Source organism: Pseudomonas sp. NBRC 111139, assembly GCF_001753955.1.
GTDB lineage: Bacteria > Pseudomonadota > Gammaproteobacteria > Pseudomonadales > Pseudomonadaceae > Aquipseudomonas > Aquipseudomonas alloputida.
This window is the reverse complement of sequence record NZ_BCBP01000015.1, coordinates 57,672-173,014: the sequence shown is the minus strand read 5'-3', so window position 1 is coordinate 173,014 and position 115,343 is coordinate 57,672. Positions and strand designations below refer to the sequence as shown.

The window sequence follows — 115,343 nt, the reverse complement described above, 5'->3', positions numbered from 1 at the left end:
GCGTTCTCGGCCAGGATGTAGATACCCTTGAGCTGCGCCAGGGCATAGCCTAGCGGGGGAATGTCGCCCTGGCTTTCGGGCAGTGCCGTCGCAGGCGCTGCACCGGTTTCCAGCGGCTTATAGAACTCGCGGTACACCGCCTGTGCCTCTGCGGCCGGCAGCGGCTGTGAGGGACGTGGGGTGTATTGATACTGGTAACCGGCGCCACTGCCACCATTGGAAAACGACTGTTGTGGGGCTCGAGGCTGTTCAAGCACCGGCGAGGCCAGGCGCATTTCACCCTGGGGCCCGAACTCACCGGCCTGCTGGCCCGTGGGCCGAACCAGCTCAGGTACGGCAGCAGGTGCGGCCAGCTGGTCTTCCGGACGTACATCGGCCAAGGCACGGTGCAAGGTGCCATACAGGAAGTCATGCACCGAGCGCCCTTCACGGAACCGTACTTCATGCTTGGTAGGGTGCACGTTCACATCGACGCCGTTGGGCTCCAGCTCCAGGAACAGCACGAACGTGGGGTGGCGGCCGTTGAACAGCACGTCCCGGTAGGCCTGACGCACGGCATGGGCGACCAGTTTGTCGCGCACTGCCCGGCCATTGACGAAGAAGTACTGCAGGTCCGCCTGGCTGCGCGAGAACGTCGGCAAGCCGACCCAGCCCCAAAGGCGCAGGCCGTTGCGCTCGACGTCGATCGGCAGTGCTTGCTCCATGAAGCCCGGGCCGCAGATGGCACCCACCCGCCGTGCACGGGCGGTTTCGTCGTGGGCCTCGTGCAGGCTGAGGATGCTCTTGCCATTGTGGCGCAGGTGGAAGCCGACATCGAAACGGGCCAGCGCCAGCCGCCGGATCACTTCCTGCAAGTGATCGAATTCGGTTTTCTCGGCTTTGAGGAACTTGCGCCTGGCCGGGGTATTGAAGAACAAATCGCGCACTTCCACCGAGGTACCGACCGGGTGCGCCGCCGGCTGCACGCGCGGCGTCATGTCACGGCCTTCGGTTTCGACTTGCCAGGCCTCACTGGCACTGGCGGTACGCGAGGTCAGGGTCAGGCGCGCCACCGAACTGATCGAGGCCAAGGCCTCGCCACGGAAGCCCAGGCTCAATACCCCTTCAAGGTCTTCCAGCTCGCGGATCTTGCTGGTGGCGTGTCGGGCCAGGGCCAGCGGCAGGTCGTCGGCAGAAATACCGCTGCCATCGTCCCGCACCTTCAGCAGTTTGACGCCGCCCTGCTCGACTTCGATATCGATGCGCCGGGCACCGGAGTCCAGGCTGTTTTCCAGCAGTTCCTTGGCTACAGACGCCGGCCGCTCGACAACCTCGCCGGCGGCAATCTGGTTGGCCAGCCGCGGGCTGAGCAGCTGAATTCGCGAACCGCCACTCATCATTGCGCGGCCAAGGTTGTGGCGGGTACATCGAGGCGCTGACCAACCTTCAGCTCATCGGTCTTCAGGCTGTTGATGCTGCGCAGGCTGGCCACGCTGACCTGGTAACGCACGGCGAGCATCGCCAGGGTTTCGCCAGGGCGCACGGTGTGTTCACGCGGGCCGGCGGCGATCTTGCCGGTGTCACGCAGCCAGGCAATGTAGGTGCCAGGTGGTGGGTTCTGCTGGAAGTACTGGTGCACCCCAGTGCGGATCGACCGGGCCAGCGCCTGCTGGTGGCTGGAGGAGGCTAGTTTGGCTGCTTCGTTGTTGTTCGAGATGAACCCGGTTTCAACGAGGATCGACGGAATATCCGGCGACTTCAGCACCATGAACCCGGCCTGTTCCACACGCTGCTTGTGCAACGAAGTGACACGCCCCATGTTGCCCAATACCTTTTGCCCCACGTTGAGGCTGGAGCTGAGCGTAGCGGTCATCGACAGATCAAGCAGCACGCCCGCGAGCATGCGGTCCTTGTCGTCGAGGCTGACATTACCCGCACCGCCGATCAGGTCAGAACGGTTTTCCGTGTCGGCCAGCCAGCGCGCCGTCTCGGAGGTGGCGCCACGATCGGACAGGGCGAACACCGAGGCGCCAAAGGCTGCGCGCGACGGGGCCGCGTCGGCGTGAATCGAAATGAACAGGTCGGCGCCTTTCTTGCGGGCGATTTCCGTACGCTTGCGCAGCGGGATGAAGTAATCACCGGTGCGGGTCAGCTCTGCACGGAAACCTTTTTCGCTGTTGATCTGACGCTGCAGCTCCTTGGCGATCTGCAACACGATGTCTTTTTCGTGCTGGCCACGCGAGCCGGAAGCGCCAGGGTCTTCGCCGCCGTGCCCGGCATCGATGGCAACCACGATGTCACGCTTGCCACTGGGTACCGGTGGCAGCTTGATCGCCGGCTGGGTCGGCGTCACTGGCACCGCGGGCGTTGTCGCAGGCGTTTGTACCGGGGCCGGCGCAGGTGGCGGCGTGCTGGCCGCGATAGCGTCAGCCTCCTGGTCATACAGGTCGACCACCAAGCGGTTGCCGTACTGTGCGTTGGGCGCCAGGGTGAAGCTTTTCGGGGTAACCGACTTTTTCAGGTCGACCACAACCCGAAGGTCGGTTGGCGTACGCTGAGCCGAACGCACACTGCTTATCGGCGTGTTGGAGGTGGCCACATTCAGTGGCGCGGCCAGTGTTGCGCCATTGATGTCGATGACCAGGCGATCGGGTGCGCTCAGGGTGAAGACACTATGCTGCACGGGGCCAGACAGGTCGAAGACCAGCCGCGTGTTGTCCGGTGCGCGCCACAGGCGCATGCTCTTGACTTGAGTGACGGCCAGAGCCTCAACGGTCACCGTTGTCAGCAGCAGCCCAACGATGGCGACCAGTGCGCGTATGCGCATACCTACCCCACTTACTGTTTATAGTGTTCGGCCAGTGCCACGCACCAGGCCTCGCCGCGAGCCCCCTGCGGCGAAAGGTTCAGCGAGCGTCCACTCGCTTGGGGGCTTATGGTAATGGTCAGGTCAGGCTTTGGCAAAACGCCCGCACCCTTTTGTGGCCATTCGAACAGGCACAGCGGGTCGCCCTCGAAATAGTCACGAATGCCCATGAACTCAAGCTCCTCCGGGTCGACCAGGCGATACAGGTCGAAGTGAAAGGCTCGGACCTCGCCGATTTCATAGGGTTCGACCACGGTGAACGTCGGGCTTTTCACAGCCCCAGTATGGCCCAGACCGCGGATCAGGCCACGCGACAGGGTTGTTTTACCCGCGCCCAGGTCGCCCTCAAGGAAAATCACGCCGCGACCGCCGGTCACCTCGGCCAGTGCTGCACCGAATTTGACCGTGGCCTCTTCATCGGCCAGAAACAGATTTAAGCCAGACACGCAGAATGCTCCTCCAACAACTCACGAATGACCGGCGCCAGATCACTGGCCGCCAGGCCTCTACCTTTTTTCCCAAGGCGCTCGCCGGCACAGGCGTGCAGCCACACCCCCAGACAGGCTGCGCCCCAGGCATCCAGGCCTTGGGCCAACAGGGCTGCCAGCACGCCAGTCAGCACATCGCCCAGGCCGGCGCCGGCCATCGCCGGGTGCCCGCGCTCGCACAACGCCAGCTGCCCGCTCGGGGCTGCCACCAGTGTGCCAGCCCCTTTGAGTACACAGACGCTGTTATAACGCCGCGCCAGCTTGCGCGCAGCGCCAGGGCGGTCGGCCTGCACGGCCTCAGTGGCAATGCCCAGCAGCCGCGCCGCCTCCCCCGGGTGCGGAGTAAGGATGCTGCCACTGGGCAGGGCCAGCGGGGTTCGCGCCAGCAAATTCAAGGCATCGGCATCCCACACTTGCGGCCGCTCGGCGTTGGCCACCGCCGACAACAGGCTGCAGCCCCACGCCGCCTGCCCCAGGCCGGGCCCGACCACCAGGACCGAGGCGCGCTCCAGCACACCCATCAGTTGGTTGGCCGAACGGACACCCAGGCACATGACCTCGGGCAGGCGCGCCAGGCTGGCCGACACGTGCTCGGGCCGGGTTGCCACGCTGACCAGCCCGGCACCGCAACGCAGGGCGGCTTCGGCACTGAGCAACACAGCGCCTCCGGTACCCAGGTCGCCACCGACCACCAGTACATGGCCGAAGTCGCCTTTGTGGGCATGCGCCTGCCGCGCCGACAGGCGGGCAACCGTCACGCTGCTGAGCAATTGTGGGGCATTACTGGGGTGTTTGGTCTGCGGCATGGGGTCAAAGGCTCCAATGTCTGGCAGAATTATACGCACCTGAGCCCGTATTGCCTTGCCCATCCATGTCCGCCTCTATACCTGACCTCGCCCAACTGGCCCAATCGATCAAGATTTGGGGCCAGGAACTCGGTTTTGCCCATGTTGGCATCGCCGGGGTCGACCTTGGCGAACACGAACACCACCTGCAGCGTTGGCTCGACGCCGGTTATCAGGGTGAAATGGAATACCTGGGCGCCCACGGCAGCAAAAGGTCACATCCCGACCAGCTGATCCCCGGCACGGTACGCGTGGTCTCGCTACGTATGGACTACCTGCCCGGCGACACGCAGATGGCGCAGCGCCTTGCCCAGCCCGAGAAGGCCTACGTGTCACGCTACGCGCTTGGCCGGGACTACCACAAGCTGGTGCGCAAGCGCGTGCAGTTCCTCGCCGACCGCATCCAGGAAGCCATCGGCCCGTTCGGCTACCGCGCCTTTGTGGACAGCGCCCCGGTACTGGAAAAAGCCCTGGCCGAACAGGCTGGGCTGGGCTGGATCGGCAAGAACACGCTATTGCTCAACCGCAAGGCGGGTAGCTACTTCTTCCTTGCCGAACTGTTCGTCGACCTGCCGTTGCCGGTGGACGAAGCCACCACCAGCGAGCACTGCGGGCGTTGCCAGGCCTGCCTGGACATCTGCCCGACACAAGCGTTTGTCGGGCCCTATGTGCTGGATGCGCGACGCTGCATCTCATACCTGACCATCGAGCTGAGGGGCGCGATCCCTGTCGAGTTACGCGCAAAGATGGGCAACCGCGTGTTCGGTTGCGACGACTGCCAGATCGTCTGCCCCTGGAACCGCTTTGCCAAGCACAGCCAGGAGCAGGATTTCCAGCCACGGCATGGGCTGGAAAATACCGACCTGGCGGCGATGTTCCTGTGGGATGAACGCACCTTCCTGCGCAAGACCGAGGGCGGGCCTTTGCGGCGGGCGGGGTACGAGCGGTTCTTGCGCAACCTGGCGGTGGGGTTGGGCAATGCGCCCTCCACGATTCCGGTGATCGAGGCGCTGAAGGCCAGGCGTGACGATGAATCGGAATTGGTGCGCGAGCATGTGGAGTGGGCGCTGGCCCGTCACGGAGCTCAATAGCGACCAGCCTCAGAGCATGCGCCATCCTTGTGGGAGCGGGCGCGCCCGCGAAGCAGGCAACACAGGGAATGGCACCGGCTTCGCCGGTGTTCGCGGGCACGCCCGCTCCCACATGGGCCATGTTGCGCTTGTAAATTGCGTCACTGCTGGTCGTTGTAGTGGAACTTGGGCATTTCCCAGTGGAAGCGTATCGCCAACAGGCGCACCAGGAAGCCGCCAAACAGAGTCAGCAACATCGCCTGCTCCGCCGGCACCTTGAAATACACGCATCCCAGATAGAACCAGGCCGCCGCAAATGACACACTGGCATACAGCTCACGGCGGAACACCAGCGGGATGTCGTTGCAGAAGATATCCCGCAGGATCCCGCCAAACACCCCAGTGATCACCCCGCTGATCGACGCCACCAGCATGCCCTGCCCCATCTCCAGCGCCGTCATGCAACCTATCAGGGTAAACGCCACCAGCCCCAGGGCATCAAGCACCAGGAACAGCGAGCGGAGGCGGCGCATCATTGGCGCAATGAAAATGGTCAGCAGCGCCGCAAAACTGGTCAGCACCAGGTACTCAGGGTGCTTCACCCAGGTCAGCGGGTAGTGCCCGAGCAGCACATCACGCACCGAGCCACCCCCAAGCGCAGTGACGCAGGCGATCAGCACCACGCCAAACCAGTCCATGCCGCGACGCCCGGCAGACAGCGCGCCAGTCATGGCTTCGGCGGTAATGGCGATAAGGTAGAGCATCAACAACATGGTGCGGGTCCGTGCGGGAAAGGCGCGCAGTCTAACCAGTTGCCCAAGGCACCAAAAGGGGGCGCAGAAACAATATCTGCGCCGTTTCGACTCACAGCTTGATGAAGTGCTCGCGATAGTGACGCAGTTCGGCGATCGATTCGCGGATATCGTCCAGCGCCAGGTGGGTATTGCCCTTCTTGAAGCTGTCACGCACGTCCGGCGCCCAGCGCGCGGCCAGCTCCTTGAGGGTGGAGACATCCAGGTTGCGGTAGTGGAAGTAGTTTTCCAGGTTGCGCATGTGGCGGTAGAGGAAACGACGATCCTGGCAGATGCTGTTGCCGCAGATCGGCGACTTGCCCTTAGGCACCCACTGCTCGAGGAAGGCGATGGCCTGTGCCTCGGCTTCGGCCATGCTGACTTTGCTCTCGCGCACGCGCTGGGTCAGCCCCGAAGCGCCATGGGTGCGGGTGTTCCACTCGTCCATGCGCGCCAGCACTTCGTCACTGTGGTGGATGGCGATCACCGGGCCTTCGGCCAAGGTATTGAGCTCGCTGTCGGTGACGATGGTGGCCATTTCGATGATGACGTCGCTGTCCGGATCCAGGCCGGTCATTTCCAGGTCGATCCAGATCAGGTTCTGTGGGTTTTGCATGCAGGGGCTCCTCATATAGGCGGTCATATTAGCCTAGTGGCCAAGGCACGCCCATTCACGGCACAAAGGTGAGCAGAATAGTCCAGCGGCTGGCGTGCTAAACTGCCTGCCGTTTTCAATGCCCCACGCCGGGCCTCTCTTACGGTACCTTCATGGCCAAACGCCAGCTCAATCGCCGCCAAAACTGGCGGATCGAAAAAATCCAGGGCGAGCGCGCCGCTCGCGCGGCCAAACGCGAGCAGCATGCACTGCAGGAACTGGAAGGTGGCGACCTGGGGCCGGAGCAACTGGGCCTGGTGATCGCGCACTTCGGCGTGCAGGTAGAAGTTGAAGCTCAGGATGGCGAAACCGCAGGCCAGGTGTTCCGCTGCCATTTGCGCGCAAACCTGCCAGCACTGGTCACCGGCGACCGTGTCGTGTGGCGTGCGGGTAACCAGGGCATCGGCGTAATCGTGGCGCAGATGCCGCGCAGCACCGAGCTGTGCCGGCCGAACAACCATGGTCAACTCAAGCCGGTGGCAGCCAACGTCGACCTGATCGTGATCGTGTTCGCCCCGGCGCCGGAGCCGCATCCGAACCTGATCGACCGCTATCTGGTAGCGGCCGAGCACGCCGGCCTGCGCCCGCTGCTGCTGCTGAACAAAGCCGACCTGATCAACGACGAGAACGGCCCCGGCCTGCATGCGCTGCTGGAGGTTTACCGCGAACTGGGCTACCCGCTGCTGGAAGTTTCGGCACACCACGGCGACGGCATGCAGCGCCTGCAGCAACAACTCGACGGCCATATCAGCGTGTTCGTCGGCCAGTCGGGGGTGGGCAAGTCGTCGCTGGTCAACAGCCTGCTGCCAGACGCTGGCACCCGCGTCGGCGACTTGTCGGAATGGTCAGGCCAGGGTACCCACACCACCACCACGGCGCGGCTTTACCACTTCCCCAACGGCGGGGACCTGATCGACTCGCCGGGTATCCGCGAGTTCGGCCTTGGCCATGTCAGCCGCGACGACGTGGAGGATGGCTTCATCGAGTTCCGCGACCTGTTCGGCACCTGCCGCTTCCGCGACTGCAAGCATGACCGCGAACCGGGCTGCGCCCTGCTCAAGGCGCTGGAAGAGGGGCGCATCAAGCCGCAGCGCATGAACAGCTACCGCTCGATCATCGCCAGCCTGGCAGAAGACAGCTACTGAAACGCTCGAAATGAAAGTTGCCGCGCCCCCTTGTAGGAGCGGGTTTACCCGCGAATACGGTGGCGACTGCAACGGTGAACGGCGGGTGGAAATTGGCCAGCAGGTCCGGCCCTTTCGCGGGTGAACCCGCTCCTACGACGGCCTGCGCCCAATCACCGATGCGTATGTAGGAGCGGCTTTAGCCGCGAACACCGGCAACGCCGGTGCCATTCACCGCACTGGCGGCTTCGCGGGTAAACCCGCTCCTACAGTGATCGCGCCAACGTTCAGGTGGTGGGTAGCACAGTTGCCCACCCCAAAAAGCCGCTTACTGATCCTTGGCTTCATCCATCTTCAGCGTGCCATCTTCAAAGATGTTCAGCTTCTGGCGCAGCTCGCGCGGTTGCATCGGTGCCTGTTCAGTTGCCCCTGGGTCAGCCGGTGCCGAAGCCCCTGGCGCAGCACCACTGGCTGGCGCTGCAGGTGCCGTTGGCGCAGCTGGCGGTGTTTCCGGCGCACCCTGCTCACCTTCGATATTGCGCTGGGCTTTCTTGGTCAGCACGATGATGTCGATACGGCGGTTGACCGGGTTGAACGGGTCCTTGCGGTCGAACAGTGACGACGAGGCGTACCCCACGACCCGTGCCACCTGGCCGTCGGGGTAACCACCCGCCACCAGGGCACGCCGCGCGGCGTTGGCGCGGTTGGCCGACAGCTCCCAGTTACCGTACTCGCCAGTGCCAGCATACGGCTTGGCATCGGTATGGCCGCTGATGCTGATCTTGTTCGGCACCGCCTTGATGGTGTCGGCCATGGCCAGCAGGATATCTTCGAAGTAAGGCTGCAGGCGCGCGCTACCGATGTCGAACATCGGTCGGTTCTCAGCATCCATGATCTGGATGCGCAGGCCGTCCTGGGTGATCTCGAACAGGATCTGGTCCTTGAACTTCTGCAGCTGCGGGTTCTCTTCCACCTTGTTCTGCAGTTCCTGCAGCAACAGCTCCAGACGCTCGCGCTCGACCTGCTCGGCCATGGTCTCGACCTGGTCCTTGTTCAGCTGAGTGGGGGACTGCTGCGTCGGCTCGGTCTTCACTTCCGGATTGATGGTTTTGTCCGGCGCCATCTCCGGGGAACCCCCCAGGTCGATGACATAAGGCGTGCCACTCTCGGAGAAACCAATAGGGTCCTGGAAGTAGCCGGCAATGGCGATCTTCTGCTCAGGCGTGGCCGTGGACAACAGCCACAGCACCAGGAAGAACGCCATCATCGCCGTGGCGAAGTCGGCAAAGGCGATTTTCCAGGCGCCACCATGGTGGCCGCCGCCAAAGCGCTTGACGCGCTTGACGATGATGGGCTGATTGTTCTCCATGACTCAGCGACCGCGAACCGCTTGTTCCAGTTCGGCGAAGCTTGGGCGGTGCTTGGGGTACAGCACCTTGCGCCCGAACTCGACCGCCAGCGAAGGTGGCATGCCCGACGCCGAGGCCACCAGCGAAGCCTTGATCGATTCGTAGAGGTTCAGTTCTTCCTTGGCATCGTGCTCCAGGCACTTGGCCAAAGGGCCGAAGAACCCGTAAGCCGCCAGAATACCGAAGAAGGTACCCACCAGCGCCGCACCTACGTGCATGCCGATAGCCGCCTGATCGCCATCGCCCAGCGAGGCCATGGTCACCACGATACCCAGTACCGCCGCAACGATACCGAACCCGGGCATACCGTCGGCGATGCCGGTCACCGCGTGGGACGGGTGCTCCAGCTCTTCCTTCATGCTCAGCAGTTCCATGTCGAACAGGCCCTCGAGTTCGTGCGGGGCCATGTTGCCGGTGGACATGATGCGCAGGTAATCGCAGACGAAGGCGGTCATGCGCTCATCGGCCAGTACCGTCGGGTACTTGGCGAAGATCGGGCTGGCTGCGGCGTCCTCGATGTCGGCCTCGATGGCCATCATGCCTTCGCGACGGCTCTTGTTGAGGATTTCGTAAACGAGGCCCAGCACCTCCAGGTAGAAGGCATGGCTGAAGCGCGAGCCGAACATCTTCATCGACTTCTTGATGACGTGCATGGTCATGTGGCCAGGGTTGGCCTGCAGGAATGCACCAAAGGCCGCACCGCCGATGATCAGTACTTCGAACGGCTGGATCAGCGCTGCGATCTTGCCGTGGGAGAGCACGTAGCCGCCGAGCACGCTCGCGAATACGACGATGATGCCGATAATTTTAGCCATAGGTTCAAAGCACTTGCTGTCGTGGTCAGGGGAAGAGACGGGAGCTTTAAAACTCTTCTTCTACTTATCGGCAGAACTGCGCCAGACTATAGCCACTCAATGCGAAAAGCCAGTTCGGACTGATGTCAAAATGCCAATTGAAACCAAGGTGCCCACTCAGGCCCCGCGTACGCTAGAGGCCTGGGTAAAGCTGCTCGAGAGTGTTCGCATCCCCGTGCCGAAGCACAGCTACGACCGGGTCATGGCTGCCATCCACGATAGCCGTCGCTCGCTGCGCGATATCGCCGAACTGATGCAGGATAGCCCGGCACTGGTGCTGTCAGTGATGCGCGAAGCCAATCACCCCACCAATGCCAGCCTTGCCGAACCCGCCGAAAGCCTGGAGGTCGCTCTCAACCGCCTGGGCCTGGAGCGCAGCGAGCAGCTTCTCAAACGCCTGCCGGCGCTGCCCGTGGAGGAAATTCCGCCGGTACTGTGCCAGTTCCAGATGATCAGCCAGCATGCGGCACAGCAGGCCAGCGGCCTGTTCGCCAGCCGCCTGGCACGGCTGTGGCAAGAGATTCACTGGGGCAGCCTGCTGTTCCTGTCGCCACTCTGGCCACTGGCACTGGCCTACCCCAAGCTGCTCGACACTTGGGAGCTGCGGGTTATCCACAAAGGTGAAGACGCCGCCCACGTCGAGGAAGAACTGTTTGGCGTGCGCATCATGGCGCTGTGCCAGACCATGGCCGAGTATTGGCGCCTGCCCCAGTGGGTCACCCAGGGTTATCGACTGCTGCTGGAAGAGCGCGAGCAACTGGCCCAGGTGCTGAATATCGCCCGCGACGAAGACCTGCTCAGCCAGCAACACCGCCTGGACGCCGAGCCCGGCCTGCGGCGCTGGTTCAACCAGCCGGCCAATACCGTACTGCTGGCCAACAACCTGGCCCTGGCGGCACAGGTCGGCTGGGACAACCCGCACCTGCTGCGCTGGCAACTGCTGACCGCGCTGTACCTGCAAACCTCGCTGGAAGATGTGCAGCAGCAGGTGCACCAGCAGGCTGCCGCCAGCGCCCGCCGCCACGCTCGGCATGCCCTGTTCCACCCGGCCGAGGCCTTGATCTGGCCGTGGCACCAACGCCGCCCTCACCCGGACATGCTGGCCCCGCCACCGCCCAGCAGCGACGACCTGGCACGCTGGCGCACGCTGTGCCAGCACCTGCTGGCCCAACCCAGCCCGTTCACCAACACCGTGCACCTGGCCACGCAGGCTCGTGAGGCCCTGCTGGCCTGCGGCATGCAACGCATCATGCTGCTTAGCCTGGACAAGGCCAGTGACTACCTGCGCGTGCAGCAAATTGCCGGCCTGCCCAAGGAGGCCGGGGCTCTGGCCCTGCAGGTATCGCAGAACAAGCTGCTGCAAAAGCTGCTGAGCCAGGCCGGGCAGTTGCGCATCACACCGGAAAACCACAGCCAGTTCTCGGCGCTGTTGCCCGCCCCGCTGCGCACCTTGTTCCGCAGCGAACATGTACTGCTTCGCTCGCTGGCTGCGAACGACCAGGTGCTGATGCTGTTGGTGGCCGACCAGGGCTGCCGGCCTTTGGCCGATATCAGCGTGCAAGCCTTCGGTAAGACCGCGCAATGCATCGAGCGGGCCTTGTCGGTGTTTACCAACCGCAAGGGTTGAGCCTTGCGCTACAATCGCCCCTCTTTCCACACTGGAGACCGTGGATGACCGACTTTTCCGGCCTGCCCCTGGTGATCGAAGCTGCAGACCTGCTGCCACGCCTGGATTCGCCGCAGCTGATCCTGGTCGACCTGAGCAGCGCCAACCGCTATGTCAGCGGGCATATCCCCGGCGCGCGCTTTGTCGAAGGCAAGCGCACCCAGCTCGGCCAGCCCCCGGCGCCCGGCCTGCTGCCAGCCCTGGGCGAGCTCGAAAAACTGTTCAGCGAACTCGGCCACCGCGCCGATGCCGTGTATGTGGTGTACGACGATGAAGGCGGCGGCTGGGCCGGGCGCTTCATCTGGCTGCTCGATGTCATCGGCCACAAGCGCTACCACTACCTCAATGGCGGTATCCAGGCCTGGCCGGCAGACAAGCTGTCCACTGAAGTGCCTGCCATTGGCAACGCCCCGGTGCACCTGCACATAGACAGCGCACCCACTGCCACCCGCGAGTACCTGCAAAGCCGCCTGGGCGCCGATGACCTGGTCATCTGGGACGCGCGCGGCCCGCAGGAATTCAACGGCGAAAAAGTGCTGGCAGCCAAAGGCGGCCACATCCCCGGCGCAATCAACTTCGAGTGGACCGCCGGCATGGACCTCAACGACCACCTGCGCATTCGCCAGGACATCAAACAAGTCCTCGAGCAACTGGGCATCACCCCTGACAAGGAGGTGATCACCCACTGCCAGACCCACCGCCGCTCCGGTTTCACTTACCTGGTGGCCAAGGCCCTCGGCTACCCACGTGTCAAGGCCTACGCCGGCTCGTGGAGCGAATGGGGCAACCACCCGGACACGCCTGTAGAAGTCTAAGGAACCTGCATGAAATCCCGTCTGTTCATCATCAGCCAGTACCTGCTGCCGCACCACCTGCTGTCGCGGCTGGCCGGCTGCATCGCCGAGTGCCGCGTGCGCTGGTTCAAGAACGCCTTCACCGCATGGTTCGCCAAGCGCTACCAGGTGAACATGAGCGAGGCGCTGGTCGAAGACCTGAGCGCTTACGAGCACTTCAATGCGTTCTTCACCCGCGCCTTGAAACCTGGTGCCCGTCCGCTGGACGAATCCCCGGGCGCCATCCTGTGCCCGGCCGACGGTGCGGTCAGCCAGCTTGGCCCTATCGAGCACGGTCGTATCTTCCAGGCCAAAGGCCACGGTTTCAGCGCGCAAGAGCTGCTGGGCGGTGATCCGGCCATGGCCGCGCCGTTCATGGGCGGCGAGTTTGCCACCATCTACCTTTCGCCCAAGGACTACCACCGCGTGCACATGCCGCTGGCCGGCACCCTGCGCGAAATGGTCTATGTGCCGGGCCGCCTGTTCTCGGTCAACCAGACCACCGCAGAGAATGTCCCCGAGCTGTTCGCTCGCAACGAGCGTGTGGTCTGCCTGTTCGATACAGAGCGTGGGCCAATGGCTGTGGTACTGGTCGGCGCGATGATCGTCGCTTCGATCGAAACGGTATGGGCCGGGCTGGTCACACCGCCCAAACGTGAGCTGAAGACCTTCCGCTACGACGAAGCCAGCCGCACGCCGATCCACCTGGAGAAAGGTGCCGAACTAGGCCGCTTCAAGCTGGGTTCGACCGCCATCGTGCTGTTCGGGCCGGAGCAGGTGAAGTGGGCTGAGAGCCTGGGTGCGGGTTCTGCAGTGCGCATGGGGCAGCAGCTGGCGGCGCCTGCGCAGGCTTGATTCGAGCCATATGAAAAAGGCCCTGCATAGGCAGGGCCTTTTTCGTTGGGCCGTCATGCGGCCCCAGATTTACGGATCAGCCGCGGGCGTCGCGGTCACGCAGGCCCAGCAGATACAGCACCCCATCCAGCCCCAAGGTGGAAATCGCCTGCTTGGCCGACTGGCGCACCAGCGGCTTGGCACGAAACGCCACGCCCAAACCGGCCAGCGACAGCATCGGCAGGTCATTGGCACCATCGCCCACGGCGATGGTCTGCTCCAGTTGCAAGCCTTCGTCACTGGCCAGCTTCTTCAACAAATCGGCCTTGCGCTGGGCATCGACAATCGGCTCAACAGCCACGCCCGTCACCTTGCCATCGACCACTTCAAGTTCGTTGGCGAACACATAGTCGATACCCAGGCGCGCCTGCACCTGACGAGCGAAATAGGTAAAGCCACCGGACAGAATCGCGGTCTTGTATCCCAGGCGCTTGAGCTCGGCAAACAGGTTCTCGGCACCCTCGGTCAGGCGCAGCGATGCCCCGATCTCGTCCAGTACCCCCACATCCAGGCCCTTGAGCAGCGCCATGCGCTCTTTGAAGCTGGCGCGGAAGTCCAGTTCACCGCGCATGGCGCGCTCGGTGATCGCCGCCACCTGCTCACCCACACCCGCCGCCTTGGCCAGTTCGTCGATGACTTCGGCCTCGATCAGCGTGGAGTCCATGTCGAACACCGCCAGGCGGCGGTTACGGCGGAACAGATCGTCCTTCTGGAAGGCAATGTCGACGCTCAGCTCTTCAGCCAGAGCAAAGAAGTCGGCACGCAGGGCCTGGGCATCGCTCGGCACACCGCGCACGGAGATCTCGACGGCTGCCTTACCCTTGTCGGTTTCGGCATCCAGTGCCACCCGGGCCGACAGGCGCTCGATACGCTCGATGGTCAGGCCGTACTGGCTGATCACCGCACTCACCCGCTGCAGTTGCTCGGGAGTAATCTTACGGCTGAGCAGGGTAACGATGTGGCGCGCTTCGCCATGCCCATCAGCCCAATGCTGGTAGTCCGCCTCGGAAATCGGCGTGTAACGGGCCTGCAGGTTCAGTTCGTGGGCTTTAGCCTGCACGCTTTGCAACAGCGCGGTAGCCACTTCGTTGTCCGGGATGTCGACCAGGATGCCAAACGACAAGGTGCCGTGCATGACCGCCAGGCCGATGTCGAGGATACTCACACCGCCCTGTAGCAGGACGCCGGTGATAGCCGCAGTGAGACCGGGACGGTCCTCACCGGTGATGTTGATCAGGACGATTTCGCGCACAACCTGGCTCCGACTTCGATGAAAAATGCGCATTCTACCGATTTTCCATGACCATCGGGCGCCAACGATACTTTGCCGACAAAACCCGGCTCGCTATACTCCCCCCACTTTCATGCCATTAAGAGCCGAGCTCTGTGAACCGGCCCACGCCAGTCAAACCAGACAATTTCTTCCTGATGATCTATCGCGCCCTGAGTCAACGTCGCGTGCCGCTGGCACTGCGCATCGCCTGCACCAACATTTTCCTGGTGGCGCTGGCGCTGGTGATCTACGCCTGCGTGATGGGCCTGCAGTTCAAGCAGGCCATGCATGAGCAGGCCGATGCCTTGGGCCAGAGCCTGACCACCCAGACGGCCACATCGGCCACCGAGCTGCTGGTGTCCAATGACATCCTCAGCCTCAACGTGCTATTGGGCAACCTGGTTAAAAACCCGCTGGTGGCCCATGCCGCAATCTACAGCGTGGATAACCGCATCCTCGCCGAAGCGGGCCAGCGCCCGCGCAACAGCCTGCTGGGCGAGGCCGAAGGCCTGTACCAGACCAAAATCACGTTCCAGGACGTGACGGCCGGGCAGCTGCGCATCAGCCTGGACATGAGCCAGTTCCAGCAACCGATGCTGATCAGCCTGCAGAGCATGGGCATTCTGGCCGCTATCCTGCTGGCCCTGGCCTTGGCCCTCAGCTTGCGTCAGGGCCGCTTCATCACCCTGCCACTGCTGCAACTGCGGGTATGGCTGCGCGACCCGCAGCCCTATACCCCGGCCACCGACCGCCAGGACGAAATTGGCGACATCGCCCGCCAGTTGCATGCACGCCTGGCCCCGCCTCCGCCCCCGGAGCCGGAGCCTGAGGAAGAAGACGACGAGCAGTTCGACGACCTGCCCGCCGCTGCCCCGGCACCCAAGGCCGTACCGCGCGCCAAGGCTGCCCTGGAAGACGAGGATGACGACGAGGCCTTCGCCGGCCTGCTGGACGACGACACTGCATCCAAGGCCGCCGCAGAGGTCGAGTCCGACGAGCCGCAGTACAGCGCCGTACTTGCCGTGCAGCTGGGCTCGCAGGAGCAACTGCGTCGCCTGCCACGCACACGCCTGGCCGAGCTGACCGAGCGCTACCGCGATTGCCTGGAGCACGCAGCCTCGCTCTACGACGGTGAAACCCACACGCTGAACGACGGCAGCACCTTGGTGCTGTTCCACAGCCGCGAGTGTGGCGAGGACTACCTGACCAACGCCATTTGCTGTGGCGAACTGTTGCGCGCCCTGGGCCACGCCCTGCAGATCGAGGTAGCCGACAGCGGCATTACCCTGCAACTGCAGCTAGGCCTGGTCTTGGGCAACGACCTGCATGGGCTGGAACTGGTTGACCTGTTGATGGCCGAGAAGGTCCAGGATGCCCTGGCACTGTCGCAGCACAGCCGTAACCTGTTGCTGGTAGAGCGGCAGATCAACGATGACGCCCTCATTCGCCAGCGTGCGCGTATTCGCCCGATCGCCAGCCCCGAAGGCGCCTGCTGTGTGGAGCGACTGATGGAGCCCTACCCGTCAATGCTGGAACGGCAACTGGCACGCATGCATGAGCACCGCGCCTGACAGGCATACGCTGCATCTACAGCGCATGTCTTGAGCCAGGCTCGTTTCCTTGCGATCACGTGCCTGGCGCAAGATCCAGCCAATAGCGCCCCCGGTAGGAGCGGGTTTACCCGCGAATACGGTGGCGGCGGCAACGGTGAACGGCGGGTGGAAATTGGCCAGCAGGGCCTGCCTCTTCGCGGGTAAACCCGCTCCTACGAAGACCGGCAGATACAAAAAAGCCCGCAGCGAATGCGGGCTTTGTCGTATCTGGCCGTTTGATCAGAACCGATAAACTTCCATATCGGTGCGAATCGGCGAGGCCATCGGGATTTTGGGTTTCTCCGGCCCCTTCTTCACCTGCGTCGGTGCAGCGGGCTTTTTCGGTGCTTCTTCGGCAATCGCCGGCTGGTTGGCCAGCGGCTTCACCGCCGTGCTCAGCTGTTCCGCCAGCTTCTGCAGCAGTTGGCCCTGAGCCTGCACCTGCGACGACTCACTGCCCTCGTGCTGCTGCTCGAGGTGAATGATACGGTTGTCACGCACACGGCCACGGCGGTCAAGCAGACGCCACTGGGCATCCAGGATGGCCGGCTGGTTCTTGCCCGAATCCAGGCGTGTAATCGACAACAGCACTTGCACGTCCGGGCTGAAGCCTGCGGTCGCCGGGGCCAGTACTACGCGTTGGCTGTCCAGGCGCCAGGCCAGTTGACGCACCAGCAGCTGGTCGATATCCGATGAAAGGCTGCCAGCCCAACGACCGTCGGTCGCCGCGCTCAGGCTGCCATCAGGTTGACGCTGCAGAAACGTCTCACGCTGAAGGTAATCGGCCACCGATACCGGGCCGAGTACCACGGCCATGCCCGCACTCTGCGACGGCTGGCCAGGATCACCACTGTCGAGCTGATACAGGGCAACCGGCTGATGCATGGTGCACCCGCCAAGGCCCAGCAGGCCAGTCATCAACAGCGCAAATGGAAGGCGCAGAAATTTCATCATCCCATCCAGGCGGCTGCCACAAGGCACACCGCAGTGATACATGTAGATTCAAACGGGCACACGGCCACGCCGGCACCGCAAGGGGCATATCATCCGCGAAATAACCGTCCGACTCCAGCATTTCTGCCCGAAACGGCGTTGAAATTGCCGTTCCAGACATTACAACCGGTTATGTCGGCACTTCCACCTGCAACCCATCGACGCGCTGGAACCCGCGTGGCAGCTTGCTGCCGCGCCGACCGCGCTCGCCCTTGTAGTGCTCCAGGTCGTCCGCCTTCAAAGACAGGGTACGCTTGCCGGCTTGCAATACAAGGGTCGCGCCTTCGGGAATCACCGCCAGATCGGTAACAAATTCTTCACGGCTGGCCACCCGGTCACCCGGCACGCCAATGATCTTGTTGCCCTTGCCTTTACCCAGCTGCGGCAAGTCGCTGACCTTGAACACCAGCAAGCGGCCTTCGGTGGTCACGGCCGCCAACCAGTCCTGCTCGCGATCAGCCACTGGACGCGGGGTCATGACCTTGGCCCCGTTGGGCAAGCTGAGCAGGCCTTTGCCGGCCTTGTTCTTGGCCTGCAGGTCTTCACCCTTGACCACGAAGCCGTAACCGGCATCCGAAGCCACCACGTACAGCGCATCGTCGTCAGGCAACAACACACATTCGAAAGTCGCCCCCGGTGGCGGCGTCAGACGTCCAGTCAGCGGCTCGCCCTGGCCACGCGCCGATGGCAGGCTGTGGGCCGCCAGCGAGTAGCTGCGACCGGTGGAATCGATAAGCACGGCAAACTGGTTGGAGCGCCCGGCCGCAGCAGCCTTGAAACCGTCGCCGGCCTTGTAGGAAAGGCCAGTGGCGTCGATATCGTGGCCCTTGGCGCAGCGCACCCAGCCCTTCTCCGACAGCACCACGGTGACGGGCTCGGTCGGCATCAGCTCGTTTTCCGACAGCGCCTTGGCTTCGGCACGCGCTACGATCGGCGAGCGACGATCATCGCCATAGGTTTCGGCATCCTTGATCAGCTCGCTGCGCACCAGCTTGCGCAGTTTGGCCTCGCTCCCCAGCAAGGCCTGCAGCTTGGCTTGCTCCTTCAGCAACTCATCCTGCTCACCGCGGATCTTCATCTCTTCCAGGCGCGCCAACTGCCGCAGGCGGGTCTCGAGGATGTAGTCAGCCTGGATCTCGGTCAGCTCGAAACGTTCGATCAGGGCCTGCTTGGGGTATTCCTCAGTACGGATGATGTGGATCACTTCATCCAGGTTGAGGAATGCGGTGAGCAAACCGTCCAACAGGTGCAGGCGCCTCTCGACCTTATCCAGACGGTGCTGCAGGCGGCGACGAACGGTATTGGTGCGGAACTCCAGCCACTCCACCAAGATGGTTCGCAGGTTTTTCAACTGCGGCCGGCCGTCCAGGCCGATGATATTCACGTTAACCCGATAGGTGCTTTCCAGGTCGGTGGTAGCGAACAGGTGCTGCATCAGCTCGTCGACATCGACGCGGTTGGATCGCGGGATGATGACAATACGGCACGGGTTCTCGTGGTCCGACTCGTCGCGCAGGTCGGCGACCATCGGCAGCTTCTTGGCCTGCATCTGCGCGGCAATCTGCTCCAGCACTTTGGCCCCGGAGACCTGGTGCGGCAGCGCAGTGACGACGATATCGCCATCCTCGACGCGGTACACGGCACGCATGCGGATCGAGCCGCGGCCGCTTTCGTACATCTTGAGAATTTCAGCCCGCGGCGTGACGATCTCCGCCTCGGTCGGATAATCCGGCCCCTGGATGTGCTCGCACAACTGCTCGATGGTTGCCTTGGGCTCATCGAGCAGTCGCACACAGGCACTGGCCACCTCTCGCAGGTTGTGCGGCGGCACGTCGGTGGCCATGCCCACGGCGATACCGGTGGTACCGTTGAGCAGGATGTTGGGCAGGCGCGCAGGCAGCACGGCCGGCTCCTGCAATGTGCCGTCGAAGTTCGGCACCCAGTCCACGGTGCCCTGGCCGACTTCGCTGAGCAGCACTTCAGCGTAGCGTGACAGCCGCGCCTCGGTGTAGCGCATGGCGGCGAACGACTTCGGATCATCCGGCGCACCCCAGTTGCCCTGGCCATCGACCAGGGTGTAGCGGTAGCTGAACGGCTGCGCCATCAGCACCATGGCCTCGTAGCAGGCCGAATCGCCATGGGGATGGAACTTGCCGAGCACGTCACCGACGGCACGTGCCGACTTCTTGTGCTTGGCATCGGCATCGAGCCCCAACTCGCTCATGGCGTAGACGATGCGGCGCTGCACCGGCTTCAGGCCGTCGCCGATATGCGGCAAGGCACGGTCCATGATCACGTACATGGAGTAGTTGAGGTAGGCCTGTTCGGTGAAGTCAGCCAGCGAGCGGCGTTCTACGCCGTCCAGGCTGAGTTCCAGTGAGTCGCTCATGCGGGCCTCGTCATTTCAGGTTCTGGCGCAGCAGCATGGTGCCACCGCGCTGGGTAAATTCAAGTTGTTGCAGGGCACTCATGCCCAGCAGTACGGTGGCCCCATCCAGGCCCGGCACCACGATGGCGCGTACGTTCTGCAGGCGGATATCGCCCAGTTGCAGGCTGGTCAGGCGCGTGCGGTAACCTTCAGTACGGCCATTGGCGGTGCTCAGTAGCACCGGGCTACCGCGCTCCAGGCTCAGTTCATGAGCCAACGCCTCCGGGATCGCCACATCGGTGGCGCCGGTGTCGAGCATGAAATGCACCACCTGGCCGTTGATGGCACCATCCACCACGAAGTGGCCCTGGCCATTACTCAGCAGGCGCACTTCGATAAAGCCTTGACCATGTTCGGATTGCACCTGGCTGTTGGGATTACGCTGGCTGTCTTCCCACTGGCCGAAAAAACGCGTGGCAAGAAACAGCGCCGCCGCCCAAGCGACGATCATCAGCAACTTGCCCGCGCGCTTGCCCGGCGCCTGGCTCATGGTTTGGCGCTCCAGCCACCTTCCGGTGCGTCGAAGCGCCAGACGACTGGGCGGGTTTCACCGTCGGCACGGGCGCCGTTGTTGTTGTCCAGGCCAATCCAGGCGCCCTTGGCATCGATCACCAGTGCTTCGGCCAGGCCAAACGGCTGCGCGTAGCGCCGTGACTCGACCAGCGCATCAGCAGCGAACGACCAGCACCGCTCGACCTTGCCACTGTCGACATCACGTCGGCACACCCGGTAGGCGTTGCGTTCGAGGGTAAACAGCTTGCCCTCGAACCAGGCCAGGTCAGCGAAGTCGCGCGACAGGGCCCTGGCATTGGGCATCTGCGCGGGTTGCATTTCGACCCCCGCCTCGCTCAGCAGCACGCAACCACGCCCGCAGGTCCAGACCGACTGCTGGCGCTCGATAGCCAGCAGGCCACGGCGCTCACGCTCGGCAGCCAGCCACAGGCGGTCACCCGCGGGGTTGATCGCCAGGCCTTCGAACAGGGCATTGAAGTTCAGCAGCATGCCGCTTGCCCGGGCCTGGCGCACCATGGCCGAGTCGATCCTCAACCAGTCCGGCTCGCCTTCCAGCGGCAATTGCAGCACCGCGGCATGCGCCTCACTGACCAGATAGAGGTTACCCGCCTGGTCACAGGTGATACCTTCGAAATCCAGCTCGCCACCGCGAATGTACGATGCCGCCCAATTGCGCGACTTCAACCCCCATGGCAGGCCGCTTTCCGGGACAGCCGGCGGGGTGAAGGTCAGCGGCTGCGCGCGCCAGGTGGGGTTCTGCTGATCGAAGCGGTAGATACGGTCGTCGTCACGGTCGGACACGCCCCACAACCCGCCCCGGCATTCCACCAGCCCCGACAGGTTGCCACCGCGCATACCGTCAATCGGGTGCTCGGCTGTCATCTTCAGCTCTGGCCAGTTGCCCGCCAGGGTAGGCAGGGCAACCAGCGCCAGGCAAACGGCAAGTACTTGCCGAATCAAACCATGACCTCGGCCAGGTTGCCCTTGGTTTCCAGCCAACTCTTGCGGTCACCGGCGCGCTTCTTGGCCAGCAGCTTGTCCATCAGCTCGCAGGTGGCTTCTACGTCGTCCAGGGTCAGCTGCACCAGGCGCCGGGTATTCGGGTCCATGGTGGTTTCGCGCAACTGCGGCGGGTTCATCTCGCCCAGGCCCTTGAAGCGTGTTACCTGCGGCTTGCCGCGCTTCTTCTCGGCCACCAGGCGGTCGAGGATGCCGTCACGCTCGGCTTCGTCGAGGGCGTAGTAGATTTCCTTGCCCAGGTCGATGCGGTACAGGGGCGGCATGGCCACGTAAACGTGCCCAGCTTCGACCAGTGCCCGGAAGTGCTGAACAAACAGCGCACACAGCAATGTGGCGATGTGCAGACCATCGGAGTCAGCGTCGGCGAGGATGCAAATCTTGCCATAGCGCAGCTGCGCAAGGTCGGTTGCCCCCGGATCGACGCCAATGGCCACGGCAATGTTGTGCACTTCCTGGCTGGCCAGGACTTCGCCACCGTCCACTTCCCAAGTGTTAAGGATCTTGCCGCGCAGCGGCAGGATGGCCTGGAACTCCTTGTCCCGCGCCTGCTTGGCCGAACCACCGGCCGAGTCACCCTCGACCAGGAACAACTCGGCACGCATCGGGTCCTGGCCCGCACAATCGGCCAGCTTGCCGGGCAATGCCGGGCCCTGTGTGATGCGCTTGCGCTCGACCTTCTTGCTGGCCTTGAGGCGGCGACCGGCGTTGCTGATGGCCAGTTCTGCCAGTTGCATGCCCAGCTCGGGGTGGGCGTTGAGCCACAGGCTGAAAGCATCCTTGACCACACCGGAGACGAACGCGGCGGCCTCGCGCGATGACAGGCGCTCTTTGGTCTGCCCGGAGAACTGCGGGTCCTGCATCTTCATCGACAGTACGAAAGTGATGCGCTCCCAAACGTCTTCCGGCGCCAGCTTCACCCCGCGCGGCAGCAAGTTGCGGAACTCGCAGAACTCACGCATGGCATCCAGCAGGCCCTGGCGCAGGCCGTTGACGTGGGTGCCGCCCTGGGCGGTGGGGATCAGGTTGACGTAGCTTTCCTGAATGCTGTCGCCGCCTTCGGGCAGCCACAGCAAAGCCCAGTCAACCGCTTCCTTGTTACCCGCCAGGCTGCCACAGAACGGCTCGTCGGGCAGGCGCTGGAATTCGTTGACCGAGTCGACCAGGTAGGAGCGCAGGCCATCCTCGTAGTGCCATTCCACCTTTTCGCCGCTGGCCTTGTCCTCGAAGCTGACCAGCAGCCCCGGGCACAATACCGCCTTGGCCTTGAGCACGTGCTTGAGACGGCTGATGGAAAACTTGGGCGAGTCGAAGTACTTCGGGTCTGGGCTGAAGTACACGCTGGTGCCGGTGTTGCGCTTGCCAACCGAGCCGACCACTTCCAGCTCGCTGGCCTTGAAGCCATCGGCAAAGGTCATCTGGTATTCATTGCCGTCACGCTTGACGCGCACACGCACCTGCGTCGACAGGGCGTTGACCACCGAGATGCCCACCCCGTGCAGGCCACCGGAAAACTGATAGTTCTTGTTGGAGAACTTGCCGCCGGCGTGCAGCTTGGTGAGGATCAGCTCGACCCCGGACACGCCCTCTTCCGGATGGATGTCCACCGGCATGCCGCGGCCGTCGTCGCTGACTTCCAGCGAGTGGTCGGCATGCAGGATGACCTGCACCGAACGCGCGTGACCGGCCAGTGCTTCGTCGACACTGTTGTCGATGACTTCCTGGGCCAGGTGGTTGGGGCGGCTGGTATCGGTGTACATGCCCGGCCGCTTGCGGACCGGATCAAGGCCCGAGAGGACTTCGATGGCGTCTGCGTTATAGGCGCTAGCGCTGGGATTGGCCATAGGGTCTCGTCGTCAGTCTGGTGAATGCAAAAAAGTCAAAATACAGAAAAATCGAGCGCCGCATACTGCCCACGGGCAATGCCGGCGAAGGCCAGCAGTGCCGGCAGGCGCTCGGCGAAGCCCTGGAAGCTGTGGTCGCCACCGGCCTGGATACGCAGGGCACAAGCATGGTAATAGCGCTCGGCATGGCGATAGTCCAGGGTTTCATCGGCGGTCTGCAGCCACACTTGATAGCGGTCGGCATCGGCCGGGGCCGCGACTTCCAGTTCGGCCAGGGCCTGAACGTGATCGTGGGTCAGTTCCCAGGTTTCACCGCTGTAATGGTTGCGCTGGGTGCCCAGGTAACCGTCGAAATGCTTGTGCGGGGTTACCGCCGGGTTGACCAGCAGGGCCTTGAGGCCATGGCGCTCGGCCAGATGGGTGGCATAGTAGCCGCCGAGCGAACTGCCCACCAGCAGTGGCGCACCCAGTTCGGCGATGGCCGCTTCGAGCTGGACCATGGCTTGCCGTGGGTGGTGGTGCAGGGCCGGCACTCGCAGCTGGTCGGCCAGGCCGAGCTGCTGCATGACTGCCTCCAGCTGACGCGCCTTGGTCGAAAGCGGCGAGCTGTTGAAGCCATGGATATAGAGGATGGAACCCGACATGCTGCCCCCGGAATCTGTGGCTTCGCGCCTGATAATGCGGGCGCAGGGACGCGCAGTGTAGCGCGTTCGCCGGGTTTTGGCGCCGCACAGGGGTTTTAGCAACACATTCTTCAACAGCTTTGAGAGTGCCGGGGGCGCTTTGCGCCCCTATCGCGACACAAGGCCCCACACAGGGGTACGCGATCTCCTGTGGGAGCGGCCTTGCGTCGCGATAGGGCTGCGCAGCAGCCCCAAAATCATCAATAGCCAGGGCTATCGAAGTCGAGCTGCACCTCGAAATCCAGCGCCCGCTCCACCCCGGTTTCCAGCCGCCCGTCGGCATGCAGGCGCAACCAGCGGTACCCCGGATGCTCTTCGCTCACCTGAAAGTCTTCGCTGCGCGCCGCGAACTGAATGCAGGTCGACGGCGTGGCCAGCAGGCGCCGCCCCCCTCGGACCTCATCCCATTCCTGATGCACATGCCCCCATAGCAAAGCCCGTACCTGTGGATATCCTTCAACGATATCGAACAGCGCCTGGGCATTGCGCAAGCCGATCGGCGCGATCCAGGCGCAGCCGATGTCCACTGGCTGATGGTGAAAGCACACCAGGCAATGCCGCTCGCCAGCCTCTTTCAAGGCGGCTTCCAGCACGGCCAGTTGGTCATCTTGCAGAAACCCGTGGGTAGCACCGTGCACGGCGGTGTTGAGCATGACTACCCGCCATGCGCCAATATCGGTCACCGCCTGCACCAGTTCCGGCGCCACCTGCGCCATCACCTGAGCCTCGTCATGGTTGCCCGGCAGCCAGCGCGTGGGCACGGCAAACGGTGCGGTCAGCTCACGAAACGCTTCATAGGAAGCCACGCTGGCATCCTGGGACAGGTCGCCCGTGCACAGCAGCAAGTCGACAAGCGGCTGCTCGCGCCGCACCTGGGCCACCACGTGGCGCAGGCTGTCTCGGGTCCTGAGGCCCAGCATGCTGCCAGCCGGGTCGGCGAACAGGTGGGCATCGGTCAGTTGCACCACATGCACGGGGCGGGATTGGTCTGGCGGCGACAACGGCCATCTCCTCGAATGGATTCAGCGGGAATTATGGCTGTGCGACGGTGACGAGCAAACACCCGCAACCGACTCACGTCACAATTCAGCGAACACTTGCCAGTTCGTGGCCGCAGGCCAGGCAGTGGCTGAGCCATTCACCCAGGAACAGGTTGAGCTGGGCCTTTTCGTCCGGCTGGTGCATGGCGTCGTTCGGATACGGGTAGATGCTGCGCAGGCGCCGAGTGTGTTCGGCACTGACCACTTCGGCCATGCGCGCATCGTGATACACCTGCACTTCCAGGTGTGGCACTGGCAACCACGGCAGGCTGTGTTCCTGGCGCACATGCAGGGTGGTGGTGTACGGGCAGGCCAGCACCACGTCGAGCACCAGCACGCCAAGCATCTGGTCACCCTGGGTCATGCCGATGCGGCGCGAGCTCTGGGTGGTGCGCATGTCGGGCAACAAGCGCATCAGCCGGGCGTAGTTGGCCTCGCAGGCCGCCTGCAGCCCGACCAGGTCGACTCGATAGCGCTCGCGCAGCAGGTTCACTTCCACATACCTCTTACTTCGTCACGGTTCAGCGCCAGCCATTGCAGGCCAATGATGGTGGCCGCATTGCAGATGCGCCCGTCGCGCACCGCCTGCAGGGCATCCTCGAACGCCCACACGCGTACGCGAATGTCTTCGCCCTCTTCCTCCAGGCCATGCAGCCCTCCCGCGCCCTCGCTGCTGCAACGGCCGAGGAACAGGTGAACGTATTCGTCACTGCCGCCAGGCGACGGGAAGTAGCGGGTCATCGGCCAAAGGGCGCTGAAGGTCAGGCCTGCTTCTTCTTCAGCCTCGCGATGGGCGACTTCCTCGGGCTGCTCGTCTTTGTCGATCAGCCCGGCAACCATCTCGATCAGCCAAGGGTTGGCGACCTTGTCCAGTGCGCCCACGCGGAACTGCTCGATCAGCACCACTTCGTCGCGCGCAGGGTCGTACGGCAGCACGCATACCGCATCGTGGCGCACAAACAGTTCGCGACTGATCTCGCGCCCCATGCCCCCGGCAAATAGCTCGTGGCGCAGGCGTAACTTGTCGAGCTTGTAAAAGCCCTGGAAGCAATTGGCCCGCTCGATGATTTCGAAGCCCTTGGGCACAGCGTTCAACGCGTCTGACATGGAAATCCTCATTACCTCAAATACTGCTTCGCGCCATCCTACTCCGCACGCCTGTTGGTTTCACCCCTTTCCAGCAACCGCCGGCGCACTCGGGACAGCAGCCCTTCACTCTGTTAGCTTAGTGGCGAACTGAAGGCCGCGCAGACGGTCAAAGGCCGACTTTTCCCTGTTCTGCAAGGATCATCATGACACTTGTCAAACTGACTTCCGTGGCCGTGCTGGCACTCGCTCTGGGCGCCTGCCAGAGCCTGTTCACGCCCAACTACCGGGCCCCGCTCGAGGTCAAGCGCGACGCCTGGGAGCATGTCAAACCCGGCTGCAGCGAGAGCGACTGCCCGCTGGTGAACATCGACATGATCCACTTCCCGGCCCTGCCCAAGCTCGACGGCATCGTCGAAAAACGCCTGCTGCAACTGACCGAAGACAATCAGCATGGCACCGCACCAGCCACCCTGCAGGCCTACGAACAGCAATATCTGGCCAGTGCCGACAAACGTAACAGCAGCTACTTGCAAGCCAAGGTACGCGAGCAGCATGACGGGCTGGTGATCATCGAGTTGTCCAGCTACCTGGACAGCGGTGGCGCCCACGGCATGCCCGGGCGCGGCTTCATCAACTATTCACGCAAGCTGGACAAGGTGCTGACCCTGCAGGACATGCTGGTGCCCGGCCAGGAAGACACCTTCTGGAAAACCGTCGAAGAATCGCACCGTGCCTGGCTGATGAGCGTGGGAATGGACAAGGATGCCGAGTTCGTCAAGACCTGGCCGTTCAAGAAATCGCCGCACGTCGCCCTGACGTACGGCGCGGTAGTGGTCAAGTACGAGGTCTATGCCATCGCGCCCTATTCCATGGGCCACGTGGAACTGAAGATCCCCTACCCGCGCCTGAATGGCGTACTCAAGCCTGAACTGTTTCCCGGCCGCGGCTGAGGCTTAGCAGCCCATGCAGCACACCTGCCAGCAGCAATGCGGGCAGGGTAGCGCCCAGTTCCGGCGCCTTGGCGGCAATCAGGTGATAGGCCACCGCCCCGGCAAACCAGGCCACCAACGCCTGCCAGTGCAAGCCATTGACCTGCGCTGGCAGACGGCGTCGACGGACCACGTAGTGGTCCATCAGCACCACGCCGAACAGCGGTGCGAACACCGAGCCGATCAGCAACAGGAAGTTTTCGTACTGTGCCAGTGGCGCCAACAGGGCGATCAGGGTGCACAACACGCCGATGGCCAGCGCCAGGTGCTCGACCTTCAGCGGTAGCAGCACACCGGTGGAAACCGCCGCCGAGTGAATGTCGGCGAAGGCCTTTTCCGACTCGTCCAGCAGAATAAGCAGCAGCGGAATCCCCATGCCGGCGCCTGCCAGGGCCAGCAGCAGGGCATTGACTTCGCCACTGGCGGCGAACGCCAGCGTGTACGCCACGCCCAGGCTCATCAGCCAGGTGTTGCCGATGAAGTAGCCAACGACCGTGCCGCCGAACACATGCTTGCCATTGCGGGCAAAGCGCGAGTAGTCAGCGATCAGCGGCAGCCAGGACAGCGGCATGGCGATGACGATATCGAAGCCAACCGCCAGCGACATCGAACCATCCCCGGCACGGTTCCACAGTTCGGCCAGGTCGGCCTTGGCGAACAGGTTCCAGGTCAGCCACAGGCAAGCGCCCAGCAACAACCAGATGCCCCAGGCGCGCAGCACCTTGCGCACGAAGGCCAGTGGCCCGCTGACGGCCAGCAGGGTGGCCAGGGCACCGAAGCACAGCGTCCAGAGCATGGGGCTGTTCCAGGCACTGTCCTCACCGAACGCTCGCGCCCCCAGCAAGCTGGCAGCATCGCGCATGACGATAATCTCGAAAGCGCCCCAACCCACCAGTTGCAGCAAGTTGAGCAGCGCCGGCAAGCGCGCGCCATGGCTGCCCAGGCTGAGTTTCAGGGTGCCCATGGCGGACAGGCCGGTGTCGCTGCCGATAACCCCCGCCGCACCCAGCAACAGCACACCGACACCGGTGCCCAGGGCGATGGCCAGCACGGCGCCAGCAAGGCCCAGGCCTGGCGCCAGCATGGCGCCGACCTGCAGCACCATCAGGCCGATGCCGAGGGAAAACCACAGTGAAAACAGGTCGCGAGCACCGAAGATGCGCTGCTGGATGGGGATTGGATGGTCGGGAGAGAACTGGCTGGGTGATGTCATGGTTGGCGCTCGCCGGCAATATTGTTGGTGTTCCTGGCGAGGACTTCGTCCTCGTATCGCGACGCAAGGCCGCTCCCACAAAAACCACGCAGGCTTCGAGGCTTGCGCGGTCCTTGTGGGAGCGGCCTTGCGTCGCGAAAGGGCCGCAAAGCGGCCCCAGCGTGCTTACACTTTGTGGTACAGCTGGCTGCCTTCCTGGCGGAACCGCTCGGCCTGCTCACGCATGCCTTGCTCGACCGTCACATCCACGGCCTCGATCTTGGCAGCGTACTCACGCACTTCCTGGGTGATCTTCATCGAGCAGAACTTCGGCCCGCACATCGAGCAGAAGTGCGCGACCTTGGCCGATTCCTTCGGCAGGGTCTCGTCGTGGAAAGCGCGGGCGGTGTCCGGGTCGAGGCCCAGGTTGAACTGGTCTTCCCAACGGAACTCGAAACGCGCCTTGGACAAGGCGTTGTCGCGAATCTGTGCACCCGGGTGGCCCTTGGCAAGGTCGGCGGCATGCGCGGCGATCTTATAGGTGATGATGCCGGTCTTGACGTCGTCCTTGTTCGGCAGGCCCAGGTGCTCCTTCGGCGTGACGTAGCAGAGCATGGCGCAACCGAACCAGCCGATCATCGCCGCACCAATGCCCGAGGTGATGTGGTCGTAACCCGGCGCGATGTCGGTGGTCAGTGGGCCGAGGGTGTAGAACGGCGCCTCGTCGCAGCACTCCAGCTGCTTGTCCATGTTCTCTTTGATCAATTGCATCGGCACGTGGCCGGGGCCTTCGATCATGCATTGCACGTCGTGCTTCCAGGCAATCTTGGTCAGCTCGCCGAGGGTTTCCAGCTCACCGAATTGCGCGGCGTCGTTGGCGTCGGCAATCGAGCCAGGGCGCAGGCCGTCGCCCAGCGAGAAGCTGACGTCGTAGGCCTTCATGATTTCGCAGATTTCGTCGAAGTGGGTGTACAGGAAGTTTTCCTTGTGGTGCGCCAGGCACCACTTGGCCATGATCGAGCCACCGCGGCTGACGATGCCGGTGACCCGCTTGGCGGTCAGGGGCACATAGCGCAGCAACACACCGGCGTGAATGGTGAAGTAGTCCACGCCCTGTTCGGCCTGCTCGATCAGGGTGTCGCGGAACAGTTCCCAGGTCAGGTCCTCTGCCACGCCGTTGACCTTTTCCAGGGCCTGGTAGATCGGCACGGTACCGATCGGCACCGGCGAGTTGCGAATGATCCACTCGCGGGTTTCGTGGATGTGCTTGCCGGTGGACAGGTCCATGACCGTGTCCGAGCCCCAGCGGATGCCCCAGGTCAGCTTGGCCACCTCTTCCTCGATCGAGGAACCCAGGGCGCTGTTGCCGATGTTGCCGTTGATCTTCACCAGGAAGTTGCGACCGATGATCATCGGCTCTACTTCCGGGTGGTTGATGTTGGCCGGAATGATCGCGCGGCCACGGGCGATTTCCTGGCGAACGAATTCAGGGGTGATTTCTTTCGGGATGTTGGCACCGAAGCTGTGGCCGGCATGTTGCTCATTCAGCAGGCCGGCGGCGCGGGCCTCCTGCAGCTTCATGTTTTCGCGGATGGCCACGTATTCCATTTCGGCGGTGATGATGCCCTGACGGGCATAGTGCATCTGCGAGACGTTGGCGCCGGCCTTGGCACGACGCGGGTTGCGCACATGGGCGAAACGCAGCTTGGCCAGCTCTGCATCGTTCAGGCGCTGCTGACCGAAGTCGGAGCTCAGGCCTTCCAGGCGCTCGGTGTCACCGCGGGCTTCGATCCACGCCGAACGCACATCGGCCAGGCCTTTGCGCACGTCGATGATCACGTCGGGGTCGGTGTACGGGCCAGACGTGTCATACACCAGCACCGGGGCGTTGGACTCGCCGCCGAAATCGGTCGGGGTGTCATCCAGGCTGATTTCACGCATGGGGACGCGGATGTCCGGGCGCGAGCCTTCGACATACACCTTGCGCGAACGCGGGAACGGTTGCACGGACTGCTGATCGACTTGTGCCGATTCGCTGAGGTTGATCGCTTTTTCTTGTTTGGTCATCACAGGCTCTCCTGACGGCTTCCTAGCAGTGGAATGTCGGGGTGAACCTGAAACGCGCGGACGCACCCTCTTTGGGTGCAGTGCCGGACATGGGGGTGCCTGAAGCTGTAGCAGCTGTGACAATCCCGGACCTGGCACAAGAGGCTCCCCGGGAAGGCGAGCAATCTTGTTCCCTACGCAGGCGCTAACCTGATCAGGTTCAACGGGATCCGCACCTCTGCGATCTCAGCCTTTGCTTCAAGGCACCCCGACAAGAACATGCGCAGTCTAGACTGGAGTGGTCAGCAAAGCCAAGCAGGTAAATGCGCGGATGATGAAAGGCAAACCGAGCGATTGTTGCCGGGTGCGCATGGCACTACACTGGCCCATCGCTCGATACTCAACAGTTCAGTAATTAAATTTCGTACAAGGATTGCCTCTATGCTGCGCAAACTCTCACTGGCGATAGCCGTGTCTTGTGCGTCCAACGGAGTGGTCTGGGCAGCGGACGTGCCTTCGACAGTCAAAACCGATCTGGTCAGCGTCTACCAGGAAGCAGTGGACAACAACGCTGACCTGGCTGCAGCACGCGCCGATTACGGGGCACGCCGCGAAGTGGTGCCGCAGGCCCGCGCCGGGTTGCTGCCAAACCTGTCGGCCGGTGCCGAGATGATGAACACCCGCACCAAGCTGGACGAGCCGTCCATGACGTCCAATCGCAGCGGCAACGCCTGGAGCGCGACCCTGGCTCAGCCGATCTTCCGCGCTGATCGCTGGTTCCAGTTGCAAGCCGCCGAAGCAGTCAACGAACAGGCAGCACTGGAGCTGTCGGCGACCGAGCAAAACCTGATCCTGCAAACCGCGCAAAACTACTTCGCCGTCCTCCGCGCCCAGGACAACCTGGCCGCCACCAAGGCAGAAGAAGCCGCCTTCAAGCGCCAGCTGGATCAGTCCAACGAGCGTTTCGACGTGGGCCTTTCGGACAAGACCGACGTGCTGCAGTCCCAAGCCAGTTATGACACTGCACGGGCCAACCGGATCATCGCCGAACGCCAGGTGCAGGATGCCTTCGAGGCCCTGGTAACCCTGACCAACCGTGAGTACACCTCTATCCAGGGCGTGGTGCATAGCCTGCCGGTACAAGTGCCAACGCCCAACGATGCCAAAGCCTGGGTCGAAACCGCCGGGCGCCAGAACCTCAACCTGCTGGCCACCAACTACGCGGTTTCTGCCGCAGAAGAGACCCTGCGTCAGCGCAAGGCTGGGCATGCACCGACCCTGGACGCCGTGGCCAAGTACCAGAAGGGCGACAACGACAGCCTTGGCTTCACCAACCCATCGCAACTGGGGGTGCGCTACAGCGGCGACGTCGAGCAGACCAGCGTTGGCTTGCAACTGAACATACCGATCTACAGCGGCGGCCTGACCAGCTCGCAGGTACGCGAGGCTTACCAGCGCCTGAGCCAGAGCGAGCAACAGCGTGAAAGCCTGCGCCGCCAGGTCGTGGAAAACACCCGCAACCTGCACCGCGCAGTGAACACCGATGTGGAACAGGTACAGGCGCGCAAGCAGTCGATCATTTCCAACCAGAGCGCGCTGGAAGCCACTGAAATCGGCTACCAGGTCGGTACCCGCAACATCGTCGACGTGCTTGATGCCCAGCGCCAGCTGTACACCTCGGTGCGCGACTACAACAATAGCCGTTACGACTACATCCTCGACAACCTGAGCCTGAAGCAGGCAGCCGGCACCCTGAGCCCGCAAGACCTGCAGGACCTGAAGCGCTACCTGAAACCTGACTACAACCCGGACAAGGACTTCCTGCCGCCGGACCTGGCGGCAGCAGCGGCCAAGAACTTCGAGCGCAGGCCTTGAGGTAGGGGCTGGACCATTCGCGGGCAAGCCCGCTCCCACACGTACCGTGCCAGGCCTGAAGGCATGATGCACCTGTGAGAGCTGGCTTGCTGGCGATAGGCCGCCAATATCACTCCAGACATGTACGACAACGCCTAGGCGGCTACGGCAATCGTCGAGTCGATGCGTTGAGCCGACATATCACCGATAAGCACAGGCCCCGCAGGTTCAGGGGCGAACGCAGCCATTGCATCAACAAGATTCCCCAGGCTCGGTAGCGAGTGCTCGACAGCAACCAGCGATGACCCTGCTGAAAGGGCGGAAATCTCAGGCACGGCAACCGCTTCAGATGTGACCATTGCCGGCTGCGCAAAGATAAAGTCCTCCGCGGTCACCTGCGCAACTTCGAGCGCATCCAGGTACAGCATCTTCACAATACCTTCCTGCCCCGGCACTGCCTGGGTATCAACGGCTACACCGTGAATCTGCGCAAAGTCATTGAGTTTGAAGCGCTGGACTTTGCTGACGTGCAGATCCTCGAAGCGACTGATGCCTACCTGGGTCAGGTCAATCTTGTCGATACCGTGTCGGAACCCCCGAAGGGTGTTCTTGTAGTCGCTCACACCTTCTTGTTTTGTCACCAGAAACACGCTGGGCGCAACCGTCGGCGGGGAATATACCGTGCCTGCCAAAGAAGCCACCAACTGCCCGGATGCGTCACTGGCAAGCGACACGCCACCTGCACCACCGGTAAGCAGAACATTCGCGGTGACAGGCGGGGTCGTCTGCCCTTCAGGGCTGCCCTCGAAATAACCTGGCGCAGCGGTGAAAGCGTCAAGGAAACGGAAGTTCGCTGACCGCAGTTCGGCAATCGTAGTGTCCGCAATCGTCAGCTTCTGCCCACTGCCAAGGTCGAGCACAGTCGAATTGCCGTCCTGTTGCATCTGCAAGTCAGCAAACCCTGAACCACCAAAGCCGACCAGGTCGATCACCTCACGCGAAGTCTCGAACTGCTTGAGTACATCGTTACCGCCTGCACGCCTGTGGATGACAAAGCGGTCGGTACCCTCACCCCCCTTGAGGAGATTGTACCCACGGCCACCATCCAGTAATGCCCCGGCGGGCCCGGCGATCAAGGTATCGTCGCCATCACCACTGATAAGGTTTTGCACCGAACCAGGGGCTATGGTGAGCGCCGCACCGGCAATACTGGCGCTGCCGCTGGCCAGATCCACCGAGATACTGCGACTTACTGCAGCCGCGTTCAACGTATTGCGCCCGCCAGCGGTGCCGCTGATGGCATCGTCTAGCTTCGCGCGCCCTGGGTTTTCTGCCACCAGGTTCGCGTAGTCGTCGGTGAAGAAATAGATATCATCGGTGGTGCCGGGGCTGCCGACGAGGCGCAGCGTCCAGCGATCAAGCGTTAACGGTAAGCCAGCAACAGCATTACGCACCTCAAGCTTCCACTCCCCAGCCGAGCGCTCTGCGCGATGATGGGTCGACATGAACCCATATTTGAACGCCCCTGAACGCGAATCGCCCAGATCGTCATCACCAGAGCCCGGCGCCTTGCCTGTGCGATCGAGCAGTACGCTGCGCGTGCCGCCAGGCGACACCAGCGTGAGCGTCATGTCGCCAAGGCGGCCGACCATCGAGTGGACATCGACCTCCACATGCTCCACCAGCAAATCAGCCGGCAGGGTCAAAGACAAAGTCGCAACCTGCCCCGCCGCAACCTGTTGAGCCACTGGTGCACTGCTGGCTGTCAGCAGCCGTTCATTGGCCTTGGTCGCCCGGCTCCCCCAGGACTCGGCAAGGCGCACCGCGGCGCGGGCGTCGATCATGCCAAAGCCGTAGTCGTGGCTGGCGTGCATGCCACCGCCATTCCAATTGCGCCCTGCGTTGTAAGCCCATTGGGTTGATGCGTCATCCACTTTGCGCGCAGACAGTGCGAGGATCTGCTGAACATCCCGATAACCCAACCCCGGGTTGGCCTGCAACATCAACGCCACCACGCCTGAGACGATCGGCGCGGCGAAGCTGGTGCCCTGAGTCGTGCTGTAGGCGCTGCCGACCGACGCACCGCGCTCCGCTTCAAGGCTGACGCCACTGGATAGAACATGGCTCCCCGGTGCAGCGACCAGCAAGCTGGAGCCTGGATTGGAAAAGGGTGCCGTGGCAGCTTGCAGTACCGAGAGGTCTGCCTTTGCGTTGATGGCCGCCACTTCAATGGCGTGGCGGTTGTTGTTGGTCAGCGAGCCCTGTGCATTACCGCCTTTATGGCGCTGGTTGCCACCAGAGGCGACGACGATGGTGCCTAGCCCACCACGGCCGTTGGTGGCGGCAAGCGTAGTGCTGAACGCCAGCGCCAGAGCAGTATCGACTTTTCCTTCTGGAACATTTGTAAGTCCGAAGTCCGTTTTGAAACCCCAACTGTTGTTGGCTATGTCGTAGTTGACCATTTGCCCCAGATTGGTCAGGTCATCGCCTTTGTTGGCCAGGTAGTGCCCGCCGATCTTCGCCTCATATGCGATGCCGATCCCTCCTTGATCATTGCGCGCGCCAACCATGACCCCAGCCACTTGAGTGGCATGATTGGACGCCAAAGCGGGCAGCGTGCCATTGGTGCGTTGGGTTTTCAGCCAGATGGGATCGATATTCGGCTTGAGATCGGGGTGCCCGATGTCGAAGATTTCCGGCGCCACGGCAAACTCCCCTCCCGGCTCGAACTGCCCTATCCTCACCCCCTTGCCCGTGAAGTCACGCCATACCGGCGCGACATTGATCTCGTCCAGATACCACTGCCGCCCCGACAGCGGGTCAGCGGGGGATTGTTCATGGCGCAACGTTACCGTTGCCCGCAAGGGTGCTGATGCAGCACTGCCCACCTCGGTCACACTCATGGACGCGTTGCCGGCAGCATCGACCAAGTCGTAGCGGAAACTGACATCACCGTCATGGCCTGGTAACGGCGTGACCTCCACATCACCCTGCTCATTCAGCCGCACTGTTGCACCCTTGCCAGCGCTGACTGAGGCGATGCGCAATGGCCCGCTGCTGCCAAGTGGCTGGTCATTGCCCAGCAGCGCCGTTGCGGGGACTATCAGCGCCGTGTCAGTGGTGGCGAATGTAGCCAGTTGCTCAGGCGAGAGCCTGTCGCCGATTGGCATGGCTCCCCGGCCGAGAAGATCGATGGCAGCAATGTCGGCGAAGCTGAGTTTCTGGATGTTGCTCAAGCTCAGACGGCCATCTCGTCCCGCCACGGTGTCGGTGATCAGGTGGCCCGATTCGGTACGTGTGATCAGGTACTCGTCGTGAGCACCATGCAAACTGACCAGGTTGGTGCCCGCGCCTCCGTCGATCGTGGCATCGCCGCGTCCGGCCTCGATCACGTCATCGGCAGCACCGCCTGTAATCCGATCAGCGCCACCACCGGCGTAAATGATACTTCCGCCCGCCGAGGCCTGAATGCGATCCCCCTTGGGGCCCGCATAGATCACCGACTTGCCGGTACCACCGATGATGTCGTTACGGCCCGTACCGCCAACCAGCACATCGTTGCCGCCACCGCCAATCAGCAAGCTGTCGCCCGAGCCGCCCTTGATGAAAACTCCGCGTTGACCGCCGCTGGCGATGATGTCCTTACCCCGCCCGCCTTGCGCAATGGTCAGCCCGGCCTTGGCCATGTTCAGCCCAACGCCATGCTCCCCCACGATCAGTGCCGTGTCGCGCCCACCATTGCCCTGCATGTTCGCCCAATCGTCGCTGGCACTGATCACGAATACATCGTCGCCCGCCCCGCCGTGATAGGTGTTGCTGCCACCGCCACCAACCAGCCAACTGCCCTCTGGGGCCGCGGTCAAGACATCATCGCCCGCGCTGCCGTACAGCGTCTGTACGCCGAGCGCTGCGGCGTCCAGCGTGCTGCCTTGAGTACTCTGGCTGATGTAGGCCCTTCGGGAAGTGGGCCCGCTTGACGAAGTCAGTAGAGCGCCACCCTCCTGGGCCTCGATCCGATTACCGACGGTATCGGCGAGAAACCTCACCGCCAGTACTTCCCGGTCCTCACCATTGACAGTGAAAGCGCCTCGGGAAATGACCTCGTTACCCTGACGCACCTCTCCTACCGGCTCGACCTGGCCGAGCTTGATCTGGCTAATGCCATGCTCCTGCAATGCCCTCAGCTCACCGGCATCGGCACGCCCGTCGTGGTTGCCATCGACCCACACCTTCAATTGCGCCCAGACGGCGTCTTCAACGTTGATGACGCCATCGGCGTTGGCGTCAACACTTGCCAGGGCGGCGAAGCCATCCTTGAACGGCGTTTCACCAGAGCTGCCATCACTGCCTGCCTTGCCGCCGTAGTATTCGGAGAACAGCTGGCTGACGTTGCTCACCTGGCCGGTACCGTTGTCATGCACCAGCATGCCGGTCAGCCGGTCTGCCCAGCCGGTGCGGCGCAGTGAACCACTGTTATCGATATCGAACAGTACGCCTTCCTCGATACCCGTCAGGCCAACGCCCTTGCCGCTGAGGTCGAGCAAGAGCGGGTCGACAAACGTGTTCACCGTGGTCATTGCTGCCAACCCGTTGAGTACCACGGCATTGCGCAGGCTGAAATCCGGTTGTTCATTGCCATCACGATAGAACTGAGCCAGGTGCTGATTGGGTCGCACGTTGGGGTCGATCTGGAGCTCGCCGGGGCGAACACCACCGGTGGCCAAACTGCCCAACTGAGCGGAGGTGAAGTCGGTGTTGTCGAGGGTGCTGTCGGTGAATGCGATACTGTGGGTCAGGCGACGATCGACGTAGCCGTTGGAGACGTCATTGCGGATATCGTCCTGGCCTTGGAGGTCGCGGCGGGATTCGGTTGTGGGGGTGATTTCGATGTTCAAGGATGGATCTATAGCCCCTGGGTTCTCAGAATCTACGAGTTCGGAGATCACACTGGCCAAGCCATTTCCCGCAACTTCTCCTATTGAATAAAGAAAAGATGCAATGGCGGTCGGCGAATCAATACGAGATTTCCAATACTTGGCCATGCCACGCATATCATCCGGAGCCACTACAGTGCTATTAGCCATTCTACTATCAGTCTGAATGGACAACCAAAACTCACTACCCGGGCTTCCCGCCGCATCCAGTACCTTTTTCCAATATGACTCGCGATACTCCGGATCGGTTAACTCAAACACAGAATTCAAAGTCCAGGCATCTTTCGACCTACCCAAGCTTTTAAATACGTCACTATGGAAATCCCAAACCTCCATATGATTTGGATCACCATCTAACGTACCATCCATCACCCTGCGCTCTTGAAGCTCCAAATAAGCTTTCCCCATTTCCAATCTTACTTCTTCAACATCTGCCTCGCTCATGGGGCGCCCGGCATCTGCCTCAGTTCGTTTCATGAAATTTATAGCAGCCAACCCTGCTATGGAGTTGCCTTTAGCAACGCCATTGGCAAGCACGGCATATCGATCCCCCTTCACAGCCATATAGTCATACATATCCCCAACACCTTTGGACTCAAAAATTTTACGCGCAACCGCTATATCTTCTTTTGTCAACCCCGACATTTGCCACCTCATCTTCTGCTATTAATTAAAAAATCGACCACTGAGCGCCTCACTTCCAACCACCGCACTAACTTATCAGGGCGCATTATCACCTTGACGAGTACGTCTCCAAACACTACAAATGTCATTCCGCACGAATAGTAATTCGGCACTTTCGGGCGCCAGCTGCAATACCCCACAGCAGCCAAGTCATCGAGCTCACCCTGCCAATAGATAAGCTTCTTGTGATTTTCAAAAATCGTGTCACGCGCCTCTACACGATAGAGGCTGCTTGACTCATCGTACTCAGCAAGCGTTATTGTTTCTGCTGGGCTTTTCCGCAAAAGAAACTCGAGTTGACGCCGTAAATCCCCCTCTCTTGCAGTTATCGGGCCCACTGCGACCAACAGCCCCTCATGCTCCAAGCCCTGCCGGAACACTAAACTGTCATCCGCCGGCTCGAGCTCTGGCCAGGTCATTGACAAAAATACAGATACCAGGTTTGCGTCACAGCCTTTTTTGTTATAAATAAAGCCAGGATCAAAAGAGCTTTTTCCCTCATATTCTGGCCAAAATGGAAAGTACAACCTAGAGAACTTGTACACTTCCCCTGAAATTCTGCCGCACACGAAAGGATCAAACGTTACCTCCCCTGGCTTCCAAGGTTCGCTTTTCCAAGCCACAACTATCATCACCAGCACGGGAGTCAACAAGAGTACAGCGGAGCAAAGCCTCAAAAAATTCCAAGCCCATAGGAAAAACAAACATGGTATTTTTCTCATAATGACTTAGCGCTCCTTCAAGCTTTCTCGGACATGCAACCAAAAGAGGGCAGAATCTAACTTTGATCATTTCCCTTCTCCTTGCCTTACACCTCGCCTTGCAATTCTTCAATTCTATTAATCACACACCTCAACTCACCCCGCAAAAAAATCAACACTCACAAGAGCCAGCCCTCTTATCACGCTAAGCCTGACGCGCCTCTTCCACATCGGACATTTCCATCCTGATCATTTATCGACCCGATACCTCGCAGCATTCATGAAAAACTCACCCACTGCCAAAGCAATGTTATGCCACTCCCCAAGCCTCTCCCATAAAAACTCCACATTAACAATTGCATCCCCTCCGGGTATCAAAAACTTCAAATAGCAACGCGAGTAATTGGCCTTGGGTTCCACCCAGTTGCAATAACCGATGTATTGCATGCGTCCCTTGGCCTCCAGCCAGAAAAAGCCCTTGCGCCGATTAGGAAATTCACTATCAACACCCTCGAGAAAATTTAGGCCGAGATCTTCGTTCAGCTTGCTAGCCTTAACTAGAGCCGCGGGTGTTTCACGAAGATAATGCTGGAGCTGTTTTCTCAACCCTGCTTCCCCATGCAGCCAAGGCCCAATTGCGACCGATATCCCATCAAAGCGAAAAGACGTCGCCTCACCGTAAGAGACGGGCTGCACCTCCGGCCAACTCATTGCCATATAGAGTGACGCCAAGTTTGCACCACAGCCTTTTTTGATATTTATAAATACCGGTTCCCAAGAACTCTTGCCCTCATCCTCAGGCCAATAGATCACATACTTCCTAGGGAGCTCATAAACAACACCCGAGACCTTTCCACACACCATTGGATTAGGGGTCGTCAGCTTCTTCGGCGCCCAAGTCGGGGCAATAACAATGGCGACCAATAACCACACCACACTTAGCAACAACAACAATTTGCTAAAACCCCACAGCACCAAACCAAATCTTCTACACAGCGCAATTAGCTTTCCGAACAGCACCTTCACAAAGAGAAAGATATACCTGAAACTAATCATCACCCCTCCCTAGAGCCAGTCTGCCCATATCAGCCACTAAGCAAACTTTGTTTTAGACAATGCATAAACTTTTCCAAAATCTCTTTCGCACAACACGGAAATTTTGCTCCCAGCCCCAAACGCATCTGAACCACCGAGACCGACAGCACAGCAACTCGCCATGCCAGCCAACATTATTGCACTACAGATCCGCAGTAAGCTCCAAGCCGCTCTATATACAATGCACGCATTTTTATATTTCATTTATCGCTCCTTCAGACTTTCCTTTGCATGCCGCTGTAGGGGACTCAAGAAGAAACTGATAACCCTGCGCCTATCCACAATCACTTCTGCACGCACAGCCATGCCCGCCGTCAACGGCAAGTCGTTATCCCCTACGCGCAAAGCTTCCTTGGCCAACTTGATTCGAGCGCTATACAAAAGACCGTGCCTATCATCCTCAATGGCATCATCGGAAATACTCTCCACCACCCCCGGTACAACGCCATACCTGGTAAAGGTGAATGTCTCGATCTTCACTTCCACGTGCTGACCCGGAAAAACAAAGCCGATATCTTTGTTCTCGACTTTCACTTCCACTTCCACCGGCTCGCCCGTCGGCACAATGACCATCAGTGTCTGCGCGGGTGTAACCACCCCGCCCTGTGTATGGATTGCCAACTGCTGGACGGTGCCGTCAACGGGGGATGTCAGTACCTTGAGGCGATGCCGCTGCTCGGCCTTGTTCAACTCCTGCTCAAGGGTTGCAATGCGCCGTTGCGCCTCACCGTGAAGGTCGAGCATGGCTCTGCGCAGTTGGGCAATGGCACCGCTACGGCGGTGCTGAGCAGCAAGCCGTGCAGCGTTCAGTTCGTCTATGCGCGAGCGCTGGAGTGCCAGTTCACGCTCCTGCTCCAGGCGGGCCTGCTCCTTTTCCAGGTAGGTGTGCTTGGCCACCGCCGATTCACTGAACAACAGCTTGTAATCCGCCGTCAGTTGGCGGGTGATCACCAGCAGTTGCTGGAGCGCGTTGGCCCGGCCCTGGGCGGAACGGATTTCGGCAGCGCGTTGACCGATTTCGGCATCGGCCTGTTCCAGCGTGACCTGCAACTCCAGGTATTGCCCCTCCAGCCAGCGCTGCGCGACTGCCTGCTGCGCGGCCGTGGCCTGCGGTATCAAGGGTGCCAGGGAGGCAGGTGCCACATCGCCGTCCAGCGCACTCAGCAGTGTGCTGGCGCGGGCCTGGTCGATCTGTGCAGCCAGCAGTTCGCTGCCCAAACGCTTGATGTCAGCCTCGGTCAACTGCCCTTCCAGCTCGACCAGCACATCGCCTTTGCGCACCGGCTGGCCATCGACGACGTGGATCGACTGCACCACCGCGACCTCGCTGGCCTGTATCAACTTGCTCCTGCCACTGGGCACGATCCTGCCTTCGGCACTGGCGATGACATCGATCTCACCGATGCAAGCCCAGGCAAGCGCCAGCCCGATGAACATCAGCAGGCTCCACTGCAGGTAGCGCGGCAAGGGATGCACTGGCGTTTCCTGCAAGGACAGTGCCGCAGGTAAAAAGGCCAGTTCGTCGGGTTCACGTACGGGGCCATCCATGCACCGGCGCTTGCGCCATGCCGTCCTCCACGCATCCCGGTAGCGCTCGGCAAGGTCTTTGAACGCCACACTCATACGGCGGCCCCGAGCTGCAGTTGATGCAGGTAGGCATAGGTGCCCTGTGGATAACCAAGCAGCTCATCATGAGTCCCTTGCTCGATGATCTGCCCACGCTCCATGACCACGATGCGGTCGGCATGGCGTACTGCCGAAAGCCGATGGGCAATGATGATGACCGTGCGCTGCGCGCAAATCCGCGCCATGTTCTGCTGGATGATCCGTTCGGACTCATAGTCCAGCGCACTGGTGGCTTCGTCGAAAATGAGGATGCGTGGGTTGCCGAACAGCGCTCGGGCGATGGCTATGCGCTGTCGCTGCCCACCCGACAGGCTGGCGCCGTGCTCACCAATCAGGGTTTCGTAGCCATCCGGTAATTCGAGGATGAACTCGTGAGCACCCGCCAGCGTCGCTGCGGCGATCACTTCTTCAAGCGGTGCTGCTGGGTTGCCGAGGGCAATGTTCTCGCGCACGGTGCGCCGAAAAAGCACGTTGTCCTGCAACACCACGCCGATCTGCCGACGTAGTGACGCCACATCGGCTACCGCCAGGTCAGCACCGTCGAGCAATACCCGCCCCCGCTCAGGTGAGTACAGCCGCTGAATCAAGCGTGTCAGCGTGCTCTTGCCTGACCCCGAGCGACCTACAACGCCTATCACTTCTCCGGCGGCGATCTTCAGGCTGACATCGCGCACCACTTCGCCCCCGTCCGGCCGATAGCGAAAACACACACGATCGAGTTCGATCTGCCCGACAAGTGTGGGCAGCACCGTGCCCTTGCCTTGGTTGACCTCGGTACGGGTGTTGAGAATGTCACCCAGGCGTTGAATCGATACCCCTGTCTGCTGGAAGCTGGTCCAGAGTTGGGCCAGGCGGATGATGGGCTGCGACACGCGCCCTGCGAGCATGTTGAAGGCGATCAGCTCGCCCACCGTGAGTGCGCCTTCGATGACCAGCCGGGCCCCCAGCCACAAGGTGGCTACCGTGACCAGCTTGCCGATCAGGCCGACGCTTTCATTGGCCAGACTGGAAAGGTTCTGGGTCTTGAAACTGGCAGATACATAAGCGGCCAACTGATCATTCCAGCGCCGGGTCACCTGAGGTTCCACGGCCATCGACTTCAGTGTGTCGATGCCGTTGACCGCCTCGACCAAAAAGGCCTGGTTCTCGGCGCCGCGTTGGAAGCTTTGATCAATCAACGCCCGCAGTAGCGGAGTAACGACCAGGGATACGAGAAAGTAGAAAGGCAGCGAGCCAACGACGACCAGCGTCAACCATCCGCTATAGAGGAACATGACAGCGATGAAGACCAACGAGAACAGCACATCCAGCACTAGCGTGATGCTGTTGTTGGTCAAGAAACTTCTGATGTTCTCCAGTTCTCGCACTCGGGCAACCGAGTCACCGACTCGCCTGGCGTGAAAATAGGCGGTGGGAAGATCGATCAAATGCCTGAACAGTTTTGCACCCAGTTCGACATCGATTCTTGACGCTGTATGAGCTGCCACATAGGTACGCAACCCACTCAGCAATGTTTCAAATAGAACGACGACCAATAAACCCAAGGCGATAACATCCAGCGTGGTCAAACCGCGATGCACCAGGACTTTGTCCATTACCACCTGAAAGAACAAAGGCGTCAGCAAAGCCAGTATCTGAATGACCAGGGAAACCACGAGCACTTCGCCAAATAGCCGCCTGTACTTCACCAGGGCAGGAATGAACCAGGTAAAGTCGAAGCGCGACAGCCCGAGGGGCAACTGGGCATCGGAGCGAACCAGAATGAGTTCTCCCGACCAGCGCACCACCAGTTCCGCGAGGGTCAGCGCTTGCGGCGCGCGGGAGTGCGGGTCCTGCACCAGAACCTGCTCGCCCTCCACGCGCGCGATGATGAAGTATTCACCACGCGTATCCACTGCAATAGCGGGCAAGGGCATCTGCTGCAGCCGGGCCGGATCGACGCTGCGGTGTTTGGCCTTGAGGCCAAGTTGCTGAAATGCCCGAAGTAGTGGGCCGGTAGAGAACCGCTCACCCGCTGCTGCATGATCGTGCTGCAACTGCTCGGCAGAGACGGCAACACCATGGTAACGCGCCAGCGTGATAAGACACACCAGCCCACTTTCAATAGTGTTGGCATTGCCATCAGATAAATCAGCCATCACGCCACCTCTTATGAAAACCGGACATGAGGCGATACTAGCCCGAAGCAATAGGACAAACGTCCTACAAGCTTCCGACGCAAGCGTGTGACACTTCTGACTTTTAAAGTCTATTCGTAGGAAGTTTCCTAACGGCGAGAAATCCAGTGTAGGAAGTTATAACTTACGCCGTAGGAATAAATAACCAGAATCAGACATATCCACTCTAGACCGGGTCTTTGAGTGGATATGTCGGTTATCAGCGGATCAAGGCCCCCAGCCCCTCGAGCAATCGCTGCAGCGCCCCCTGATTGGCCCGCATCACCGCCCTGCCCGCCTCGCCCATGCGCTGGGCGTCCTGCGGCAGTTCCACCAGACGGCGCACCGCACCGGCCAGCCCGTCAGCATCATCCACCTGCTGCAACGCACCCGCCTCGCGCAGCATCGCGCTGATTTCGAGGAAGTTGAACACATGCGGCCCCATGAGCACCGGCAAGGCCAGCGCCGCAGGCTCCAACGGATTGTGCCCACCGGTCGGCACCAGGCTGCCACCGACGAAGGCAATGTCGGCCAGGGCATACAGGAACAGCAGTTCGCCCATGGTGTCGCCCAGCAATACCCGCGTTTGCGCATCGACCAGCGTGCCGGCAGAGCGGCGCACGGTGGTGAACTGCTCGCTGCACAGCGCATGCACTGCATTGAAGCGCTCGGGGTGGCGCGGCACCAGGATCAGCAAGGCATCGCCATGCACCTGCAACAACTGCCGATGCGCCTGCAGGATCAAGGGATCTTCCCCTTCATGGGTGCTGGCGGCGATCCACACAGGGCGCTGGCCGCCCCCCCACTGTTCACGCAATGTCCTGGCGCGCGGCAGCAGCTGTTCGTCGATCGTCAGGTCGAACTTGATCGAACCGGTGACTTGCACGCGCTCAGGGCGTGCACCCAGGTCACGGAAGCGCTGGGCCTCGGTTTCGGTCTGCACGGCAATCAGGCTCATCTCGGCCAGCATCGGCCGGGTCAGCCTGGCAAAGCGCCCATAGCCACGGGCCGAGCGCTCAGACAAGCGCGCATTGGCCAGCGCCACCGGAATGCCGCGCCTGGCACACTGGTGAATGTGGTTGGGCCAAAGCTCGGTTTCCATGATGATGCCCAGCTTAGGCTGCACATGATCGAGAAAACGCCCCGCCGCCCAAGGCAGGTCGTAGGGCAGGTAGCAATGCTGCACGCGTGGTTCGTTGGCGAACAGGGCGCGAATGCGTTCAGAGCCAGTAGGGGTCATGCAGGTCAGTGTGATCGGCAGCTCTGGGTAAGCCTTTAGCAAGGCACGCACCATGGGTGCGGCAGCAATGCTCTCGCCCACCGATACCGCATGCACCCAGATACCACCCTGGCGCATGGCCGGTAGCTTGAAAGCAAAGCGCTCGCCGATACGCTGGCCATAGGCCGGTGCCTTGCGCGCGCGTAGATACAGGCGCAGCGCAACCAGCGGCAGGCCCAGGTGAAACAGCAAGGTATAGAGAGTTCTGTTCATGGCGGCTAAGTCTACCCGATCGCGCGAAGGTGCACTGCAAAGCGCTCGGCCAGCCACTGCGCGGCCGGGCCCAGAGGTTCATCGCGGCGCCAGGCCAACTCTGCCACCAAGGCCGGCGGCCGCCAGTCGCTGTCCAGTTCGACCATGTGCGCCTGGTAGGTCGGGTACTGCACCACATGCCGGGGTAACCAGGCCCAGCCCAGGCCGCGCATCAGCAGTTCGGCCATGGCGTAGAAGCTGTCGGCACGCCATACCTGCGGGCTGATCGCCTCGCCGCCGGGGTAACCGCTTTGTTGTGGCGTGATCAGCAACTGCCGGTGGCGGGCCAATTGTTGGCGAGTGACCCGGCCTTCGCCCGCCAGCGGGTGGCCGACCGCGCACACCGTGACCATCTCCACGCTGCCCAAGGCACGGCGTTCCAAGGAAGCCGGGATGCTTTCGTGGAGGAAGAACAGGCCCAGATCGGCGCGCCGCTCCACCAGCTTGCGCGCCACATCGCCCTGGGCTCCGCTGGCCAGTTGCACCTCCAGGAACGGGTAGCGACTCGCCAGTTCGTCGAGGCTGTCGATCACCGGCTGATACGGCATGGCTTCGTCCTGCGCGACCCGCAGCAAGGCCTCCTGCCCGCGCATCAGGGCCAGGGCGCGGCCATCCAGGCGTTCGCACTGGCGTAACAATTCGCGGGCGTCTTCCAGCAAGGCGCTGCCGTTTTCAGTCAATTTCGGTTGCCGGCCGCTGCTGCGCTCGAACAAGGTGACCCCTAGGTCGGTTTCGAGCAGCGCGATGGCACTGCTGATCGCCGACTGGGCTTTGTGCTGCTCACGTGCCACCGCGGAGAACGAGCGCAGTTCTGCAACGCGCAAAAAGGTACGCAATTGTTCAAGGTTCCACTGCTCGGCCATCAACCTATCTCCCACATTGATAGGTAATGACTTTACCCCATCCAGGCAACGTCTAGAATGCCCGCTCAGTAACGGAGGATCCCGCCATGAATGCCTACACCTACCTCGCCATTGCCATCTGCGCCGAAGTCATCGCCACCGCCTCGATGAAAGCGGTGAAAGGCCTGAGCACGCCGTTGCCACTGCTGCTGATGGTGGTTGGCTATGGCATTGCGTTCTGGATGCTGACGCTGGTGGTCCGCAGCATTCCGGTGGGGATTGCCTACGCCATCTGGTCGGGCCTGGGGATTGTGCTGATCAGTGTGGCGGCGCTGGTGATCTATGGGCAGAAGCTGGATATGCCGGCAATGCTTGGCATGGCCATGATCGTGGGTGGCGTGGTGGTAATTCAGCTGTTCTCGAAGACCGCTGGGCATTGAAAGCCCGTGTGCGGGGCTCGCCGACGATAGGGCCATCTCAGGTATAGCCTGTATACTTGCCAGCTGTCCCAGTCTTCGAGGTACCGCCATGCCATCTGCCATTTCCACTGACGTGCTGATCGTCGGCGCCGGGGTCGCAGGCCTCTGGCTCAATGCCCGCCTGCGCCGCCTGGGCTACTCGACAGTGCTGGTGGAGCGCGCCAGCCTTGGCGGCGAGCAGACCATCAAGTCGCAGGGCATCATCCACGGCGGCACCAAATACGCCCTGCATGGCGCCCTGACCGGTGCCTCGGAAGCCATCGCCGACATGCCGCGCCGCTGGCGCGAGGCCTTGGCCGGCAACGGCGAACTCGACCTCGGGCGTACCCGCCTGCTCTCCGATGCCCACTACCTGTGGTCGCCGGGCACCTTGGCCGGCAACCTCACAAGCTTCTTCGCCAGCAAGGCCGTGCGCGGCCGGGTCGACCAGGTCAAGGGTGACCAGCTGCCACCGGCACTGCAGGACCGCGCGTTCAAGGGCAAGGTGTATCGCCTGGCGGAACTGGTGATCGATGTCCCGAGCTTGCTGGCCAACCTGGCCGAGCTGGCCGGCGAGTCCTTGCTGGCAGGTGAACGCATCGAACCCTTGCGTGAAGGTAATGCGTTGGTCGGCCTGCGCGTGGACGACCGGGAAATCCGTGCCCAGCGCATCGTATTGAGTGCCGGAGCCGGCACCGAAGGCTTGCTGCAGGCGCTGGGCCTGGATCAGCCGGCCATGCAAACCCGCCCGCTGCACATGGTCATGGCCAAGGGCCCGAACCTGAAACCTTTGTACGCCCACTGCCTCGGCGGCGGGCCCAAGCCGCGGGTAACGGTGACCACCCATCCGGCAGCCGATGGCCAGTGGGTCTGGTACCTCGGTGGGGACCTGGCCGAAGCCGATGGCGTGGCGCGCGAGCCTGCAGCGCAGATTGCTGCAGCGCAGAAGGAAATCGCCAACCTGCTGCCCTGGGTCGATCAGAGCCTGGTGCGCTGGGCCACACTGCGCGTCGACCGCGCTGAGCCTGCACAATCCGGCCTGGCACGCCCGGACAACGCCTTCCTTGCCGACCAGCAGCGCCTGCTGGTGGGCTGGCCGACCAAACTGGCACTGGCACCGGATTTCAGCGACCGGGTAATCAGCCACCTGGAGCGCGACGGCATTCGTCCACAAGCACAGGCCGACCTGGCCGACCTCCCACGCCCTCCACTGAGCGTACCGGCCTGGGAGCAGTTGCTGCCATGAGCCTGCCAACCCTGCACGCATTCCATCGCCCGCTGGGCAGCACCGGCCTCACGGTCTCTCCACTGGGCCTCGGCACGGTCAAGCTGGGCCGCGATCAGGGCGTGAAGTACCCCACTGGCTTCACGATCCCCGGCGATGAGGAAGCCCGCCTGTTACTGGCCCAGGCCCGCGAGCTTGGCATCAACCTGATCGACACCGCCCCGGCCTACGGCCGTAGCGAAGAACGCCTGGGCCCGCTGCTGCGCGGCCAACGTGATGAATGGGTAATCGTCAGCAAGGTCGGTGAAGAGTTCGAGGAAGGCCTGTCGCATTTCGACTTCAGCGCTGCCCACACCCGCCGCTCGGTGGAACGCAGCCTGCGCCGGCTCGAAACCGACCGCATCGAACTGGTGCTGGTGCATTCCGACGGCAACGACCTGGCCATCCTCGAACAGCAGGAGGTCTACCAGACCCTGGCCGAACTCAAGCAGGAGGGCAAGATCCTCGGTTTCGGGCTGTCCGGCAAGACCGTCGCCGGCGGCCTGAAGGCACTGGAGCAAGGCGACTGCGCCATGGTCACCTACAACCTCAACGAACAGGCAGAACGCCCGGTGCTGGACTACGCTGCCGAACACGGCAAGGCCATCCTGGTAAAGAAGGCCTTGGCGAGCGGGCATATCTGCCTGGCCCCGGGCGTCGACCCGGTGCAGGCCAGCTTCGAGCTGCTGTTCACCCACCCGGGCGTCAGCAGTGCTATTGTCGGCACCATCAACCCGTTGCACCTGGCCCACAACGTGGCCACCGTCGCCCGTATCCTGGGCCAGCATTGAGTTACCTCAGGCTCCCGATTCAGGGACTGGAGACTGACCCGACGCAAGGAGGAGCCTCGTGGCGCGAACGCTGATCCGCAAGAACCCGAGCAACTTCAAGACACTGCCACTGCATGTCGAGGCCACGCCCGAAGGCTTGATTTACCAAAGCATCGGCATGCCGCTGAACTTTGCCCAGACCCAGCAACGGCGCAAGGCCATCCAGTTACCCGATACACAACACTTCGTGGTCGAACTGGCCAACCTGGGCGTGTCAGTGCGCCTCACGCTGCATTGGCAGAACCGCGATTACTGGGTACTGGTGCGTCAGCGCCGACAAGACCGTGGCGATGTGGTACTGAAACTGATTTCCGGTTATGTACCGGCGCAGGAGCTGAACCTGCCGCTGCACACGGCCGTACAGGAAGTGGCCGAGGAGTGCCTGCTGGAAACCCCGGAAGGTTGGCTGGGCGGGCGCTTCAACGACACCTGGCTGCCCATCCCCTACGCCGCCGCCCTGCACTACCGCGAAACACCCCACTTCGTGCTGGCTCCGGAGTCCGGTGCCGCACGCCCGGTGCATTGCGGCAAGCTGATGCTCCTGGAGCGCCCACGGGCCTATGTGCACCTGCCCACCGCTTCGCTACAGCTGATCTATGACATGCGCCTGCAAGTGCCCCGGGACGCCAAGAAACTCAGCTTGTTCCACGTTGACGAGCGGCTGGAGGGCGACCAGCTGGTGGCGCGGCTCAACCGCAAACGCCCCGACCTGTACCTGATGCCATTGAAGGACGGCCAGCCACTGGCAGAGCTGTACACGCTGAAAAAGGATGAGCTGGTGCCGGCGAGTACGCGTGGGCTGTACCTGGCAGAAAGTTTTGCCCGGCAGGAAGGCTGGGTGGTGGCAGATGAACGGGTACGCTGGAAGGATTGGGTGAAGCAGCAGGGGTTGGTGGAAAGCAAGCCCGCAAGGGCGTCGCACTTGCAAAGGTTTGGCGACAAGGCGCGAGCGCTGCTGGAGCGGGCGCGGACCTCGCTGAACAAGTGACATCCCGGGAGCTTTCGCCTGCTTGCTGGGGCGGGTAAACCCGCCCCAGCCGAGGGCCGCCACAACGGCCCCAAGGTCAGATCAGTTCTTGCGAATTTTCTCGACAATCGCCGTGGTCGAGCTGTTCTCGACCAGCCCCAGCACCTTCACGGTGCCGCCATAGCCCTTGACGATATCAGCGCCAACCACCTGGTCGATGCCATAGTCTCCACCCTTGACCAACACATCCGGCTTGACCTGGCTCAGCAGGTTTTCCGGGGTGCCTTCCGGGAAACTGATCACCCAGTCCACCGCGCCCAAACCGGCCAGCACGGCCATACGCCGGTCAACGCTGTTGATCGGCCGGCCCGGCCCTTTCAGGCGGCTGACCGAAGCATCGTCGTTTACCGCAACGATCAGGCGATCACCCTGGGCCCGCGCCTGTTCCAGGTAGGTGACATGCCCGGCATGCAGGATGTCGAAGCAGCCATTGGTAAAGACGATCTTCTCGTTGTGCGCCCGCGCGTCATCAATGGCCAGCAGCAGTTGCTCAAGGCCCAGCACGCCGCGTTCGGAGCCTTCCTCACGCTGGATGGCCCGGCGCAGCTCAGGGGCGCTGATGGCAGCCGTACCCAGCTTGCCGACCACAATGCCCGCCGCCAGATTGGCCAGGGCCACCGCATGGGGCAGGTCCTCACCCGCGGCAATGGCTGCGGCAAGGGTGGAAATGACAGTATCGCCGGCACCGGTCACATCGAACACCTCGCGTGCCCGTGCAGGCAGGTGCAACGCAGGCTGACCAACGCGCAGCAGGGTCATGCCATGCTCGCCGCGGGTGACCAGCAGGGCGCCCAGGTCCAGGTCCTGCAGCAACTGCAAGCCCTTGGCAACCAGTTCGGCCTCATCGACGCAACGGCCAACGATGGTCTCAAACTCGCTGAGGTTCGGGGTAATCAGGCTGGCGCCACGGTAGATGGAAAAGTCCTTGCCCTTGGGGTCGGCCAGCACCGGAATGCCCTTGGCCCGCGCCGCCTGGATCAGGTTTTGGTGGTTCTTCAATGCACCTTTGCCGTAGTCGGACAGGACCAGCACCTTGACGCCTTCGAGCAGGCTGTCGACCTCCGCGCCCAGCGACAGTGGGTCGGTGGCGAACGGCTCTTCGAAATCGATACGCAGCAGCTGCTGGTGACGGCTCATGACCCGCAACTTGACGATAGTCGGCTGGTGCGCGATGCGCTGGAATACCGAACGGACACCCGCAGCCTGCAGGCTGTTGGCCAGGCTGTCAGCAGCCTCATCCTGGCCGGTGACGCCGATCAGCGAAGCCGGCGCGCCCAGCGCAGCAATGTTCAAGGCAACGTTGGCCGCGCCGCCGGGGCGATCCTCGATTTGATCGACCTTGACCACCGGGACTGGCGCTTCAGGCGAAATACGCGAAGTACCGCCATGCCAGTAGCGGTCGAGCATGACATCGCCGACCACCAGTACCGGGGCTTGATCGAAACGCGGCATGGACAACTTCATGGGCAACCCATATGGAAATAATGAACAGGGGCAGGATATTAGCACAGGGTAGTCAATGGCTTTATGGCCAGATCAACCCTGGAAAATTCCCGTGACAATCGGGGCCATAACGGCCCCGATCAAGGAGGGTTCAGGTGATATCGGCCTTGGCCGGCTCATCCAGCCCCATGGCATGCAGACGGGCATAATGGCCATTAGCCGCAAGTAACTCGGTGTGAGTACCGCGCTCGACCAGGCGGCCCTGGTCCATGACCAGGATCTGGTCGGCCTTCTCAATGGTCGACAGGCGATGGGCAATCACCAGCGTGGTACGGCCTTGCATCACGTGGTCCAGGGCGGCCTGGATATGCCGCTCGGACTCGGTGTCCAATGCCGAAGTCGCTTCGTCGAGGATCAGCAACGGCGCGTTTTTAAGCAGCGCACGGGCAATTGCCAGGCGCTGGCGCTGGCCCCCGGAAAGCAGTACACCGTTCTCACCCACTTCGGTATCGAAGCCCTTTGGCAGCCGGTCGACGAATTCCTTGGCATAGGCATCGGCCGCGGCGGCTTCGATGTCTGCGCGCGGCGCGCCGGCCAGATCGCCATACGCGATGTTGTTGGCCACGGTGTCGTTGAACAAGGTGACATGCTGGGTGACTTGCGAAACATGGCGACGCAGGTTGCGCAGGCGATAGTGCTCGATCTCCACGCCATCGAGCAGGATCTGCCCCTTGTCGTGGTGATAGAAGCGTGGAATCAGGGCCGCCAGGGTAGACTTGCCACTGCCGGAGCGGCCGACCAGGGCGATCATCTGCCCGGGCTCGGCGACAAAACTGATGTCGCTCAACACTTCACGCTCGGTACCCGGGTAGGTGAAGCTCAGGTTACGCACTTCCAGGCGCCCTTCCACGCGCTCCTTCTCGACCGTACCAGTGTCCACTTCAGGCGCTTCGTCCAGCTGCTCGAAGATGCTTTCGGCACCTGCCAGGCCCTTCTGGATGGTCGAGCTGACTTCCGACAACTGGCGAATCGGCTTGGGCAGCAGGCCGGCAGCGGTGATATAAGCCACCAGGTCACCGGCAGTGGACTCACCGCGCAGGAACAGTACCAGGAACATCAGCGCAGCCATGGCGCTGTAGATCACCAGCTGAAGCATCGGCGTGTACAGCGAGCCGGTCTTGGTCATGCGCAGTTGCTTGTCGGTGTTGCTCTGGCTGGCCTGGCCGAATCGCTGCTGCTCGTAGGCCTCGCCACCGAAGCTACGGACCACGCGGTAACCCTGGATGGTTTCCGAGGCAACGTGGGTGACGTCGCCCATGGCTACCTGGATCTTCTTGCTCTGCTTGCGGAATTTCTTGCTGGCGATGCTGACCATAACCGCGATCACCGGCAAGATGGCAACCATCACCAGGGTCAGGTGCCAGTTCATCCAAAGCAGGTAGGCAAACAGGAACACCACGGTCAGGCCTTCGCGGATTACCACCTTGATGGCGTCGGTAGCGGCGCCAGTGACCATGGTCACATTGAAGGTAATGCGCGAAATCAGGTGCCCGGAGTTGTGGTTGTCGAAGTAGCGGTTGGGCAACACCAACAGCTTGTTGAACAACGCCACCCGCAGGTCATGCACCAGGCTCAGAGAGACCTTGGCCAGGAAGTAGTTGCCGAGGAACGAGCCCAGGCCCTGCCACGCAGCGATCAGGATGATCAGCAGCGGCACCGCCTGCAGCAATTGCAGGTCACGCAGGTAGGGGACGTTGGGGAACAATACCGCTTCGGGGTTGCTCAGCCCATCGACGAAGTACTTGAGAATGCCGGCCAGCATTGGCTGGGTCGAGGCAAAGATCACGAAACCGACAATGCTCAGCAGGAAAATGCCGACATAGGGTTTCACATAGCTCAACAGCCGGAAGTAGATCTTCAGGCTGGAGGTGTGCTCCGCTGGTCGCGGTGTTTCGGCCATTATCGAGCTCGCTGTTCAGGTTGAACCGGCAATTTTACCACAGGCGTCATTTTCGGCACGCCCCCATGGCAGCAACATGGCAAGGCCCACCGGCAGCCAGCTGATGAACCATTCGGCACGTGGCGTACCGGTGAGGCTGGCGGCATCGAACTGCATGGCCAGGGTCGAATAGACCCAGAAGCCCAGCAGGACCTTGCCGAGCAGGGTGCCACGGGCGCGCACGATTTCGCCCAGCGTGAACAGCCACACCATTACCCACAGCAACATGCCGGGCAAGCCCATCTCAACGGCAACATGGGTGAACATGTTGTGGGTGTGATCGAAGTGCATGCCGACGGCGCTCACTTCGTAAGCAGCCCCCAGACCAAGACCAGTCCAAGGGTGCGCGGCTATCATCTGGACCACGGCATGGAAAATTTCCGGCCGGTAGGACGAGCCCCGTTGGGCGATAACGTCGTACACGGCCAAAAAGGCCAGGCCGGTGGCAAGCAGTGCCAGAACAGAGAACACCCGGCTGTGGCGGTCACGGAACCACAACGGCGCCATCACCACGGTAATCACCAGTGCCAGAACCGCACCACGGCTCTGGCTGAGCATGGCGAAGGCCCCCAGGCAAGCCAGTGCCGACAGCCACAACACCTGCAAGCCACGCCGCCGAGGTGGCTCGTAGAGCATCAAGAGCACAGCCGAACCAATGACATAGGCCCCCAGGATGGGGTGGGATATTTCGCCGATACCCGCCAGCCTGAACAGCAGAGGCGCACGCTGCACCCCATAGAACTTGATGATGGAGACTAACGCAGCGATGGCCAGCAGCGCGCTGCCGAGCAGCAATAACTGACGAATGCGGGCTTGGCCAAGCTGGGCCAACAGCGGAAACGCCAGCAGGAACACCAGGATGTAGAGCAAGCGCTTGAGCTCGCGCATGGGCTCCTCGGCGGGCGACCATGCCAGGCTCAGGCCGCTCCAGGCCAACAGCAGCAGCACACTCCCCCACAGCGCCGGTTGCCGCCTCCAGGCTTGCACCAGCACACCTCGGGCCGACCAGGCCAATACCAGCGTTGGCAGCCATAAGAACAACACCAGACCTTGCTGATAAACCTTGTTGCTGGGTGCCAGGGCAATCGCCGCCAGGAACCAGACCAGGCCCAAACCTAACCACGCTTGTGCCCAGTTTTTTTGATACAACATCCTTTCCCCCGATGAATCAGAAACACCATCCATGGTGCTACAGCATTATTTTCGGCATTATTGCCGGTCATTTTGATCGCCAGACGACAAGGCTCTATTCATGCAATGCTCCCGGCTCACCCAGGTCGACTTCGATCAGCTGACACTCGGCGCACAGGTGCTTGAGGCAGACAGCCATGGCGCCAAAGTCTACCTGCTCACAGATGGAAATTTCCTCAAGGTTTTTCGTAGGAAGCGGCTGATTTCATCTGCACTGCTACGTCCTTACTCGCAGCGTTTCGTCGATAACGCCGCGCGCCTGGCGCAACTGGGCATCCCTACCCTCGAAGTGATCAGCCAGCACAAGCTCGACCTGCCGGGCCGCACTGCGGTGCTGTATCGCCCGCTACCTGGGCGGACGCTGCTGCAGATGTCGCGCGATGACGGCTTCAGCTGGGACACTTACCTGCCACGCCTGATCGAACTGATCCGCCAGTTGCACCGCAGCGGCGTTTATTTCCGCTCGCTGCACTTGGGCAACGTGGTGGTCACCCCCGACCAGCGTCTGGGCTTGATCGACGTGGCCGACATGCGCTTTCTGCGCCCGCCACTGTCAGCCCGCATGATTCGACGCAATGTGCAGCACATGGTGCGCTATATCGAGCGGGAGAACCTGGGCGACCGGTTCCCCCTTGCCGCCTTCGAGGCAGCCTTGCTGACACGCTGAGCTCAACTGCGCAACAGGCTCTGCGAGCCGCTGCAGAACGCCTGCCAGGCCTGCTCCGGTGCCAGTGCCTGGCGCTGCTTCGCGGCGATCGTCGATGCACTGAGCACCGCACAGCGCTCGATCGCCTCAGCCCAGGCGCTTTCGTCGGCAACCGGCAGGTAGCCACCCGTGTCGCGCAACTGCTCGCGGAACACCTCCAGGTCGCTGCACACCACCGGTACGTCGGCCATCACCGCCTCTTGCACCACAAGCCCCAGGCCTTCGGAACGCGAAGGTACCAATAGCCAGTCGAATGCCCGATACAGCTGCTGCAGGTCTTCGCGGTGACCGCGCAGATGAACGCGCTCGGCCAGGCCCAACGCGTCGATACGCTGCTGCAGCACGGCATGCTGCGGCCCCTCGCCAATGATCGCCAGCTGCAAGCCCGGTTGCCGTGCACTGGCCCTGGCGAATGCCTCGATCAGCATTTCGAAGCCTTTGCTCTCTACCAATCGCCCTACCGCACCCAGCATCACCTCGGCGCCCTGAGGCAACTTCAGCGCCTGCCTGGCCTGGTCCCGGTTCAGCAAAGGCTCGACGAATGCAAGCGGGTCGAGCGCCATGCGCAGCGTCTGCACCGGCCTGCCCAGGTCACGCTCCAGCGACTCGGCCAACGTCTGTGATACCGCCGCGATACTCAGACGCTCGGACGGAAAACTCTGCAACAAGCGGATATCGCTGGCATGCAGGCGCGTCTTGCCATGGAACAGTACCTTGGCACGCACGTGCGTGATGCGCTGTAACAACGGCAGCACCAACCGGGCGACACCAATACCGTCGAGCAGCACCACTTCTGCCCCAGCCTCGGCCAATGCCTTGCGCAAGCGCATGCGCAGCCACGGACGCAGCAAGCGCCACAAGTGCCGCCCTTTGAGCGCACGTGAGGGCATATGCCATTCCCGGGTCGAACCGAGCCCACAGCAGAGCCCGCTCCCCAGCAACAGCCAGTTACTGATCCGGGCATCGGCACCCGCATTCGACAAGACCTGCCGATGCACCTTGTGGATGGACATGTAAGGCGTTCCACCCGCCCACATCATATTGACGATGTTCATGGGCCCTCTCCCGCTCAAGTCAGGTGGGACAGCGACTTCATTGAACAAAAATGGTGATTCCCATGCCGATCAAGGCACCCGCAACCAGCGTCAATGCCAGCTTCATCCGATCACGTTGACGGCGCTTGGCCTTACGCTCCACCTCGATAGGCAAGGTCACGTGATTGCCAAAACCAGTGTGCAATACTGCATCACCCTCCAAGGTGACCGCTGTCAGATTTAACTCAGCGTAGCGGCGGGAAAGCGCCTTTTCTCCAGCATAGGCGGCAAATGGCGCACAGCGCTGGTAATCGCTCAATCGGCGCAGCCCAGGGTTGAGCGAGAACGCCTGCCACTCGGCCTTGTCGGACAGCAGCGGATAGCACGGCACCCCGGCGATCACCTGGCGATCGCCCAAGTGGATGTACGGGCTGTGGATGGCCAGGTCGTGGGCATGGCTGCGCAACCACACCTGCAAGATGTTGGGACTGACATCCAGGATGGCCTGCGAGTCTTCGACAAAGCCTTGGCGATAGAATTGCCAGTCGTCTTCGCAGTGAAAAATGTACGGCGTCTTGACCTGGCTGTAAGCCAGGTCGATAGACGGCAACTGGCCAAGTTTGGGCCGGTTGACGAACACCTTGCAGTACGGCTTCCAGTGCGCCGGCACAGCGGCATGCACAGCATCGTCGCCAGAGTCTTCGGTGATGAATACCTCGCGAATGGGCGCGGTGTTGTAGCGATCGAAACTCTCAAGGGTGTCTTTGAGCAGATCGAACCGCCCACAACTGGTCACGACAAGCGTGACGTCACTCTCATTTGAAAAGCGCACCGGATTCCCTCCGCATTACGACTGTCGGCCTTCAACAACCCGCTCCTGGGCGTGAAAGCTCTTATTTAGATGCCCAGCTTCAGACGCAGCCGCTGCCACGCAGACAGTGGCGGATGGGGCCTGAGCGCAGGGCGCATGTGGTCGACGATGCTACGTCCAACTGCGCCGAAACTAAAACGGGAAACCGCCAGATGGCGGCCATTTTCTGCAATCTGCCGTGCTAGCTCGGGGTTGGCGCGCAAGCGACGGAGTTTTTCCTGAAGGGTCGGGATGTTGTCATAGAACACCACGTTGTGCATGTCTTGCAGGCCCAGCGCACGGTTCTCTTCCTCGCCCTGGTCGTATGCCAGCAACACACAGCCACAGGCCATGGCTTCGAAGTTCTTGATCATGTACTCGCCCATGCCGACATCGGCACTGACGAAGAAACGAATACGGTTGAGCGTGTTGCAGTAGTCCTCACCCGACTTGGTACGGGTTACCAGCAGGTTCTCGACCTGCCCCAACTCGTCCAGCAGTGCCTTGCGGCCACTGTAGGCCACGCTGTTGACGCTGCCGACAAAGGCCAGTTCGATATCACGCTCTCGCCCTTGGTCGGCCAGCAACTGCTCGTCATAGCCCTTGGGCACGAACACCGCGTCAAAACCTTCCTGGCGCAAGCGCTCGCTGACCATGTAGCCGGAGCTGATCACCCGTGCCCATGGCAACTGACGGTAATGAGCGCTGAACTTGCCGGTGTACTTGCACGGGATGTAGTTCTGGTAGGCGTCGTGCTCGAGAATCACCAGGTTCGGCACAGTGCGGATGAAGGCCACCTGACGGATCTCCTGCTTGAAACGCAGGAAGAACACGATGCGGTCATAACGCTCGACCTGCACCTCACGCTTGAAGTAACGGCGCAGGTTGCGCTGATCCTGGCTGGTCAGCCAGCGCAGGTCGCACTCGCAGTTGGCCGCGACGCCATCGTACAGGCGGTCAAGAATCGCCCGCTGTTCCTTCTGCACCAGAAATAGGACTTTCATTGCTTTCCTTGGGCGCTCTGCGCCTTCGCGGTCAACCATGGGGCGTGCTTACAGCTCACGCCGCCAGAACAGTTCGTGTCGGCGCACGGCCTTGCGGAAGAATTCGTTCTCCCCATAAGGCGATGGCTGTCGCCCGGCAAGCCAGCGTTGCAGCAGGCGGCGCAGGCGGCGCTTGAACGGTGCCGGCGGCTGCAGGTCGTGCATCATGCCCAGGGCCATGGCCTTGTCGCGCTGGGTCGCGCAGTCCAGCACCAGGCTGCAGGGTGCCCAGGCCTGGGCAGCGCTCAATTGCGGCGGCAAAGCCACGCCATCGCCACTGTCGCCCATCGGCCAGCGGTCGTTATCGTGCAGGTGGTTGGCGTAGCACAGCAAGGTTTGTGGCTGCCAGGTCATGCCTTGCAAGGCTTCCAATACCGCCGCCTGAGCGCAGATATGGTCCGGATGGGGGTCTAGCTGCGGGTGCGGCATCACCAGGACCTCTGGCTTGGCCCGCTCCAGCAAGGCTCGCAGGTCGGCCAGCAGGTTATGCCAGGTGGGTGCGCCATCACGGTCGCCCGGTAACGGGAACGGGTTGAACTGGCGGAACACGCGGATATCGGCCAGGTCGGCTTCACGTGAGGCGGCCGGCTGGTCGGGGGCGGCCTGCATGGCAGGCAGCTGCAGGCAAAAGTAGCCCAGCTGTATGCAATGCGACTCCGGCACCCCGGCCCAACGCGGCACGGCGATGCTGTCCCAGGCACGCAGGCGCCCCTTCAGGCGCGCGGCCTCGGCCTTTGCCAGGCCCATCTGCTGGTAGTGCTCGGCCTCTATCTCACCGGCGGTCAGGGTCACCACCCAGCTTTCGTCGGCCTGGCTGTACAAACCATACGCGGCCAACTCGGCGTCGTCGGCATGTGGCGCGATCACCATCACTCGGCGCCGCTGCAGCTCGACCGAGGGGGTTATCCACAGGCGCAGCTGACCCTGCAGCCGGCAATGCCGGCCGCGCAGTCGCAACGTACCGGCCTGCAGTGGCGCTGCAAGGCCGGTCAGGTTAAGGAAGCGCACCCCATCGACGCCACGCTCGAACGTTTGCCGATCGGCCTGTTCGCCAGCCAGCAGCTCGACCCGAGGGTCGAGAAAGCGCCCCAACCAGCTGCTCTTTAGCCGCAGCTCAAGCACCAGGGTTTCGTCGCCCTGCAACGTGCAATCAGCCTTGAGCCAGCCATCGTGCAGGCTGGCAGGAACCTGCCGCACCTGATCGCCGAAGTCGTAGGCATAGTCCTCACCCGGTGCATAGAACAGGTGGTCGGCAAACCAGGCCTCATGGGCAGCCCAGAGCAGCGGCAACAACAGCAGTGGCAACCACCACCAGCTGAATACACCGAGGGCGACCAGCGCAACCAGGCCCGCCAGCAGCCCCAGGCGTTTGTTGCGCCGGTGGCGCTTGAGCAACTGCTGCTTGCGGCTCACGCTTGATACACCGGCACAGGGTTGCACCAGCGGTCCTTGTACTCACGATCAGCACGGCCGAACGAGAACCGCAGCGGCTTGTTGCGCGCCCGGGCATCTTCCCAGGCGGCCTGGGTATTAAGGAAGCTCAGCACGCTGCCTGGGCTGAAGGCCTTGGTTTCAGGGTCGACACCGCCATTGATGTACTCGACGCTAATCCATTCCGGCGCTTCGACGCGGTACACCAGCTGGATGGCAATCGGTTTACCGTCCAGCAGCAGCACCGAGCCGATCAGCAGCTCGCGCAAGCGGCCCAGCACATCGGCCATACGCTCGGCACCGGTGGCAGGGAACCCCCAGCGGCGCAGGAACAGGTCGCAGTACATGCTGGCGATTTCCTGAGCACTGAAGTCGCTGATCGGGCGTACCACACCACCCGCTTCTTCCAGCAGGCGAAGTTCACGGCGCTGGTTGTAGCGGAACTTCTTCGACAGGTCTTCAGGCGCCCGGGCCATGGCCAACTGCTCCTTCTGCGCCTTCAGGCCGCTGAAGCGGCCCTGGTTCAGTTCGGACAGGTAACGCATTGTATGGCGCAACGGCGCAGCGGCATCAGACGCCGCCGGCAGAATGATCTCGGCATTACCGAGGTCGAACAGGGCCTTCTTGCCAGCACGCTTCAGCACGTCCTTGGACAGCGCCAGGTGACGCCCCCAGACCGGGATGGCGGCTTTCAGCTCGCCAGCCTGGTGCCAGCCCAGGTAACGCACCGGGATCTGTGCCAGGTCCGCCAGTTGCTCGACCACCAGCGGATGGGTGGCAACACTGCCGCCAAAGCGCGCCCATGCCTGGGCATAAGCCTTGGCATCGATAGCTTGCCAACCGCGTTCGCGGAAGGCCTGGATACGATTGAGCATCAGGCCTGCCCCACCAACGCGCGCACCTGCGGGAGTTGCCAGAAGGCCTCGCGCACCGCCTGGTCAGAGAAACGCTCGCGCAGGCGCTGCAGCATGTGCCTGGCACAGGCCTGGCGCTGCTCAGCGTCCAGTACGGCCATGTGCTTCAGGCCCTGAGCCAGCTGCGCGGCGTCGCCCAGCGGGAACAGCACGCCAACGCCCTCGACCACTTCGCGGGCACCGCCACAGGCCGTGGCCAACACCGGTACACCGGCAACCATCGCTTCGAGCAGGACCATGCCGAACGGCTCGTGATCAGAACTCAACGCGAACACGTCGAACGCCTGGAAATAACGGCGCGCATCCGGTACCTGGCCAAGAAAGTCGACTTGCCCGGCAATACCAAGTTCGGCGGCCAACGCCTTGAGCTTGGCCTCCAGGCGCCCCTTGCCGAGGATTGCCAGGCGGGCGCCAGCCGGCAGCCCCGGCAATGCCTGGGCAAAACCGCGCAACAGGGTGGCCTGGTCCTTGTCCGGGTGCAGGCGCCCGACATTGCCGACGATCCACGCCTGAGCATCCAGGCCCAAGGCCTGGCGTGCGTCAGCGCGCGGCACCAGGGCTGCTTGCAGGGCGTCGATGTCGATGCGGTTGTACAGGGTCTGGATGCGTTCGGCCGGCCACTGCGGCAAGCAACGGCGCATATCGTCACGTACCGCGTCCGAAACACCCAACAGGCTCAGACGCTTGCCGAACAGGTTCGCGAACAGGCGGCGGCCTTTGCGCTGGTAGTCGCCAAAGGCATGGTGCACACCAATCACCGGCAGGCCGGTCCCCAGCAGGGCAACGTAGATCGGCTTGAAGCGATGGGCGATGCAGAAAGCGAAATTGCGCTCGGCCGCAATGCGCCGCAATGCGCGGATGGCGCCGAGTTTCAGGCCACGCACGGCCTTGGAGCTGAACTCAAGGAACAGCACCTCGTCCGACGCACAGCCAGCCGCCACCTGCGCGTCGGCGGCGCCGGTGAGGAACACCGTAGTCACCCGGTACCCACGCCCCTGAAACAGGCTGGCGTACTGACGGGCGCAGTCCAGGAACGGCCCGTCATAGCCATGGCAGAACTGCAGGATGCGCGGTTCAGAGCGGCTGGTCATACGGGGCCGCGCCGTCCTTCACAACCAGGATGTCTTCCATGATCAGGTACTGCAGGTCCGAGCCGAAGAACATGTTCAGGGCATCGGTCGGCGAGCAGATCATCGGTTCACCACGACGGTTCAGCGAGGTGTTCAGCGACACGCCGTTGCCCGTCAGGTCTTCCAGTGCCTTCATCATGTCGTAGTAGCGCGGGTTGTACTCGCGCTTGAGCACCTGGGCACGCGAAGTGCCGTCCTCGTGCACCACTTCCGGCACGCGGGTTTTCCACTCTTCAGCGACTTCGAAGGTGAAGGTCATGAACGGCGCGGGATGGTCGACCTTGATCATCTGCGGGGCGACAGTGTCGAGCATCGACGGGCAGAAAGGTCTCCAGCGTTCGCGGAACTTGATCTGGTGGTTGATGCGGTCAGCCACGCCTTCCACGCTTGGGCAGCCGATGATCGATCGGCCACCCAGGGCACGCGGCCCGAACTCCATGCGGCCCTGGAACCAGGCAACCGGGTTGCCATCGACCATGATCTGGGCGATCTGCTGCGGCATGTTCTCGAGTTTGCGCCACTTTGGCTGGTTCGGGTGACGGGCGCAGGCGGCGATCACGTCTTCGTTGGAGTACGACGGGCCGAGGTAGACGTGCTCCATCTTCTCGACCGGAACGCCACGGGCGTGGGACACATAGGCAGCGGCGCCAACGGCAGTCCCGGCGTCGCCGGAGGCCGGCTGAACGAACAACTCTTTCACGTCCGGACGGGCGATGATCTTCTGGTTGAGCTTGACGTTCAGCGCACAGCCGCCGGCGAAGGCCAGCTTGCCGGTTTCACGCAGGGTGTCGCCCAGGTAATGGTCGATCATCTGCAGCGCCAGTTTCTCGAACAGCGCCTGCATGCTGGCGGCGTAATGGATGTACGGCTCGTCGGCGATGTCGCCTTCGCGCTTGGGGCCCAGCCATTCGATCAGCTTTGGCGAGAAGTAGAAGCCCTTGCCCTTCTCTTTATAGCGGCGCAGGCCGATAACGTTGGCGTACTCGGTGTTGATGACCAACTCGCCGTTTTCGAAGCTGGCCAGACGCGAGAAATCATACTTGCTGGCGTCGCCATACGGCGCCATGCCCATGACCTTGAACTCGCCATCGAGCATTTCGAAGCCCAGGAACTCGGTGATGGCACCGTAAAGGCCACCCAGCGAGTCCGGGTCGAAGAATTCCTTGATCTTGTGGATCTTGCCGTTTTCGCCGTAGCCAAAGAAGGTGGTGGCGTACTCGCCCTTCCCGTCAATGCCGAGGATTGCGGTTTTTTCCTTGAAGCCCGAGCAATGATAAGCACTGGAAGCGTGGGCCAGGTGGTGCTCGACCGGCTCGATCTTGACCTTTTTCGGGTCGAAGCCCAGTTGCTCCAGGCACCAGACGATCTTCTTGCGATAGCGCTTGTAGCGACGGTTGCCCATCAGGATGGCATCGAGTGCACGATCCGGGGCGTACCAATAGCGCTTGGCATAGTGCCACCGCGCCTTGCCGAACAGGCTGATCGGGGCGAACGGGATGGCTACCACGTCGACGTCGGACGGCTTGATGCCTGCCTGTTCCAGGCAGAACTTCGCCGACTCGTAGGGCATGCGGTTCTTCGCATGCTTGTCACGCACGAAGCGCTCTTCTTCGGCGGCGGCAATCAGCTTGCCGTCAATGTACAGGGCCGCGGAAGGGTCATGGCTAAGGGCGCCGGACAGGCCAAGAATCGTCAATGCCAAGGGATTAGCCTCTTCATTCGGTAAAAATGCGCCAGCGGCCTCTTGGGCGGATGGCGGCTAAAGGGCGGGATTATAACGCAAACATTGGAGGCACACCGCCCCCTTGTAGGAGCGGGTTCACCCGCGAAGCAGGCAACGCGGTGGATGGCACCGGCGTCGCCGGTGTTCGCGGGTATACCCGCGCCTACAGGTTTACTCGGCGATCAGCCAGTCCATGCGATAACTGCCGGCGGTCTGTGCCAGCTCTTTGGCCAGCCATGGCAGCAGCTCCTTAAGTTCATCCTCCAGCCCCCACGGCGGGTTGGCGATGGCCAGGCCAGAGCCGTTCAGCCCCTGAGGGCTGTCCTGGTGATGCACATACAGCTCAACCCGCAACAGTTTCGGCGCGCCAGTGCTGGTCAGGTCCTGGTAATAGCGGGTCAGCGAACGCTGGTCTTTGATCGGGTACCAGATGGCCACAACCGTCTGGCGCATGCGGCCGATCGCCTCTTTCATGGCCGTGGTGCAGCGCTTGAGCTCATCGGCCTGCTCGAACGGCGGGTCGATCAGCATGATCGCGCGCTTTTCCTGCACCGGCAGCAAGGCCCGCGGCACATGCCAGCCTTCACCCAGATGCACGGTCACGCGCGGGTCTTTTTTCATGTTTTCTTTAAGGAGCGGCCCGTCTTCGGGGTGCTTCTCGTTGAGCAGGGCGCGGTCCTGCTGGCGCATCAGGCGACGGGCCAGTTCGGGCGACCCCGGGTAGTAGCGCAGCTCGCCATCGGCATTCAGGCGCTTGATGATGCGCAGGTAGTCGTCGGCCATGGCCGGCAGGTCATCGCGATTCCACAGGCGGGCTACGCCTTCCAGGTACTCGCCGGTACGGCTTGCCTGATCGCCCTGCAGGTCGTACAGGCCGAGCCCTGCGTGGGTATCGATATAGGCGAACGGCTGCTCCTTGCGCGACATCAGGGCGATGAGGCGGGTCAGCACGATGTGTTTGAGGACGTCGGCGTGGTTGCCGGCGTGGAAGGCGTGACGATAGTTCATGGCAACTCCTGCGAAGGCGGCAAGTTTACCTTGCCTTGCAGGCGGAGTCAGGCCTGGCTGCTGATTGGCGGCACCCGCAAAGCAGGCACCGCCAATTCAACGGGTGTTACTTGTCGGCGTGATACGCCGCATCAGCTGCTTCGAAGCGCTTGACCATCGCCTGCGAAGGGCTGCCCAGCTTGCTCACCAGAACAATGGCGATGCTGGCGAACAGGAAGCCCGGGATGATTTCGTACAACCCGAGGGTGTCGAAGTTCTTCCACAGGATCACCGTCAGCGCACCCACCACGATACCGGCCAGCGCACCGTTACGGGTCATGCCTTTCCACAGCACCGAAATCAGCACCACCGGGCCGAAGGCGGCACCGAAGCCGGCCCAGGCATAGGCCACCAGGCCCAGCACGCGGTTTTCCGGGTTGGAGGCCATGGCGATGGCAATCAGGGCCACGGCCAGCACCATCAGACGGCCGACCCACACCAGTTCGACCTGCGAAGCATTCTTGCGCAGGAAGGCTTTGTAGAAGTCTTCGGTCAGGGCACTGGAGCACACCAGCAGCTGGCAGCTCAGGGTACTCATGACTGCGGCCAGGATGGCCGACAGCAGGACACCCGCAACCCATGGGTTGAACAGGATCTTGGCCAGCTCGATGAACACACGTTCGTGGTTCTCGCTAACCGGGCCTGCCAGTTCAGGATGAGCCGAGAAGTAGGCGATGCCGAAGAAGCCAACGGCGCAGGTACCCGCCAGGCACAGGATCATCCAGGTCATGGAAATGCGGCGCGCCTTGGCGATGGACTTCACCGAATCAGCGGCCATGAAGCGCGCCAGGATATGCGGCTGGCCGAAGTAACCCAGGCCCCAGCCCATCAGCGAGATGATGCCGATGAAGGTGGCACCCTTGAGCATGTCGAAGTTCGCCGGGTTCACCGCCTCGATAGCGGCGAAGGTCTGGTCGAAGCCACCGGTGGAGATCAGCACGATTACCGGGGTCAGGATCAGCGCGAAGATCATCAGCGAAGCTTGTACGGTATCGGTCCAGCTCACCGCCAGGAAGCCACCCACGAAGGTGTAGGCGATGGTCGCCGCTGCACCAGCCCACAAAGCGGTTTCGTACGACATGCCGAAGGTGCTCTCGAACAGACGGGCACCGGCCACGATGCCGGAGGCACAGTAGATGGTGAAGAACACCAGGATGACGATGGCGGAAATGATACGCAGCAGCCCGGTATTGTCTTCGAAACGGCTGGAGAAGTAGTCCGGCAGGGTCAGCGCGTCACCGTTGTGCTCGGTCTGCACGCGCAGCCGGCCAGCCACGAACAGCCAGTTCAGGTAGGCACCCACCGTCAGACCGATGGCGATCCAGGCCTCGGACAGGCCCGCGAAGTAGATGGCACCGGGCAGGCCCATCAGCAGCCAGCCACTCATGTCGGAGGCACCGGCAGACAGCGCGGTAACCACGCTACCGAGGCTGCGACCGCCCAGAATGTAATCGGAAAGGTTGTTGGTAGCGCGATAGGCGGCGAAGCCGATCAGCACCATTGCTGCGATGTAGATCACGAAGGTGATCGTTAGTGGATTGCCCATGCGTGTGCCCTGGCGTTTGTTTTTATCATGCGCAACCACAGCGATGGCGGTTGCACCCAGGCGGCGAATGCTATGCAACAACGCAAAGAAGGTGCAACCATTTTTCTTTTGCAAGTTGCACCTGCCCGTGCATTTTCCGACAAAGCCCGCTTCTTGCTCCTTTCGGGAGCAAAAAACCGACTTTTCAGAATAAATCGCACCGAAAACGCCCCTTTTCAGGGTATGGGAATAGCTGTCGGACGAGTTGCACCTTCCACACGAAAAATTAGGGTTGCACCTGGTTGCACCCGAATTGTCCTACAGATACTCTTGACGCCAGCTTAGGCCACAACCGTGGCAATAACGAGGATAAGAAATGGCGACTACCACCCTTGGGGTCAAACTCGACGACCCGACCCGTGAGCGACTCAAAGCAGCTGCGCAGTCCATTGACCGCACGCCGCACTGGTTGATCAAGCAAGCGATCTTCAACTACCTGGAGAAGCTCGAGGGTGGCGCCACCCTGACCGAACTCAACGGTCATGTCAGCAACCTGGCCGACGATGCCGGTGAAGTCCAGGCCGACCACAGCCACCAGTGCTTCCTCGAATTTGCCGAAAGCATCTTGCCGCAGTCGGTACTGCGCTCGGCGATCACCGCTGCCTACCGCCGACCGGAGCAGGAAGTGGTGCCGATGCTGCTGGAGCAGGCGCGCCTGAGCGCGCCACTGGCCGAAGCCACCAACAAGCTGGCCGCGGGCATTGCCGAAAAGCTGCGCAATCAGAAAAGCGCCGGCGGCCGTGCCGGTATTGTCCAGGGCCTGCTGCAGGAATTCTCGCTGTCGTCTCAGGAAGGCGTGGCGCTGATGTGCCTGGCCGAAGCCCTGCTGCGTATCCCCGACAAAGGTACCCGTGATGCGCTGATCCGCGACAAGATCAGTACCGGCAACTGGCAGCCGCACCTGGGCAACAGCCCGTCACTGTTCGTCAACGCCGCCACCTGGGGGCTGCTGCTGACCGGCAAGCTGGTCAGCACCCATAACGAAACCGGCCTCACCTCCTCGCTCACCCGCATCATCGGCAAGAGCGGCGAACCGATGATCCGCAAGGGCGTCGACATGGCCATGCGCCTGATGGGTGAGCAGTTCGTCACCGGCGAGACCATTGCCGAAGCCCTGGCCAACGCCAGCCGTTTCGAGGCCAAAGGCTTCCGTTACTCCTACGACATGCTCGGCGAAGCCGCACTGACCGAGCACGACGCGCAGAAGTACCTGGCGTCCTACGAGCAGGCCATCCACTCGATCGGCAAGGCCTCGCATGGCCGTGGCATCTATGAAGGCCCAGGTATCTCGATCAAGCTGTCGGCACTGCACCCGCGCTACAGCCGCGCCCAGTACGAGCGCGTGATGGAAGAGCTGTACCCGCGCCTGCTGTCGCTGACCCTGCTGGCCAAACAGTACGACATCGGCCTTAACATCGACGCCGAAGAAGCCGACCGCCTGGAGCTTTCGCTGGACCTGCTCGAACGCCTGTGCTTCGAGCCATCCCTGGCTGGCTGGAACGGCATCGGCTTCGTTATCCAGGCCTACCAGAAGCGCTGCCCGTACGTGATCGACTACGTCATCGATCTGGCCAAGCGCAGCCGCCACCGCCTGATGATCCGCCTGGTAAAAGGCGCCTACTGGGACAGCGAGATCAAGCGTGCCCAGGTCGAAGGCCTGGAAGGCTACCCGGTCTATACCCGCAAGGTGTACACCGACGTGTCCTACGTCGCCTGCGCCCGCAAGCTGCTGGCCGTGCCAGAAGCCATCTACCCGCAGTTCGCCACCCACAACGCCCACACCCTGTCGGCCATCTACCACATTGCCGGGCAGAACTATTACCCGGGCCAGTACGAGTTCCAGTGCCTGCACGGCATGGGCGAGCCGCTGTACGAGCAAGTAGTCGGCAAGATTGCCGATGGCAAGCTGAACCGCCCGTGCCGCGTGTATGCACCGGTCGGCACCCATGAAACGCTGCTGGCCTACCTGGTGCGCCGCCTGCTGGAAAACGGCGCCAACACCTCGTTCGTCAACCGCATCGCCGACCACTCGATTTCCATCCAGGAACTGGTCGCCGACCCGGTGGCCAGCATCGAGCGCATGGGTACCCAGGAAGGCAGTATCGGCCTGCCGCACCCACGCATTCCCCTGCCGCGCGACCTGTATGGCACCGAACGGGCCAACTCGGCCGGTATCGACATGGCCAACGAACACCGCCTGGCATCGCTGTCCTGCGCCATGCTGGCCACCGCTCACAATGACTGGAAGGCTGCCCCGCTACTGGCCTGCGCCGCCAGCGAGAGCGCTGCCGCACCGGTGCTGAACCCGGCTGACCACCGCGACGTCGTCGGCCATGTGCAGGAGGCCACCGTTGCCGACGTGGACAACGCCATCCAGTGCGCACTGAACGCCGCACCGATCTGGCAGGCCACCCCACCAGCCGAGCGTGCTGCCATTCTGGAGCGCACCGCCGACCTGATGGAGGCCGAGATCCAGCCGCTGATGGGCCTGCTCATCCGCGAGGCCGGCAAGACCTTCGCCAACGCCATTGCCGAAGTGCGTGAAGCCGTGGACTTCCTGCGCTACTACGCGGTGCAGGCACGTAACGACTTCAGCAATGACGCCCACCGCCCACTGGGCCCTGTGGTGTGCATCAGCCCATGGAACTTCCCGCTGGCGATCTTCACCGGCCAGGTGGCCGCAGCCCTGGCTGCCGGCAACCCGGTACTGGCCAAGCCTGCCGAGCAAACCCCACTGATCGCCGCCCAGGCCGTGCGCCTGCTGCTGGAAGCTGGCATCCCAGAAGGCGTGCTGCAGCTGCTGCCTGGCCGCGGTGAAACCGTCGGAGCCGGCCTGGTCGGGGACGAACGCGTCAAAGGTGTGATGTTCACCGGCTCCACTGAAGTGGCCCGCCTGCTGCAGCGCAACGTCGCTGGCCGTCTGGACAACCAGGGCCGCCCGATCCCGCTGATCGCCGAAACCGGCGGCCAGAACGCGATGATCGTCGACTCCTCGGCACTGACCGAACAGGTCGTGATCGACGTGGTGTCCTCGGCCTTCGACAGTGCCGGCCAGCGTTGCTCGGCCCTGCGCGTACTGTGCTTGCAGGAAGACTCCGCCGACCGCGTAATCGAGATGCTCAAGGGCGCCATGGCTGAAAGCCGCCTGGGCTGCCCGGACCGCCTGGCCGTGGACATCGGCCCGGTGATCGATGCCGAAGCCAAGGCTGGCATCGAGAAGCACATCCAGGGCATGCGCGAGAAAGGCCGCCCGGTCTACCAAGTCGCTATTGCCGATGCTGCCGAGATCAAGCGTGGCACCTTCGTCATGCCAACCCTGATCGAGCTGGACAGCTTCGACGAGCTGAAGCGCGAAATCTTCGGCCCCGTGCTGCACGTGGTGCGCTACAACCGCCGCAATCTGGACCAGCTGATCGAGCAGATCAACAACTCCGGCTACGGCCTGACCCTCGGCGTGCACACCCGTATCGACGAGACCATCGCCAAGGTGGTGGAAACCGCCAACGCCGGCAACATGTACGTCAACCGCAACATTGTGGGTGCAGTGGTGGGCGTGCAGCCGTTCGGTGGTGAAGGCCTGTCGGGTACCGGCCCGAAAGCCGGCGGCCCGCTGTACCTCTACCGCCTGCTGTCGACCCGCCCGGCCGACGCCATCGGCCGCCACTTCCAGCAGCAGGACGGCGAAGGCAAGCCGGATCGCACCCTGCACGAACAGCTGGTCAAGCCACTGCACGGCCTGAAGGCCTGGGCCGAGAACAACCAGCTGGCCGACCTGGCCGCGCTGTGCAGCCAGTTCGCCAGCCAGTCGCAGAGCGGCATCGCCCGCCTGCTGCCTGGCCCGACCGGCGAGCGCAACAGCTACACCATTCTGCCGCGTGAGCACGTGCTGTGCCTGGCCGACAACGAAGCCGACCTGCTGGCGCAGTTCGCCGCAGTACTGGCCGTTGGCAGCTCGGCGGTGTGGGTTGACGGTGAACCGGGCAAGGCCCTGCGCGCCCGCCTGCCGCGTGAGCTGCAGGCCAAGGTGAAGCTGGTCGCGGACTGGAACAAGGATGAAGTGGCGTTCGACGCCGTGATCCACCATGGCGACTCGGACCAGCTGCGCGGCGTATGCCAGCAGGTGGCCAAGCGTGCCGGGGCGATCGTTGGGGTGCACGGGCTGTCCAGCGGTGATCACCAGATTGCGCTGGAGCGCCTGGTCATCGAGCGCGCGGTGAGCGTGAACACTGCAGCGGCAGGCGGTAACGCCAGCCTGATGACCATTGGCTAATGGCTGAGGGTTGTTGAAGAAGAAGGAGAGCCTCGGCTCTCCTTTTTTATGCGTACATGTCCTGAAGCAGGGGCTGGACTAACAGGTGCTCACCAGAACGTGGTCATGCCAACGGTGACTTGGGTGTCTTCTGTTGTTACCGTTTATCCCCTGGAATTTCTCGGCTGCCTGGGCCGGTCCTTTCGCGGGTAAACCCGCTCCTACACCGGATCAGTGGCGGACACAGGTCGGGGGTTGGACACAGGCCGCTGTAGGGTTTACCCGCGAAAGGACCCGTCCAGACAGACATATAAAATAGCCTTGCAGGAGGCTTCTACCCCAGCATCGTATTGTCTTCAAGGAAAGCGGAAGCGCGGTGTGGATCGGGGACTATCCGGAGCTCCCCTCCGACAGAGCTTCGGCCAAAAAATGCTCAAACCATTGGTGAAAGCGCAATCAAAGCAAACAGCTGTGCTGCCATAAGCGCAATACCCAGCAGCATCCAAAGCCAATTGGCCAGCGTGAACCGGCTGTTGGCCTTCCCTTCTTTGTCACCCGCACAGAAATTGATGCCCTTCTGCATGAATACCAGAATGATCAGCCAAGCTGCCTGAATGGCTAAGCCCGCAAAATAGGCCGGCCACAGCTGGCCTTCCAACACGACGCTGGCAACCACCCAGACAACGCAAAAACCGTAATAGCCCAGCGTGAGCCCCAGGATGGACCACGGATAGGTTTTACCTGAGTCGCGAATATGGTCATTTACCCTTCTCAATAATGGATAGATGAAGAACACTGCAAAAGCGCTTCGCCAGAACGGACTTACGCGCTCTCCCGTTTTCTCTCTATGCAGACTCCAACTTTGATAGAAGCAGTAAACCCAGTAGAAGCCCAAGGTAAAGAAATTCATTACACCAAATTTCATGGGTGAGACTACGAAGAAGGGAACCTGGTTGCCGTTGGCCTCAGCCAAGTCAGCGTGGTGGGCATCACTCATCTGAAACGTTTCCTTGTGAACACCAAAACGCACATTCAAGGCCAACTGATATTCGATCCGCAGCAGTCCATTTCCGATCTGGATTGTGGGAAACGTCTCCATATTCTCCCGAGCAGGCATTACACGACCTGACCTTGCGTTGGTTTCACCAATAACCGGCAGGCTTCCCGGCGTTCTCAACCCATATCACGCAAACCTATTAACCTGTCCCCAGTCTCACCACGCTCCTACACTCGCAGCATCCCGCCTCAGGACCGCCACCATGCCCGAGACCTTGCTCAGCCCCCGCAACCTCGCCTTCGAGCTCTACGAAGTCCTCGACGCCGAAGCCCTGACCCAGCGCCCGCGCTTCGCCGAGCACAGCCGTGAAACCTTCGATGCGGCACTGACCACCGCCCGCACCATCGCCGAAAAGTATTTCGCCCCGCACAACCGCAAGGCCGACGAAAACGAACCACGCTACGTGGACGGCCGCGCCGAGCTGATTCCCGAGGTGAAGCCCGCCGTCGATGCCTTCCTCGAAGCCGGCTTCCTCAACGCCAACCGGGACTTCGAGGTCGGCGGCATGCAGCTGCCCAGCCTGGTCTCGCAAGCCTGCTTCGCCCACTTCCAGGCCGCCAACGCCGGCACCACGGCCTACCCGTTTCTGACCATGGGCGCGGCCAACCTGATCGAGAGCTTCGGCTCCGATGAACAGAAGCGCCTGTTCCTGCAACCGATGATCGAGGGCCGCTACTTCGGCACCATGGCGCTGACCGAACCCCACGCCGGCTCGTCGCTGGCCGACATACGCACCCGCGCCGAACCAGCAGGCGACGGCAGCTACCGGCTCAAAGGCAACAAGATCTTCATTTCCGGCGGCGACCACGAACTGTCGGAAAACATCGTGCACATGGTGCTGGCCAAGCTTCCGGACGCCCCGCCCGGGGTCAAAGGCATCTCGCTGTTCATCGTGCCCAAGTACCACGTAAACCCGGACGGCAGCCGTGGCCCGCGCAACGATGTGCTGCTGGCCGGGCTGTTCCACAAGATGGGCTGGCGCGGCACCACCTCGACCGCGCTGAACTTCGGCGACAATGGCCAGTGCGTCGGCTATCTGGTCGGCCAGCCGCACCAAGGCCTGGCCTGTATGTTCCAGATGATGAACGAGGCGCGGATAGGCGTAGGCATGGGCGCGGTGATGCTGGGTTACGCCGGCTACCTTTACTCCCTGGAATACGCTCGCCAGCGGCCGCAGGGCCGGCTGCCAGACAACAAGGACCCACACAGCCCGGCGGTGCCGATCATCGAGCACACGGATGTGAAGCGCATGCTTCTGGCGCAGAAGGCCTACGTAGAAGGCGCCTTTGACCTGGGCCTGTACGCCGCGCGCCTGTTCGACGACACCCATACGGCCGCTGACGAAAACACCCGCAAGCTGGCGCAGGACCTGCTCGACCTGCTGACCCCGATCGTCAAATCCTGGCCCTCGGCGTTCTGCCTCAAGGCCAACGAATTGGCGATCCAGATTCTTGGCGGCCACGGCTACACCCGCGAATACCCGGTGGAGCAGTACTACCGTGACAACCGTTTGAACCCGATCCACGAAGGTACCGAGGGTATCCAGTCGCTCGATCTGCTCGGTCGCAAGCTGGCACAGCACAATGGTGCCGGCCTCAAGCAGCTGATACGCCTGATCGCCACCACCTGCGAACGTGCCAGCCATCACCCGAACCTTGACCCACTGCGTCAGCCGCTGGAGCAACTGGCCAACCGCCTGCAGGGGGTCACCCTGGTCCTGCTCGGTGACCTCGCCCAAGGCAAAGTCGCTGGTGCCTTGGCCAACTCTGCCTTGTACCTCAAGGCCTTCGGCCACTGCGTGATCGGCTGGCGCTGGTTGGAGCAGGCGGTTCACGCCGAACTTGGTCTGCTCAAGGGAACCGCTGCTGATCGCGACTTCTACCTCGGCAAGCTGCAAGCTGCGCGTTATTTCCTGACCTGGGAAGTACCGGGCTGCCATAATGAGCTGGCATTGCTCGAGGCACACGACGATACCTGCCTCGGCATGCAAGACGGGTGGTTCTAGGGGGAGCCACCGTGTACACGGAGGCATCCGCATGTTCGATTCCAGCGCCCTGCTGCGCCAGCGCTTTGCTGCGCTGCGCAGTACGGCCGAGTTGTTTTCCCTGCGCCATGTGAAACAGTCGCACCAGGCGCTTTCGGTTCGCCGCAACGTCGCCGAACCACCCTTCTTCAGCCAGGATGAGGGCGCCATGCTCACCGTGCGGGTCAATGGCGTGGAGGCCTACGCTGCCACCGCCGACCTGTCCCAGGCTGGCCTGCAGCGCGCCCTTGAGCAAGCCGAGGCGCTGGCGCGGCAGATCGCCCGGCACAGCCTGCTGGACCTGCGCGAACACGCCGTAACCAGTGCACGCCACGACCATGTTTCGCCCAACTTCGACCAACCCGTGCCCAGCCTCGCCGACTGCCTTGGCCTGCTCGCCGCCGAATCGGCCAGCGTGCCCAGGGACAGCCGTTTGGTGGACTGGCAGGCCAGCCTGGGGCTGAGCCTGGTCGAGCAAACCTACCTGAACTCGGCCGGCGCCGAACTGCGCCATGCCCAGCGCTTCCTGTTCCCGGGCCTGGGGGTGACCGCCAGCGACGGCCAGGACAGCCAAAGCCGCAGCCTGGGCCGCGACAACTTCGGCCAACAGGGTGGTTTCGAGATCATCGAGCGCTGCGGCCTGGTCGGCGCGGCCAGTCGGGTGGCTGACGAAGCACTGCAGCTGCTGCAGGCACCGAACACCCCCAGTGGCCCGCGTGACCTGCTGTTGATGCCGGACCAGATGATGCTGCAGATTCACGAATCCATCGGCCACCCGCTGGAGATGGACCGCATTCTCGGCGACGAGCGCAACTACGCCGGCACCAGCTTCGTCAAAGCCAGCGACTTCGGCCACCTGCAGTACGGCTCCAGCCTGCTGAACGTGACCTTCGACCCGACCATTGGCGAAGAGCTGGCCAGCTACAGTCATGACGACGACGGCACCCCGGCCAGCAAAGCATTCCTGATACGCGGCGGCCTGCTGCTGCGCCCGCTGGGTGGCGCGCTGTCGCAGTTCCGCTCTGGCCTGGACGGCGTGGCCAACAGCCGTGCCTGCGGCTGGAACCGCGCGCCGATCGACCGCATGGCCAACCTCAACATCGAGCCGGGCGACCAGTCTTTCGAGCAACTGGTCGGAGGCATCGAGCAGGGCATCCTGATGCGTACCAACCGTTCCTGGTCCATCGACGATGCGCGCAACAAGTTCCAGTTCGGCTGCGAATGGGGCCAGTTGATTGAAAATGGCGAGCTCAAGGGCATCGTCAAGAACCCCAACTACCGCGGCATCTCCGCGCAGTTCTGGCGCAACCTGTCGGCGGTTGGCGACCACAGTACCTTCCAGGTGCTAGGCACGCCCAACTGTGGCAAGGGCGAACCCAATCAGGTGGTGCGGGTCGGCCACGCCTCGCCGGCCTGTGTGTTCCGCCAGATCGATGTATTCGGAGGAGACGCCTGATGAAGCACGCGTTCGAAACCCTGGTCGGGGAGGTGCGCACCGCCCTTCAGGCGGGCGAGCAGTTCACCCTCGGTTACAGTGCCGAGCAATCGCAGTTCGTGCGTTTCAACCATGCCAAGGTGCGCCAGGCCGGCGAAGTCAGCCAGGCCAGCGCGCAACTGCGACTGGTGCGCGATGGGCGCCAGGCGGAACAGCAGGTGACCTTGAGTGGCGACGTGCAACTGGATCGCCAGCGCCTGAACGTTGCGCTCGAGCAGCTGCGCCAGACCTTGCCGCTGCTGGCACTCGACCCTTACCTGCGCCTGGACGAAAACGCCTGGCACAGCCATAGCCTGCAGGAACACCCCCTGCCCGCACTGAACGAAGTACTGGCCCTGCTTGAGCGTGAAGCAGGTGACCTGGACCTGGTCGGCATCTACGCCGCCGGCCCGGTATGCCGCGGCTTCGCCAGCTCGTTCGGCGCCTTCGGCTGGCACCAGGCCAACAGCTTCAACGTCGACTGGAGCCTGTTCCACGATAATGGCCAGGCAGTGAAGGCCAACTATGCCGGCCAGGCCTGGAGCGCCGACGACTTCACCGTACGCCTGCGCCAGGCACGAAAGCAGTTGGGTTTCCTCGGCCGCCCGGCAGTTACCCTCAAGCCCGGCACCTACCGCGCCTACCTTGCACCTGCGGCCATGGACGAAGTCGCCGGCATGTTGTGCTGGGGCGGCTTTTCCGCGCAGGCGCTGGCCACTGGCAACAGCGCTCTGCAGCGCCTGTACAACGGCGATGCACGGCTTAGCCCGCTGGTCAGTTTTACCGAGCAGGTCAGCGGCTCGCTTAGCCCGGCATTTTCCGATGAAGGTGCGCCGCGCCTGGATGTGCCGCTGATCCAGCAAGGCGAGGCCCGGCAGCGGTTGATCAGTGCGCGCAGTGCGGCCGAGTTCGAGCTGCAGGCCAATGGCGCCGACGGCTACGAGTCGCCCTGTGCGCTCAGCCTGGCGCCGGGCAATCTGGCCAGTGCGCAGATCCTTGAGCGTCTAGGCACCGGGCTGTACATCAGCAACCTGTGGTACCTGAACTACTCGGACCTGCCAGCGGCGCGCATGACCGGGCTGACCCGCTTCGCCACTTTCTGGGTAGAAGACGGGCAGATCCAGGGGCCGGTGAGTACCATGCGCTTCGATGACAGCCTGTACAGCTTGCTGGGCAGCCAGCTGGAGGACCTGACCCAGGAGCGCGAGATGATTCTGTCGACCAGTACTTATGGACAGCGCAGTACCGGGTCGAGTCATTTGCCCGGAGCACTGGTCAAAGGCCTGACCCTGACATTGTGACTGGACTTGCCGGCCCTTTCGCGGCTAAAGCCGCACCTACAAGGAACGCGTAACCCTTGTAGGAGCGGCTTTAGCCGCGAAAGGGCCGGCACTGACAAACGAGGACGTCATGCCCGAACGCACCCCGCTGGACCCCGTCACCGCCCGCTGGATCCCTTGGGTGGTGGCCATCGCCTTCTTCATGCAGTCCCTGGACGGCACCATCCTCAACACTGCGCTGCCGGCCATGGCCCGCTCGTTGGCCGAAGACCCCTTGCGCATGCAAGGTGTGATCATTGCCTACATGCTCACCGTGGCCCTGCTGATCCCTGCCTCAGGCTGGATCGCCGACCGTTTCGGCACCAAGCGCATCTTCTTCAGCGCTATCTTGCTGTTCAGCTTTGGCTCGCTGCTGTGCGCCGCAGCCAACAGCCTTGGCTTCCTGATCTTCGCCCGCGTGGTGCAGGGGCTGGGCGGTGCGCTGATGCTGCCGGTCGGGCGGCTGGTGGTGCTGCGCGCCTACCCACGCAGCGAGCTGGTGCGGATCATGAGTTTCATCACCATCCCCGGCCTGCTCGGGCCATTGCTGGGGCCAACGGTCGGTGGCTGGCTGGTGGAAATCCTCAGCTGGCACTGGATCTTCCTGCTCAACCTGCCTGTCGGCCTGCTTGGCTGCATTGCCGTGTGGAAGTTCATCCCGGACTTGCGCGGCGCCGAGCGCACCACCTTCGACGGCCCTGGTTTCCTGCTGTTCGGTGCAGCGATGGTACTGATCACCATTGCCATGGAAGGCCTGGGCGAGCTGCACCTGCCGCACTTGCGGGTAATGTTGCTGCTGTTCGCCGGCATGGCCTGCCTGGCCGCGTACTGGCTGCGCGCCGGGCGCGACCCGGAGCCGCTGTTCTCGCCAAGCCTGTTCCGCGTGCGCACCTTCGCCATCGGCATCCTCGGCAACCTGTTCGCCCGCCTGGGCAGCGGCGCGCTGCCGTTCCTGGTGCCGTTGCTGCTGCAGGTTGCGCTGGGCTACTCACCCGCCCAGGCAGGCATGAGCATGATCCCGCTGGCGGCGGCGGCCATGCTGGCCAAATCCATTGCCCGACCGCTGATCGAACGGTTCGGCTATCGCATCATCCTCACCGGTAATACCTTGCTGCTGGGCATCCTGCTGGCAAGCCTGGGCCTGGTGGACGAGCAGACCCCTTATTGGCTGCTGTTGGTGCAACTTGGCCTTCTGGGGGCAGTGAACTCCATGCAGTTCACTGCAATGAACACAGTGACGCTCATCGATCTCGACGACGCCAGCGCCAGTAGCGGTAACAGCCTGCTGTCGGTGGTCGCGCAACTGTCGCTGAGCCTGGGTGTGGCCTGCGCCGGCGCACTGTTGGGCGGCTTTACTGCGGCAGGCAGCGCCGAGGGCGTGGAAACCACCCTGGGCGCGTTCCAGCTGACCTTCGTCACCATCGGCGTAATGGCCATGCTGGCAGCGGCGATCTTCCTGCAGCTGGCGCCGACGGACGGAAGGCGTGCCCGTCGTCCGGAACAACACATGGAGTCGTAGGGCGAATGGCCACGAGGCTGGTAGACTATGCGGCATTTTTCGCTTCGCACCGCAGGCCCGCCTCGTGACCACCGAATCCACCGCCTTTGCCACCTTGCCGCTGTCCACTGCCATGCTGGCCAACCTGGAGGCCCTCGGCTATGCCTCGATGACGCCGATCCAAGCCCAGAGCCTGCCTGTCATCCTCAAAGGCCAGGACCTGATCGCCCAGGCCAAGACCGGTAGCGGCAAGACTGCCGCCTTCGGCATCGGCCTGCTCAACCCGATCAACCCGCGCTACTTCGGCTGCCAGGCGTTGGTGCTCTGCCCTACCCGCGAACTCGCCGACCAGGTGGCCAAGGAGCTGCGCCGCCTGGCCCGTGCCGAGGACAACATCAAGATCCTGACCCTGTGCGGCGGCGTTTCACTGGGCCCACAGATCGCTTCGCTGGAGCACGGTGCGCACATCATCGTCGGCACCCCAGGGCGCATCCAGCAGCATCTGGACAAAGGCACCCTGGTCCTGGACGGGTTGAACACCCTGGTGCTGGACGAAGCCGACCGCATGCTCGACATGGGCTTCTTCGACGCCATCGCCAGCATCATCGGCAAGACCCCGTCGCGCCGCCAGACCCTGCTGTTCTCCGCCACCTACCCGGCCGGCATCAAGCAACTGGCCGCCGACTTCATGCGCAACCCGCAGCAGGTCAAGGTCGAAAGCCTGCACACCGACAACCAGATCGAGCAGCGTTTCATCGAGATTGACCCGCAGCAACGCCTGGAAGCCGTCACCCGCGTGCTCGGCCACTACCGCCCACAATCGTGCGTAGCGTTCTGCTTCACCAAGCAGCAATGCGAGGACGTGGTTGCCCACTTGACCGCCAAGGGCATCGTCGCCCAGGCCCTGCACGGCGACCTGGAGCAGCGCGACCGTGACCAGGTGCTGACCATGTTCGCCAACCGCAGCAGCTCGGTGCTGGTGGCTACCGACGTGGCCGCGCGCGGCCTGGACATCGACGGCCTGGACATGGTCATCAACGTGGAGCTGGCGCGTGATGCGGAAATCCACGTGCACCGCGTGGGCCGTACCGGCCGCGCCGGCGAGAAAGGCGTTGCGGTCAGCCTGGTGGCACCGGCCGAAGGCCACCGCGCCCAGGCCATCGAAGCGCTGCAGAAGAGCCCGCTGCGCTGGGACCAGCTGGACAGCCTGAAAAACAAGGGCGGCGAGCCCCTGCTGCCGGTGATGACCACACTGTGCATTGCCGCTGGCCGCAAGGACAAGCTGCGCCCTGGCGACATCCTGGGGGCCCTGACCGGTGATGCCGGCATCCCGGGCAAGCAAGTGGGCAAGATCGCTATCTTCGACTTCCAGGCGTTTGTGGCCGTGGAGCGGGCGTTGGCCAAGCAAGCCATGCAGCGACTGAACAGCGGCAAGATCAAGGGTCGCGCCCTGAAAGTCCGCATTATCTAAAGCCAGGCAAAGCCCCCTGTAGGAGCGGGTTTACCCGCGAACGCGGCAGTAAATGCATCGTCGCATTCGCGGGTGATCCCACTCCCACAGGGTTCAGCATTTCAATCTGAAGGTTCATACCGTGCACTCCACCGACGTGATCATCCTTGGCGCCGGCGCCGCCGGCCTGATGTGCGCCCAGCTCAGTGCCCGTCGCGGCCGCCGGGTGCTGCTGCTCGACCACGCCAACAAGCCAGGCAAGAAAATCCTCATGTCCGGCGGCGGGCGCTGCAACTTCACCAACCTGTACACCGAGCCGGCCAACTTCCTTTCGCACAACGCGCACTTCTGCAAGTCGGCCCTGGCCCGCTACACCCAGTGGGACTTCATCGAGCTGGTGTGCAAGCACGGCGTGGCGTACCACGAGAAGAAGCTCGGCCAGCTGTTCTGTGACAACAAGGCCAGCGACATCCTCGACATGCTGCTGGCCGAGTGCGACGAGGCCGGTGCCGAGATCCGCATGCACACCAGCATCGAACAGATCGAGAAGACCGAAAGCGGCTACCTGCTGCAGACCAGCGGCGGCCAGTTCACCTGCCAGTCGCTGGTCATCGCCACTGGCGGCCTGTCGATCCCGACCTTGGGCGCCACCGGTTTCGGCTACCAGGTGGCCCGCCAGTTCGGCCACACCCTGCTGCCAACCCGCGCCGGGCTGGTGCCATTCACCATCACCGAGCCCCAACTCAAGGCGATGTGCACCGAGTTGTCCGGCACCTCGCTGGACTGCACCGCCAGCTGCAATGGCACCAGCTTCCGCGAAAACCTGCTGTTCACGCACCGCGGCTTGAGCGGCCCGGCAATCTTGCAGATCTCGTCGTTCTGGGAAGCCGGTGACACGGTCGAGATCAACCTGCTGCCCGACCGGGATGCGCTGACCTGGCTGCAACAGATGCAGGCCGAGCGCGCCAATGCCGAACTGAAGACCGTGCTGGGCGAGGTGTTCACCCGCAAGCTGGCCAACTTGCTGGCCGAGCAGTGGTTCGAGTCGAAGCCGATGAAGCAGTACACCCCGGCGGAACTGGCGCACATCGCCGAAAAGCTGGCGAACTGGCAAGTGGTGCCAGCCGGCACCGAAGGCTACCGCACCGCCGAAGTGACCCTGGGCGGCGTGGATACCCGCGAGGTGTCGTCCAAGACCATGGAATCGCTGAAAAGCCCCGGCTTGTACTTCATCGGCGAAGTGCTGGATGTCACCGGCCACCTGGGTGGTTTCAACTTCCAGTGGGCTTGGGCATCGGCGAACGCCGCCGCGCAGTTCGTGTAGAGTAGAATCCTTTCAGCAGCACGGAACGCTTCTTGCTGGCCCGTGCTGCAGTGCATTCTTCGCTCACCGCCTGGCAGGCCATCATGTCATCGAGCTCGTTCCGTCAGTCACTGCGTCGCCTGTGGGGCCAAGACAAGTTCAGCTACAGCATCCGGGTCACCATTGCCCTTACCGGCAGCCTGGCCCTGTGCTGGTACCAGAACGAGATGGCCCTGCTGATCCCGCTGTTCCTCGGCATCATCGCCAGTGCCCTGGCCGAAACCGACGACAGCTGGCAGGGCCGCCTCAGCGCCCTGGCCGTTACCCTGGTGTGCTTCGCCATCGCTGCACTGGCAGTCGAGTTGCTGTTCCCCTACCCCTGGATCTTCGTCATTGCCCTGGCCCTGGCGGCCTTTGGCCTGACCATGCTCGGGGCGCTGGGCGAGCGCTACGGCGCCATCGCTTCGGCCACCTTGATCACTGCGGTCTACACCATGATCGGCGTGGACCAGCGCGGTGGCCAGGTCACCGATTTCTGGCACGAACCGCTGCTGCTGGTGGCAGGTGCGGCTTGGTACGGGCTGTTGTCGGTGCTGTGGCAGGCGCTGTTTTCCAACCAGCCGGTACAACAGAGCCTGGCCAGACTGTTCTTCGAGCTGGGCAGCTACCTGAAGCTCAAGGCCAGCCTGTTTGAACCGGTCCGCACGCTCGACGTCGAGGCACGGCGCCTGGAACTGGCCCAGCAGAACGGCAAGGTGGTGGCCGCGCTGAACGCAGCCAAGGAGATCATCCTGCACCGGGTGGGCAACAGCCAACCAAACTCGAAGGTAAGCCGCTACCTCAAGCTGTACTTCCTGGCCCAGGACATCCACGAGCGTGTCAGTGCCTCGCACTACCCCTACAACGCACTGACCGAGGCGTTTTTCCACAGCGACGTCATGTTCCGCTGCCAGCGCCTGTTGCGTAAGCAGGGCTCATCCTGCCAGGAACTGGCCCGCTCGATCCGCCTGCGCCAACCATTCGTGCTGGCCAGCGGTTATCCAGAAGCCCTCGAAGACCTCAACGCCTCGCTGGAGCACCTGCGCATCCAGAGCAACCCGGCCTGGCGCGGCCTGTTGCGCTCACTGCGGGCACTCGCTGCCAACCTGGCAACACTGGACCGCCTGCTCAGTGCCGCCAGCAACCCGGACAGCCTGGCCGACGCCAGCGACAGCAGCCTGCTCGACCGCTCGCCGCGCTCGCTGAAGGACGTGTGGACGCGCCTGCGCACCCAGCTCACACCGACCTCGCTGTTGTTCCGCCATGCCTTGCGCCTGCCGCTGGCGCTGTCGATCGGCTATGGCATGGTGCACCTGATTCACCCGACCCAGGGCTACTGGATCATCCTCACCACGCTGTTCGTGTGCCAGCCCAACTACGGGGCCACGCGGCGCAAGCTGGTGCAGCGAATCTTCGGCACTGCCGTTGGCCTGACAGTGGGTTGGGCCTTGTTCGACCTGTTCCCCAACCCGGTCATCCAGTCGTTGTTCGCCGTGGTTGCCGGGGTGGTGTTCTTCGTCAACCGCACCACCCGCTACACCCTGGCCACTGCCGCGATCACCCTGATGGTGCTGTTCTGCTTCAACCAGATCGGCGATGGCTACGGCCTGTTCCTGCCACGCCTGTTCGATACGCTGGTGGGCAGCCTGATTGCCATTCTTGCAGTGTTCCTGTTCCTGCCTGACTGGCAGGGCCGACGGCTGAACAAGGCGCTGGCCAATACCCTGGCCTGCGCCAGCGTGTACCTGCGCCAGATCATGCAGCAGTATGCCCACGGCAAGCGCGACGACCTGGCCTACCGCCTGGCCCGGCGCAATGCCCACAACGCTGACGCGGCGCTGTCCACCACCTTGGCCAACATGCTGATGGAGCCGGGGCATTTCCGTAAGGAGGCCGACGTTGGCTTTCGCTTCCTGGTGCTGTCGCACACGTTGCTCAGCTACCTCTCGGGGTTAGGCGCGCACCGCGACACGGCGTTGCCAGCGGAGGTGCAGGAGCAGTTGATCGAAGGCGCCGGGCAAAGCCTGGCCAGCAGCCTGGACGAGATTGCCAACGGCCTGGCCGCACGGCTGCCGGTGGCGATTCACAGTGATGCCGAAGAGGCGCTGGCCAATGCCCTGGAGCAGATGCCGGAAGATCTGGATGAGCATCAGCGGCTGGTGCAGACGCAGCTGGCGTTGATATGCCGCCAGCTGGGGCCATTGCGGACCCTGGCGGCACACCTGATCAAGGAAAATGCCCCGGCCTGATCGTTTTAGTGCCTGTGCTCAAAAGCCGTACTGACGCAGCAGCCGGGCATAGCTGCCATCGGCCTTCATCGCCGCTATCGCCTGCTCGAAGCGCTCGACGATCCGATCATGCTCCGGGTGCTTCAGGCTGACCAGGACATGCAGGGTGTTCTCCCCCAGCGGCGGATCCACCAGCATCACCCTGTCACGCACTTCCTGCGGCTCGCGCTGCAGGTTGTAGCGGGCCACGTACTCGTCTTCCACCGCCAGGCTTACCCGCCCTGCCGCCAACATGCGTACCGCAGAAGAAAAGTTGCGCACCGGCACTTTGTTCAGACGCGGATCCCCGTCGAATTCCGGTGAATAGGTGTAATCACGCACTACCGCAATGCTGTAGGCATAAAGGTCAGACAGACGCGTGTAGCTGAATGCCTCGCCCTTACGTTGCAGCAGGCGAATACGATTACTCAGGTAGGCGCTGGAGAATTGCCCGATATTGGCGCGCGAGTCGTTGTACCAGGCATTGATCAGCACGTCGTAGCGCCCTTCACCTACCCCCAGCAATGCACGCGCCCACGGTACCTCTTCATAGCCGCTGGCGTAGCCGGCACGAGCCAGTGCGGTGGTAACGATGCTGGTCGCAAGGCCGCCGCCCGGCATCTTGGCATCGGTGAACGGTGGCCAGTTGTCGGCCACCAGGCGCAGCTTGTCGTGACCCGGGGCAGGTGTTGCCAGCATCGTTGCCAGTAAACCCAGAACATAAAGCAGTGGCCGCATGCTCACGTCCTTTCGCAATGGAGGGCAACACTGCCAGTGAGATTACACAAAGCGGTTGCCGAGGGCAGCGGCCAATAGTGTCATTTAGCCTCTATTTTGGCCGAAGCACATGCAGCATGCGATGATCGAGCCCCATCCAAGGAGTTCGTGCCCATGTCAATCGACTGGCTCTGCAAGCACCACACCGACCTCGGCAAGGAGCAGCTCTATGCCATTTTGCAGCTACGCACTGAAGTACTCGTGGTGGAGCAGCGCCACGCCTACCAGGAAGTCGATGGTCAGGACCTGACTGGCGATACCCTGCACCTCATGGCCTGGCAGGAAGACAAGCTGGTGGCCTACCTGCGCCTGCTGGATCCGCAGTCACAAGGTGGGGATGTGGTGATCGGACGAGTGGTGACATCACCGCAGGCGCGAGGTTTGCAGCTCGACGAAAGCTTGCTGCTCAAGGGGCTGGAAGCGGCGGAGCATTGTTGGCCGGGGGTGCCGGTTTATCTGTCGGCTCCGGCGCATTTACAGGCGTTTTATGCCCGCCATGGGTTTGCGGTGGTGGGCGAGGAGTCTTTGGAGGACGGCATCGCGTCCATTGGAATGCGCAAGGGATGAGCCCACCCTGTGCGGGCTTTGCACATCAGGGGTAACCCAGCACTTCGCGGATCTGCCGCAAGTGACGGATGATCCACTGCTTGTCGATCGCCCCCCAGTCATGAATGCGATAATGCCCGGCGTGGTTGCGTGCGCCTTCCTGCTGCTCGAACTCGCAGACGATGTCCAGGTCGGCCAGCGCGGCGATAGTGTCCTGAGCTGTGCGACGGGGCATGCCGGTGGCCTCCATCAGGGCGGGCACGCTGGTCGCGGTCTGGCTATCGATCAGCCAGGCCACGTACAGGCGGCGGTAGAAGCTGCTCTTGGTCTTGCTCACTTCCATGCTGCATGTTCCTTAGAGGTTGCCCGGCAGCTCCCGGTAGGTCAGGTAGACGCGCAGGTCGAATTCCAGTTGGTGATAGTCCGGCTCCATGTGCTGGCAGAGCTGGTAGAACGCTTTGTTGTGATCTCGCTCGCGCAGGTGCGCCAACTCGTGCACAACAATCATGCGCAAGAACTGTGGCGCGGCCTCCTTGAACAGCGAGGCAATGCGGATTTCCTTCTTCGCCTTGAGCTTGCCACCCTGCACCCGCGACACCGCCGTGTTCAAGCCCAGGGCCCGATGCGTCAGATCGAGGCGGCTGTCGAACAGCACCTTGTCCAGGTTTGGCGCACTTCGCAGGTACTGTTGGCGCAGATCCTGGGCATAGCCATACAGCGCCTTGTCGCTTTGCACGTCATGGCGGTCAGGGTAACGGCGCTGCAGGTATTCACCCAGGCGGTCGCTGTCGATCATCTGCCGCACCTGCGCCTGCAGGTGCGGGGGGTAGGCTTGCAAGTAACGTAGTACGGTCATGGCGCTGTATTCGGCGTAACGAATGCCGATTCTAGCCAATCACGGCCCTGGCCAGGAGAAAATTGCCGGGAAGCCGCTAGCGTCAGCAGCGGTCATCGGATAAGCCACCAGGAAACCCTGAACGTATTCGCAACCATTGGCCTTGAGCCAGGCTGCCTGCGCCGGGGTCTCCACCCCCTCGGCGATCACCGTGATACGGTAGTCGGCGCACAAGCCGATCACGCTGCGAACCAACGCAGCATCTACCGCCGAATCGGGCAGACGTGCCACCAGATGACGGTCGAGCTTGAGGGTGTCGATAGGCAGGTCGCGCAGCATGCGCAACGAACAGTCACCCGCACCAAAGTCATCCAGGGCCACCCTCACACCCAGGTCACGCAAGCGGTGTATCTGTTTGACGGCCGCGTCGATGTTATACATCAGCGACGTTTCCGCCACTTCCACCTCCAACTGCGTCGGGACAAGCTGGTAAAGCTGGATGACCCGTTGCAGTTCTTCGACCAGGCCAGGCATGACGAACTGCGCGCGGCTCAGGCTGATGCCGAGCACAAGGTCCGGCGGAAACCTGTCGTACCAGGCCTGCCGCTGCGCGGCCCCCTGGCGGTAGATCCAGCTGGCCAGGCGATTGATCAGCCGCGCTTCTTCCAGCAACGGGATGAACAGCCCCGGCGGCACATCGCCAACGCTGGGGTGCTGCCAGCGCAGCAAGGCCTCGAAACCACGCAGGCGGCCATCGTGGAAGGCGACCTGTGGCTGATACACCAAGGTAAAGTCCTGCTGCTCGATGGCCATGCGCACGCTGTCCTCGAGCATCAATCGCGAGCGCGCCCGTCCGTTGAGTTCCTGGTCGTAGAAGCGGTATTGCTGACGCCCCGCTTGCTTGGCTGCGTACATCGCTGCATCGGCCGAACGCAGCAGGCCTTCAACATTGGCGCCGCAGTCCGGGTAGGTGGCAATGCCGATGCTGACCCCAAGGCACACATCGAGCCCGTCGACCTCATGGCTGATGGAAACACGTTCGAGCAACCGTTCTGCATAACGCCCGGCCTGCTCCGGGTAGGGCAAGCTGTCGAACAGTGCAGTGAACTCATCCCCGCCCATACGCGCCAGCAAGGCCTCACTGCCCAGGCAGTCCTTGAGCTGCTCGGCCACCCAGCGCAACACCCGGTCGCCCGCGTCGTGGCCGAGCGAGTCGTTGATGCGTTTGAAGCCATCCAGGTCCATGTACATCAACGCCTGCGCCTTGTCCGAGCGCTCGTTGCGCAACAGAACACCTTCAGCAGCCTGGTAAAAACCACGACGGTTGAGCAGGCCGGTGAGCGGGTCGGTAATGGCCTGATATTCCAGCTGCTGGTGCAAGTTACGCACCACCGACATGTCCAGCACGGTCACCACCATGGCCTGTTGGTCGGCCGGCAACGGCGCACAGGACAGCGCCACCGGCACTAACTCACCGCCTTGAGTACGCAGTTGGGCATCATGTACGCGGAAGATTTGCCGCCCCTGGTAGGCCTTGTAGAAGTCCGACTCGCGCCACAGGCTGGTACTGGTCAGTTGCACAACGTCGAGCAATGGGGTGCCCTGCAGTTGTTGCACCGGTGCCGCCAGCAAACGGGAAATGGCCGGGTTGGCAAAACTGATGATGCCATGGGCATCAACCACCAGAATGCCTTCGGCGGCATTTTCCAGGATGGACGCATTGAACGCCCTGGCCGTCTCCAGCTCGCGACTGAGCTGCTGCAACATGCGCCGGTTGCGCTGCTGGTCGAGCAGCGCCTGGACCTTGGGCTTGAGTATTTGCGGGTCGAACGGTTTGAACATGTAGTCCACGGCGCCGCTGGCGTAGCCTTTGAGCACGGCCGCGTCGGACTGTTCGTTGGCGGTGAGGAAAATGATCGGGGTCAGTCGGGTACGCTGATTGCCGCGCATCAGCCGGGCGACTTCAAAGCCGTCCATTTCCGGCATCTGTACATCCATCAACACCAGATCGACTTCGTACTCAAGCAACGCGCTCAACGCTTCTATCCCAGAGCTCGCCGTCAATACTTGCCAATCCTGCCGGGCCAGCAAGGCCCGCATGCTGATGAGGTTCTCGGGGTAGTCGTCTACCACCAGAAGAACTGAGCTGCCATCCAGTGGCTGCTGTTGAGGGTAAGCGCCATCCATGCTGCTTCTCTGTTATGTGACCGACTTCAAAATACGGTTGGATCCATTAGTACTCTAGTCCTGAGGCTGCAACACGCAATGCAATCAGAACGCTATCAGTGGTTAAACTGTACGGTAGCCGACTAACGGTAGGTCTGCGGAAATTATGTACAGGTTTCCATCGCCCATAAAAAAACCCGCATCACTGCGGGTTTTTCAGGGTTACCTGTCGATCAGTTGACCTTGGCGGCCAGCTCACCTTTCAGGTAGCGCTGGTACATACCGTCCAAAGAGATCGGCTTGATCTTCGAAGCATTGCCCGCGGTGCCGAAGGCTTCATAACGTGCGATGCACACGTCGCGCATGGCCTTGATGGTTTCACCGAAGAACTTGCGTGGGTCGAACTCGCTCGGGTTCTGCGCCATCAGACGGCGCATGGCACCGGTAGAGGCCAGACGCAGGTCGGTATCGATGTTGACCTTGCGCACGCCGTGCTTGATGCCTTCGACGATTTCTTCGACCGGTACACCGTAGGTTTCTTTGATGTCGCCGCCGTACTGGTTGATGATCGCCAGCCACTCTTGCGGTACCGAGGACGAACCGTGCATCACCAGGTGGGTGTTGGGGATGCGCTTGTGGATTTCCTTGATGCGATCGATGGCCAGCACGTCACCGGTTGGTGGCTTGGTGAACTTGTAGGCACCGTGGCTGGTACCGATGGCGATCGCCAGGGCGTCGACCTGGGTCTTCTTGACGAAGTCGGCGGCTTCTTCCGGGTCGGTCAGCATCTGGCTGTGATCCAGCACGCCTTCGGCGCCGATCCCGTCTTCTTCACCGGCCATGCCGGTTTCCAGCGAACCCAGGCAGCCCAGTTCGCCTTCAACCGAAACGCCGCAGGCGTGAGCCATGGCAACGGTCTGCTGGGTAACGCGGACGTTGTACTCGTAGTCGGTCGGGGTCTTGCCGTCTTCACCCAGCGAACCGTCCATCATGACCGAGCTGAAGCCCAGCTGGATCGAGCGCTGGCAGACGTCAGGGCTGGTACCGTGGTCCTGGTGCATGCACACCGGGATGTGCGGGAACTCTTCGATGGCAGCCAGGATCAGGTGGCGCAGGAATGGCGCACCCGCGTATTTGCGGGCACCGGCCGAAGCCTGAACGATCACCGGGGAGTCGGTCTTGTCGGCCGCTTCCATGATGGCGCGCATCTGCTCGAGGTTGTTGACGTTGAAAGCTGGTACGCCGTAGCCGAACTCGGCGGCGTGGTCCAGCATCTGGCGCATGCTAATGAGTGCCATTGTGTATCTCTCTCCCGACAAGCGTCGTTTGTTTCGTGCAAGCCTGCCGCAGGGGCGGTTGCTGTTCAAGTAGTGTGGGCCACCCTCGCGGCCCGGCCAGTCACGGTGCCTTGCAGCCCCGCCCAATCAGATCGTTGGTTGCCACCCAGTACACCAGGCCTTCTTCGCCCTTGGTGTGGAAGGCCAGCATGCCATCGCTGTACAGCGCACCCGAGGCACCCGGTTCAGCCTTGAGCCGGTACACCTGGTCGCCGCCGCCAAGGCGCACGTCAACCTGGTCACGTTGCGCATCGGCGAAGCGCCAAAGCACCTCAGCCTGGGTGTCGCAGACCCAACGGGTCCAGTTGTCTGCCGGGGCCGGTTGCGTCGGCTGCAGCAGTGAGCATCCTGCCAGTGTCGCCAGGGCCGTCACGGCCAAAAGCGCTTTCATTCAGTTTCCTCGATTTGGGGCTGCTGTGCAGCCCTTCCTCAAGACCACAAATCAGCGTTCAGGTTGCCTATTACCCGATCAAGGGCAACCCGGCGCCTTGCGCTGGTGGTCTTCGTCGTACTTTTCCAGGCCTTCCGGGCCCACGCGCTTGCCGATGACCGGCACAGTCTCGGCCTGCCAGTCGGACTGATAGCAACCGCCCTTGTGCGACTGCGCTGGGTCGGCATCCGAGGCCGGGCTGCCCGCGCAAGCGCTCAGCAGACCGGCAAGCATCATCACAGGCAATTGTTTGACCACCAGGCCACTCCCTTTGCCAAGCGCCGACGTCATCAGGCCTTGGCCCGCTCTTCCAGGATTGCCACAGCTGGCAGGACCTTGCCCTCGACGAACTCGAGGAAGGCGCCACCACCGGTAGAAATGTAGGAGATTTCCTTGCTGACGCCATATTTGTCGATGGCGGCCAGGGTGTCACCGCCACCGGCGATGGAGAATGCGGCGCTGTCGGCGATGGCCTCGGCCAGTACCTTGGTGCCGTTGCCGAACTGATCGAATTCGAACACGCCCACCGGGCCGTTCCACAGAATGGTTTTCGACGATTTCAGCAGCTCGGCGAAGTTGGCCGCGGTTTGCGGGCCGATGTCCAGAATCATGTCGTCGGCAGCAACGTCGGCGATGGCCTTGACGGTGGCTTCGGCGCTCTCGGCAAACTCCTTGGCAACCACCACGTCGACTGGCAGCGGCACGCTGACCTTGGCGGCAATGGCCTTGGCGGTGTCGACCAGGTCAGGCTCGTACAGCGACTTGCCCACCGGGTGGCCAGCAGCGGCCAGGAAGGTGTTGGCAATACCGCCACCGACGATCAGCTGGTCGCAAACACTGCTCAGGCTGTTCAGCACGTCCAGTTTGGTGGATACCTTGGAGCCGGCAACGATGGCCGCCATTGGTTTGGCCGGGGCCTTCAGGGCCTTGCCCAGGGCGTCCAGTTCGGCAGCCAGCAGCGGGCCTGCAGCAGCGACTTTGGCAAACTTGGCTACACCGTGAGTGGAACCCTCGGCGCGGTGGGCGGTGCCGAAGGCGTCCATGACGAACACGTCACACAGGGCAGCGTACTTCTGCGCCAGCTCGTCGGCGTTCTTTTTCTCGCCCTTGTTGAAGCGCACGTTCTCGAACAGCACCAGTTCACCGGCCTGTACCGCGACACCGTCCAGATAGTCGGCAACCAGCGGCACGTCACGGCCCAGAGCCTTGCTCAGGTAATCGGCGACCGGCTTGAGGCTGTTCTCGGCAGAGAATTCGCCTTCGGTCGGGCGGCCCAGGTGCGAGCAGACCATTACCGCTGCGCCCTTCTCCAGGGCCAGCTTGATGGTCGGCAGCGCTGCCAGGATACGCGCATCGCTGGCTACCACACCGTCCTTCACAGGCACGTTGAGGTCTTCGCGGATCAGTACGCGCTTACCTTGCAGGTCGAGGTCGGTCATCTTCAACACGGTCATGAATGCAGTCCTTCAGGGCTGTTTGTTGCGGGTTGGGTGAACGACGTGCAGAAAGTGTTCGGCAACGTCGAGCATACGGTTGGCAAAACCCCATTCGTTGTCGAACCAGGCCAGCAGGTTTACCAGGCGGGGCCCGGAAACACGCGTCTGGCTGGCATCGACGATCGCCGAATGTGGGTCATGGTTGAAATCACAGCTGGCGTGCGGCAGCTCGGTGTAAGCCAGCAAGCCTTTAAGCGGACCTTCCAGCGCAGCCTCGCGCAGCACTCGGTTGACTTCGGCCGCACTGGTGTCGCGGGCAGTCTGCAGGGTGATGTCCAGGCACGAGACGTTGACGGTCGGTACACGTACCGCTTTGGCCTGGATTCGCCCGGCAAGTTCCGGAAGCAGGCGCTCGATGCCACGCGCCAGGCCAGTGGACACAGGAATCACCGACTGGAAGGCCGAACGCGTGCGGCGCAGGTCTTCGTGGTGATAGGCATCGATCACCGGCTGGTCGTTCATCGCCGAGTGGATGGTGGTGATCTGCACATATTCGATGCCGAACGCCTGGTCCAGCACACGCAGCAGCGGCACGCCGCAGTTGGTGGTGCACGAGGCGTTGGACACCAGGCGCTCGTTGCCGGTAAGGCAGGCCTGGTTGATGCCGTAGACCACCGTGGCGTCAACGTCGGCCTCGCTGGCCATGGGCTGCGAGAACAGCACCCTTGGCGCACCGGCGTCGAGGAAACGCTGGCCATCGGCACGGGTGTTATAGGCACCGGAGCACTCCAGCACCAGGTCGATGCCCAGCGCAGCCCAGTCGATGCCTTCGGGGGTGGCACTGCGCATTACCTTCACGCAATCGCCATTGATGTGCAGACAGTCGCCGTCGACCTTGACCTCGCCGGGAAAACGCCCGTGGGTGGAGTCGAAGCGTGTCAGGTATTCCAGGCTGGCCTGATCGGCCAGATCGTTCAGCGCGACGATCTCGAAACCGGCCTTTGCCCCCCGCTCGAACAGCGCGCGCAGGACACAGCGGCCGATACGGCCATAACCGTTGAGTGCAACTTTGTAGGGACGCGGGTGGGGCATTGGTTGGCTCGCTAACGCATGATGGCTTTGGGGCCGCGTTGCGGCCCATCGCGACGCAAGGCCGCTCCCACAGGGACCGCGCCATCCGGAGGACAGCACCGTTTCTGTGGGAGCGGCCTTGCGTCGCGATGGAGGGCAAAGCCCTCCCCTTGCACGACCTGGAGGGCGTCACTGCCCTCCATTTGTTACATCAGTCTTCCAGCAGCTCTTCGGCAGTACCGAGGATGTTCTCCAGGGTGAAGCCGAACGCTTCGAACAATGCCGAAGCCGGCGCCGACTCACCGTAGGTGGTCATGCCGATGATACGACCTTCCAGGCCGACGTACTTGTACCAGAAGTCGGCGTGGGCAGCTTCGATGGCGATGCGCGCACCGACTTCCAGCGGCAGCACGGACTGCTTGTAGGCAGCGTCCTGGGCATCGAACACGCTGGTGCACGGCATGGAAACCACGCGCACCTTGCGGCCTTGCTCGGTCAGCTTGTCGAAAGCCTGAACAGCCAGGCCCACTTCGGAACCGGTGGCGATCAGAATCAGTTCAGGCTCGCCGGCGCAGTCCTTGAGCACATAGCCACCGCGGCTGATGTCGGCGATCTGCTGGGCATCGCGGTCCTGGTGCTGCAGGTTCTGGCGCGAGAAGATCAGCGCCGATGGGCCGTCCTTGCGCTCCAGGGCGTTTTTCCAGGACACGGCGGATTCCACCGCGTCGGCCGGGCGCCAGGTGTCCAGGTTCGGGGTGCTGCGCAGGCTGGTCAGCTGCTCGATCGGCTGGTGCGTCGGGCCGTCTTCGCCCAGACCGATGGAGTCGTGGGTGTACACGTGGATCACGCGCTGCTTCATCAGGGCCGACATGCGCACCGCGTTGCGGGCGTATTCCATGAACATCAGGAAGGTCGCGCCGTAAGGCACCAGGCCACCGTGCAGGGCAACGCCGTTCATGATGGCGGTCATGCCGAACTCGCGCACGCCGTAGAACACGTAGTTGCCGCTGGCGTCATTGGCTTCGACGCCCTTGCAACCTTTCCACAGGGTCAGGTTGGAGCCGGCCAGGTCAGCCGAACCGCCGAGGAACTCGGGCAGCAGCGGGCCGAAGGCGTTCAGGGCGTTCTGGCTGGCCTTGCGGCTGGCGATGGTTTCGCCTTTGGCAGCCACTTCGTTGATGTAGGCCTGGGCCTTTTCGCTGAAGTCGGCCGGCAGCTCGCCGCTGGCACGGCGCTTGAACTCGGCAGCCAGCTCCGGGTAGGCCTTGGCGTAGGCGTCGAAGCGCTGATTCCACTCGGCTTCAGCCTTGGCACCGGCGGCCTTGGCATCCCACTCGGCGTAGATGTCGGCCGGGATTTCGAACGGGCCGTGGTTCCAGTTCAGGGCCTGGCGGGTCAGGGCGATTTCGTCGTTGCCCAGCGGGGCACCGTGGCAGTCTTCCTTGCCCTGCTTGTTCGGCGAACCGAAACCGATGGTGGTCTTGCAGCAGATCAGGGTCGGGCGATCGCTCTTGCGGGCGGTCTCGATGGCCATCTTGATTTCTTCGGCATCGTGGCCGTCGACGTTGCGGATCACCTGCCAGTTGTAGGCCTCGAAGCGCGCCGGGGTGTTGTCGGTGAACCAGCCGTGCACTTCGCCATCGATGGAGATGCCGTTGTCGTCATAGAAGGCGATCAGCTTGTTCAGGCCCAGGGTGCCGGCCAGCGAGGCGACTTCATGGGAGATACCTTCCATCATGCAGCCGTCGCCGAGGAACACGTAGGTGTTGTGGTCGACGATGGTGTGGCCGTCACGGTTGAACTGGGCAGCCAGTACTTTTTCGGCCAGGGCGAAGCCCACGGCGTTGGCGATACCCTGGCCGAGCGGGCCGGTGGTGGTTTCAACGCCTGGGGTGTAGCCGTACTCCGGGTGGCCCGGGGTGCGGCTGTGCAGCTGGCGGAAGCCTTTGATGTCATCGATGGTGACGTCGTAGCCGGTCAGGTGCAGCAGCGAGTAGATCAGCATCGAACCGTGGCCGTTGGACAGCACGAAGCGGTCACGGTCGGCGAACTTCGGGTTGCTCGGGTTGTGCTTCAGGTAGTCGCGCCAAAGCACTTCGGCGATATCCGCCATGCCCATGGGGGCACCTGGGTGGCCGCTGTTGGCCTTTTGCACGGCATCCATGCTGAGGGCACGAATGGCGTTGGCACGTTCACGACGGCTGGGCATCGCTGATCTCCTAGGGGGCTTGAATAGGTGGTGTCACGAAAAAGGCGGCCATTTTCGCCCACTGGGGGCGCTTGGGGCAAACATTTAAGCGCCAAGCGCCAGCTTTAAGCCGCAACTGAAGAAGCAGAGCGCGACTCGGGGCGCCCCAAAGCGTGTCACTTGAGGCTTTCGGCTTGCAGCTCATCGCCAATATCAAAACTTTTTGATATTGGCCTTGCTAGGGCATCGATGCCTGTCTAGACTGCCGCCCCATGAACCTCCGTGCGCAATCGATCCCCGAGCAACGCGAAACATTGGCCGCCCTGTGCAAAGCCAGTGGCGATGCGTTGCGCCTGAACGTATTGCGCGCACTGGCCAACGACTCGTTCGGCGTGCTGGAGCTGGCGCAGATCTTCGACATCGGCCAGTCGGGCATGAGCCATCATCTCAAGGTGCTGGCTCAGGCCGACCTCGTGGCAACCCGCCGCGAAGGCAACGCCATCTTCTACCGCCGTGCCCTGCCCGATGGCCTGCGCCTGGGGGGGCGGCTGCACGCGGCGCTGCTCGAAGAAGTCGACGACCTGGCCCTGCCGCCCGATGTGCAGGCGCGCATAGCCCATGTACAGCAGCGCCGGGCCGCCACCAGCCAGGACTTCTTCCTGCGCGTGGAAGAGAAGTTCCGTGCCCAGCAGGACCTGATCGCCGGCCTTCCGCAGTACCGCGACAGCCTGCTGGCGCTGCTCGACAAACTGCATTTCGACCCGGCCGCCAGCGCGCTGGAAGTCGGGCCCGGCGACGGTGGCTTCCTGCCCGACCTGGCCCGGCGCTTCGCCCAGGTCACCGCCCTGGACAACAGCCCTACCATGCTCGAGCTTGCGCGCCAGGTGTGCCAGCGCGAAGGGCTCGACAACGTGAACCTGCAGTTGGCCGATGCACTGGGTGCAACGGATGTGGCCGCCGACTGCGTTGTGCTGAACATGGTGCTGCACCATTTCAGCGACCCGGCCCTGGCCTTGCGCCAGCTGGCCAAACGGGTGAAGGCAGGCGGCAGCCTGCTGGTCACCGAACTGTGCAGCCATGACCAGGGGTGGGCGCGCGAAGCCTGCGGCGACCTCTGGCTGGGCTTCGAACAGGATGACCTGGCGCGCTGGGCCAACGCTGCCGGGCTGGCCCATGCGGACAGCCTGTACGTGGGCTTGCGTAACGGTTTCCAGATCCAGGTCCGCCATTTTCAGCGGACGGCTGGCGACATACACCATCGGTAAATTTCAGGAACCTTCGAGATGAGCGAATACTCCCTTTTCACCTCCGAGTCCGTGTCCGAAGGGCATCCGGACAAGATCGCCGACCAGATTTCGGACGCAGTCCTTGATGCCATCATCGCCCAGGACAAATACGCCCGCGTAGCCTGCGAAACCCTGGTCAAGACCGGTGTCGCCATCATCGCCGGCGAAGTCACCACGTCGGCCTGGGTCGACCTGGAAGACCTGGTGCGCAAAGTCATCATCGACATCGGCTACAACAGCTCCGACGTCGGCTTCGACGGCGCCACCTGCGCCGTGATGAACATCATCGGCAAACAGTCGGTAGACATCGCCCAGGGCGTGGACCGCTCCAAGCCGGAAGACCAGGGCGCCGGTGACCAGGGCCTGATGTTCGGCTACGCCAGCAACGAAACCGAAGTCCTGATGCCTGCACCAATCTGCTTCTCGCACCGTCTGGTAGAACGCCAGGCCGAGGCGCGCAAGTCCGGCCTGCTGCCATGGCTGCGCCCGGACGCCAAGTCGCAGGTCACCTGCCGCTACGAGAACGGCAAAGTGGTCGGTATCGACGCCGTGGTGCTGTCGACCCAGCACAACCCGGAGGTTTCGCAGAAAGACCTGCAAGAAGCCGTGATGGAGCTGATCGTCAAGCACACCCTGCCTGCCGAACTGCTGCACAAGGGCACCCAGTACCACATCAACCCGACCGGCAACTTCATCATCGGTGGCCCGGTGGGTGACTGTGGCCTGACCGGCCGCAAGATCATCGTCGACTCCTACGGCGGCATGGCCCGCCACGGTGGTGGCGCGTTCTCCGGCAAGGATCCGTCCAAGGTCGACCGCTCTGCCGCCTACGCCGGCCGCTACGTGGCCAAGAACATCGTCGCCGCCGGCCTGGCCGAGCGTTGCGAGATCCAGGTGTCGTACGCCATCGGCGTGGCCCAGCCGACCTCCATCTCGATCAACACCTTCGGCACCGGCAAGGTCTCCGACGACAAGATCATCCAGCTGGTGCGTGAGTGCTTCGACCTGCGTCCATACGCCATCACCACCATGCTCGACCTGCTGCACCCGATGTATCAGGAAACCGCTGCCTACGGCCACTTCGGCCGCACACCGCAGCAGAAGACTGTCGGCGACGACACCTTCACCACCTTCACCTGGGAGCGCACCGACCGCGCCCAGTCGCTGCGTGACGCTGCCGGCCTGTAAGCCTCCTACAGCGCCAGACGAAAGCCCCTGCCGAGCGATCGGCAGGGGCTTTTTTGTGCCTGTCACGGCATTTTCATCGCCCGAGAGATCGAGCGCCGCGCTCGTTTCTTGCTCCGCTTCGGGAATGGAGACGAGGACCCGCGAAATATCACCTGACAACTGCACGCACCGCCCGCCCCACTACCTGCCTACGCTAAGCGCTTCCCCGCCATGCAAGGATGCCAGGCCATGCCGTACCTGTTGTTGTTCGCCCTGCTATTTGCGCTGAACACCCCATTGGCCAGGGCTGCCTCATGCCCACACTGGAACCCGCAACAGGCCGAGGGCGAAGTTGCGCAACTGCGCGCCACGCTTGCCCGATGGGACGAGCACTACCATCGTCAGGGCATAGCCCTGGTGGCCGACGAACTGTACGACCAGAGCCGCGAGCGCCTGAATCACCTGCAGCAGTGCTTCGCGGTTGGCACCAGCCCCTCACCCTTGGCCAGTGCTCGCGGCCCGGTCCCCCACCCCGTGCCACATACCGGTGTCGACAAGCTGGCAGACCGCCAGGCCGTGGCGCGATGGATGGCCGGCAAGAGCGGCGTGTGGGTTCAGCCCAAGGTCGACGGCGTAGCCGTTTCCCTCACCTACCAACAGGGCCGATTGGTGCAGCTGACCAGCCGGGGGGACGGTCTACACGGCCATGACTGGAGCCGACACATCCCACAGCTCGGCGCTGTCACCCGGCAGTTGCCTGAGGCGGTGGACCTGCACTTGCAAGGTGAGCTGTATCTGCGCCTGGACGAACATGTGCAAGCCAAGGCAGGCAGCGCCAACGCCCGGGGTACCGTGGCAGGGCTGCTCGCACGCAAGCAACTGACCGGCGCACAAGGCAACGCTATCGGCCTGTTCGTGTGGGGCTGGCCGCACGGCCCCGAGCAACAGGCCGAACGCCTCGCCCAGCTGGCACGGCTGGGGTTTCCGGACAGCCAGCTTTACAGCATCGCCATCGACACGCTGGAGGATGCAGCACACTGGCGCGAGCACTGGTATCGCTCTGCTCTGCCCTTCGCCACCGACGGTGTAATCCTGCGCCAGGGCAGCCGACCACCTGCCGAGCGCTGGCAGGCCAAGGCGCCCTACTGGATCGCGGCCTGGAAGTATCCCTATGCACAAGCCTTGGCCGAAGTACGCGACGTGCGCTTTCGGGTTGGCCGCACCGGCAGGGTCACGCCCGTGTTGCACTTGCTGCCGGTAACCCTGGACGACCGACGGATTACCCAGGTAAGCCTGGGTTCGCTGGCGCGCTGGCACACCCTCGACATCCGCCCCGGCGACCAGGTGGCCATCAGCCTGGCCGGGCTGACCATTCCACGCCTGGAGCAAGTTGTGCATCGCACGGTCGAACGCCAGGCGATCATCGCGCCTGCGCCCGACCGCTATCATGCCCACAGCTGCTGGCAAGCCAGCGAGGGCTGTGATGAGCAGTTCATTGCCCGCCTCACCTGGCTTGGCGGTAAACAGGGCCTGGCTTTGCCCCGCACCGGGCCCGGCACATGGCGTCGGCTGGTCGAAGCTGGCTTGGTAACGTCCATGACCGATTGGCTGCAGCTCGATGCCGAGCGCCTGCAGCAGGCCCCCGGCATCAGCAGACTCACCGCGGCACACCTGCTGGGCAGTTTCGACGAAGCCCGCTCACGCCCCTTCGATCAATGGCTGCGCGCCCTTGGCGTGCCCATTGGCAAGCATTTGCCACTGGCTGGCGACTGGCAGGCGCTGGCTTCACGCAGCGCCGGGCAATGGCAAACCGTGCCCGGCATCGGCGCAAAACGCTCGCGCCAACTTGTGGAATTTTTCGCGGCCTCCGAGGTGCAAGCCATTGCCGCACAGTTGGCCGAAGCCGGCATAGAAGGTTTCCGGACCCCACCCCAGCGCATTGAGCAATGATTTTTTACCAAATAGTGCGTAGGAAAAACCCGAGACTCCGGCAGAAAACCTCATCAAGGGTTTCTAAATGGGCAAAACCAAGGCAGGATTTCCCCCAACTTTTGCTGCCCCGCCCCGTTAGGGAGGCTTTTCATGAAACGTATTTCGACTCTTTTCCTGCTCGCAACACTGGGCCTGGCCGCGGGTACTGCTCAGGCTGCCCAGCCGGATGCCGGCCTGACCGGTTGTGCCGCCAAGCGCAGCGCCATCGAAAACCAGCTGAAAATTGCCCGTGACCACGGTAACAGCGACCAGGTTGCAGGGCTGGAGGAAGCCCTGCGCGGTGTGGACAACTGCACCGACGCCAGCCTGCGCAAGGAACGTGAGCAGAAGGTGCTCGATGCGCGTCACGAAGTGGCGCAGCGGGAAAAGGACTTGAAGAAGGCAGAGAAGAAAGGCGACGCCGAGAAGATCAACAAGCGCAAGGACAAGCTGGCCGAGTCGCGTAAAGAGCTGCAGGAAGCGGTCGACGATCTCGACCGCTAAGGCATCTGGCCGGCAAGCCTGGTCTTTGTGGGAGCGGCCTTGTGTCGCGATAGGGCCGCGCGACGGCTCCAGCTATGCATGCATTTTTGCTGAAATCCTGGGGCCGCTGAGCGGCCCTATCGCGACACAAGGCCGCTCCCACAGGAATTTGTACAAGCCCCGAAGGTTTGCGCAAGCACAGCCATTCAATGATTACGAAATTCGCTATGACAGGCCTTGCACGCAGCCTCGACCTTGTCCATCGGTGCCTTCAGTTGCGCAGCATCCAGTGGCTGATTGCGGGTGGCATCAACCAGTTCGCCGGTGACGCCTTCAAGCTGCCGAGCCAGGTCATGAAACCGCGCCTGGCGCTCCCACACGTCGGCGCGGGCGGCGCTGTCACCACCATCGCGCGCCTGTGGAAAATGCTGCCACGGCTGATGCGACAGGCTGTCCAGCTTCAGCGCACCGTCGGCAAACTTTACCCCGTCGAACGGCAACCGGCCACGCAGCATGCCCCCCAGGTCTTCGCTGGTCTTGAGCATGTCCTTGAAGATCACCTTGCGTTTACCCAGCGGCGAGTTCGGGTCAACCCGGTCACACCCCGTCAAAGCCCCTACCAGGGCAAGTGCAGCCAGCAGAACAACGGTCAATCGCTTCAACATCACGCTCACTTCGGCCTACGCAAATGGGCGGCCAGTATCGCTGCCACTGGGCCAAACACCAATAGCCACATAAAAGACAGGGGCGAACCTTCATGTTCGCTCATGACAGGAATGCACACATGAAATCTGCCCTGCGCCACCTGGCCTGGACACTGCCGGTGCTGGCTTTGCTGGCCGGCTGCAACGGCGGCGAGAGCGCCAAGCCCGAGCCCCACGCTGTCGCCACCTATGCCCCGGCCACTTGGAAAGACTTGCCGGCGGTCAGCGATGAAGACCTGCTGGCCGGCTTTTATGCATGGCGCAACGGCTGCGAAAAACTCAAGCGCGACCCGGTGTGGGCCGCCACCTGCGAAGCGGCCGGCAGCGCCACAGCCAGCGCCGCCCAAGTGCGTACCTTCCTTGAACAGAACCTGCAGGTGTACGGCCTGCGCTCTGCAGAGAACAATGCCAACGGCCTGATTACCGGCTACTACGAGCCGGTCTACCCAGGCAGCCTGAGCCAATCGGCAACCAACCATGTGGCGGTCTACGGCATCCCTGATGACATGATCGTGGTCGACCTGGCCAGCGTGTACCCCGAACTGAAGGGCAAACGCCTGCGCGGCCGTCTGGAGGGTCGGGTGCTCAAGCCCTACGACACGGCCGAAGTCATCAACCGTAACGGCGTCAAGGCACCGGTGCTGGCCTGGCTGACCGACCCGATGGACCTGCAGTTCCTGCAGATCCAGGGTTCTGGCCGGGTGCAACTGGAAGACGGCCGTCAACTGCGCCTGGGCTACGCCGACCAGAACGGCCACCCCTATCGGCCGATCGGCCGCTGGCTGGTGGAGCAGGGTCAGCTGAAAAAAGAAGACGTGAGCATGGGCGCCATTCATGCCTGGGCCCAGGCCAACCCGCAGCGCGTACCAGAGCTGCTGGCCAGCAACCCCAGCTACGTATTCTTCAGCACCCGCCCGGACAGCAACGAAGGCCCGCGCGGCTCGCTGAACGTACCGCTTACCGCCGGCTACAGCGTGGCCATCGACCGCAAGGTGATTCCCCTGGGCAGCTTGTTGTGGCTGTCTACCACACGCCCGGACGGCTCGCCGGTGGTACGACCGGTTGGCGCGCAAGACACCGGCGGGGCGATTACCGGCGAAGTGCGTGCCGACCTGTTCTGGGGCACTGGGCCGGAAGCCGGCGAACTGGCCGGGAACATGAAGCAGCAAGGGCAGATCTGGATGCTCTGGCCCAAGGGCCAGCCACTGCCTGAGGTGCCCAAGGTACCTTGACCGTTGCTGCCTTCTTCGCGGGAGCTGCCCGCGAAGAAGGCCACTCGGTGTCAGATGGAAACCACGAAGAACGACACGATCAGTGCCAAGCCGGCAAGCCACACCAGCGACCGCAAGGCAGCCCAGTCGGCCAGGTAGCAGATGATGTAAAGCAAGCGGCTGGTGATATACATCACCCCCAGTACATCCTGGGTCACCTGCTCGGCATTGCCGACGATATCTGCCACAAGCACCGCCGCAGCAAATGCCGGAAACGCTTCGTAGCCATTCTGCTGCGCAGCATGGGCACGCCGTGGCAGGCCCGACAAGGTATCGAGGAAGGCTCGCGGATCGTGATTGTCCTTGAGGCCGAAGCGGCCGCTGCTCGCCTTGGCGATCAAGGCACAAAGCGGGTTCAACAGCAGGGCAATCAGGATGCACCACAGGGCAACAGTCATGGACAGGACTCCTTGTTCAGTCTTCAGGTCAAAGCTTCATTACCAGCATGCCGGCCAATACCAGCCCGCAAGCTAGGAGTCTCGGCCCGCCAAAAGGTTCTTTGAGGTAGCGCATACCCAGCAGCACCACCAGGATCACGCTCAATTCCCGCAGTGCCGCCGCTTCGGCCACAGACCCCAGGTGCATGGCCCACAGCACCAGGGCATAGCTGAACAATACGCAGAACCCTACCGCCAACCCAAGGCGCCATTGGGTTCGCCAGAACAGTACGAATGGCGCCCGCCGCGCTACGCTCGCCAACAACGGGAATTGCCAGGCGCTGAGCAGGGTCAGCCAGACCAGGTAATCCCACGGTTTGCCCCACAGGCGCACGGCCTGGCCGTCGAACCAGGTGTAGCAACCAATGCACAGGCCAATCAAGGCAACCACCGGCAGCATCGACCATGGTAGCCGGTCACCGCCGCCGCCCTGCCACAACAGACAGGCCATGCCACAGGGGATCAACAGGATACCGATGATCTGCTGCTGGCTCAGCGATTCCCCGGCAAAGGCCAGGGTCAGCCCCAGCACCACCAACGGCGACAGCCCGCGCATCAGAGGATAGACCAGCCCCAGGTCGCCCACGCGGTAGGCCTGGATCAGCAAATAACGGTACAACTGCTCAGCCAGTGCCGAAGCAACCAACCAAGGCCAGATTTCAGCAGGCGGAACATCCACGAAGGGCACCGCCAGCACCGCGAAGGCCAGCGCTACCGTGTCCATGCTGGCAATGACCAGCAAGCGCTCGCCGCTGAATTTGATCAATGTATTCCAGGTCGCATGCAGCAGGGCGGCCACCAGCACCAGAGAGGTTGCCAACACGCCTTCGTATCCTTGTGAGGGTTTTCGGAGGTTGAATATATAGCGTTCCCAAGCGTCGCTGTGCGCCTCTTGTGTGGGAACGTTTCCAAGGAATTCGGTCAAACCCTGTGCCCCGAACCCCGTGCCAGGTCATCAAAGAACTGCCCGAGTCACTCGGGTAACGACTTGGAAGCCACTGTTACAGGATTCGGGATGCTTGAATTAGTTGCCGCGTTTATCTGCCTCACCACACTTCTGACCTATGTGAACTACCGCTTCATCGGCCTGCCACCCGCCATCGGTGTGATGGTTACGGCGCTGCTGTTTTCCCTGATGTTGCAGGGCCTGAGCCTTATCGGCTTCCCTGGCCTAGAAGAACGCGTCGAAGGGCTGATGAACCAGATCGACTTCAACGACCTGCTCATGCACTGGATGCTAGCGTTCCTGCTGTTTGCCGGCGCCCTGCACGTCAACCTCAGCGACCTGCGCAGCTACCGCTGGCCGATCGGCCTGCTGGCCACCTTGGGCGTGCTGATCGCCACCGTGGTCATCGGCTACCTGGCGCATTGGGTGTTTGCCCTGTTCGGCTGGCAGGTCCCCCTGATCTACTGCCTGCTGTTCGGTGCACTGATCTCACCGACCGACCCGATTGCCGTGCTTGGCGCGCTGCGTACTGCCAATGCGCCCAAACCGCTTAAAACCACCATCGTCGGCGAGTCACTGTTCAACGACGGCACGGCAGTCGTGGTATTCACCGTGTTGCTGGGCATCATCCAGCTGGGTGAAACACCGAGCATGGCCGACACGGCGATCCTGTTCGCCCGCGAGGCCATTGGCGGCGTGGTGTTCGGTGGCCTGATCGGCTACGCCACCTACCGGATGATCAAGAGTGTCGAGCAGTACCAGGTGGAAGTCATGCTGACCCTGGCGTTGGTCATCGGTGGTTCGGCGATGTGCTACGAACTGCATGTGTCGGCACCGATCGCCATGGTGGTGGCTGGCCTGATCATCGGCAACCTGGGGCGCAACCTGGCGATGAATGACATGACCCGCCGTTACATGGACGGTTTCTGGGAACTGATCGACGACATGCTCAATGCGCTGCTGTTCGCATTGATCGGCCTGGAGCTGTTGCTGCTGCCGTTCAACTGGATGCACCTGGCGGCCGGCGGCGTGCTGGCGCTGGCAGTGCTGCTGTCGCGCCTGCTGACGGTGGCCCCGGCGATCGTGCTGCTGCGGCGCTGGCGCCCGGTGCCCAAAGGCACGGTGCGGGTGCTGACCTGGGGTGGCCTGCGCGGTGGCGTGTCGGTGGCACTTGCACTGTCGCTACCGCTGGGCGAGGAACGGGACCTGCTGCTGTCGATCACCTACATCGTGGTGTTGTCGTCGATTCTGGTGCAGGGGTTGAGCATTGGGCGGGTGGTGCGCAAGGTCAGCGCCCAGCCTTGAGAATGCCGGGGCCGCTTTGCGGCCCATTCGCGGGTAAACCCGCTCCTACAGGTTTGCGTACCCCTGTAGGAGCGGGTTCACCCGCGAAGAGGCCGGCACAGGCAACCAGAATCTATTCGACTGCCGAATCCGGGAACTGGTCCTGCACATACTTGATCTCGGTGCGCCCATGGGCTGCCGGCAAGCCATCCTCACCCAGGTTGACGAACACCATCTTGTCGACAGTCAGAATGCTCTTGCGGGTGATCTTGTTACGCACTTCGCACTTGAGGGTGATCGAGGTGCGGCCGAACGCGGTAGCGGTGATGCCCAGCTCGATGATGTCACCCTGACGCGAAGCACTGACGAAGTTGATTTCCGACATGTACTTGGTCACCACACGCTGGTTGCCCAGCTGGACGATGGCGTAGATCGCCGCCTCTTCATCGATCCAGCGCAACAGGCTGCCACCGAACAGGGTGCCATTGGGGTTGAGGTCTTCGGGTTTAACCCACTTGCGGGTGTGAAAGTTCATCTGTACTCCTGACCTGCTTGGCTAACGTGTAGCAATGATGGCAGAGCGGCTGCCTTCGCTCCATTGAACATCGACTATCGTCGCGATTAATCGACGGAAAACCTTGGGCAAGCCGGCGGGGGCAGCTATAATCTGCGCCGTTTTACATGGTTGCCCACAGCGGTGCCATGCCCGCCACCTGTCCGAGGGGCGCTGCAGCAGGCTAGGCCTGTCAGGCTCGGATGGGGCGTTGCTCGCTCCCGCGAGCGCTTAACGCACAACGGCGCCCATTCGCACATTACGAATGGAGGCTCTCATGAGCGCTGCAAACATGCCTGCTGGTTTTACCGATTACAAAGTCGCCGACATCTCCCTGGCCGCCTGGGGCCGTCGCGAAACCATCATTGCCGAATCGGAAATGCCTGCGCTGATGGGCCTGCGTCGCAAGTACCTGGCCGAGCAACCGCTCAAGGGTGCGAAGATCCTGGGCTGCATCCACATGACCATCCAGACCGCCGTGCTGATCGAAACCCTGGTTGCCCTGGGTGCCGAAGTGCGCTGGTCGTCCTGCAACATCTTCTCGACTCAAGACCAGGCCGCCGCCTCGATCGCCGCCGCCGGCATCCCGGTGTTCGCCTGGAAAGGTGAAACCGAAGAAGAGTACGAGTGGTGCCTGGAGCAGACCATCCTGAAAGATGGCCAGCCATGGGACGCCAACATGATCCTCGACGACGGTGGTGACCTGACCGAACTGCTGCACAAGAAGTACCCGCAGGTACTGGACCGTGTGCACGGCGTGACCGAAGAGACCACCACCGGCGTACACCGCCTGCTGGACATGCTGGCCAAGGGCGAGCTGAAAGTCCCGGCGATCAACGTCAACGACTCGGTCACCAAGAGCAAGAACGACAACAAGTACGGCTGCCGTCACAGCCTGAACGATGCCATCAAGCGTGGTACCGACCACCTGCTGTCGGGCAAGCAGGCCCTGGTGATCGGCTACGGTGACGTGGGCAAGGGCTCGGCCCAGTCCCTGCGTCAGGAAGGCATGATCGTCAAGGTTTCCGAAGTTGACCCAATCTGCGCCATGCAGGCCTGCATGGACGGCTTCGAGCTGGTCTCGCCGTTCATCGACGGTATCAACGACGGCACCGAGGCCAGCATCGACAAGGCTCTGCTGGGCAAGATCGACCTGATCGTGACCACCACCGGTAACGTCAACGTCTGCGACGCCAACATGCTCAAGGCCCTGAAAAAGCGTGCCGTAGTCTGCAACATCGGCCACTTCGACAACGAGATCGACACCGCCTTCATGCGCAAGAACTGGGCCTGGGAAGAGGTCAAGCCGCAGGTTCACAAGATCCACCGTACCGGCGCTGGCAGCTTCGACCCGCAGAACGACGACTACCTGATCCTGCTGGCCGAAGGCCGCCTGGTCAACCTGGGCAACGCCACTGGCCACCCAAGCCGCATCATGGACGGCTCGTTCGCCAACCAGGTTCTGGCACAGATCTTCTTGTTCGAGCAGAAGTTCGCTGACCTGTCGGCCGAAAAGAAAGCCGAGCGCCTGACCGTTGAAGTACTGCCGAAGAAACTCGACGAAGAAGTGGCCCTGGAAATGGTCCGCGGCTTCGGCGGCGTGGTCACCCAGCTGACCAAGCAGCAAGCCGACTACATCGGCGTGACTGTCGAAGGCCCGTTCAAGCCGCACGCCTACCGCTACTAAGCGGCAAGCTTGAAGCTGCAAGTGGCAAGCAAAGGCATACCGTGCCGTTGCCACTTGCAGCTCCAGAAACACAGATCTTGAACGACGCCCAAGCCAGACCGGCCATCACCGATCTGGCTTTTACTTGCAGCTTGCCGCTAGACGCTTGTTGCCAGAGGAACGCCTGATGTCACAAGAACGCCGCTACAGTTTCGAGTTCTTCCCGACCAAGACCGACGCCGGTCACGAAAAGCTGATGGGCGTCGCCCGCCAGCTGGCCACCTATAACCCGGACTTCTTCTCCTGCACCTACGGTGCCGGTGGCTCGACCCGCGACCGCACGCTCAATACCGTGCTGCAGCTGGAAAGCGAAGTGAAGATACCTGCCGCGCCGCACCTGTCGTGCGTGGGCGACACCAAGGCCGAATTGCGCGCCCTGTTGGCCGAGTACAAGGCCGCCGGCATCAAACGTATCGTCGCCCTGCGCGGCGACCTGCCGTCGGGCATGGGCATGGCCAGTGGTGAACTGCGCTATGCCAGTGACCTGGTCGAGTTCATCCGCCAGGAAACCGCTGATCACTTCCACCTGGAAGTGGCTGCCTACCCGGAAATGCACCCGCAGGCGCGCAACTTCGAGGCGGACCTGGCCAACTTTGTGCACAAGGTCAAGGCCGGTGCCGACAGCGCCATCACCCAGTACTTCTTCAACGCCGACAGCTACTTCTACTTCGTCGAGCGTGCACAGAAGCTGGGCGTGGACATTCCGGTGGTGCCGGGCATCATGCCGATCACCAACTACAGCAAGCTGGCCCGCTTCTCCGATGCCTGTGGTGCCGAGATCCCGCGCTGGATCCGTAAGCAGCTGGAAGCCTATGCCGACGACACCGCCAGCATCCAGGCCTTTGGCGAAGAAGTGATTACCCGCATGTGCGAACAGCTGTTGCAAGGCGGCGCGCCGGGCCTGCACTTCTATACCTTGAACCAGGCTGAACCGAGCCTGGCGATCTGGAACAACCTGAAACTGCCGCGCTGAAATCTTTTGGCAAAGTCTGTTTAAGAAATGATTAAGGCTTTGGTCATAGACTAAAGCCTTATTCAATTTCGGGTTAAACAGGTCTCGCCTGCCATGCAGCACCCCCAACCTTCGCGCCCACAGCTTGTTTACCTGGCTTTTGGCTCGGCAACCTACCATCAGGAAGCCTGCTTCAGCATCGTCAGCGCCCTCGCCCAGTTGGGCAGCGCAGCCGGCGAGGCCATGGACATCCAGGTTTACACCGACAATGCGCAGCCCTACGCCAAGCTGCCCGTCACCGTCCACCTGCTGGACGAGGCCACGCGCCAGGCATGGAATGCCCCGCACGGTTATCACTTTCGCAGCAAGCATGTGCTGTTGCGCCAGGTACTGCAGCAACACCCGCTGGCAGTACTGATCGATACAGACACCTTCTTCCGCACTTCACCGTTGCACCTGTTCGCCCGTGTGGCGCCCAACCGCCTGCTGTGCAACGCCATCGGCACACGCTACGGCGCTGACCAGAAGTGCCTGTTGTACAAAAACCTACTGACCCTTCTCGAGTCCCGGGGACTGGCCGACTGCCAGATGCCGCTCGTCAATTCCGGCGTTATCGGCCTCACTGCCGAGGACTGCGGCACCCTGGACCGCTCCATCGCCATGATGGACGAATTCTACCCCTTGGCTCGCGAGGCCTATACCCTTGAGGAGTTCTGCCTGGCAGTGGCGGCCTACCGCAACCTGGAGCTGGCCGAGTGTACCGATGTCATCCATCACTACTGGAGCCGGAAGGCGCAGTTCCGCGCCAAGATCCAGGCCTGGCTGCGCAAGCACGACCACGACCCACTCAGCCCCTCGGCCCTGGCCGACGTTGCGCTGGTCAACGACCAACTGCCGCGACCACCCACCCTGCACCGTCTGGGTTACAAAGCGCTGAGCCTGACCCTGCCCAGCCACGAGCGCCAGTTCGCCCGCGAATTGCTCTATGGCTGCTACCCCTACCCCAATGAGTTCGACCGCGCCTGCGCGTCCGCCTGGTGGGACAAGGCCCTGGAAAACCTCAATGACCGCTACGGCTACATGGAGCCCGAGCGGCTGCGTCAGTGCCTGCGCCATCCGGGGCTACGGCTATCGCTGGGCGAGCGGCGCAAGGATATCGAGGCGCATCTGCTGCGAACCACTCAAGCCTGATGTGCCCGCGAAGAGGGCAACCCGATCGTTGCTACCGGCTTCGCCGGTGTTCGCGGGCACGCCCGCTCCCACAACGATCGTGCATGCCTTTACCGTACACCGGCCGAGCGCGTAATCTCCGGCCATGCCACATATCGCCCGTCTGTTCTGGACCCTCCTGCTCGTTTGCCTGAGCCCGTTGGCTCTGGGCGAACGCTTGCGCCTGGTAACCGACGATTGGGCACCTTATGTGTTTCAGCACAACGGCCAACCGCGCGGCATCGACTACGAAGTCGCCAGCCAGGTCTTCGCACGCCTCGGCGTCGAGGTGGAGTGGCAATTCCTGCCTTGGAAGCGCTGCTTGGCGATGGCTGAGCAGGGCCTTGCCGATGGCATTCTCGACATTTTCCAGACGGACGCGCGCCAACCCTACATGGTGTATGGCTCCGAACCTATGTCGGAAGTCGAATTCGTCCTGTTCCAAAGCCGCTCGCGCCGCCATGCCGTCACCCACCTGGACGACCTCGCCGGCCTCACCGTCGGCACATCGCCCGGCTACACCTACGGTAAAGCGTTCACCGAGGCCCCGCACTTCAAGCGCGAAGCCGCACCCACCCACGAAGCCAACTTCGGCAAGCTGGTGCTGGGCCGTATCGACCTGGCGATCACCGACCGCAGGGTCGGGCATTACCTGCTCCGCCAGCTCGGCCTGCAACAGCAAGTCGAAGAACTGCCGCTGGTAGTCAGCCGCCAGGCGCAGTATTTGGGCCTGGTGCGCAAGCCTGGGCGCGAGGCACTGGCCGTGGCCTTTGCCGAAGAGCTGCAGCGGTTCAAGCAGGAACCGGCCTATGCAGCGATCAGCAACCGCTATACAAGCGACACTGGAAACATTCTCAACGCCGTTGAGCAGCAGGAAAGCAGCACAGCGCGATAGCTCTGTTATACTCGGGCCTTCCCGCCCGGCTCACGCCCGGACGCTCGGCCTCGCAACAGGCATCCCGATCGGCACCGACGCCCCTTCGCGTCCAGCCTCCGTTTCCCGGATGTGCAGTGAAAGCCCAGCTGGACCGGACGCGATCGCATTTCACCGATGCCCGTCGCGCCAGGCAGAACATCCCAACGGGCCCAGCCCACACGAGAACAGGATCGCCCATGTCCTTTGCTTCCCTCGGTCTCTCCGAGGCTCTTGTCCGCGCTATCGAGGCTGCGGGCTACACCCAGCCGACCCCCGTGCAACAGCGGGCCATTCCCGCCGTGTTGCAAGGCCGCGACCTGATGGTTGCCGCACAGACAGGTACGGGTAAAACCGGCGGCTTCGCCCTGCCGATTCTCGAGCGCCTGTTCCCGGCCGGCCATCCCGACAAATCGCAGCGCCACGGCCCACGCCAGCCTCGCGTACTGGTCCTGACACCGACCCGCGAACTGGCAGCCCAGGTGCATGACAGTTTCAAGGTCTATGCCCGTGACCTGCCACTGGTCAGCGCCTGCATCTTCGGCGGCGTTGGCATGAACCCGCAGATCCAGGCCATTGCCAAAGGCGTTGATGTGCTGGTCGCCTGCCCAGGCCGCCTGCTCGACCTGGCCGGCCAAGGCAAGGTCGACCTGGCCCACGTGGAAATCCTGGTACTTGATGAAGCCGATCGCATGCTCGACATGGGCTTCATCCACGACGTCAAGAAGGTGCTCGCCCGCCTGCCAGCCAAGCGGCAGAACCTGCTGTTCTCGGCCACCTTCTCCAAGGACATCACCGACCTCGCCGACAAGCTCCTGCACAACCCGGAGCGTATCGAGGTCACCCCACCGAACACCACCGTCGAGCGTATCGAGCAGCGGGTGTACCGACTGCCTGCCAGCCACAAGCGTGCCCTGCTGGCGCACCTGATCACCCTGGGCGCCTGGGAACAGGTGTTGGTGTTCACCCGAACCAAGCACGGTGCCAACCGCCTGGCCGAGTACCTGGAAAAGCAAGGCCTGACCGCCGCCGCGATCCACGGCAACAAGAGCCAGAACGCCCGCACCAAGGCTTTGGCCGATTTCAAGGCCAACAGCGTGCGCGTACTGGTCGCCACCGACATCGCTGCCCGCGGCCTGGACATCGACCAGTTGCCCCACGTTGTCAACTTCGAGCTGCCGAATGTCGAGGAAGACTACGTCCACCGCATTGGCCGTACCGGCCGTGCCGGTCGTTCGGGCGAAGCTATTTCCCTGGTCGCGCCAGATGAAGAAAAGCTGCTCAAGAGCATCGAGCGGGTGACCAAGCAGCGCATCGCGGATGGCGACCTGATGGGCTTCGACGCCAGCCAGGTCGAAGCCGAGAAGCCTGAAACACGCGAGCGCCCGCAAAACAACGGCCGCGGTGGCCGCAACCAGCAAGCCCGTGGCGAAGGTGCCAAAGACAGCAACGGCGGCCGCAAGGACAAAGGCAAGGACAAAGGCAAAGCCAGGCAGCCAGCTGCGGCCAAGCCGGACGACAAGGAAAAGAGCGGCGACAAGCAGCAGCAGCCGCGCAAGCCGCGTGACAAGAAGCCACGCCCACAGCAGGCCAGCAATAACGGCGTGCCGAAACCGCCAGCAGACCGCGACCCGGAAGAGTTCCTGGACGACGAAGTCGATAACTTCGGTAACCGCGCCGACTATGTCAGTCCGTACCAGGGCAAAAACCAGGGCCGCAACCGTCGCCCAGGTGGTGCTGGCCAAGGTCAGGGGCAAGGCAATGGTCAACGCAGCAACGCTGGCGGCCAAGGCCAAGCCCGCAATGGCGGCCAGCCACGCAGTGGTGGCAGTGCCGGCGGAGAGAAACGCCCGCCCCGTGCCAACAACGGTGGCGGTGCCCGTCGTGATGGCGGCGGTGGCCGTGGTCGCCCTGCGCGTGACGATGCTGCCCGGCAAGAGCCGGCCGTGCGCAACCCGCGTCAGCCGGAAAAACAGCCAGTGATCATTCGCAAGGAGTCCAAACTGGACCGCTTCCCGACGCCTGAGCAACTGGATGACCTGCCAAGCCGCCCACGCGGTGAGCGCCCGGCGCTGCTGACCCGCAAGGGCTGATAGAAGTACCGAGGGGGCTGCTTGGCAGCCCTATCACGACACAAGGCCGCTCCTGCAGAGAATTTCTTGATCTCTGCAGGAGCGGCCTTGTGTCGTGATAGGGCCGCAAAGCGGCCCCCTCGGTTTTCAGCTGGCAGAAATTACTTCTGCTTCACACCTTCGACACTGATATCCAGGTCCAGGGTCTGCGAAGTAGCACCTGGGCCTTTGATGCCGAAGTCGTTCAGGTTCAGCGTGGTGGTGGCGTTGAAGCCAGCGCGCTCGCCACCCCATGGGTCCTTGCCTTCACCGTTGAAGGTAGCCTTGAACGTCACCGGTTTGGTGACACCGTGCATGGTCAGGTCGCCGGTCACGTCAGCCGTCTTGTCGCCAGTCGACTTGACGCTGGTGGAGACGAATTTGGCGTCCGGGTACTTCTTCACGTCGAGGAAGTCGGCGCTGGCGATGTGCTTGTCACGCTCGGCGTGGTTCGACCACAGGCTGGCAGTTTTCAAGTCGACGCTAATCTTGCTGGCTTCAGGCTTGGCACTGTCCCAGCTGAAGTTGCCGTCGAAATCCTTGAAAGTACCGTGGATGAAGCTGTAGCCCAGGTGGCTGATTTTCCAGTCAACGAACGCGTGCTGGCCTTCCTTGTCGATCTTGTACTCGGCAGCCATGGCCTGGCCAGCAGAGAGCAGAGCGGTACCGAGCGCCAGAGCGGCAAAAGTCTTTTTCAACATCCTGTTCCTTCCTGTGTAATTGAGGTTGAGAGTCAAGCTTTGCGGCCCAGCATGCGAGTCAGGGTCGCGTCACGGTCGATGAAATGATGCTTGAGCGCGGCAAGGGCATGCAGCACGGCAAAAATCACCAGCCCCCAAGCCAGCCACAAATGAACCACACCCGCCACATCTGCCTGGTCAGGCAGGTCGCTGATCAGTGCCGGCACTTCGAACAGGCCGAACACCGGAATGCCGACGCCGTCGGCGGTGGAAATCAGGTAACCGGCAGCCATCACCGCAAACAGACCAAGGTACAGGGCCAGGTGGCCCAGCTTGGCCGCCAGGCGTGTGATTGCGCCGTGGTTGGTGGGTGCCGGTGGTGGCGGGCTGATGAAACGCCAGACTACCCGCAGCAGCATCACCGCCAGCAGCACCAGGCCGATGCTCTTGTGCAGGTCCGGGCCAGCTTTGCGCCATGGGCTGTAGTAGTCGAGGCCGACCATCCACAGACCCAGGCCGAACAGGCCGAAGACTGCGAGTGCTACGCCCCAGTGCAGGATGATGCTGACCACGCCGTAGCGAGAAGGTGAATTGCGCAGTTGCATGTTGCGTGTTTCCCCGTGAAAGCTATGCACAGACTAACGCGTAACGTATCGAAGAAAAGCGGAAAAAATTGCTTTGGATTATCGAGGAATCCGATATTTATTCTGTTAGCTGACCATTAAGAAAACATTAACGATAGTCGGAGAGTTGGGGTTGCAGTGTCGGCCCTTAGGCTGCGAACAGGCCGACACTGTCGATCGATCAGCCCGCCTTGGCCTGGGTATTGGTTACAGCCTTCTTCGCAGGCTCCGACTTGGCTGTCGCCTTCTTCGTCTCGGCAGGCTTGTGGGCTGGCTTGTGCGCGGGCGCATGCTTGGCGGGAGCGGCTTTGGTTGCCGCAGGCTTGGCGGCCGCTTCCTTGGCTACAGGCGCAGGCGCGGCAGGAGCCGGAGCCGCCTGTGGAGCGGGCGCAGGTGCAGGCGCCACTTCCTCAGCCTTGGCTATTGGCTCAGCCTTCACCTCTGGCGTTTCCGCCCCGCCAAACAGGCGCTTGAAGAAGCCTGGCTTGTCCTGCTTGGCCTCTTCGGCCTGCTTAGGCTCAGCTTTGGCCGGCGCCTTGTCAGCTTTGTCGCCCTTGTCGGACGAACCGCCGAACATATTGGAGAAGAATCCGCCCTTGCTCTCCTTGGCGGCCACCGCACCTGCCGCCGCCGCAACCGGCAGCGCCTTGGCCGGGTCGAACGACTTGCCGGCCAACAGGTCCTGTGCCTGGCTGGCCGCACGCTGGCCACTGCGCAGGGCGCCTTCCAGAGTGCCCGGATACAGGGCATCCGTGTGCTCACCGGCAAAGGTAATGCGCTGCACCGGACGTTCCCACAGGCGCCAGTATTTGCTGATCTGCCCCGGACCGTAGGCCAGGTAGGCACCACCCGTGCCAGCGTCCGCGCTGTATCGCTTGACCTCGTAACCGGTGAAAGCACCACGGGCCTGTGGGTAGAACGCATGCAGACGGATCAACACCTGGTCGACCATCTGCTTTTCACCAAACGCCTGCAGCAGGCGAGCGTTATCGCCGGACAGGTTGATCACCACATTGGCACCACCCTTGAGCGCCGGTTCGACCCACAGCATGCCGAGGCCGGCGTTACTGAAGATTTCGCCCGACATGCGTGCGCGGCTTTCCCATACGGGTTTCTTGAACTTGAGCATGATCTGGTCGCGCCAACCATAGTTGGTGCCCTTGAGCGCCGCCAGGTGTTGGCTATCCAGGCCAGGGGTCATCTGAATCTTGGCCAGCGCGCGCAGGGGCACAGCCATGACCAGATAATCCGCCTTGTAGCCGACGCTGCCGACTTTTACCGTGACACCATCCTTGTCCTGGACAATGGCGGTAACCGGCGAGCTGGTCTTGATGGTTTTCAACTGCTTGACGAAAGCCTGGGCCAGCACCGGGCTGCCACCGGGCAGGCGCGCGGCGCGCAGGTCGCGGTCGCTGACGCCGCGGTACACGCGGTTCTGCTGGGCGAAGTACAGCAGCGACAGGCGCGACGGTTCATCGTAGCGGGTGCGGATCTGCTGATTGATCAACTGACGGGCGGTGGCCGGCAGTTGCAGTTTGTCCAGCCAGGTGGAGACGTTGATCTGGTCAAGGGCGAACAGCGTGCTGGTTGCCTGCGGGTTCAGCGGGTCATCGATCGAACGGGCCAGGTCATCAAGGGTTTTCTCGTAACGCTTGAGCGCCTCAGCAGTGGCCGGTTGCTTAGTGGCCAGGTCGCTGGCGCTGAAGTATTCGCCGTCAATCAAGTAACCCGGGGTACGCACGAACTCGGGCGCCGGCAGTGTTTCAAGCTTGAAACGGTCGAGGTACTGGTTGAGCACCGGCTGTGCCTTGGCGTTGCCGATCCACTCGCTGGTGGCCAGGCCCGAACGCCCGCCCATGCCCGCCTTGGCCTCCAGCAGGGTCACCTGCCAGCCTTTGTTCTGCAGCTCGTAGGCTGCCGTCAGGCCTGCCAGGCCCCCCCCCACGACAATCGCCGTGGGCGTCTTGTCTTTTGCCAGCGCAGCGCCGCTGGACACACCAATCAATACCAACGCGCACAGGCGCACCCAAGCAGCAGCCATGTCGGCGAACTCCGAGTCAGAGGTTACAGAAACGGGGAGAGGCAGGAATGCCCCGGGAAGATGCGTTAAGAATACGTCAGGTCCGGTCACCCTGCCAGCGCAGTGACATCAAGTCCTTTTGGCAACTGACATTTTTGCCAGTAGCCACGTCACAGGGTGGTAGGCGAAGCTGGCGAAGATGGCCAAAAGCCCGCCAGGGGGGGCTGCGCATGATCTTCGAGGAGCGTTTCAACCAAGTGGAGCGGCAGCTTCTGTTACACAGGCAGACACTTCGCACAGCCTCAGGCCTGAGCTTCCACGCCAGCAGCACGTCCTGGATCGGCTTTCACGAAGCCTTCAAGGGCGAGGACGGTACCGAGCTGGTCATTGGTGAACACAGCGAAATTTCGATTGCGTTCGCTCAAGAGGTCGAGTCCCTGCGGCTGGAATACTACGTAGTCAGCGACTTTCTGAGCGAAGACCTGCACATGTTGTTCGATGCCGAGAACATCGACTATGACCTGGTTGCGCCATCCCCTCGCATTTTTTACTGGCTCACCCTCGAAGGTAGCGGCTTCCGGGACGCTCGCCCGGGCCCGATCGCTACACACCCCTACTACCAGGTGATTGACGGCCCCTTTCGGCGCCTGACCATCTCCACCTCGCACGCCGGCACCGTGCATATCCGCAAGCTGGAATGGACCGGCACCCACCGCCATTGAACGGCAGCGGTTGTCCTGCCCTGCGGCATTGCTTAGGCTTACGCGGTCGAACCACGCCGCAAAGCCAGGAGAAGTGCCCATGGGCCTCAATGATCAGTGGATGCAACGCGACCTCAAGGTCCTGTGGCACCCCTGTACCCAGATGAAAGACCACGAGCAGCTGCCGCTGATCCCGATCAAGCGCGGCGAAGGCGTGTGGCTGGAAGACTTCGAGGGCAAACGCTATCTGGATGCGGTGAGCAGTTGGTGGGTCAACGTCTTCGGCCATGCCAACCCGCGCATCAACCAACGCATCAAGGACCAGGTCGACCAGCTCGAGCACGTGATCCTGGCCGGTTTCAGTCATCAGCCAGTGATCGAGCTGTCCGAGCGCCTGGTCGCCATGACCCCGGCCGGTCTCGACCGGGTGTTCTATGCCGACAATGGCTCGTCGTGCATCGAGGTGGCGCTGAAGATGAGCTTCCACTACTGGCAGAACATCGGCAAACCGGACAAGAAGCGCTTCGTCACCCTGACCAACAGCTATCACGGCGAAACCATTGCCGCCATGTCGGTGGGTGATGTGCCGCTGTTCACCGAAACCTACAAGGCGCTGCTGCTCGACACCCTCAAGGTGCCAAGCCCTGACTGCTACCTGCGCCCCGAGGGCATGAGCTGGGAAGAGCACTCGCGCAACATGTTCCAGGCCATGGAGCAGACCCTGGCCGAACACCACGCCTCGATCAGCGCCGTGATCGTCGAGCCGCTGATACAGGGTGCCGGTGGCATGCGCATGTACCACCCGGTGTACCTCAAGTTGTTGCGCGAGGCCTGCGACCGCTACGACGTGCATCTGATCCATGACGAGATCGCCGTGGGCTTCGGCCGCACCGGCACGATGTTCGCCTGCGAGCAAGCCGGCATCCGCCCGGATTTCCTGTGCCTGTCCAAGGCCCTGACCGGCGGCTACCTGCCGCTGGCCGCCTGCCTGACCACCGACAAGGTGTACCAGGCGTTCTACGACGACTACCCCACACTGCGCGCGTTCCTGCACTCGCACAGCTACACCGGCAACCCGCTGGCGTGCGCTGCAGCGCTGGCGACCCTGGATATCTTCGAGCAGGACAACGTGATCGAGGCCAACAAGGCCCTGGCCACGCGCATGGCCACAGCCACTGCACATTTGGCCGATCATGCTCATGTTGCCGAAATACGCCAGACTGGCATGGCCCTGGCCATCGAAATGGTTCAAGACAAGGCAGGCAAGGTGGCCTACCCCTGGCAGGAGCGCCGTGGCCTGAAGGTGTTCGAGCACGCCCTGACCCGCGGCGCCCTGCTGCGACCGCTGGGCAGCGTGGTGTACTTCCTGCCGCCGTACGTGATCACCCCCGAGCAGATCGACTTCCTTGCCGAAGTGGCCAGCGAAGGCATCGATATCGCCACCCGCGACGGCGTCAGTGTCGCAGTGCCGGCCAACTTCCACCCCGACTTCCGCGACCCGGGCTAGGCCCGGCAATTCGCCATACCACTTTTCCTGTGGGAGCGGGCGAGCCCGCGAACAAGGGCGAAG

92 protein-coding genes and 2 riboswitches (1 of these 94 only partly in view) are annotated in these 115,343 nt (G+C 62.4%); of the genes, 35 read left to right on the top strand and 57 right to left on the bottom strand.

Annotated elements, in window-relative coordinates; translation table 11 throughout:
* The 4 genes in view from mutL to BJQ17_RS01685 are tightly spaced (at most 11 nt apart) and all read right to left on the bottom strand, a layout consistent with a single transcriptional unit that may run on beyond the window.
* Positions 1-1,376 carry the 5' portion of a DNA mismatch repair endonuclease MutL gene (gene mutL, locus BJQ17_RS01700; protein ID WP_004577531.1) on the bottom strand. 523 nt of this gene lie to the left of the window's left edge, so 1,376 of the gene's 1,899 nt are visible here — the first part of the coding sequence; its start codon is at positions 1,374-1,376; the stop codon falls past the left edge of the window.
* The gene (locus tag BJQ17_RS01695; RefSeq protein WP_003249525.1) at positions 1,376-2,806 is read right to left on the bottom strand and encodes an N-acetylmuramoyl-L-alanine amidase; all 1,431 of its coding nucleotides are present in this window, start codon (positions 2,804-2,806) and stop codon (positions 1,376-1,378) included. Before BJQ17_RS01695 ends, mutL begins: the two co-directional genes overlap by 1 nt.
* 11 nt (positions 2,807-2,817) lie before the next feature.
* Positions 2,818-3,291 carry a tRNA (adenosine(37)-N6)-threonylcarbamoyltransferase complex ATPase subunit type 1 TsaE gene (tsaE, locus tag BJQ17_RS01690; protein WP_003249523.1) on the bottom strand — a complete coding sequence of 158 codons (474 nt, stop codon included), beginning with the start codon at positions 3,289-3,291 and terminating at the stop codon, positions 2,818-2,820.
* Entirely contained in the window at positions 3,279-4,139 is an 861-nt protein-coding gene (locus BJQ17_RS01685; RefSeq protein ID WP_004577533.1) for an NAD(P)H-hydrate dehydratase, read from the bottom strand. Before BJQ17_RS01685 ends, tsaE begins: the two co-directional genes overlap by 13 nt.
* 65 nt (positions 4,140-4,204) lie before the next feature.
* On the opposite strand from BJQ17_RS01685, the gene queG reads away from it, so the two are divergent.
* A complete protein-coding gene (gene queG, locus BJQ17_RS01680) occupies positions 4,205-5,269 on the top strand; it encodes a tRNA epoxyqueuosine(34) reductase QueG (RefSeq protein WP_004577534.1) in 1,065 nt (354 codons plus the stop codon).
* 140 nt (positions 5,270-5,409) lie between these two features.
* On the opposite strand, the gene BJQ17_RS01675 is transcribed toward queG, so the two are convergent.
* Both BJQ17_RS01675 and orn read right to left on the bottom strand, forming a co-directional pair.
* Positions 5,410-6,021 carry a trimeric intracellular cation channel family protein gene (locus BJQ17_RS01675; protein ID WP_003249516.1) on the bottom strand — a complete coding sequence of 204 codons (612 nt, stop codon included), beginning with the start codon at positions 6,019-6,021 and terminating at the stop codon, positions 5,410-5,412.
* Positions 6,022-6,112: 91 nt separating this feature from the next.
* Positions 6,113-6,655, bottom strand: a complete 543-nt coding sequence (gene orn, locus BJQ17_RS01670) for an oligoribonuclease (RefSeq protein WP_070095412.1) — start codon at positions 6,653-6,655, stop codon at positions 6,113-6,115.
* Positions 6,656-6,807: 152 nt separating this feature from the next.
* Between orn and rsgA the strand changes: the two genes are divergently transcribed.
* Complete coding sequence (gene rsgA / locus BJQ17_RS01665; RefSeq protein WP_003249512.1) at positions 6,808-7,839, top strand: small ribosomal subunit biogenesis GTPase RsgA; 1,032 nt, start codon at positions 6,808-6,810, stop codon at positions 7,837-7,839.
* Between the two features lie 307 nt (positions 7,840-8,146).
* Here the strand turns inward: rsgA and motB are convergent, their stop codons facing one another.
* Both motB and motA read right to left on the bottom strand, forming a co-directional pair.
* Entirely contained in the window at positions 8,147-9,187 is a 1,041-nt protein-coding gene (gene motB / locus BJQ17_RS01660) for a flagellar motor protein MotB (protein WP_003249509.1), read from the bottom strand.
* A 3-nt stretch (positions 9,188-9,190) separates the two neighbouring features.
* Complete coding sequence (gene motA / locus BJQ17_RS01655; RefSeq protein ID WP_003249507.1) at positions 9,191-10,042, bottom strand: flagellar motor stator protein MotA; 852 nt, start codon at positions 10,040-10,042, stop codon at positions 9,191-9,193.
* A gap of 130 nt (positions 10,043-10,172) precedes the next feature.
* Between motA and BJQ17_RS01650 the strand changes: the two genes are divergently transcribed.
* The 3 genes from BJQ17_RS01650 to asd are packed head-to-tail and all read left to right on the top strand — an operon-like array spanning position 10,173 to position 13,435.
* Positions 10,173-11,708: an HDOD domain-containing protein gene (locus BJQ17_RS01650; protein ID WP_003249505.1), complete on the top strand. Its 1,536-nt coding sequence runs from the start codon at positions 10,173-10,175 to the stop codon at positions 11,706-11,708.
* Between the two features lie 44 nt (positions 11,709-11,752).
* Positions 11,753-12,562 carry a rhodanese-like domain-containing protein gene (locus tag BJQ17_RS31960; RefSeq protein WP_070095411.1) on the top strand — a complete coding sequence of 270 codons (810 nt, stop codon included), beginning with the start codon at positions 11,753-11,755 and terminating at the stop codon, positions 12,560-12,562.
* A 9-nt stretch (positions 12,563-12,571) separates the two neighbouring features.
* The gene (asd, locus tag BJQ17_RS31955; protein WP_070095410.1) at positions 12,572-13,435 is read left to right on the top strand and encodes an archaetidylserine decarboxylase; all 864 of its coding nucleotides are present in this window, start codon (positions 12,572-12,574) and stop codon (positions 13,433-13,435) included.
* Positions 13,436-13,511: 76 nt separating this feature from the next.
* Here the strand turns inward: asd and serB are convergent, their stop codons facing one another.
* A complete protein-coding gene (serB, locus tag BJQ17_RS01635) occupies positions 13,512-14,726 on the bottom strand; it encodes a phosphoserine phosphatase SerB (protein WP_003249498.1) in 1,215 nt (404 codons plus the stop codon).
* Positions 14,727-14,860: 134 nt separating this feature from the next.
* On the opposite strand from serB, the gene BJQ17_RS01630 reads away from it, so the two are divergent.
* Entirely contained in the window at positions 14,861-16,318 is a 1,458-nt protein-coding gene (locus tag BJQ17_RS01630) for an AhpA/YtjB family protein (RefSeq protein WP_070095409.1), read from the top strand.
* Positions 16,319-16,579: 261 nt separating this feature from the next.
* On the opposite strand, the gene BJQ17_RS01625 is transcribed toward BJQ17_RS01630, so the two are convergent.
* The 9 genes from BJQ17_RS01625 to BJQ17_RS01585 all read right to left on the bottom strand — a co-directional run bounded on the left by BJQ17_RS01625 (position 16,580) and on the right by BJQ17_RS01585 (position 25,964).
* Positions 16,580-17,290, bottom strand: a complete 711-nt coding sequence (locus tag BJQ17_RS01625; protein WP_003249494.1) for a membrane integrity-associated transporter subunit PqiC — start codon at positions 17,288-17,290, stop codon at positions 16,580-16,582.
* A gap of 172 nt (positions 17,291-17,462) precedes the next feature.
* On the bottom strand, positions 17,463-19,721 hold the full coding sequence (gene parC / locus BJQ17_RS01620) for a DNA topoisomerase IV subunit A (protein WP_070095408.1): 2,259 nt from the start codon (positions 19,719-19,721) through the stop codon (positions 17,463-17,465).
* A 10-nt stretch (positions 19,722-19,731) separates the two neighbouring features.
* Positions 19,732-20,250, bottom strand: coding sequence for a TIGR02281 family clan AA aspartic protease (locus tag BJQ17_RS01615; RefSeq protein WP_003249490.1), 519 nt, complete (start codon positions 20,248-20,250; stop codon positions 19,732-19,734).
* Positions 20,247-21,233: an esterase-like activity of phytase family protein gene (locus BJQ17_RS01610; protein WP_003249488.1), complete on the bottom strand. Its 987-nt coding sequence runs from the start codon at positions 21,231-21,233 to the stop codon at positions 20,247-20,249. The genes BJQ17_RS01615 and BJQ17_RS01610 overlap by 4 nt, the downstream gene beginning before the upstream one ends.
* Complete coding sequence (parE, locus tag BJQ17_RS01605) at positions 21,230-23,134, bottom strand: DNA topoisomerase IV subunit B (protein WP_003249486.1); 1,905 nt, start codon at positions 23,132-23,134, stop codon at positions 21,230-21,232. Before parE ends, BJQ17_RS01610 begins: the two co-directional genes overlap by 4 nt.
* A 35-nt stretch (positions 23,135-23,169) precedes the next feature.
* On the bottom strand, positions 23,170-23,778 hold the full coding sequence (locus BJQ17_RS01600; RefSeq protein ID WP_070095407.1) for a YqiA/YcfP family alpha/beta fold hydrolase: 609 nt from the start codon (positions 23,776-23,778) through the stop codon (positions 23,170-23,172).
* Between the two features lie 239 nt (positions 23,779-24,017).
* Complete coding sequence (cpdA, locus tag BJQ17_RS01595) at positions 24,018-24,818, bottom strand: 3',5'-cyclic-AMP phosphodiesterase (protein ID WP_070095406.1); 801 nt, start codon at positions 24,816-24,818, stop codon at positions 24,018-24,020.
* Positions 24,819-24,903: 85 nt separating this feature from the next.
* Entirely contained in the window at positions 24,904-25,356 is a 453-nt protein-coding gene (locus BJQ17_RS01590) for a DUF1249 domain-containing protein (RefSeq protein WP_003249480.1), read from the bottom strand.
* Entirely contained in the window at positions 25,347-25,964 is a 618-nt protein-coding gene (locus BJQ17_RS01585; protein WP_003249478.1) for an NUDIX domain-containing protein, read from the bottom strand. Before BJQ17_RS01585 ends, BJQ17_RS01590 begins: the two co-directional genes overlap by 10 nt.
* A gap of 185 nt (positions 25,965-26,149) precedes the next feature.
* Between BJQ17_RS01585 and BJQ17_RS01580 the strand changes: the two genes are divergently transcribed.
* Positions 26,150-26,896, top strand: a complete 747-nt coding sequence (locus BJQ17_RS01580; RefSeq protein ID WP_003249476.1) for an RsiV family protein — start codon at positions 26,150-26,152, stop codon at positions 26,894-26,896.
* On the opposite strand, the gene cytX is transcribed toward BJQ17_RS01580, so the two are convergent.
* Both cytX and thiC read right to left on the bottom strand, forming a co-directional pair.
* Positions 26,865-28,148 (bottom strand): putative hydroxymethylpyrimidine transporter CytX, encoded by a 1,284-nt coding sequence (cytX, locus tag BJQ17_RS01575; protein ID WP_003249474.1) that lies wholly within the window; start codon positions 28,146-28,148, stop codon positions 26,865-26,867. The two genes, BJQ17_RS01580 and cytX, sit on opposite strands and share 32 nt — an antisense overlap.
* Before the next feature lie 165 nt (positions 28,149-28,313).
* Positions 28,314-30,194, bottom strand: coding sequence for a phosphomethylpyrimidine synthase ThiC (gene thiC / locus BJQ17_RS01570; protein WP_003249473.1), 1,881 nt, complete (start codon positions 30,192-30,194; stop codon positions 28,314-28,316).
* A 153-nt stretch (positions 30,195-30,347) separates the two neighbouring features.
* A riboswitch (TPP riboswitch) is annotated at positions 30,348-30,454 on the bottom strand.
* A 160-nt stretch (positions 30,455-30,614) separates the two neighbouring features.
* Here thiC and BJQ17_RS01565 point away from each other — a divergent pair.
* Complete coding sequence (locus BJQ17_RS01565; RefSeq protein ID WP_003249472.1) at positions 30,615-32,048, top strand: TolC family outer membrane protein; 1,434 nt, start codon at positions 30,615-30,617, stop codon at positions 32,046-32,048.
* 134 nt (positions 32,049-32,182) lie between these two features.
* Here the strand turns inward: BJQ17_RS01565 and BJQ17_RS01560 are convergent, their stop codons facing one another.
* From BJQ17_RS01560 to BJQ17_RS01530, 7 genes are all read right to left on the bottom strand, one after another.
* Positions 32,183-37,606: a S8 family serine peptidase gene (locus BJQ17_RS01560; RefSeq protein WP_070095405.1), complete on the bottom strand. Its 5,424-nt coding sequence runs from the start codon at positions 37,604-37,606 to the stop codon at positions 32,183-32,185.
* A gap of 8 nt (positions 37,607-37,614) precedes the next feature.
* A complete protein-coding gene (locus tag BJQ17_RS01555) occupies positions 37,615-38,367 on the bottom strand; it encodes a hypothetical protein (RefSeq protein WP_070095404.1) in 753 nt (250 codons plus the stop codon).
* Positions 38,368-38,595: 228 nt separating this feature from the next.
* Positions 38,596-39,402, bottom strand: coding sequence for a hypothetical protein (locus tag BJQ17_RS01550; RefSeq protein WP_070095403.1), 807 nt, complete (start codon positions 39,400-39,402; stop codon positions 38,596-38,598).
* A gap of 243 nt (positions 39,403-39,645) precedes the next feature.
* Positions 39,646-41,064: an HlyD family type I secretion periplasmic adaptor subunit gene (locus BJQ17_RS01545; protein WP_070095402.1), complete on the bottom strand. Its 1,419-nt coding sequence runs from the start codon at positions 41,062-41,064 to the stop codon at positions 39,646-39,648.
* The gene (locus BJQ17_RS01540; RefSeq protein WP_070095401.1) at positions 41,061-43,205 is read right to left on the bottom strand and encodes a type I secretion system permease/ATPase; all 2,145 of its coding nucleotides are present in this window, start codon (positions 43,203-43,205) and stop codon (positions 41,061-41,063) included. The genes BJQ17_RS01545 and BJQ17_RS01540 overlap by 4 nt, the downstream gene beginning before the upstream one ends.
* 238 nt (positions 43,206-43,443) lie before the next feature.
* The gene (waaA, locus tag BJQ17_RS01535) at positions 43,444-44,715 is read right to left on the bottom strand and encodes a lipid IV(A) 3-deoxy-D-manno-octulosonic acid transferase (RefSeq protein WP_070095400.1); all 1,272 of its coding nucleotides are present in this window, start codon (positions 44,713-44,715) and stop codon (positions 43,444-43,446) included.
* A gap of 11 nt (positions 44,716-44,726) precedes the next feature.
* Positions 44,727-45,617: a LysR family transcriptional regulator gene (locus BJQ17_RS01530; RefSeq protein WP_003249460.1), complete on the bottom strand. Its 891-nt coding sequence runs from the start codon at positions 45,615-45,617 to the stop codon at positions 44,727-44,729.
* 86 nt (positions 45,618-45,703) lie between these two features.
* Here BJQ17_RS01530 and BJQ17_RS01525 point away from each other — a divergent pair, with 86 nt between their 5' ends.
* From BJQ17_RS01525 to BJQ17_RS01510, 4 genes are all read left to right on the top strand, one after another.
* A complete protein-coding gene (locus BJQ17_RS01525) occupies positions 45,704-46,036 on the top strand; it encodes a multidrug efflux SMR transporter (RefSeq protein WP_004577390.1) in 333 nt (110 codons plus the stop codon).
* Between the two features lie 88 nt (positions 46,037-46,124).
* A complete protein-coding gene (locus BJQ17_RS01520; RefSeq protein WP_003249456.1) occupies positions 46,125-47,300 on the top strand; it encodes an FAD-binding oxidoreductase in 1,176 nt (391 codons plus the stop codon).
* A complete protein-coding gene (locus BJQ17_RS01515) occupies positions 47,297-48,109 on the top strand; it encodes an aldo/keto reductase (RefSeq protein WP_060538076.1) in 813 nt (270 codons plus the stop codon). The genes BJQ17_RS01520 and BJQ17_RS01515 overlap by 4 nt, the downstream gene beginning before the upstream one ends.
* Positions 48,110-48,167: 58 nt before the next feature.
* Complete coding sequence (locus BJQ17_RS01510) at positions 48,168-49,136, top strand: hypothetical protein (protein ID WP_003249451.1); 969 nt, start codon at positions 48,168-48,170, stop codon at positions 49,134-49,136.
* A gap of 81 nt (positions 49,137-49,217) precedes the next feature.
* On the opposite strand, the gene hldE is transcribed toward BJQ17_RS01510, so the two are convergent.
* The 3 genes from hldE to BJQ17_RS01495 form a co-directional block, all read right to left on the bottom strand.
* Complete coding sequence (hldE, locus tag BJQ17_RS01505) at positions 49,218-50,639, bottom strand: bifunctional D-glycero-beta-D-manno-heptose-7-phosphate kinase/D-glycero-beta-D-manno-heptose 1-phosphate adenylyltransferase HldE (protein ID WP_003249449.1); 1,422 nt, start codon at positions 50,637-50,639, stop codon at positions 49,218-49,220.
* A 130-nt stretch (positions 50,640-50,769) separates the two neighbouring features.
* Positions 50,770-52,578, bottom strand: coding sequence for a lipid A export permease/ATP-binding protein MsbA (gene msbA / locus BJQ17_RS01500; RefSeq protein WP_003249447.1), 1,809 nt, complete (start codon positions 52,576-52,578; stop codon positions 50,770-50,772).
* A gap of 15 nt (positions 52,579-52,593) precedes the next feature.
* Positions 52,594-53,769 (bottom strand): O-antigen ligase, encoded by a 1,176-nt coding sequence (locus BJQ17_RS01495; RefSeq protein ID WP_070095399.1) that lies wholly within the window; start codon positions 53,767-53,769, stop codon positions 52,594-52,596.
* A gap of 100 nt (positions 53,770-53,869) precedes the next feature.
* On the opposite strand from BJQ17_RS01495, the gene BJQ17_RS01490 reads away from it, so the two are divergent.
* Positions 53,870-54,475: a hypothetical protein gene (locus tag BJQ17_RS01490; RefSeq protein ID WP_003249444.1), complete on the top strand. Its 606-nt coding sequence runs from the start codon at positions 53,870-53,872 to the stop codon at positions 54,473-54,475.
* Positions 54,476-54,477: 2 nt separating this feature from the next.
* Here BJQ17_RS01490 and BJQ17_RS01485 read toward each other — a convergent pair whose 3' ends face one another.
* From BJQ17_RS01485 to putP, 9 genes are all read right to left on the bottom strand, one after another.
* Positions 54,478-55,569, bottom strand: a complete 1,092-nt coding sequence (locus tag BJQ17_RS01485; RefSeq protein WP_003249442.1) for a glycosyltransferase — start codon at positions 55,567-55,569, stop codon at positions 54,478-54,480.
* A gap of 37 nt (positions 55,570-55,606) precedes the next feature.
* Positions 55,607-56,380: a glycosyltransferase family 2 protein gene (locus BJQ17_RS01480; RefSeq protein WP_054830858.1), complete on the bottom strand. Its 774-nt coding sequence runs from the start codon at positions 56,378-56,380 to the stop codon at positions 55,607-55,609.
* A 65-nt stretch (positions 56,381-56,445) separates the two neighbouring features.
* Positions 56,446-57,402, bottom strand: a complete 957-nt coding sequence (locus BJQ17_RS01475) for a glycosyltransferase (protein ID WP_003249439.1) — start codon at positions 57,400-57,402, stop codon at positions 56,446-56,448.
* A 48-nt stretch (positions 57,403-57,450) separates the two neighbouring features.
* On the bottom strand, positions 57,451-58,854 hold the full coding sequence (locus BJQ17_RS01470) for a PIG-L deacetylase family protein (protein ID WP_003249436.1): 1,404 nt from the start codon (positions 58,852-58,854) through the stop codon (positions 57,451-57,453).
* Positions 58,851-59,747, bottom strand: a complete 897-nt coding sequence (locus tag BJQ17_RS01465; RefSeq protein WP_003249434.1) for an antimicrobial resistance protein Mig-14 — start codon at positions 59,745-59,747, stop codon at positions 58,851-58,853. The genes BJQ17_RS01470 and BJQ17_RS01465 overlap by 4 nt, the downstream gene beginning before the upstream one ends.
* Positions 59,747-60,877, bottom strand: coding sequence for a glycosyltransferase (locus BJQ17_RS01460; protein ID WP_003249433.1), 1,131 nt, complete (start codon positions 60,875-60,877; stop codon positions 59,747-59,749). Before BJQ17_RS01460 ends, BJQ17_RS01465 begins: the two co-directional genes overlap by 1 nt.
* The gene (locus tag BJQ17_RS01455) at positions 60,861-62,618 is read right to left on the bottom strand and encodes a carbamoyltransferase (RefSeq protein WP_003249431.1); all 1,758 of its coding nucleotides are present in this window, start codon (positions 62,616-62,618) and stop codon (positions 60,861-60,863) included. The genes BJQ17_RS01460 and BJQ17_RS01455 overlap by 17 nt, the downstream gene beginning before the upstream one ends.
* A gap of 192 nt (positions 62,619-62,810) precedes the next feature.
* The gene (locus BJQ17_RS01450) at positions 62,811-63,647 is read right to left on the bottom strand and encodes a 23S rRNA (adenine(2030)-N(6))-methyltransferase RlmJ (protein WP_003249430.1); all 837 of its coding nucleotides are present in this window, start codon (positions 63,645-63,647) and stop codon (positions 62,811-62,813) included.
* Between the two features lie 106 nt (positions 63,648-63,753).
* On the bottom strand, positions 63,754-65,232 hold the full coding sequence (gene putP, locus BJQ17_RS01445; RefSeq protein ID WP_064328607.1) for a sodium/proline symporter PutP: 1,479 nt from the start codon (positions 65,230-65,232) through the stop codon (positions 63,754-63,756).
* A 355-nt stretch (positions 65,233-65,587) separates the two neighbouring features.
* Between putP and putA the strand changes: the two genes are divergently transcribed.
* Entirely contained in the window at positions 65,588-69,541 is a 3,954-nt protein-coding gene (gene putA, locus BJQ17_RS01440) for a trifunctional transcriptional regulator/proline dehydrogenase/L-glutamate gamma-semialdehyde dehydrogenase (RefSeq protein WP_060538083.1), read from the top strand.
* Positions 69,542-69,953: 412 nt separating this feature from the next.
* Here the strand turns inward: putA and BJQ17_RS01435 are convergent, their stop codons facing one another.
* Positions 69,954-70,637 (bottom strand): hypothetical protein, encoded by a 684-nt coding sequence (locus BJQ17_RS01435; protein WP_047604646.1) that lies wholly within the window; start codon positions 70,635-70,637, stop codon positions 69,954-69,956.
* Between the two features lie 142 nt (positions 70,638-70,779).
* Between BJQ17_RS01435 and BJQ17_RS01430 the strand changes: the two genes are divergently transcribed.
* From BJQ17_RS01430 to yccS, 7 genes are all read left to right on the top strand, one after another.
* Positions 70,780-72,582, top strand: a complete 1,803-nt coding sequence (locus BJQ17_RS01430) for an acyl-CoA dehydrogenase (protein WP_054889354.1) — start codon at positions 70,780-70,782, stop codon at positions 72,580-72,582.
* A gap of 31 nt (positions 72,583-72,613) precedes the next feature.
* A complete protein-coding gene (locus tag BJQ17_RS01425; RefSeq protein WP_070095398.1) occupies positions 72,614-74,056 on the top strand; it encodes a TldD/PmbA family protein in 1,443 nt (480 codons plus the stop codon).
* A complete protein-coding gene (locus BJQ17_RS01420) occupies positions 74,056-75,375 on the top strand; it encodes a TldD/PmbA family protein (RefSeq protein ID WP_070095397.1) in 1,320 nt (439 codons plus the stop codon). Before BJQ17_RS01425 ends, BJQ17_RS01420 begins: the two co-directional genes overlap by 1 nt.
* A gap of 109 nt (positions 75,376-75,484) precedes the next feature.
* Positions 75,485-76,912 (top strand): multidrug transporter subunit MdtD, encoded by a 1,428-nt coding sequence (gene mdtD, locus BJQ17_RS01415; protein WP_003249408.1) that lies wholly within the window; start codon positions 75,485-75,487, stop codon positions 76,910-76,912.
* 112 nt (positions 76,913-77,024) lie between these two features.
* Positions 77,025-78,362, top strand: coding sequence for an ATP-dependent RNA helicase DbpA (gene dbpA / locus BJQ17_RS01410; protein ID WP_230065385.1), 1,338 nt, complete (start codon positions 77,025-77,027; stop codon positions 78,360-78,362).
* Between the two features lie 121 nt (positions 78,363-78,483).
* Positions 78,484-79,665 carry an NAD(P)/FAD-dependent oxidoreductase gene (locus BJQ17_RS01405; RefSeq protein WP_054889350.1) on the top strand — a complete coding sequence of 394 codons (1,182 nt, stop codon included), beginning with the start codon at positions 78,484-78,486 and terminating at the stop codon, positions 79,663-79,665.
* Between the two features lie 83 nt (positions 79,666-79,748).
* The gene (yccS, locus tag BJQ17_RS01400) at positions 79,749-81,932 is read left to right on the top strand and encodes a YccS family putative transporter (RefSeq protein ID WP_014859624.1); all 2,184 of its coding nucleotides are present in this window, start codon (positions 79,749-79,751) and stop codon (positions 81,930-81,932) included.
* A gap of 18 nt (positions 81,933-81,950) precedes the next feature.
* Here yccS and BJQ17_RS01395 read toward each other — a convergent pair whose 3' ends face one another.
* Positions 81,951-82,688, bottom strand: coding sequence for an ABC transporter substrate-binding protein (locus BJQ17_RS01395; RefSeq protein ID WP_003249400.1), 738 nt, complete (start codon positions 82,686-82,688; stop codon positions 81,951-81,953).
* A 153-nt stretch (positions 82,689-82,841) separates the two neighbouring features.
* Between BJQ17_RS01395 and BJQ17_RS01390 the strand changes: the two genes are divergently transcribed.
* Entirely contained in the window at positions 82,842-83,294 is a 453-nt protein-coding gene (locus BJQ17_RS01390; RefSeq protein ID WP_003249398.1) for a GNAT family N-acetyltransferase, read from the top strand.
* 25 nt (positions 83,295-83,319) lie between these two features.
* Here the strand turns inward: BJQ17_RS01390 and BJQ17_RS01385 are convergent, their stop codons facing one another.
* The 9 genes from BJQ17_RS01385 to tkt form a co-directional block, all read right to left on the bottom strand.
* Complete coding sequence (locus BJQ17_RS01385; RefSeq protein ID WP_003249396.1) at positions 83,320-83,616, bottom strand: helix-turn-helix domain-containing protein; 297 nt, start codon at positions 83,614-83,616, stop codon at positions 83,320-83,322.
* Between the two features lie 12 nt (positions 83,617-83,628).
* Complete coding sequence (locus tag BJQ17_RS01380) at positions 83,629-84,129, bottom strand: M48 family metallopeptidase (RefSeq protein WP_003249394.1); 501 nt, start codon at positions 84,127-84,129, stop codon at positions 83,629-83,631.
* A 39-nt stretch (positions 84,130-84,168) separates the two neighbouring features.
* Positions 84,169-86,295 carry a bifunctional diguanylate cyclase/phosphodiesterase gene (locus BJQ17_RS01375; protein ID WP_060538091.1) on the bottom strand — a complete coding sequence of 709 codons (2,127 nt, stop codon included), beginning with the start codon at positions 86,293-86,295 and terminating at the stop codon, positions 84,169-84,171.
* A gap of 212 nt (positions 86,296-86,507) precedes the next feature.
* A complete protein-coding gene (gene fba, locus BJQ17_RS01370) occupies positions 86,508-87,572 on the bottom strand; it encodes a class II fructose-bisphosphate aldolase (RefSeq protein ID WP_003249389.1) in 1,065 nt (354 codons plus the stop codon).
* A gap of 100 nt (positions 87,573-87,672) precedes the next feature.
* Positions 87,673-88,002, bottom strand: coding sequence for an MliC family protein (locus BJQ17_RS01365; RefSeq protein WP_003249387.1), 330 nt, complete (start codon positions 88,000-88,002; stop codon positions 87,673-87,675).
* A gap of 78 nt (positions 88,003-88,080) precedes the next feature.
* Positions 88,081-88,332: a hypothetical protein gene (locus BJQ17_RS01360; RefSeq protein WP_003249384.1), complete on the bottom strand. Its 252-nt coding sequence runs from the start codon at positions 88,330-88,332 to the stop codon at positions 88,081-88,083.
* Positions 88,332-89,495: a phosphoglycerate kinase gene (locus BJQ17_RS01355; RefSeq protein WP_070095396.1), complete on the bottom strand. Its 1,164-nt coding sequence runs from the start codon at positions 89,493-89,495 to the stop codon at positions 88,332-88,334. Before BJQ17_RS01355 ends, BJQ17_RS01360 begins: the two co-directional genes overlap by 1 nt.
* Before the next feature lie 12 nt (positions 89,496-89,507).
* On the bottom strand, positions 89,508-90,569 hold the full coding sequence (epd, locus tag BJQ17_RS01350; RefSeq protein ID WP_004576615.1) for an erythrose-4-phosphate dehydrogenase: 1,062 nt from the start codon (positions 90,567-90,569) through the stop codon (positions 89,508-89,510).
* A 190-nt stretch (positions 90,570-90,759) separates the two neighbouring features.
* Positions 90,760-92,757, bottom strand: coding sequence for a transketolase (tkt, locus tag BJQ17_RS01345; RefSeq protein ID WP_070095395.1), 1,998 nt, complete (start codon positions 92,755-92,757; stop codon positions 90,760-90,762).
* A gap of 251 nt (positions 92,758-93,008) precedes the next feature.
* Between tkt and BJQ17_RS01340 the strand changes: the two genes are divergently transcribed.
* The 4 genes from BJQ17_RS01340 (at position 93,009) to BJQ17_RS01325 (ending at position 97,664) form a co-directional block, all read left to right on the top strand.
* Positions 93,009-94,001 carry a metalloregulator ArsR/SmtB family transcription factor gene (locus BJQ17_RS01340; protein WP_003249377.1) on the top strand — a complete coding sequence of 331 codons (993 nt, stop codon included), beginning with the start codon at positions 93,009-93,011 and terminating at the stop codon, positions 93,999-94,001.
* A gap of 18 nt (positions 94,002-94,019) precedes the next feature.
* Entirely contained in the window at positions 94,020-95,210 is a 1,191-nt protein-coding gene (metK, locus tag BJQ17_RS01335) for a methionine adenosyltransferase (RefSeq protein ID WP_003249375.1), read from the top strand.
* Between the two features lie 228 nt (positions 95,211-95,438).
* Positions 95,439-97,139 (top strand): NAD-dependent DNA ligase LigB, encoded by a 1,701-nt coding sequence (gene ligB, locus BJQ17_RS01330; protein ID WP_070095394.1) that lies wholly within the window; start codon positions 95,439-95,441, stop codon positions 97,137-97,139.
* 132 nt (positions 97,140-97,271) lie between these two features.
* Positions 97,272-97,664, top strand: a complete 393-nt coding sequence (locus BJQ17_RS01325) for a DUF1090 domain-containing protein (protein ID WP_003249372.1) — start codon at positions 97,272-97,274, stop codon at positions 97,662-97,664.
* Between the two features lie 185 nt (positions 97,665-97,849).
* Here BJQ17_RS01325 and BJQ17_RS01320 read toward each other — a convergent pair whose 3' ends face one another.
* A complete protein-coding gene (locus BJQ17_RS01320; RefSeq protein WP_003249371.1) occupies positions 97,850-98,308 on the bottom strand; it encodes a cytochrome c in 459 nt (152 codons plus the stop codon).
* 119 nt (positions 98,309-98,427) lie between these two features.
* Between BJQ17_RS01320 and BJQ17_RS01315 the strand changes: the two genes are divergently transcribed.
* A complete protein-coding gene (locus tag BJQ17_RS01315) occupies positions 98,428-99,579 on the top strand; it encodes a murein transglycosylase A (RefSeq protein WP_070095393.1) in 1,152 nt (383 codons plus the stop codon).
* A 50-nt stretch (positions 99,580-99,629) separates the two neighbouring features.
* On the opposite strand, the gene BJQ17_RS01310 is transcribed toward BJQ17_RS01315, so the two are convergent.
* Positions 99,630-100,016, bottom strand: a complete 387-nt coding sequence (locus tag BJQ17_RS01310; RefSeq protein WP_003249368.1) for an MAPEG family protein — start codon at positions 100,014-100,016, stop codon at positions 99,630-99,632.
* A 28-nt stretch (positions 100,017-100,044) separates the two neighbouring features.
* Positions 100,045-100,878, bottom strand: a complete 834-nt coding sequence (locus tag BJQ17_RS01305; RefSeq protein ID WP_003249366.1) for an EamA family transporter — start codon at positions 100,876-100,878, stop codon at positions 100,045-100,047.
* A 192-nt stretch (positions 100,879-101,070) separates the two neighbouring features.
* Here BJQ17_RS01305 and BJQ17_RS01300 point away from each other — a divergent pair, with 192 nt between their 5' ends.
* Positions 101,071-102,306, top strand: a complete 1,236-nt coding sequence (locus BJQ17_RS01300) for a sodium:proton antiporter (protein ID WP_003249364.1) — start codon at positions 101,071-101,073, stop codon at positions 102,304-102,306.
* Between the two features lie 112 nt (positions 102,307-102,418).
* Here the strand turns inward: BJQ17_RS01300 and BJQ17_RS01295 are convergent, their stop codons facing one another.
* Entirely contained in the window at positions 102,419-102,820 is a 402-nt protein-coding gene (locus tag BJQ17_RS01295) for an acyl-CoA thioesterase (protein ID WP_003249362.1), read from the bottom strand.
* Positions 102,821-102,998: 178 nt separating this feature from the next.
* Positions 102,999-103,095, top strand: a riboswitch (S-adenosyl-L-homocysteine riboswitch).
* Positions 103,096-103,115: 20 nt separating this feature from the next.
* Here BJQ17_RS01295 and ahcY point away from each other — a divergent pair.
* The 5 genes from ahcY (at position 103,116) to BJQ17_RS01270 (ending at position 109,731) form a co-directional block, all read left to right on the top strand.
* Positions 103,116-104,525 carry an adenosylhomocysteinase gene (gene ahcY / locus BJQ17_RS01290; protein WP_003249358.1) on the top strand — a complete coding sequence of 470 codons (1,410 nt, stop codon included), beginning with the start codon at positions 103,116-103,118 and terminating at the stop codon, positions 104,523-104,525.
* Between the two features lie 166 nt (positions 104,526-104,691).
* Entirely contained in the window at positions 104,692-105,537 is an 846-nt protein-coding gene (gene metF, locus BJQ17_RS01285; RefSeq protein ID WP_003249357.1) for a methylenetetrahydrofolate reductase [NAD(P)H], read from the top strand.
* Positions 105,538-105,630: 93 nt separating this feature from the next.
* Positions 105,631-106,707, top strand: coding sequence for a hypothetical protein (locus tag BJQ17_RS01280; protein WP_054888607.1), 1,077 nt, complete (start codon positions 105,631-105,633; stop codon positions 106,705-106,707).
* Positions 106,708-106,831: 124 nt separating this feature from the next.
* Positions 106,832-107,620, top strand: a complete 789-nt coding sequence (locus tag BJQ17_RS01275; RefSeq protein WP_070095392.1) for an ABC transporter substrate-binding protein — start codon at positions 106,832-106,834, stop codon at positions 107,618-107,620.
* A gap of 218 nt (positions 107,621-107,838) precedes the next feature.
* Complete coding sequence (locus BJQ17_RS01270; protein WP_003249352.1) at positions 107,839-109,731, top strand: DEAD/DEAH box helicase; 1,893 nt, start codon at positions 107,839-107,841, stop codon at positions 109,729-109,731.
* 140 nt (positions 109,732-109,871) lie between these two features.
* On the opposite strand, the gene BJQ17_RS01265 is transcribed toward BJQ17_RS01270, so the two are convergent.
* From BJQ17_RS01265 to BJQ17_RS01255, 3 genes are all read right to left on the bottom strand, one after another.
* On the bottom strand, positions 109,872-110,450 hold the full coding sequence (locus BJQ17_RS01265; protein ID WP_003249350.1) for a YceI family protein: 579 nt from the start codon (positions 110,448-110,450) through the stop codon (positions 109,872-109,874).
* Between the two features lie 32 nt (positions 110,451-110,482).
* Positions 110,483-111,034, bottom strand: a complete 552-nt coding sequence (locus tag BJQ17_RS01260) for a cytochrome b (protein ID WP_003249347.1) — start codon at positions 111,032-111,034, stop codon at positions 110,483-110,485.
* Positions 111,035-111,233: 199 nt separating this feature from the next.
* Entirely contained in the window at positions 111,234-113,093 is a 1,860-nt protein-coding gene (locus BJQ17_RS01255; protein WP_070095391.1) for a flavin monoamine oxidase family protein, read from the bottom strand.
* Between the two features lie 209 nt (positions 113,094-113,302).
* On the opposite strand from BJQ17_RS01255, the gene BJQ17_RS01250 reads away from it, so the two are divergent.
* Together BJQ17_RS01250 and BJQ17_RS01245 are read left to right on the top strand one after the other, a co-directional pair.
* On the top strand, positions 113,303-113,794 hold the full coding sequence (locus BJQ17_RS01250) for a hypothetical protein (RefSeq protein WP_003249344.1): 492 nt from the start codon (positions 113,303-113,305) through the stop codon (positions 113,792-113,794).
* A 79-nt stretch (positions 113,795-113,873) separates the two neighbouring features.
* Positions 113,874-115,280: an adenosylmethionine--8-amino-7-oxononanoate transaminase gene (locus BJQ17_RS01245; protein ID WP_054888604.1), complete on the top strand. Its 1,407-nt coding sequence runs from the start codon at positions 113,874-113,876 to the stop codon at positions 115,278-115,280.
* Positions 115,281-115,343: the final 63 nt, after the last annotated feature.

Coding starts and splice junctions, on each gene's coding strand:
- BJQ17_RS01695 (WP_003249525.1), bottom strand. CDS start 2,806: ATGCGCATACGCGCACTGGTCGCCATCGTTGGGCTGCTGCTGACAACG.
- BJQ17_RS01685 (WP_004577533.1), bottom strand. CDS start 4,139: ATGCCGCAGACCAAACACCCCAGTAATGCCCCACAATTGCTCAGCAGC.
- queG (WP_004577534.1), top strand. CDS start 4,205: ATGTCCGCCTCTATACCTGACCTCGCCCAACTGGCCCAATCGATCAAG.
- BJQ17_RS01675 (WP_003249516.1), bottom strand. CDS start 6,021: ATGTTGTTGATGCTCTACCTTATCGCCATTACCGCCGAAGCCATGACT.
- orn (WP_070095412.1), bottom strand. CDS start 6,655: ATGCAAAACCCACAGAACCTGATCTGGATCGACCTGGAAATGACCGGC.
- rsgA (WP_003249512.1), top strand. CDS start 6,808: ATGGCCAAACGCCAGCTCAATCGCCGCCAAAACTGGCGGATCGAAAAA.
- motB (WP_003249509.1), bottom strand. CDS start 9,187: ATGGAGAACAATCAGCCCATCATCGTCAAGCGCGTCAAGCGCTTTGGC.
- motA (WP_003249507.1), bottom strand. CDS start 10,042: ATGGCTAAAATTATCGGCATCATCGTCGTATTCGCGAGCGTGCTCGGC.
- BJQ17_RS01650 (WP_003249505.1), top strand. CDS start 10,173: ATGCCAATTGAAACCAAGGTGCCCACTCAGGCCCCGCGTACGCTAGAG.
- BJQ17_RS31960 (WP_070095411.1), top strand. CDS start 11,753: ATGACCGACTTTTCCGGCCTGCCCCTGGTGATCGAAGCTGCAGACCTG.
- asd (WP_070095410.1), top strand. CDS start 12,572: ATGAAATCCCGTCTGTTCATCATCAGCCAGTACCTGCTGCCGCACCAC.
- BJQ17_RS01625 (WP_003249494.1), bottom strand. CDS start 17,290: ATGAAATTTCTGCGCCTTCCATTTGCGCTGTTGATGACTGGCCTGCTG.
- parC (WP_070095408.1), bottom strand. CDS start 19,721: ATGAGCGACTCACTGGAACTCAGCCTGGACGGCGTAGAACGCCGCTCG.
- BJQ17_RS01615 (WP_003249490.1), bottom strand. CDS start 20,250: ATGAGCCAGGCGCCGGGCAAGCGCGCGGGCAAGTTGCTGATGATCGTC.
- parE (WP_003249486.1), bottom strand. CDS start 23,134: ATGGCCAATCCCAGCGCTAGCGCCTATAACGCAGACGCCATCGAAGTC.
- BJQ17_RS01600 (WP_070095407.1), bottom strand. CDS start 23,778: ATGTCGGGTTCCATCCTCTATATCCATGGCTTCAACAGCTCGCCGCTT.
- BJQ17_RS01585 (WP_003249478.1), bottom strand. CDS start 25,964: ATGTCAGACGCGTTGAACGCTGTGCCCAAGGGCTTCGAAATCATCGAG.
- BJQ17_RS01580 (WP_003249476.1), top strand. CDS start 26,150: ATGACACTTGTCAAACTGACTTCCGTGGCCGTGCTGGCACTCGCTCTG.
- cytX (WP_003249474.1), bottom strand. CDS start 28,148: ATGACATCACCCAGCCAGTTCTCTCCCGACCATCCAATCCCCATCCAG.
- thiC (WP_003249473.1), bottom strand. CDS start 30,194: ATGACCAAACAAGAAAAAGCGATCAACCTCAGCGAATCGGCACAAGTC.
- BJQ17_RS01565 (WP_003249472.1), top strand. CDS start 30,615: ATGCTGCGCAAACTCTCACTGGCGATAGCCGTGTCTTGTGCGTCCAAC.
- BJQ17_RS01560 (WP_070095405.1), bottom strand. CDS start 37,606: ATGTCGGGGTTGACAAAAGAAGATATAGCGGTTGCGCGTAAAATTTTT.
- BJQ17_RS01555 (WP_070095404.1), bottom strand. CDS start 38,367: ATGAGAAAAATACCATGTTTGTTTTTCCTATGGGCTTGGAATTTTTTG.
- BJQ17_RS01550 (WP_070095403.1), bottom strand. CDS start 39,402: ATGATTAGTTTCAGGTATATCTTTCTCTTTGTGAAGGTGCTGTTCGGA.
- BJQ17_RS01545 (WP_070095402.1), bottom strand. CDS start 41,064: ATGAGTGTGGCGTTCAAAGACCTTGCCGAGCGCTACCGGGATGCGTGG.
- BJQ17_RS01540 (WP_070095401.1), bottom strand. CDS start 43,205: ATGGCTGATTTATCTGATGGCAATGCCAACACTATTGAAAGTGGGCTG.
- waaA (WP_070095400.1), bottom strand. CDS start 44,715: ATGAACAGAACTCTCTATACCTTGCTGTTTCACCTGGGCCTGCCGCTG.
- BJQ17_RS01530 (WP_003249460.1), bottom strand. CDS start 45,617: ATGGCCGAGCAGTGGAACCTTGAACAATTGCGTACCTTTTTGCGCGTT.
- BJQ17_RS01525 (WP_004577390.1), top strand. CDS start 45,704: ATGAATGCCTACACCTACCTCGCCATTGCCATCTGCGCCGAAGTCATC.
- BJQ17_RS01520 (WP_003249456.1), top strand. CDS start 46,125: ATGCCATCTGCCATTTCCACTGACGTGCTGATCGTCGGCGCCGGGGTC.
- BJQ17_RS01515 (WP_060538076.1), top strand. CDS start 47,297: ATGAGCCTGCCAACCCTGCACGCATTCCATCGCCCGCTGGGCAGCACC.
- hldE (WP_003249449.1), bottom strand. CDS start 50,639: ATGAAGTTGTCCATGCCGCGTTTCGATCAAGCCCCGGTACTGGTGGTC.
- msbA (WP_003249447.1), bottom strand. CDS start 52,578: ATGGCCGAAACACCGCGACCAGCGGAGCACACCTCCAGCCTGAAGATC.
- BJQ17_RS01495 (WP_070095399.1), bottom strand. CDS start 53,769: ATGTTGTATCAAAAAAACTGGGCACAAGCGTGGTTAGGTTTGGGCCTG.
- BJQ17_RS01490 (WP_003249444.1), top strand. CDS start 53,870: ATGCAATGCTCCCGGCTCACCCAGGTCGACTTCGATCAGCTGACACTC.
- BJQ17_RS01485 (WP_003249442.1), bottom strand. CDS start 55,569: ATGAACATCGTCAATATGATGTGGGCGGGTGGAACGCCTTACATGTCC.
- BJQ17_RS01475 (WP_003249439.1), bottom strand. CDS start 57,402: ATGAAAGTCCTATTTCTGGTGCAGAAGGAACAGCGGGCGATTCTTGAC.
- BJQ17_RS01465 (WP_003249434.1), bottom strand. CDS start 59,747: ATGCTCAATCGTATCCAGGCCTTCCGCGAACGCGGTTGGCAAGCTATC.
- BJQ17_RS01460 (WP_003249433.1), bottom strand. CDS start 60,877: ATGACCAGCCGCTCTGAACCGCGCATCCTGCAGTTCTGCCATGGCTAT.
- BJQ17_RS01450 (WP_003249430.1), bottom strand. CDS start 63,647: ATGAACTATCGTCACGCCTTCCACGCCGGCAACCACGCCGACGTCCTC.
- putP (WP_064328607.1), bottom strand. CDS start 65,232: ATGGGCAATCCACTAACGATCACCTTCGTGATCTACATCGCAGCAATG.
- putA (WP_060538083.1), top strand. CDS start 65,588: ATGGCGACTACCACCCTTGGGGTCAAACTCGACGACCCGACCCGTGAG.
- BJQ17_RS01435 (WP_047604646.1), bottom strand. CDS start 70,637: ATGCCTGCTCGGGAGAATATGGAGACGTTTCCCACAATCCAGATCGGA.
- BJQ17_RS01430 (WP_054889354.1), top strand. CDS start 70,780: ATGCCCGAGACCTTGCTCAGCCCCCGCAACCTCGCCTTCGAGCTCTAC.
- BJQ17_RS01425 (WP_070095398.1), top strand. CDS start 72,614: ATGTTCGATTCCAGCGCCCTGCTGCGCCAGCGCTTTGCTGCGCTGCGC.
- BJQ17_RS01420 (WP_070095397.1), top strand. CDS start 74,056: ATGAAGCACGCGTTCGAAACCCTGGTCGGGGAGGTGCGCACCGCCCTT.
- mdtD (WP_003249408.1), top strand. CDS start 75,485: ATGCCCGAACGCACCCCGCTGGACCCCGTCACCGCCCGCTGGATCCCT.
- dbpA (WP_230065385.1), top strand. CDS start 77,025: ATGCTGGCCAACCTGGAGGCCCTCGGCTATGCCTCGATGACGCCGATC.
- yccS (WP_014859624.1), top strand. CDS start 79,749: ATGTCATCGAGCTCGTTCCGTCAGTCACTGCGTCGCCTGTGGGGCCAA.
- BJQ17_RS01395 (WP_003249400.1), bottom strand. CDS start 82,688: ATGCGGCCACTGCTTTATGTTCTGGGTTTACTGGCAACGATGCTGGCA.
- BJQ17_RS01390 (WP_003249398.1), top strand. CDS start 82,842: ATGTCAATCGACTGGCTCTGCAAGCACCACACCGACCTCGGCAAGGAG.
- BJQ17_RS01385 (WP_003249396.1), bottom strand. CDS start 83,616: ATGGAAGTGAGCAAGACCAAGAGCAGCTTCTACCGCCGCCTGTACGTG.
- BJQ17_RS01380 (WP_003249394.1), bottom strand. CDS start 84,129: ATGACCGTACTACGTTACTTGCAAGCCTACCCCCCGCACCTGCAGGCG.
- BJQ17_RS01375 (WP_060538091.1), bottom strand. CDS start 86,295: ATGGATGGCGCTTACCCTCAACAGCAGCCACTGGATGGCAGCTCAGTT.
- fba (WP_003249389.1), bottom strand. CDS start 87,572: ATGGCACTCATTAGCATGCGCCAGATGCTGGACCACGCCGCCGAGTTC.
- BJQ17_RS01365 (WP_003249387.1), bottom strand. CDS start 88,002: ATGAAAGCGCTTTTGGCCGTGACGGCCCTGGCGACACTGGCAGGATGC.
- BJQ17_RS01360 (WP_003249384.1), bottom strand. CDS start 88,332: ATGACGTCGGCGCTTGGCAAAGGGAGTGGCCTGGTGGTCAAACAATTG.
- BJQ17_RS01355 (WP_070095396.1), bottom strand. CDS start 89,495: ATGACCGTGTTGAAGATGACCGACCTCGACCTGCAAGGTAAGCGCGTA.
- epd (WP_004576615.1), bottom strand. CDS start 90,569: ATGCCCCACCCGCGTCCCTACAAAGTTGCACTCAACGGTTATGGCCGT.
- tkt (WP_070095395.1), bottom strand. CDS start 92,757: ATGCCCAGCCGTCGTGAACGTGCCAACGCCATTCGTGCCCTCAGCATG.
- BJQ17_RS01340 (WP_003249377.1), top strand. CDS start 93,009: ATGAACCTCCGTGCGCAATCGATCCCCGAGCAACGCGAAACATTGGCC.
- metK (WP_003249375.1), top strand. CDS start 94,020: ATGAGCGAATACTCCCTTTTCACCTCCGAGTCCGTGTCCGAAGGGCAT.
- ligB (WP_070095394.1), top strand. CDS start 95,439: ATGCCGTACCTGTTGTTGTTCGCCCTGCTATTTGCGCTGAACACCCCA.
- BJQ17_RS01325 (WP_003249372.1), top strand. CDS start 97,272: ATGAAACGTATTTCGACTCTTTTCCTGCTCGCAACACTGGGCCTGGCC.
- BJQ17_RS01320 (WP_003249371.1), bottom strand. CDS start 98,308: ATGTTGAAGCGATTGACCGTTGTTCTGCTGGCTGCACTTGCCCTGGTA.
- BJQ17_RS01315 (WP_070095393.1), top strand. CDS start 98,428: ATGAAATCTGCCCTGCGCCACCTGGCCTGGACACTGCCGGTGCTGGCT.
- BJQ17_RS01310 (WP_003249368.1), bottom strand. CDS start 100,016: ATGACTGTTGCCCTGTGGTGCATCCTGATTGCCCTGCTGTTGAACCCG.
- BJQ17_RS01300 (WP_003249364.1), top strand. CDS start 101,071: ATGCTTGAATTAGTTGCCGCGTTTATCTGCCTCACCACACTTCTGACC.
- BJQ17_RS01295 (WP_003249362.1), bottom strand. CDS start 102,820: ATGAACTTTCACACCCGCAAGTGGGTTAAACCCGAAGACCTCAACCCC.
- ahcY (WP_003249358.1), top strand. CDS start 103,116: ATGAGCGCTGCAAACATGCCTGCTGGTTTTACCGATTACAAAGTCGCC.
- metF (WP_003249357.1), top strand. CDS start 104,692: ATGTCACAAGAACGCCGCTACAGTTTCGAGTTCTTCCCGACCAAGACC.
- BJQ17_RS01280 (WP_054888607.1), top strand. CDS start 105,631: ATGCAGCACCCCCAACCTTCGCGCCCACAGCTTGTTTACCTGGCTTTT.
- BJQ17_RS01275 (WP_070095392.1), top strand. CDS start 106,832: ATGCCACATATCGCCCGTCTGTTCTGGACCCTCCTGCTCGTTTGCCTG.
- BJQ17_RS01270 (WP_003249352.1), top strand. CDS start 107,839: ATGTCCTTTGCTTCCCTCGGTCTCTCCGAGGCTCTTGTCCGCGCTATC.
- BJQ17_RS01265 (WP_003249350.1), bottom strand. CDS start 110,450: ATGTTGAAAAAGACTTTTGCCGCTCTGGCGCTCGGTACCGCTCTGCTC.
- BJQ17_RS01260 (WP_003249347.1), bottom strand. CDS start 111,034: ATGCAACTGCGCAATTCACCTTCTCGCTACGGCGTGGTCAGCATCATC.
- BJQ17_RS01255 (WP_070095391.1), bottom strand. CDS start 113,093: ATGGCTGCTGCTTGGGTGCGCCTGTGCGCGTTGGTATTGATTGGTGTG.
- BJQ17_RS01250 (WP_003249344.1), top strand. CDS start 113,303: ATGATCTTCGAGGAGCGTTTCAACCAAGTGGAGCGGCAGCTTCTGTTA.
- BJQ17_RS01245 (WP_054888604.1), top strand. CDS start 113,874: ATGGGCCTCAATGATCAGTGGATGCAACGCGACCTCAAGGTCCTGTGG.